Raw genomic sequence first — 115343 nt, 5'->3', positions numbered from 1 at the left:
AAATAGTGCCAGTTACCTCTGACCCCAATGAAAGTGATGAAGAAACCGATACCGCATTTATAAAAGCAAAGGTCCTTTCCGTCACAGACGGAGATACGATCAAAGTTGATTTGAATGGCAAAGAAGAAACAGTCCGTCTCATATTAGTCGATACACCGGAAACAAAACATCCGCAGCTCGGCAAACAGCCACTCGGTGAAGAAGCATCCGCTTTTACGACAGAGCAGCTGAACGGCAAAGAAGTTGAGATCGAACCGGGCATTGAAGAACGTGACCGTTATGGCCGCCTCCTCGCTTACGTGTATGTTGGCGACAAAATGTTTAACAAAACGCTTATCGAAGAAGGTCTTGCCCGTGTTACCGTTTATCCGCCGAATACTGAATATTTGGAAGAACTTGAAGTTGCACAGGCAGCAGCCAAAGAAAAAGGCATCGGCATTTGGGAAGTTGAAAACTACGCCACTGATGATGGCTACGACTCTGCTGTTTATGAACCCGATCCAGAGCCGGAACCTGTAGCCGTTGAACCTGAACCGGAACCAGTCGTTGAAGAGCCTGCACCAGCTGCAACTGTGGAATCGTTTAAAAACTGCACGGCGCTCAGAGCAGTCTATCCGGACGGAGTTCCGGCCGGACATCCAGCATATGATTCAAAGCACGATCGAGATGGCGATGACTACGCTTGTGAGAATTAGCCAAGAGTTTAATGCGTGGAAGAAGCTGCTTGTTTAAATCATGTAAAAATCCTTATGTAACTACAATCCAAAGGAGGTTTTACTAATTAGAAAGGAAGATCCAACGTGACAGATTCGGAATATATTGAATCCCGGTTAGAAAATCAAATTAATTGGTATGATACCAAAAGTCAAAACTGCCAAAAAAACTATAAAAGAATAAAAATAATACAGTTAATTTCTTCAGCGCTGATCCCTTTTCTTGCCGGGATTGTTCCTGATTTTAAATGGTTAGTACACGCAATTGGTCTTTTAGGCATCCTCATTGCTGTTTTGGAAGGTATTAATTCCATTAATAAGTATCATGAAAACTGGATAGAGTACCGCAGTATTTGCGAAACGCTTAGGCGTGAAAAGCATATGTATTTAGGCAAAGCAGGAGTTTATTCCGAAAGTGGATCGTACGTTACTTTAATAGAAAGAGTAGAAACAATTATTTCAAAAGAAAACATCAACTGGGCTAACTTAAATCACAATGACAACAGGAGTGAAGAAAATGGCTAAAAAAGTTTTTGTAAGTTACAAAAGCAATACCGAAGATACTACGTATAAAAATTTACTTGTTGCCTGGTCGAAATCAGATAAAGAGCATTTTGATTTGAAATTCAATGACACTTCAGTAGGTGTTTCTATCAATTCCGCAAATGCTGCTTATATTAAATCAGTTATCAAGGCCCGCATTAAGGATAGTAAAGTTTTTTTGATGATCATTGGAAAAAACACTCATAAAAGTGAATGGTGTAGCTGGGAAATTGAAAAAGCAGTAGAGCTGAATAAGAAGATCGTAGCTGTAAAAATAGACTCTGATTATACTACCCCGTCCGGACTTTATGGTATAGGAACAAAGTTTGTGGGAAGTTTTAAATACGAATCAATAAAAAAAGCAATTGACGATTAATCAATTGCTTTGTAAGTTTCTTCAAATATGTCGGGTTTAACCGGATATTGTTCACCTTTTATTCCGGTGACAATCCAGTCTCCTTTTTCAGCTTTCATAGTACCTTCTAGTGTCTCGATAAACATTACTTTATCGGTACGAAATGCAGAGATAACGACTTGCTTTTTTACAAATTTTTGCGGCTTCACTCTGTCACTCCCTTTCTTTCCAGGTCTAAAAGCCATGCTATAAACGTTTTATTTTGGGTTATCTTGCTTAAGAGTGTAACAAAATTCCCTTTGAATAACAAAAAAAGAAATTTCTCACCAACCTGTCTCTTTTTGAGACAGGTTTTTTCTTTTACAATAAAACAGAACATATATTCTAATAATTGGTTTTTGGCATAGGGTTCAGACGTACTTAAAATACAATTTGTATTACGCAACGTTCAATACGGACATGAAATATCAATGAAAGTATGTGGAACGGAATTGAATCATACACAAGAAGCCCTAATCATTAAAATAAAGGAGTGACGACAATGGCAAGTATTGAAAAACGCGGCGGCAATTCCTTTCGTCTGGTCGTGGAAGCCGGATACGATAATCACGGAAAAAGAAAAAAACGTTCAAAAACCATTCGTGTTGATCCTGACCTATTAAAAAAAACGCGGAAATTAAATGATTTTCTCAATGCTGAACTGTACAAATTTAAAACAGAGGTAGAATCGGGCGAATATATTGCTCCCGAAAAATTAACTATCGCGGCATTTTCTGAAGAATGGGAAAAGAAGTATGCGAAAAAAGAACTCGGAGAACAAACACTTGATACTTATCGGTCATATCTAAAGAATCACATTCTACCTGCCTTTGGCCATATGCGCCTTGACCAAGTGAAACCCATTCATGTAGTCAATTTTCTGGATGGATTGAAACGGGCTGACGGGGATGATAAGGGCCTTTCAATCTCTACTAATGAATATATCTATCGTGTCCTACGGAATGTTTTTCAACGAGCTGAAGACTGGAAAATACTCAAAGAAAATCCAGTTGCGTCTGTGAAACGTCCAAAAGACCGTTCAAAGAAAAAAGTAGTAGTATATGATGAAAAAGAAATCGCAGTTCTTTTCGCAGCAGCTCAAGGCGAGCCGATATATTGGCGGGTATTTATCACATTGGCTCTAGCTGCTGGATTGCGAAGAGGCGAACTTCTTGGTTTAGAATGGAAACACATCGATTTTGATAAAAGCACCCTTCATATTGAGCAAGTCATCAGCCGCGGTGAAAAAGGGCGTCCAGTTTTAAAAGAGCCGAAATCTGAAACATCCAAACGTTTAATTTCTCTTCCCTCATCTGTTCTACTGGAATTAAAAAGATACCAGTTACACTGGCGGAAAGAGAAAATGAAAATGGGTGAATTGTGGATTGAGACAGAGCACGAATATGTTTTTTGCAACGAGAACGGCAAACACTTTTATCCTACTACACCAACGACCTGGTGGAAACGATTTACGACCCGCGCAGACGTGCGTTATATTCGCCTGCACGATCTTCGACACACGTCCGCTACCCTGCTAATCAATCAGGGCGTTCATGCAAAGATTATTTCCGAACGGCTTGGGCATGCTGATATTCGCATCACAATGGATACGTATGGCCATGCTTTACGTTCAGCTGATCAAGAAGCTGCGGATAAATTAAATGATCTTTTTTCACCTAAAAAAGATAGCATTTAAAGGTTTCGTCCCCAATTCGTCCCCAAAGCCAAATTTACATTAAAAAAAGACCACCTCCGAAGAAGTGGTCTTTTCCATTGAAACCCTCGCCCCATAAGGGTTTTAAAGGGTTTATGTTTTATGATTCCTACTGGGTTCGAACCAGCGACCTCTACCCTGTCAAGGTAGCGCTCTCCCAGCTGAGCTAAGGAATCTCTTTACTGACAAGTTCTATTATATGAAAATGCCAGTGGGGTGTCAATGCTTTTTATTTTATTTTCCGCCACATTAAATAGATGACGACGAGAAAGATGATAGTCATGATCAGAGCGGTCACCATGCCGATGTGGATGGCATTCGTTCCGGTGAGCGGTGACTGGTTTCGCATGGAGACGAAGATGCCGGCCATGACGATGCTGAAGGCGAGCATCATGACGCTCAGGACGATCATGGAGGCCATCCGCTCGATCCGTTTCATAATGTTTTCGTCGGCGGTGATGTGCATTTTCAGTTTCGGCTGGCCGCCTTCCCATTCGTTCAATGTTTCGTTGAGGATTCCTGGGAGTTTGCCTGCCGCCATTTTCATGAGCCGGATGAATGAGCGGGATTCACGCATAATTTCTTTCGGATGAATGCGGCCCATCAGCACCTCGTGTGCCATATCACGCACCATGCCGGAAAGACTGGAGCCGGGATCAAGCGCGATGACGGTTTGTTCGACTTTTAAAAAAGCCTGGCCGACTTGCACGAAGTCTTTCGGGATGCTGATGTGGTGGCTGCCGGCGACGGTGAACAGCTCCTGCAGCATGGCGCCCATTTTGACATCTGCGAGTTCGACGTCCATGTAGCCGGCCATCCAGCGGCTGATGTCCCGCTGCAAAACGCGGCGGTCCACCGGCTTTCGCGAGCCCATTTCCAGCACAAGCATCGAGAGCGCGGCGGCATCCCGGTCAGCGAGGGCGAATAAGCAATCGGACAGTAAATGCTTCATATCATCCGATAATCTTCCCGTGTTGCCAAAGTCGATAAGTCCGAGCCGGCCGTCTTGTAACAGCAGCAAGTTGCCCGGATGCGGATCGGCATGAAAAATGCCATCGATAAATACTTGACGCAGCACGGTCTCCGATAATGCCCGGGCGAGCTGCTGTCTCTCTTCCTTTTCGATACCGGCAATCATGTCTCCCCGCAGCGGCTGGCCGTTTACATATTCCATGACGAGCATCCGCTCGGTTGTCCATTCCGGATAAATTTCCGGCACGTAAATGCGTTTCTCTTTCATCGCTTCCCGTACGCCCGCTGCTTCTAACGCTTCCATCCGATAGTTCATTTCCCGTCCTAACGCCGTCGCAAAATCATCAATCACCGCTTTTAAACTGAACTGGCGGGCAAGCTCTGAATTTCGCTCCGCAAGGCTGGCGAGCTGACGCAGGATTGACACGTCATTGCGGATGACCGGTTCGATGCCCGGGCGGCGGATTTTAATGGCAACTTCGGTTCCGTCCTTTAATGCGGCCCGGTGCACCTGCCCGATCGACGCAGCGCCGAGCGGCATTTCTTCCATATACATGAGCCACTCATCCAGCGGCTGTCCGGCTTCCGCTTCGACAATTTTTTGGATTTCTTCAAACGGCATGGCCGGCGCACTGTTTTGAAGTTTCGCAAGCGGACCGGTCCATGAAGGCGGCAGAAGGTCGGTCCGAGTTGACAAAAACTGGCCGAGTTTCATAAATGTCGGTCCGAGTTCTTCCAGCGCCCGCCGCAGCTGCTCTCCTTTTACATTCTGCTCTTTCACTCCCCGTCTCGTGAACGGAATTTTTTCTGCTAATCCAAGGTCTTTTATGTATCCCGCAAAGCCGTGCTTCGCAAACACCGCCACAATTTCCGGTGCGCGCCGCAGCGTCCCGATTCGTCCCACATCGTCACCTTCTTCGTTTCGTTCGTTTTTTCCATCATATCATATACGCGTTATTCTCTGCTCAAAAAAGAACTTTTGTTCGCAACGCCGATTATTTATTTGGAATACTTTATGTATACAGAACCATAATAAGGTTGTTATTCATCACAAGGAGGTTTAAACATGGCATTGGTACCGTATGATCCATTTAGACAATTGGCGAATTTAAGAAAGGATTTTGACCGTATTTTTTTCGATTTCCCTTCAGCGTTTGGCATGGAACAAAATTGGGGCGGCATCCGCGTTGATATTCATGAAACGGAAAATGAAGTCGTGGCGACTTGCGATCTTCCCGGACTTGATAAGAAAGAAGATGTCGATATTTCAATCGACCAGAATACGCTGCGCATTAGTGGTTCGATGAATCGAACGACCGAAACGAAAGAAGAACATATGCATCGAAAAGAACGTTTCGCCGGCCGTTTCCATCGTTCTGTATCCCTGCCAAGCCCGGTGTCCAATGAAGGGGTAAAGGCAACGTATAAAAATGGGGTGCTGGAAGTGAAAATGCCGAAAGTAACAAAGGATGATGGAAAGAAAATCGATGTGGAATTTCATTAATGTGAAGAAACGAAAACACCGTCCGAAATATCGAACGGTGTTTTCTACTCTTATCCTGGTCATTCTCTCCTTGAAAAAGAACTTTTGTTCGCTCATAATAAAAACGAGGGGTGAGAACAAACGTTTCGATTTTTACAAACATATATGACAGCAAGAGAACCTGTAACGATTATTTATATGGGGAAAAATGAAAATATGACCGAGCGGACCGTTCTCGTGAAATACGTCAGTCCGGGGATGATCCGCGCCTTTTGTTTAAATCGGCAGAAAATGCGGACTTTTCGCGTGGACCGCATTCTCGCTGCCGTTCCCGCCCGAAAATGACATTCGTATGGTAAAATTAGTTGACTTTTTTTCGGGAGGCTTGCTTTATGAAACGCGGGACAATACAGGATGATATCATCCATTCAAAAGAGCTCGGTGAAGAGATTCCGATTTTAATTTATGTACCGGCTGATTTTTCACCGATGTTTACGTATTCTTTTCTTATTTGCCAGGACGGCAAAGATTATTTTCAAATGGGTCGTTTGCCGCGCGTCGCGGATGAGCTGTTAGAACAGGAAGAAATCGAAAACATGATTATCGTCGGCGTCCCATACAATAATAAAAACGACCGTCGGGAAAAATACCATCCAGACGGTGCAAAGCAAAAAGCTTATATTCGCTTTTTGGCGCATGAAGTCGTTCCCTATTTGGATGAGAAGTTTCCCGGACACAATGTCTCTTTTGGGCGGGCGCTTGCCGGTGATTCGCTTGCGGCGACGGTTTCACTTATGGCGGCACTTGAGTATCCGAACCTGTTTGGGAAAGTGTTAATGCATTCTCCATACGTTGACAGCACCGTCTTGAATGCGGTGGATACAGCGGATGATACGCATCATCTGTCGTTATATCATGTCATCGGAACCGGTGAAACAGAAGTGAAAATGACCAATGGTGAAACTGCCGACTTTTTAACGCCAAACCGGGCGCTTCATTCGCTGCTTCTTACGAAAAAATTTGATTATTTTTATGACGAGTTTGATGGCGGACATGTGTGGACGTACTGGCAGCCGGATATGAAGCGGGCTCTGTCAATGATGTTTGAGTGAAAGAAGCTATCATGCGGCTTTTTGCGTCAACTTTGATATACTAGTGTAGAAACGTTATTTTTAGGGAGAGTGAACGAAATGAAATACGGTGTTGTTATTTTTCCATCAAAACCTTTGCAGGATAAAGTAAACGGTTACCGGAAGCGCTATGACCCGCATTATGCCCTCGTTTCACCGCATATTACATTGAAGAGTCCTTTTGATGCAGGTGACGATGATGTCAAAACCATCGCAGAAAAACTGCGCAAGATAGCGGCCGTTCATCAGCCGTTTTCCTATCATGTCAGCAAAGTCAAATCGTTTGAACCGGTGAACAATGTCATTTATTTCAAAGTCGATCCGAATGATACACTGACGTCCCTTTATGACATGATGCACACAGACGATCTTCCGGGCGAGGAGCCGTATGCATTCATTCCACACATTACGATCGGACAGCAGCTGTCTGATGATGAGCATTCGGACGTGTACGGGTCATTGAAAATGGAATCGGTTAATCTGACGGAAATCGCAGACCGCTTTCACTTGCTTTATCAGCTGGAGAATGGTTCGTGGACGGTGTATGAAACATTTTTACTTGGAAAGGATGCATGATGGTTGAAAGCAGTAATGATAACAGATGTAAAACAGCGGGAGGACGCGTTTTCCGTTCGGACAACGGTTTTTGTCGATGAACAGAATGTCCCTCCCGCGCTTGAAATTGATGAATTAGAAGAGGAAGCCGTGCATTTCGTATTGTACGATGACAACATGGATCCATGCGGGGCCGGCCGTTTTCGTACGGTCGGCGAATATGGGAAAGTAGAGCGCATTTGCGTGTTAAAAGAAGCGCGCGGCAATGGGGCCGGAAATTTGATTATGGATGCGATTGAACAGCACGCGGCTACCATTTCCGGGCTGACCGCTTTAAAGCTGGACGCGCAGGTGCACGCCATCCCTTTTTATGAAAAACGCGGTTATCAAGTCATTTCCGGGGAATTTTTAGATGCCGGCATCGTCCATAAAACGATGACGAAACCGTTATGAAAACCAAAAAAGCTTATTCCCGCTTATAGGTGAATAAGCTTTTTTCATATGTTCGTCCATCTTAGGACTTCTTGCATTAAGCCAGTTTATCTATTTCAATACCTTTTCCGCTAATTTGAGCAAGATGTACACGAAAAGCTTCATGTTCATTTTCCCGTTTTTTCCGCCGTTCCTCCAGACTCATTTCCGGCTCGGAGCGATTCTGTAAAATTTTATCAAAAGTGACTTTCGCAGCGGGATCGATGTATGAATAGCCACTGCTCATTTCATTGAATACCCGCTCTCTGTAGTCCATATATTGATATTGCGGGATCGGCAGCACGTAGCCCAATTCAATTCCTCCTTCCGCACTCATTCTCTTATTATTTCTTTATCCATTCTATGCTTATCCCAAACGCAATATACGTAATTCAAGACATTATGCCTGTTCTATTTAAAAAAAGAGCGGCTTTTCAGCCACTCTTGCCTTAGGATTATTTGAGCATCTTTGTAATGGCATCGATATCCAGCTTACGGCCATCTTTTAAGATGGTGTTAACGAGTTCATCTTCCACCTGCTTCGGTACTTTTTTTCCTGCAAGTGCTGCCGTCTGCGCGATGACAGAACGGACCGTCCGCTCATCGCGAAAATCTGCGTATTGAAGGGAATCGACAAGCGCAAACACGTCGCTCATGCGCACGCCTGTTTTTTTCTCAATTTTCCCGAAAAATTTGTTGTCCATCGCTGCTCCTCCTTATGCTGATCAATCAATAATAAAAGCTTGCGCCAACGATGATGAGCAAAATAAATAGAACAACGATCAGGACAAATGTGCTTGAACCGCCATATCCGCCATATCCGCCATATCCGCCATATCCGCCGTAATAGCCCATTCTCATTTCCCCCTTTCTGGATTCTCTTTAGTATCATATGGAGAAACAGAAAAAAGGGATGGGCCCGCTCACCCTTTTGGCTTAAAAAGTAATGCGCCGATAAAGCCAAAAACGATGGCAGCGGATATACCAGAGCTTGTTACTTCAAACATGCCGGTTAAAACACCGACAATACCGTGCTTTTCAGCTTCCTGCATGGCACCGGCAACAAGTGAGTTCCCAAAGCTTGTAATCGGAATCGTCGCCCCCGCTCCGGCAAAATCAATCAATGGTTCATATAAATCAAATCCTGCCAATACAGCACCTGCTGTCACAAGCGCTGATAATGTATGGCCCGGTGTTAATTTGCCGACATCCATCATGAGCTGTCCAATTACACAAATAAGACCGCCAATCAAAAATGCCCAGAAAAACATTGCGATCATCCGTCTCTTCCTTTCTTTTTAAAAAAGTGATTTAATGAGCGCCACAATAAACGCGGAAAAAACACCGAATAATATAACCGATCCGGCCAGTTTAAACATATTGCCTCCGACTCCGAGTACAAATCCTTCTGTCCGGTGTTCGATCGCCGCTGAAATAACGGCGTTCCCGAACCCGGTTACCGGGACCGCACTGCCCGCGCCCGCAAACTGTCCAAGTCTGTCATATATGCCGAATCCGGTTAACAGCATAGACAGAAAGACCATAAAAGCGACCGTTGGATTGCCGACCGTCTGCTCGGTAAAATCAAAAAAGAAGATAAAAAAATAGGAGACCGCCTGACCGATCACACAAATGAGTCCGCCTGTCCAGAAAGCACGTATGCAGTTTTGCAGCACCGGTCTTTTCGCCTCATATTTGGAGGCGAGCTTTTTATACCGATCCGGATCCACTTTAGGTCATCTCCTTTTTCAATTTAATGATTTCAGACAGACGTTTATCCGCTTCCTTTTCCGACATCAAATCCGCTTCCATATCTTCTTTTAACCGAACCGCTTCAAGGAAAATTTTGTAATCACTTGACACAACGACATCTACATCTTTGCCTGTTATTTTTTCTATTCGTTTCGTAAGATCTTTTTCAATATCTTTCATTTTGAATCGGTCGAGATGGCGCACTTTATAGGCAACCAACAGTTCTTTTTTTCCTTTTACAACAGCTGTATCGTAAATAGATTCAGTAGAGTCCGCTTCTTTTTTTATTTTTTCCGCAAGTCCATCTTGGTGTCCATCAAGCTGAACAGCATCCGGGTTGGCCGTTTCGATCAGTGCTGTACCGTCATGTTCCGGGGCACAGCCTGCCAGCAGCAAGATCGCAAGCGCCATTTTTTTCATTATTCGCACCTCCGTTTTTGATCAGTATGTCCTGAAACAGAAAAAAAATTCTGTCCACTGCGGCAATTGTCCATGCCCATAGTAAACAGAATTCATACATTAATATTGTACCGATATTTAAAGGAGGAGAGCATAATGGGATGCAAAAAACATCACGACGATTTTGACAGCGATGACCGGCGTCGATTTTCCGAAAGCTGCGTTTGCGAGGTTGTGCGCGCCATTCGTGACATTCAAGATGCGAAAGAGGACGATGAGTGCAAAGACTGCAAAGACTGCTTTGCAGAGCCGCTTGGTGACTTGGACGGCCCGCGCCGCCGCAATGCAGACACACGCGTATTTACACTGACAACGAAAGAAGGCAAACCGTTTTTCGCTTTTTTTGATCCAGAGGAACATGACGACGATGACCATTGTGAAAAAGGGTGCGTATCCATTTTTTTCCGAGTTGAAGATGTATTTGACAGCTGCTGTGCCCGTCTGCGCGTATTAAAGCCGCTGGACGATGACCGTGACCCAGTCAATCTTGCAAATGACGGGGGCATCAGCCTTAATAAAGTATGCAAAGTAAAAAATTTCAAAAAAACACGCAGCTGTGTGACGGTTGATTTAGAGGATTTCATTGCCGTTCAATGTATTAGAGATGTTGACTTAAATGTATGCCGTTAATCTAACCCGCCGCGCAGGCGGGTTTTTTCATTCATGTACCGGCAATACGGATATAGACAATTTCCTCAATCGGGACACGAACGGTCTTTTCCCCTGTCTCATCGAGCACCCACACGCTTCCTTGATCGAATCGCTCAATAATGCCGCGTACAGACCCGTTTTTCCATTCAAACTGACACGGTACTGGTATGCGGCGCTCTGCTAAATAAATGACTTTTTCCTCTACATTCATTTCCCGAAACGGTTTCAATCTGCCTGATTCTGCGGACTGTTTTTGTTCCCCCTCTTCCAGCGGTATTTCATTTATTGACACTTCTTCATCCGCTTTTACAACGTGCTGCATGATGGGATGCAAAGGCTTAAGCGCTGGCTGTCCGATATACATGAGCGGCCCCTGTTCTTTTTTCATTCTTCAGCACCTCCGCTTTTTGTCAAGTATATGCAAAAAACCGTCCGATATGGACGGTTTTTTTAAACTTTAATTTCCTGTAATATGGTACCCCGAATCAACATGAATGTTTTCACCGGTAATACCGCGTGACATGTCACTGAATAAGAAGACGGCTGTATCGCCCACTTCTTCCTGCGTTGTTGTGCGGCGAAGCGGTGCCCGTTCTTCAATTTTAGTCAGCATATCGTTAAAGTCGCTGATGCCTTTTGCCGCGAGTGTACGAATCGGCCCTGCTGAAATCGAGTTGACGCGAATACCATCTTTGCCAAGGTCAGCAGCTAAGTAGCGGACGCTTGCATCAAGGGACGCTTTTGCCACACCCATAACATTATAGTTCGTAATAACGCGCTCTCCGCCAAGGTATGTCAATGTGACGATGCTTCCGCCTTCTGTCATTAACGGCTTCGCGTATTTGGCGACTGCTGTTAATGAATAAGCGCTGATATTGTGCGCAAGCATGAAACCTTCGCGTGATGTATCGACGAAATCACCGTCCAGGTCTTCTTTGTTTGCGAATGCGATACAATGCGCCAGACCGTGAATCACACCCGCTTTTTCTTTAATTTCCGCAAAGCATTTTTCAATCGCCGCATCATCCGTTACATCGCATGACAAAATGAACGGATCGTTTTGATTTTCAAGCGTTGCTGCAAGATCGCGTACATTTTTCTCCAGACGCTCTCCCGCATACGTAAACACAAGACGCGCACCTGCCGCGTCAAGTGAACGGGCAATTCCCCAGGCGATGCTGCGCTTATTTGCAACACCCATCACCACAAACGTTTTTCCTTCAAGTGAAAATGACATGTATCCGTTCCTCCTGTTAACACAAGTTATTAGTACCTAGTGTTAATATTAACATGAAAAGGGAAAAAATCAACGTAAATCCTGTTTCAATTCTTCTACATATTCTTTTGACCCGGTCACAATGAGCCGGTCTCCGATTTTCAGCTCTGTATCCCCGTGCGGTACAATGTAATCATGACCACGGACAATCCGGACAAAAATGACATCTCCCGTAAATGGAAAATCACGCAGTTTCATCCCGGCGAAGGACTGATTGCCGATTTTTATTTCATGAAGGGCCACATCAGAATCTGTGACAAAATCCGGTATAGACGGTGACTCAATCATCGCCCGCAGGAGTGATTTCGCCGATAATATCGATGAAAACACTTCTATTTCCTCTTCCTCAAGCTGGCGTGCTGACGCTTCCCGCTCCGCATGGGCGATCACCCGTTCGACACCTGCCCGCTTCGCTTCGATTGCGAACTGCACATTTAATTCTTCATTTCCTGTCATAAAAAGAAGGACATCTTTTTCAAACAAAGCGTGCGGTTCCAAAGCCTCTACCGTTAAATCATCAACGTATACAATATGAAACAATGACTGCGAAGCCGGTTCACTGTTCGTTTTTTGCTGAAATATGGAGACATTAAATTGCTCCGGCGGCAGTTCCCGCGAAATGGGGAGGGAATACTGATTGGCTCCAATAAACGCGACGTTTACTTTTTTCTCTTCCATCATGAATTCAAACGGAAACATTTTTTTGAAAATAACCGGTGTGAGGATACACGCAATGACGGCCACCACGATAAATGTTCCGCTCAGCTCAGCGGTAATGACTCCAAGTTCTTCCGCTATTTTAGCGGCAGCAATAACAAGCGATAATGTCGAAGTTAATAAAAACGAGGATGCAATCACGGTTTTCATATCATAAAACCGCCGCAAGTAAAGCATTGGCACCACTTTTGAAAGAAATAAAGCCAAAAGCAGCAGCGGAATAAGCATCAGCAGCTGCGGATCACCGAGAAGCGCCCATAAATTCAAATCCACTCCGACCATCACAAAGAAAATCGGGATGAGAAAACCGTACCCGAATGAATCGAGCTGACGGACAAGCTCATGATTGAGTGCCAATAACGACACAAGAACCCCGGCTAGAAACGCGCCCAAAATATTTTCCGCTCCGACGTATTCAGACAGTGCAACAAGGACAATCATAAGGGTGAACACTGCGCGCGTGCCGATTTGAACGGTTCCTGTTGATAAAACGGTAAAAAGCGGCTTATTTTTAAACCGTTTCGCGAGTGCATAGAGAATGAGCCCGGCTGCAAACAGCACGAGCAGCAGCCACATGTTGCCGCCTGATTCGCTGTTGATGGATACATAGACCGCCAGCAAAATCATTGTCACTAGATCCGCAATGACAGCCACAAGCAAGATGATCTGGCCGATGACCGTTTTCATCAATCCCGCTTCTTTCAATGTCGGTACGACCACACCAAGTGAAATCGTCGAAATGATAAGCGTCATTAAAAAAGCGTCCTCGACAAGACCAGCCGCTTCAAATCCGAATGCCAGGCCGTATGATACAATAAAAATACCTGTGAATACGATGGCTGCGGCTGAAAAAGGATTCGGCGCGTGTTTCACTTTTTTATGCCGTACTTTCGGTTTTTTCTGGCTCGAAAACATTGTAAAGTCAATTTCAAGCCCGCTCAAAAACATAAGAAATAAAAAACCGAGTGTTGACAGCGTACCAAGCCATACATCATCATATACAAGATTAAAGCCGCTTTGCCCAAGAATGAGGCCGACCAAAATTTCCGCGACGACAACCGGAATAAAGGAAAGCTTCAGCCGATGAAGCAAAATAGGCGTTAAAAAAGCGGCAATGACCACGATGACAAGCGATGAAAGAGACGCATGTTCCATTTTTGTACCTCTTTTCCTTTATATGCACATAATCGTAGCAAATTTTTTGCCTGTTGTCTTATTTGAATCTTTAAAATAATGTAAATCTTTTTAGGAGTGGTATTCATGAAACTGGATATTATCGGAGACATTCACGGCTGCTTAGAAGAATTTCGCGAATTAACGCTCGCGCTCGGCTATCAATGGGAATCCGGTATTCCCATTCATCCCGCAGGCCGTACACTGGCATTTGTCGGTGATTTAACAGACCGCGGAACAGAATCCGTGGCTGTTCTCAATGTTGTATGCCGGTTATTTGAAGAACAGTCTGCGTTATATGTACCGGGGAATCATTGTAATAAATTGTACCGCTATTTTCTCGGCAACAATATCCAAAAAACACACGGGCTGGAAACAACCGCCGCGGAGCTGGAGTCTTTGCCAAAAGAGCAATACCAGTCAATCCGCGGCCGCTTTTTATCCATGTATGAGCAGTCCCCTCTTTATCAAATAGCAGACGGCCGCAAGCTCGTGATCGCCCATGCAGGCATCCGCGCCGACTATATCGGACGGCATGATTCAAAAGTGAAAACATTCGTCCTATACGGCGATATTACCGGTGAAAAGCACGCAGACGGTTCACCGGTAAGGCGGGACTGGGCAAAAAAATATAATGGAGAGCCGTTTATCGTTTACGGCCATACACCGGTTAAGGAACCGCGCGAAATAAACGGGACGATCAATATTGACACAGGCTGCGTTTTTGGCGGCAAGCTAACCGCCTTCCGATGGCCTGAACGCGAAACCGTATCCGTTCCATCCAAACAAAGGCTTGTTTCAGAAAAATTCCGGGAATTTGACTGATCGTGACGAAATCCAGGGCTGCGTGACCAATTTACTTTGAACGTGTCCATTTCCGGGTTTGCATGACTAACTCACTTTGAACGTGACTATTTCCAGGTTTGCGTGACTAACTCACTTTGAACGTGACTATTTCCAGGTTTGCGTGACCAACACAACAAGCCGTGCTCCGAAATTTAGAGCCCGGCTTCTTTTAATGGATCATTTTTTTCATATCTTCCGGCATGGACATGGCGATATGCAAATTTTTTCCCGTTAGCGGATGCGGAAACGATAAATACCCGCAGTGAAGCGCCTGGCGTTTAATCCATCGCAAACTGCCGCCATACAGGTCATCTCCGGCAAGCGGATGACCGATGTGCGCCATGTGAACGCGAATCTGGTGTGTGCGCCCTGTTTCCGGTTTTACTTCCACATGGGCAAAATCATCATACTGGGTCAAAACGCGATAGCTGGTGCGCGCAAATTGTCCATCCGGGCGCACCATCCGTTCAATAATGCTGTCATCCCGGCGGCCAATCGGCGCATCCACGACGCCTGATTCATCCGAAAACATTCCTTCTGCGAACGCTTCATAACGCCGATAAACGAGCTTCTTTTTCTGCATATCCGAAAGCAAATGATGAACGTGGCGATTTTTCGCCGCCAGAACAATTCCTGACGTATCGCGGTCGAGCCTTGTCACGATATGAGCCGTTGCGGCAATTTCCCGTTCTTCATATAAGCCAAGCAATCCGGCGGCGAGGGAGCCGTCCGGATGCTCACGAGATGGAATGGTGCTCATCCCGGCCGGCTTTCCAATGGCGATCAGCACATCATCTTCATACAAGACATTCAATTTAATCCGTTCAGCCCGAATGCCGTCTGATGGCACTTCCGGCGGGAAAATAACTCGTACCGCATCCCCTGCCCTTAATACGTGGCGGACATTCACTTCTTTCCCGTTTACTGAAATAAAACCGCCTGAAAATTTAATATCTGTCAGCGCCCGCTTTGAAATGGATTTTTCCTGTAAAAATGTTCTCAGAAAAACGCCATCTTCACGGTTTATCCAGTTTAATTCAAATGGTTTCATGTTAGCTGCTGACAAACGAGTCATGCACCCGCTTCCAGAACGGGAATGGACGGAAACGGGCAAAGCGGATTTTTTCGCTGGCGACACGGTATTGAATCGATTTCACATCTTTATGTAAAATCGTCAAATGATCAATCGTCACTAAAAAGTCAGGGCGGTTAACCGGTTTCAGCATACACGTGTGATGAGCGGGCAAAATAAGCGGTGAGCCGACCGTCCGGAACACACGGTTGTTAATGGACGCCATTTCGGCAAGCTGCAGCGCACGGATTGACGGATGTAAGATCGCGCCGCCAAGCGCTTTATTATACGCGGTACTTCCTGACGGCGTGGACACACATAATCCGTCGCCGCGAAAGCGCTCAAAATGTTCGCCGCGAATTTCCACGTCCATGACAAGTGTTCCATCGACACTTTTGACTGTCGATTCATTTAACGCTAAATAACGCGTTTCTTTTCCCCCGTGCTGATAGCGGATAATCGCTTCAAGAAGCGGATATTCAATAATTTGATAAGGCGTCCGTGCAATGGCGATCACCAGCTTCTCAATTTCATCCGGCGTCCAGTCCGCATAAAAGCCGAGATGCCCGGTATGGACACCGACGAAGGCTGTTTTATCAAGCCGCCCGCTGTACCGGTGAAACGCATAAAGCAGTGTCCCGTCACCGCCGACGGAAATGACAATATCGGGCTCGCTCTCATCATATGTCAGCTTAAAATCCGTTAAATAATTACGAATTTTATGCATCAGTGCATTGGATTTCGCATCCCCTTTTGACGTAATCGCAAACTTCATTCTGCTTCCCCCTGCCGATTATTGTTCATTCCTTTTTCTTTGTAAAAAACAGCTGCGCTTCCTGAATTTCTTCGCGGATCAGCGACATTTCTTCGTCGAGACGAAAAGCCGCTTCCGCCGCTCTTTGAAGTCTCGTTTGAATCTCTTCCGGAAAATCACCGTTATATTTATAATTCAGCGAATGCTCAATCGTTGCCCAAAAGTTCATCGCGAGCGTCCGAATTTGAATTTCCGCTAACAGTTTCTTTTCTCCGTGAATCGTCTGCACCGGATACTCTACAACCATATGATACGACCGGTAGCCGCTCGGTTTTTTATGTGAAATATAATCTTTTTCTTCTATAATCTTAAAATCATTTCGTTTCCGGAGAATTTCAACGACATTTTTAATGTCATCGACGAACTGGCACATCATGCGCAGCCCCGCAATATCCTGCATATCGCAGTGAATTCGCTCCATCGGAATTTTTTTTGCATTCATTTTATCGAGAATGCTCGGAACCGGCTTCACACGGCCCGTCACAAACTCGATCGGTGAGCGGTCATCTTCAATTGCAAACTGCTTTCGTATCCCCCGCAGCTTTACCTTCAATTCTTCTACCGCCTGCTTATAAGGTGCTAAAAACTCATCCCAATTGTCCATAACTGCCTCCATCAGCGCTGGCCGGCGAAAAAAACACGTTCCACTTTCTCCACCATTTCCTCACCGTAATTGCTGTTTCCTTCAATATTTGCCAAAAGCTCTTCCATTTCTTCGTGAAAAGAAACAAGTGTAAATGTTCCGTCTGTACCGGCCGCTTCGACTGAATTTTTCCCTTCGACCGCTTTTTTGACATCCGGCCACGTGCTTTCGTGCAAGTATAAATACACATATCCCGGTTCTGCTTCAGCCAAATAGACGAAAGCAAATGCATCTGAATCGGTTATGACTTGATTCGCCGCCTGAAGATGCATGACTTCAACATCCTCTTCCGATAATAGACGAAGCGTACCATCCACCCACTCCGTTTGTGTAAAATGCCATTTCGTTCTCATGTTGACCTCTCCTTTAAACAATCCGTTCATTTAAAACATCTTAATCATTTTACCACAATTTGTTCTTTCAAACACAATCTGAACAAGCTACAATAAAAGAAGATACTTATTTGGAAAAAGAGGCAGATACATGAAGCAGGAAATAGAGATCGAATTTAAATGCTTACTGACAAAAACTCAATTTGAACAGCTTGTAAAAGCTTTTAAACCCGGCCCTTTTATCACACAGCATAACCATTATTTCGATACGGATCATTTTTCGCTGAAAGAAGCGGGTGCCGCCCTGCGTATTCGTGAAAAAAACGGACACTTCGAAATGACATTGAAAGAACCGGCTGAGACAGGCCTGCTTGAATCCACCGTTTCGCTTTCCGCTGAAGACGCGGCGTCCGCATTGTCCGGTCACATTCCTGAAAACGAAGTAGCCGCTGCTGCCCGCAGCCTTGCAGGCACAGACTCATTCGTTCATTTTGGTACATTGTCAACAGCGCGTGCCGAAATGGCATACGAAGGCGGATTACTCGTTTTTGACCATAGCACATACGTGAATCAAGAGGATTACGAAATTGAATATGAAGCTGCCGGTCTTAAGGGGGAAGAGATTTTTTACGCTCTCTTAAAGGAATTTGATATCGACTACAAACCGGCTGAAAATAAAATTCGCCGTTTTTACAACACAAACATTCAAAACGGAGGCAAATGACGTGGATACGAATTTTTTCAATACAATGATTCATTCGACGATGATGAAAGCCACTGGGACGCCAAACACTTCACCATTTACTGCGTCAGCAAACAGCTCCATGGTCTTTGGCTCCATCTTACAGCAGGCGCTCCTGCAGGGGCTTGAAATTGTAAATGCGGGCGAAGCGGGCGCTGCAGCTAAGCCGGCGCTTTATACAAAAGCCGGCGCTGACCTTTTATCCGTACCAAAAACAAACTATGATGATATCATTACACGCGCGGCGGAGAAGTATAATGTGCCGAAAAAGCTCATACAATCTGTTATCAGACAGGAATCCAATTTTAATCCGAGTGCGGTCAGTCATGCCGGAGCATCCGGTCTTATGCAGCTGATGCCTGCCACGGCACGCTATCTTGGTGTACAAAATTCCTTTGATCCCGAGCAGAATGTGTTTGGCGGCACAAAATATTTGCGGCAAATGCTTGATATGTTTGACGGCAATACATCCCTTGCACTCGCTGCCTACAATGCCGGGCCCGGCAACGTAAAAAAATACGGCGGCATTCCACCATTTAACGAAACGCAAAATTATGTAAAAAAAGTAACCGGCTACTACCATGCGTAGAGCCGTTTTTTTCAGCTCATAGAATAGGAGTCCCGGCTGCGCTGCCGCAAAGTGCCGCATTCCCAGCATTTGAAACTTTATAAGACACTTCATTTGTTTTATACACGAAGCCTTGTTAAAATGTACTTACACTACGAGGAAAAAGGAGTCACTTTTATGGCCGAGCAATCCAGTGTTCCATACGACATCATTGGTGAAGAACAGCTATCAAAGCTGGTTGACGTGTTTTACAGCCGCGTTTCACAGCATCCGGATCTTGCGCCGATTTTTCCCGATGACTTAACGGAAACTGCCCGAAAGCAGAAACAGTTTTTAACACAGTTTTTGGGCGGACCGCCACTATATACAGATGAACATGGGCACCCTATGCTCCGTGCACGCCATTTGCCATTTGCCATTACACCGATTCGGGCTGAAGCCTGGCTCTCATGTATGGATGCCGCAATGGACGATGTGCAGCTTAATGGAGAGCTACGGGCTTTCTTTTTTGAACGACTTACACAAACGGCCCACCATATGGTGAACCGGCCGGATGATGAGGGTGATGTAATGTGAATTCAATGCAATTACCTGAACGGATTTGCTCCGCCCGGCAAAAACCGCTGGAACTATATGTATTCGTCGATCCGCTTTGTCCCGAATGCTGGGCACTTGACCCCATGATCCGGAAGCTGCAAATCGAATATGGACATTATTTTAAGCTGAAGCAAGTCTTGACCGGAAAACTGACCGCATTAAACGTACCGAGACGGCCTCTTGCTGTAGAACGCAGCGGTCTTGCATGCGATGAGTCTGTCTGGGTGGAAGATGCTGTTTCTTCTCCTTTTCTGGCATCCATTGCGATAAAAGCAGCTGAATTGCAAGGGAAGCGGGCCGGCAGCAAATTTTTACGCAAATTGCAGGAACAGCTTTTCTTAGATAGAGAAAATGTATCCGACTTGGCTGTATTAAGCCGATGCGCCGAAGAATCCGGTCTTGATAAAGGGGAATTTTTAAATGATATTCATTCCGCCGGTGCGACAAAAGCCTTTCAATGCGATTTAACGATTACGTGTGAAATGGATGTCGATGAAGCTCCGACCATTGTCTTTTTCAACGAGCGGATTGAAGATGAAGGCATTAAAATTACCGGTTTATATTCATATGATATTTACGTGCAGATTTTGCAGGAAATGTTAGAGGAAATACCTGAACCGCTGGAACCGCCGCCGCTTGAGGAATTCATGCAATATTTCCGCATCGCAGCGACAAGCGAAATCAGCGAAGTATATGACTGGTCCGATGGTTGTGCCGAGCATGAAATGAAAAAATTGCAGCTGCAGCGAAAAGTACGCAAAATCGATACAAAGCACGGAACCTTCTGGGAATATATCCATTAAAAAAGACGCCGATAAAGAGGGCGTCTTATCATATAAAGACAGCCATGCTCCATCATAACGAAGCATGGCTGTTTTTTTGATTATACCGCTAATCATTAGCAATCATGTTTTTTTTCACGCTTATCTTTATCCTTTTTTTCCTTAAGATGTTCTACTTTGTCTTCAAGACGATCCACTTTTTTAGCAAGACGTTTTACTTTCTTTTTCAAACGATCAATTTGCATTTGCTGCTTTTCTACTTTTTCCTTTAACTCGTTTAATTGCTCTTGGACATTCTCATGTCCGTGCCCTTTCTGATCATGCCCTTTTTGGTCATTCCCCATTTGATTCCCTTTGTTGTTATTGTGTCCTGGCATCTTAATCCCTCCTTTCTTTATTACATTATGAAAACGGGAGGAATATGTCTGGACGATTGAATTAACAAAAGAAATAATTTTAAGTAAGACCTGCTACAATAGAAAAAGCTCCGCCAAAGCGGAGCTTTTTCTTACGAACAAAGGGGATGGGAGAAATTTTTCACGGTCAAACAAAGGGGTATATGTTTGTTTGTGATCAACTTCACGACCTAATGTTATCATGTATGGCCCATCTGTTGCAAGAAAAGCCCCTTTCGTTCACACGATTGTCAAAATAATGGGTTTGACAGCGTTAACTACCAGATTAAGACAAAAGCCTTTCCATTTCTTCAAGTGACTGCTCAAATACTTTGCATGCAGATTCAATCGCATCAGCGGCGGTCATATCCACACCGGCACGCTTCAATACATCAATTGGATCAGCGGAACTGCCCGCTTTCAAAAATTCATTAGTGTACCGTTCTGCAGCCGGCTTGCCCTCTTCTAAAATTTGTGAAGATAACGCAATCGCCGCACTTAAACCAGTGGCATATTGATAAACGTAGTAATTGTAGTAAAAATGCGGAATACGTGCCCATTCTAGCGCAATCTCTTCATCAATCACCATACCATCGCCAAAATATTTTTTATTCAGTTCATAATACGCCTCACTCAGTCCATCCGCTGTCAATGCTTCTCCATTTTGCGCTTTTTCATGAATAAGATGTTCAAATTCCGCAAACATCGTTTGTCGGAAAACAGTCCCGCGGAAGGTTTCTAAAAAATGGTTAAGTAAATAAATACGTTTTTTCTCATCTTCAGTTGTTTTCAGCAAATAATCATTTAAAATAGACTCATTGCATGTGGAAGCGACTTCGGCCACAAAGATCGAATAATCTCCGTACACATAAGGCTGATTTTGGCGTGTGTAATAGCTGTGAATGCTATGGCCGAATTCGTGAGCCAGCGTAAACAAGTTATTCACATTATCCTGCCAGTTCATTAAAATATATGGATTCGTGCCGTATGCGCCGGATGAATACGCTCCGCTCCGTTTCCCTTTATTCTCGACAACATCCACCCAGCGGCCGTTTAAACCTTCCGCCAGAATGTTGTTATATTCTTCACCAAGCGGCTGTAATCCTTTTAAAAGGAGCTCTTTCGCTTCATCATACGTTACATCAAATTTGCCTTCCGCTACAAGCGGCGTGTACAAATCATACATATGGAGTTCATCCAGACCGAGCACTTTTTTGCGCAGCGCTACATACCGATGCAAAAGCGGCAGGTTTTGATTGATCGTGCTGACTAAATTATCATACACATCTTCCGGAATGTGATTGCGTGACAGCGCTGCTTCCCGTGCACTGCTGTAATGCCGGACACGTGCGGCAAAATTATCTTTTTTAATTTGTCCCGACAAGGTTGAAGCAAATGTATTTTTAAAGTTTCCATATGTGGCGTACACCGCTTTGAATGCTTCCTCACGCACGCGGCGGTCCGGTGATTCTAAAAAACGGACGTAATTCCCATGCGTAATTTGCACACTTTCCCCGTTTTCATCCTGGATAACCGGAAATTCAAGATCGGCATTGTTCAGCATCCCGAATGTCGCACTGGATGATCCGAGCACATCGGACGCCTGTGCCAGCAAATTCTCTTCCACAGCTGACAGCACGTGCGGTCGCTGTTTGTTCAAATCTTCAAGCACTTTTTTATAAAGAGACAGCGGCTCATAGGACGCGACAAAGCCGTTGATCTTCTCTTCATCAATCGATAAAATTTCCGGATCTGAAAAGGATAGCGCACCCGCAATTTGTGTGTAAAGCGTCTTTGCGCGATCATTCATTCCTTGATAAAACGCGTTTTGTGTGTCTTCATCGTAACGCATATGGGCATACGTATACAGCTTGCCCATCCGCTGAAGTAACGTGTCCTGCCAATCAAAAAACGAATACAGCTGTTCCGCGCTGTCACCGAGTGTTCCATTGTAAGATGCCGCTTCTTGCGCGAGCGTTTGAATTGCTTTAAACTCTTCTTCCCACGCTGCATCTGTTTCAAAAATATCTTCCAGACGCCATTTCAGTTCCTCTGCAATCTCACTGCGCGCGGGCAGCTGCTTCACTTGATTTTCTGCCATTCAAAAAAACCTCCCTTTATCTTTAACCATTCTCCTTCTTTATTGTATATTCCTTTCTCTCTTTCCTCAAAAAATCAGCCTGTCTATAATCTGCTTTTCATATGCAAGACAAAATTGTTCTTCCCTCTGAACCTTTCCGCCCATCGATTTGCTGTCCGTGCGAATTTCCATTTTGAGATCATTCAGCAGCATGACATAGTCTGCCGCTGCCTGTTCCGGAGTCATCGATGGAGCAAGCGGCATGATCGCTTCTTTTAAATGTCCCGTTTCAATCCGGCTCCGGACAATCGCGGCCGCTTCATCGATCGATCCCGATTTTCGTTCATTCGCAATATAAAATTGCCACTCCACCGGATGATTGCGAATCGCCATACCGCTCCGGACAGGCAGGCCAATTTCTTCTGACAGTAAATACGGATTGCGCCCTGATTCATAAACTGCGCGAAAAAACGGATGAGTACGCGCATTGCTGTAATAAAGTGAACGGTCGATCCATTTCCGTTTTTCATCAAAAAACGCGGAAAGGGAGAAATGACGGTCTTTGGAAAAAACAGACGACGGTGGAAATGTCATCTCGGTAATATTCACATCAAGCCGGTCCGCCAGACAAAGTGATGGTGTGACAGGGGTGATCTGTCCATATATGGAAAAGAGTTTTGTGTCCGGACAATACGCCATGATATAAAAACCAATCTTTGCATGGTACCGCAAAAAAAGACGCTGAAAAGGGATTAATTTAATAAACCTCCCTTTTCGTTCAATGGCCGGACCACCGTAAAGCCAGAAAGGATTCAAACCACGCGCGCAGTATTTTTCCGTCCGTGAACGAAAAAGCGAGGCTGAAATAGTCGAGCACTGATATTCAACCGCAATGGTTCCCGATAAAATGTCAGGACGCTGCGAGCCATCCGGCAGACGTGCCTCCATTTGTGCTTCATGTGTACGTGTGATCCATTTAAATAAATCCAGTTTACCACTGAGATGACGTGGTGATTCATGTTCTGAAAAGGAATGACAGAAAGCGTACGATTCGTGGGCAAAGTGTGGAATATTGACATCTCCCGCCCTGACTACGACCAAGCGGCCGCACTGCGGGCAAAAATGAGGGGTTTGTTTCAAACGAAGCGCTGTGTTCTTCGCGTCAGGTCCGGCAAGCAAAACAGGAATACCGTTTGCATCAACTGCCGCCAGCATAAAAACCATCTCCTTTCACCAATACACTATTCGACAAGAACCTTAAAAATCCTTTAAAACATAATTTATAACCTTGAAAATGCTTCCCGGTCCTTACAGGTAATCCGGCCCGCTCTACAAAAAAACATCCTCTTGAGCGATCAAGAGGATGTTCATTATGAAAAATATTGGCGTACGGTTTCAAAGACGTTTTCCGTCATGACACATTTTCCGTACTCCTGAAGTGTATGGATGGTCATTCGGGATTCATGCGTATATTCAAGCAAAATGCTGAGCGCATCATCAATGTCTTCTTCCTCAAACCGCTCTTCATCAAATTCAACAAATAAATAGTAGCGGTTTTCATGCGCATACAGCGATGTCGTCAAATGATCGAGACCGCCGCGACTGCTTAGCGCAATGACATCTTCAAAGTCCTGGAATGAAAGAACGAAATCGAGCGGTGCATCGTCTTCTTCTGCACGGTTAAAATGTTCTTCAAGCAAGTCTTCAATCTGTCCTTCCACATCAAGCTTGTCACTCGTAAACGGCAATTCAAGCCGCTGGCCGTCCTTCGTCAAATTTGCCTGTGTCACTAAAATCTCCAGCCCTTTATCAAGTGCATGCACTTGAATCCAGAGTGGTCCGTCCACCGTGAAATCTTCTTCATCGTGGACTTCCTCCATCATATCCCAGAACAGTTCTTCGCTGCGTTCCCGGTTGTACCAGATTTCTTCGCGGTCAAAGCCCCGTTCTTCTATATCAACATACGATATGAAAAACTTCACCGTATTCTCGTTAATGCGTTCGATTTCCATAATTGCGGTCTCTCCCTTCCATTTAGAGGGTTGTCGGGTATGCGGAATCAAAATCCTTATCCCTTTGTTCTATTGTATGATAAACACGTCATAAAGGAAAATAGAAAGACTCCAAAACGGTGGGCTGTCTGCACATTCTATCTGAATTTTTTGATTTATTCAAGTGAATTGGACAAAAAAAATTCCTGCATGCATGGCAGGAATTTTTTCTTTGTCAGTTAACCATACGCTGTGCTTCAAGCAGCTGGAACGTGCGGACTTTCCGCGGTAAGAAGCGGCGAATCTCATCTTCGTTGTAACCGACTTGCAAACGCTTTTCATCCATGATAATTGGACGGCGCAGCAATCCCGGGTTTTGACGAATCAATTCAAACAAATCTTGAAGAGGGAGCGTTTCAAGATCAACATTCAATTTTTGGAAAATTTTTGAACGTGTTGAAATGATTTCATCCGTTCCGTCCTCCGTCATACGCAATATCTCTTTAATCTCGTCAATACTTAACGGTTCAGAGAAAATATTGCGTTCCACGTAAGGAATTTCATGCTCTTCCAGCCACGCTTTTGCTTTACGGCAAGATGTGCAGCTAGGTGATGTGTATAGTGTAACCATTCCTCATTCACACTCCTTAATTAAAATGTATAATACCTGTCATTTTGAGGAATTGAACGTTCATGGAGATTTCAAATAGTAGTGAAACTCCTCAACAACCGGCTACATATGTATTATACCATGTCTTGTCAATCAATGAATACCATTTTCATTATATCGTAAAAATTCTTTGTTTATTCTTCACAATTACATTGTACCCGAGGAATGTGTCAGCTAAACGTCAAAATCAAAAAAATTTAAACAGGGCTGAATGGCTTTAAGATGTCTTCGTTTCGCTCTTCTTCAAATGAAAGCGTCCGATCAACAGGGGCGAAGGGAGCGCCGTATATTTGCTCATCTTTGTATTTGTGAATGTCACGGTATGTTTTCACCATCGCTTCATAAATTGCTTCCTCATCCGCTTCATCCGGGCTCCAATATAAAATTTCAAGAACCGTTTCTTCTCCTGTTGCCAGTGAACGGCGGCGATAGCCGATTTTCGATGCATGGCGGAATCCTTCCCGCGCATAAAAACGGAGTCGTTTCCCTGTATCGGTATCTTCGTACTGTACAGGTTCAACCTCGAGAATGACCGGTTTGTTTTTCGACTTCAGTTTATTGATCAGCTTTTTCCCCAGTCCCTGTCCGCGTGCCTTGGATGACACGAACAAATAGTCGACAAAAACAAACCCGTTAAACTCCACGTAAATAAGAACGTGATTCGGCCCTTCATCTTTGCGGTACACATCACCGCGTTCTTTCAACAGCAAATTCATCTGTTCTTTCGATTTCATTTCTTCGATCGGAAAATATTGATTCAATTTTTCATACCAATTCATGCATTTCTCCTTTATGAAACGATATTTTTGGAACAGTTCCTCTTTTAGTATACCCATATTCCCTTCTTGATAACAGCCGGGCGCTTCTTGAATATTCAGTCTGATTTGTTTATAATCAAACTCATAATAAGATGAAGCGAAGTGAATTTGACTGATGAAAACGATTTTTTCCGGCATTCAGCCGAGCGGAACGATCACACTGGGAAATTATATTGGTGCGTTAAAACAGTTTGTTGAGCTTCAGGATGACTACAACTGTTATTTCTGTATCGTCGATGAGCACGCGATTACGGTACAGCAGGATCGTCTTGAACTGCGAAAAAACATTCGCAGTCTGGCAGCGCTTTACGTAGCGGTTGGACTTGATCCGTCTAAAGCGACATTATTTATCCAGTCAGAGGTGCCCGCCCATGCGCAGGCAGGCTGGATGCTGCAATGCGTGGCCTACATCGGTGAGTTGGAGCGCATGACACAGTTTAAAGATAAATCAGCCGGAAAAGAAGCGGTGTCGGCCGGTCTGCTTACATACCCGCCGCTTATGGCTGCCGATATTTTACTGTATGGTACGGATCTTGTTCCAGTTGGTGAAGACCAAAAGCAGCATCTTGAATTAACGCGTGACCTCGCTGAACGCTTTAACAGAAAATACAATGATATTTTCACCATTCCGGAAGTCCGTATTCCAAAAGAAGGCGCTCGTGTCATGTCATTGCAGGAGCCGACCAGAAAAATGAGCAAGTCCGATCCGAATCAAAAATCGTTTATTACCCTGCTTGATGATCCGAAACAAATTGAGAAAAAAGTAAAAAGCGCCGTTACCGATTCAGACGGCATTGTGAAATACGATAAAGAAAACAAGCCGGGCGTGTCTAACCTCCTGTCCATTTATTCCGCCCTTGAAGGCGTTCCTGTTGCCGATATTGAAAAACGGTTTGAAGGGAAAGGATACGGCGATTTCAAACAGGAAGTGGCGGAGGTCATTATCCGAAATCTGGCGCCTGTTCAAGCCCGTTACAATGAGTTAATCAACTCAGATGAACTGGACCGCATCCTGGATGAAGGCGCGGAAAAAGCACGCCGCACGGCCGGCAAAATGCTCAAGAAAATGGAAAACGCGATGGGCCTCGGCCGTAAACGCAAATAAAAAAACACCCAGCCCAGCCGGCTGAGGTGCTTTTTTAATGCTGTTTTTTTACGAGGCAAAGCTCATTTCATGTGCATACATTTTTTCAAAAAACGGTCTTCCTTTAATAATTTGACTGCATAACAGCTCGTGTCTCGCACTCCAGCCCAATGTTACCGCTTTACTAAATTGCTCAGCCACTTCTCCCAACTCCATTTTCCGGATGGATTCATAACGGTCCGGCGCCCATTCTGTAAACCAATACTTCAATTCCGATTCATTTCCTGATGAAATCAGTTGATCGACTGCCATTAACAGCAGCTGCTTCAATTGTCGTTCTTTTCTTGTAAGTCCAGTCATCCATTCCGGAGCCGGTTCGGTCAGGCTGTATGTTTTATCCGTTATTTCCGGAAAATAAAACGGTTCTGCTGCATGGCAGTCCGCCATTTCACGGACAATCAATTCATGCTGCGGCATGATCCGGCTTTTCTTCACCGCTACACGATATCCCATCGTCTCAATGGCCATCGTACGGTCTCCGTCCGAAGCAATAAAGCAGTATTCCATCATCTCTCTCTTGCTTCCTTTACGGATAAACGCTTTGCTTTCGACTTTTTTCAATAAATCCTCCGGCAGCTCTCCGAGGGTATTTTCAATATAATCCATTGCCTGTTTTCTTACAATCACAACCGGGACCTGATCGAGCAGCATCATTCCATCATCTTTTCGCCACTCATGGAACGGGCACACGTTGCAGCCGTTTTCTTCTCCCTCAAACCAGTTTACCCACACATCATGAAGGTACAGCATCAAATTCCTCCTTGATTTCCTTTTTATGGGCACATTATCGTCACGTTTTCGTTAATTTATTCTTTTAATCCGAAAAAAATGAGTATCCAGCCAACGAAAAATAAATTACATTCCGGGCGCCTTAAGGTAAATGAAGCATAATCCGGCCATGTCATGCCTGCGGCCAGCAAATTAAAATACATGATAAAACTGACACCGCCGGTAACAGCAAAACCAAATCCTGTTAAAAAGATGAAAAATCGCATCCAATCACGCCCCTGCCTGCTTGTCCTGTATGTATATGCGATAAGAGGACAAAAAAAACAGGCCGAGGCCTGTTTTTTTCTTTAATCGTTATATTGAGTTAACACGATCGTTGCATTGTGGCCGCCAAATCCGAGTGAATTGCTCATCGCAGCGCGCACTTCCTGCTTGCGTGCTTCATTCGGCACATAATCGAGATCACATTCCGGATCTGGATTGACTAAATTAATGGTCGGCGGCACCAGGTCATTTTTAATGGCAAGAGCTGTGAAAATGGCTTCCACGCCGCCCGCTGCCCCAAGAAGGTGGCCTGTCATTGATTTTGTTGAGCTGATGGCAAGCTTTTGTGCATGATCGCCGAAAACGGTTTTGATCGCTGCCGTTTCAAATTTGTCGTTGTACGGGGTGCTTGTACCGTGTGCGTTAATGTAATCGATGTCTGACGGCGCAAGACCTGCATCGTCAATCGCCATTTTCATAGCGCGAGCGCCGCCTTCCCCATCCGGTGCCGGCGCTGTAATATGATGCGCATCACCCGTTGATCCGTAGCCAACAATTTCCGCATAAATCGCTGCGCCTCGTTTTTTCGCATGTTCCAGCTCTTCCAAAACGACAATTCCCGCTCCTTCACCGATGACAAATCCATCACGGTTCGAGTCGAACGGACGGCTGGCTGTTTCAGGATCCGGATTCGTCGATAACGCCGTATTTGCGCAGAAACCAGCCACAGACATTTGCGTAATCGGCGCTTCTGTTCCGCCTGTAATCATGGCGTCCGCATCGCCGCGCTGTATGACTTTAAAGGCATCGCCGATGGAGTTTGTGCCTGTTGCACATGCTGTCACCGTACAGGAATTTACGCCTTTTGCGCCGAGATAAATCGAGACCTGGCCGGCCGCCATATCCGGAATCATCATCGGAACGAAAAACGGGCTGACGCGGCGGTAACCGCGCTCCAAAAAGGTTTTATATTGACTTTCAAATGTTTCCATTCCACCAATACCAGATCCGACCCATACACCAATACGGCCCGCATTTTCGTCGTTGATTTCCAGTTTTGCATCTGCTACAGCCATTTTCGCTGCCGCCACGGCAAACTGCGTAAAGCGGTCCATTTTTCGCGCTTCTTTCTTTTCAACAAACTGCTCCGGATCAAAGTCACGGATTTCTGCCGCAACCTTTGCCGGATAATCATCCGCATTCAGCCTCGTTAACGGCTTAATACCGCTTTTTCCCGTTGTAACGCTGTTCCACGCTTCTTCCACTGTATTGCCCACCGGCGAGACAATGCCAAGACCGGTAATGACTACTCTTCGCTTTTCCACGTTCTCCACCTCTTTGATTTAATCCGTAATTAGCGTCCCCACTTCATTGCGATGGCGCCCCACGTTAAGCCGCCGCCAAACCCTACCATCACAATGACGTCGTCCTCTTTTATTTTACCCTGTTCCAGCTCTTCTACAAACGTAATGGGAATGGACGCGGACGATGTATTCCCAAATTGATTCACGGTGACAGACATTTTTTCCGGCGGTAAACCAAGCCGTTCCCGTGCCGATTCCATAATGCGGATATTAGCTTGATGCGGCATGAGAAAATCGACATCTTCTTTTGTTAAACCGGCTTTTTCAAGCACACTAATGGACGACTCACCCATTTGACGCACCGCAAATTTAAAGACTTCCCGGCCATTCATTTTCACATATTCATCCTGATATAAATGCTTGACCCCGCGCCCATCCGCACCCAGCTCAAAGGAAAGAATACCGCGTCCGTCTGAAACAGGCCCAAGGACAGCCGCTCCCGCTCCGTCTCCAAACAAGACAGCGGTGTTGCGATCCTCCCAGTTAATGACTTTTGACAGTTTTTCTGCTCCGATGACAAGGACATGTTTATACGTGCCTGTTTCTACAAACTGCTTTCCGGTAATGATACCGTACATAAAGCCGGCGCACGCCGCGCTGACATCCATCGCCGCTGCATGCACCGCACCGATTTCATGCTGAATCATGCAGGATACAGAAGGAAAATTGTAATCCGGTGTAACGGTCGCTGTAATGATGAGGCCAATCTCTTCCGGCTGAATCCCAGCATTCTCGATCGCTTTTTCCGCTGCTTTTACCGCCATATAAGACGTGGTGATCTCATCACCGGCAATCCGGCGTTCTTCAATCCCTGTCCGCGTCCGGATCCATTCATCGGACGTATCCATCTTTTTTTCCAAATCCGCATTTGTTACAACGTGATCCGGAACGTAGCGGCCCATTCCCCATATTCCAGCGTTCATCAAAACGCACCTTCTTTCACACACATTAGTAATATCAATTATTATGACTTGGTACTAATTTTACTGAAAATAGTTCATGATTGCAATAGGAAAACAAAAAGCGGATCCCCATAAACAGGAACCCGCCTTCGTTACTTAGTGTTTTTCAATTGGATCATTTGGAATCAGCGCTGTCAAAATGAATAACAAAATCGTCACAACCACAGCGATTAAGACGCCCGTTTCAACATGAAAAACAGCACTGTTCATCGATGAAACAACATATACAACCATTTCAGACAAAATAAGCGTCCAAATAAATGTCATAATATATTGCACAGAAGAACCTCCTTCACTTCATTTTTATGTACTCTGTCCATAATATTAGCATAATACAGAAGACGCGGCATAGAAAAGTTTTTCTTTTTCTTGACGATTTTTACGGTAAAATAAAAAAGGAACGCACAGACCTATAGGAGAGAACAAGATGATGAAAAAGTGGATCAGCCTGTTTACTCTGGCCGTTTTACTTATGACCGGCTGCAGTAATGAACCGGAAAGCGGGCAAATGACAGGTGTCGGGATGTTGATTACAGACACAATCAGCGACCAGGTATGGGGAACGAAAGGCTATAAAGGCATGTTAAAAATTCAATCTGAGTATGGTGTCGATGTGTTTTATAAAGAGCGTATTAACTCGCAGGCGCTGGCGGAACGGGCGGTGGATGAACTGGCCCATAAAGGTGTCAACCTTATTTTTGGACATGGAATGGAATACGCAGACTTCTTTAATAAAATTGCGCCCGATTATCCCAATATCCATTTTGTCAGCTTTAACGGGGACGCGAAACGAAAAAATACAACCAGCTTAAAATTTGAAGGTCATGCGATGGGGTTCTTTGGCGGAATGACAGCGGCGCACGCATCGAAAACGGACACGGTTGCCGTCATTGCGACATTCCAATGGCAGCCGGAAGTAAAGGGCTTTAACGACGGTGCGCTTTATGAAAATCCAAATGTAAGTGTGATTACCGAATACGTGAATAACTGGGACGATACGGAGACGGCACTGGCTGTTTTAGACAAAGCGATTGCTGCCGGGGCGGATGTCATTTATCCGGCCGGTGACGGATATAATGTACCGGTCATTGAGAAAGTAAAAGAACATCATCTTCAGGCAATCGGCTATGTGTCCGATCAATCCGACCTCGGCGAAGAGACGGTGCTGACGAGTACGGTGCAGCACGTAGACCGTCTGTACAGCCTCGTTGCCGGACAGTTTGCGGAAGGAACACTCGCTGCAGGGAATGTTCATTTTGACTTTGCGGATAATGTCATCTCGCTCAGTCCATTCAGTGAGACGATTGATACTGAATTCGCTGCTGATATGGAGCAGCTTATCACGGAGTACAAAGAAACCGGTCAATTACCGGGACAAAAAGGGAGATAAACAAATGGATAACAAAAGTATGGAATTTATGCAAATCGCAATGAAATATTTACCGGATGCGCAGGAAAAATTGAAAGAAGCCGGCATTGAATTTTCACCGGCACTGGCAGAACCGTTTTTCGGATTGTTTATGAGTGTGATGCAGGAAGCGTATGAACTCGGCAAAAAAGACGCAATCATGGAAGATTAAAAAAAGGAGTGTCTTAATATTTCATTGAGACACTCCCTTTCTCATTCCTATAGCCGGATTTCTTGCAGTTTGGGCCGTATTTTCTCATTTTGGGCCGGTTTCCTGATCATTTGGGCCGAATCCCCATAAATTCCGGCTTTCTTATCGATAAATCGGCCTAATTGGGGCAAAATTCGGCCTTCCACCTGCACTCAGTGGAAAGCCGCTTTCTTATGATTTCACCACCAGCTCCCCATTTTCCACATCTACAACGGCTGACGCGCCCGGCAAAATCTCACCGGCAATAATAGCGCGGGCGGCTTTCGTTTCAATTTGCCGCTGAATGAACCGCTTTAACGGACGGGCACCAAAAACCGGATCATATCCTTCTTCAGCAATAAGCTCTTTTGCGGGCTCCGTTACTTTCAGCTGAATGCCGCGTTCAGACAGGCGCCCGGCCAGCCCTTCAAGCAGTTTCCCGGCAATGCCCATCAAATTGGCACGCGTGAGCGGTTTAAACAAGACAATGTCGTCCACACGGTTTAAAAACTCCGGACGGAAATGACTTCGCAGCTGCATCATCACATTCTTTTTTGCTTCTTCCGGAATCTCTCCTTTCCCTCCTGCTTCAAGCAAGTGAGACGAGCCAATATTTGATGTCATAATGACAACGGTATTTTTACAGTCGACCATCCGTCCCTGTGAATCCGTAATCCGGCCATCATCGAGCAGTTGCAGCAAAATATTAAAGACATCAGGATGCGCTTTTTCTACTTCATCGAGCAGCACTACCGAATATGGACGACGGCGAATCGCTTCCGTCAGCTGTCCTCCTTCTTCATACCCGACATATCCCGGAGGCGCCCCAACAAGCCGCGACACGGAATGTTTTTCCATATACTCGGACATATCAAGTCGGATCATTTGCTCTTCACTGTCAAACAGAACGTCAGCAAGTGTCTTCGCCAGTTCTGTCTTCCCGACACCAGTCGGACCGAGAAATAAAAATGAACCGATCGGCCGGTTTGGATCTTTAATGCCAGCCCGCGCCCGGAGTACTGCATCGCTGACAAGGGATACCGCTTCCTCCTGTCCGATCACCCGCTCATGCAGGATTTCTTCCAGCCGCAAAAGCTTCTCTCTTTCCCCTTCTACAAGCTTTGTCACTGGAATCCCCGTCCAGCGCGCCACAATAGAGGCAATTTCTTCTTCCGTCACTTCTTCACGAAGAAGCCGGTTGTCTTTTTCCTCCGCCGCTTCCGCTTCCAGTGCCGCCAGCTCTTTCTCAACAGCCGGAATTTGTCCGTGCCGCAGTTCAGCGGCCCGGTTCAAATCATAGCGGCTTTCCGCGTCCTCCAGTTCCCGGCGCAGACGGTCCAATTCACTCCGCTTTTCCTTCACGTGCATAATGGCTTCTTTTTCACCCATCCACTGCGCTTTCATTGCATCCGCCTGCTCTTTTAAATCGGCCAGTTCTTGTTGAATCTGCTCCAGCCGTGCCGCACTTTCCCGATCCTTTTCTTTCCGCAGCGCGGCTTCTTCAATTTCAAGCTGCATGACCCGCCGCATCACCGCATCAAGTTCTGTCGGCATTGAGTCGATTTCCGTACGGATCATCGCACATGCTTCATCGACAAGATCAATGGCTTTATCCGGTAAAAAGCGGTCGGTAATGTAACGGTTGGACAATGTGGCCGCTGCGACAAGCGCCCGGTCATGAATGTTGACCCCATGATGAATTTCAAACCGTTCTTTTAAACCGCGCAAAATGGAAATCGTATCTTCAATGGCCGGTTCAGATACGGGCACCGGCTGAAAACGCCGTTCAAGTGCCGGGTCTTTTTCAATGTATTGACGGTGCTCATCAAGCGTTGTCGCTCCGATGCAGTGCAATTCACCGCGTGCAAGCATTGGTTTGAGCATATTTCCAGCATCCATGGACCCTTCTGTTTTCCCCGCGCCGACAATAGTATGGATTTCATCAATAAACAATAAAATATTACCGTTGCTTTTCTTCACTTCATTTAAAACCGCTTTTAGCCGCTCTTCAAACTCTCCGCGAAATTTGGCGCCGGCGACAAGCGAACTCATATCGAGTGAAAAAATGGTCTTATCTTTCAGCCCGTCCGGTACATCTTTGCGGACGATCCGCCAGGCGAGCCCTTCAACAATAGCTGTTTTTCCTGTTCCCGGTTCGCCAATTAAGACCGGATTGTTTTTTGTTTTTCGCGATAAAATTCGGATGACATGGCGGATTTCATCATCACGGCCGATGACCGGATCAATTTTTCCGGCACGTACTTCCTCCACTAAATCACGACCATATTTCAACAGGGCCTCATATCCTGCCTCCGGATTTTGTGTCGTCACCTTCTCATTCCCCCTTATATCATGAATAGCTTCTAAAATTGCTTTTTCTGTCACATTTTCATTTTTCAAAAAATCCACGATGGATTTGCCCGCTGAAAAAATCGACGCAGCCATATGCTCCACCGATAAATAGGCATCATCCCATTCTTTTTGCTTCTCTGCCGCTTTTTGAAACCATGTATTTAGCCCGCTCGATAAATAGGCACCGTACTGTGCATCGCCGGAAATAGAAGGCTTCGTTTGAATTTCTTGCTGCAAAAAGCGGAGCATTACGGCTTTTTTCAATCCGGCCCGCTCCAAAATCCGGCTGAACAGACCGTCTTCTTTTGATACGAGTGCGGTCATCATATGTACGGTATCAACGTCAGAATGGTTTCGTTCGACGGCGCTTTGCTGGGCAGCAGCGAGCGCTTCCTGCATTGTGTATGTCATCTTGTCCATATTCATTGTCGAAAACCTCCTTGACCTTTTTTGACCTTTCACTTATTTTAAAATATTCCCTTTTTTTTCGCAAAGGATACGGCGTGAAAAATTTCATTCATACTGGTAAACTGGCACAAGTACATGTTGATTTATGGAGGATGAGTATGGAAGACGTTTTTTTATGGTTAAAATATTTATTTCTCGGATTATTTCAGGGAGTCACTGAGCCGATCCCCATTTCATCGAGCGGCCATTTGCAGATTGCGCAATATTTTTTTGGTATTGAAGCTGACGGGCTTACGTTTGAACTTCTCGTCAATTCTGCTTCATTGTTCGCCGTAATTCTTGTTTACCGGCAAGATATTATGCGGCTTATTACGAACGGACTAAATTATGTAAAACACCGCGAGCCTGCTGATAAATCCGAATTTATGTTTATCGTATATTTAGTGATTGCGACAATTCCTGCCGGAGTAATCGGCATTTTATTCCAGGATTATATCTCAGAGAATTTAGCCGGTGTGAAAGTCGTGGCAGTTACGCTTATTATTACCGGTTTTGCGCTGTTTTGATCCGCAATTTGCGCGGCCGGAAAAATGACGGTGATATAACGCTTAGAGACGCGATCATCATCGGTCTTGCGCAAGCCGTCGCATTGATTCCCGGCATCAGCCGATCCGGTGCAACGATTGTCGCCGCGATGGGACTCGGCATGAAACAGGAAACCGCTCTTCGCTTTTCGTTTTTATTATTCATTCCGGTCAGCCTCGGCGGAATGATTCTAAGTGTTTCCGACATTTTAATCGATCCATTATTGAATGAACTGGCTATTCCTTACACGCTGGCTTTTATCGGTTCCTTTGTCATGACTTACGTTGCATTAAAATGGTTCATGAACATTATGGCAAAAGGAAATTTAATTTATTTCGCGCTGTACTGCTTTATCGTCGGACCGATTATTTTGTTTTTAACATGGTGATCATTGAAAAAATGGAGTGCTCCCGAAGATGGGGACACTCCATTTTTTATTACTGAATACCTAATGCAATTTTGGCGTAGCGTGACATCATATCGCGTGACCAGACAGGCGTCCAGACGATGTTCACGTCCACTTCCTTCACTTCCGGAATATCAGCAAGCGCTGCTTTTACTTGATCGACAATAACACCGGCAAGCGGGCAGCCCATCGATGTCAATGTCATGGTAATCGTCGTTTTACCCGCTTCATCCATGTCGATGTCATACACAAGTCCAAGGTTCACAATGTCAATACCGAGTTCCGGATCAACAACCTGTTCCAGTGCGCCCATAATATTTTCTTTTAAATCTTGATCCATATAAAACACTCCTTCCTTTTCTCCTCTTCTCTTATCATAACAGACGGGTGGATAAATGATGAGTAAAAAGCCTGCCTCTTTACAAATGGCGCTCCTTCCCTCTACACTAAATAGCATATATCGGAAAAGGAGCGATTGCTGCCGTAATGGAAAAACATTTAATTGTACTTGACCTTGACGGAACGTTACTGACAGATGAAAAAACGATTTCCCCGCGGACAAAGGAAACCATTCAGAAAGTAATGGAGCAGGGGCACGAAGTCATGATTGCAACGGGCCGCCCTTTCCGTTCCAGCGCCCCGTATTACAACGAACTCGGCTTAAAGACACCAATTGTGAACTTTAACGGCGCTTTCGTACATCATCCCGGCAGCGCGAAATGGGGGATGTTTCACGAACCGATGGAATTAAAAACAGCCATCGATATTGTCGAAGCGTGCCAGTCCTTCACTTTTCACAACATAATTGCCGAAGTGCTCGATGATGTGTACTTCCACTATCACGATGAAAGGCTCATCGATGTGTTTAAAATGGGGGAGCCCAAGGTCACAACCGGTGATTTACGCCGCATGCTGACTGACCATCCAACGAGTATGCTCATTCATGCGACGGAAGAGCAAGTACCGGAAATACGCAGACATTTAAGCGATGTTCATGCCGAAGTGATTGATCACCGCCGCTGGGCCGCTCCTTGGCACGTGATCGAAATTGTCAAAAGCGGTATGAGCAAAGCAATCGGCTTAAAGCGCGTATCAGACTGGATCGGCATCCCGCCGGAGCGCATCATTGCATTCGGCGACGAGGACAATGATCTTGAAATGATCGACTTTGCCGGCACAGGTGTTGCCATGGGCAACAGCATTGATGAGTTAAAACGGAGCGCCAATGAAACGACAGCCTCAAATGAAGAAGATGGTGTCGCCCGTTTTCTCGAAGAACGATTATTATTAAACATACATGTGTAAACTTAACAGACGAGGATGGATACGATGGAACGAATTCAACTGGCGGAAGACCTTTCTTTTTCACGATTGATTCACGGATTGTGGCGGCTTGCAGACTGGAATTATTCAAATACGGACACATTAAATTTAATTGAACACGCACTCGAACGCGGCATTACGACATTTGATCATGCGGATATTTATGGAAGCTACACGTGTGAAACGCTGTTTGGCCATGCGCTGAAAGAAAAACCCTCATTGCGCAGTCAAATGGAACTTGTTACAAAATGCGGCATCGTTTTGCCGTCTAAACAAAGACCTGAACATAAAACGCACCATTACAATACAACGAAAGCGCATATTTTATTATCTATTGAAAACTCTTTGCGCAATCTGCAGACGGACTATATAGACCTGCTGCTTATCCACAGACCGGACCCTTTCATGGACCCGCAGGAAACAGCCGATGCTTTTGTCCAGTTACAAAAAGAAGGAAAAGTGCGTCACTTCGGTGTGTCGAATTTTAAAGATCATCAGTGGCGTATGCTTGAATCCTATTTACCTTTCCCGCTTGTGACGAATCAACTAGAATTGTCCGCTTATAACCTGGAAAATTTTGAAGACGGCACGCTCAATTTATGTTTGGAAAAGCAGATTCCGCCGATGGCCTGGTCTCCGCTCGCAGGCGGTTCTATTTTCAGCGGAACAGATGAAAAAGCAATCAGACTCCGAAAAACACTTGAAAAAACCGGACGTGAAATCGGGGCCGAGGGGATGGATGAGGTACTGTACGCATGGCTGCTGCGTCATCCCGCACGCATTATGCCCATCATCGGTTCAGGTAAAAAAGACCGGATTGATGCAGCAATACGGGCACTTCAATGGACGCTTAATCACGACCAGTGGTTTGAGATTTTACAAAGCTCCATGGGTCATGATGTTCCATAATGAAATGGAACTGTCCATAAGTGGGGATGGAAAGCCGGATTCATGGACAATCCGGCCAACAGAGCAAGAAAACCGGCCCAAACTCAGATAATCCGGCTATAAAAATGAAGAAGGTGATGTCTCAAACGTGCAATGAGACACCACCTTTCTTTTTATTCTTTTTAAGCTGCCCTTTTCCCGCGTTTCCAGACGAGATAAAGGAAAATGATAAAAGTGACATAAACGGTCACCATGGCGCCGATAAACGCGTAATTGATCCCTGTTTTTTCAGCGAGCGCATATATTTCCGCTTCTTCACGGTCTAAAATAATGGTGAATTCTCCCTCTGCCGCCCGTGACATATCACCGGCTAAAAGCCCGCGCAGTTCTTTTTCCGGATCCAGATCCTCTGCCGGAATAGTTACTTTTTGCGTTTCGCCGGTGTTGTTAATTGCGACAATAAGCGTTTCGTCTTCATACTGTCGTTTAAAGACGGACATGCCGTCTTTTTCATGAATCGGCTCATATGTACCACGTCTTAGTGCCGGCAAATCCGAACGCAAAACAGCAATTTGTTTAATGTAATCAACAAGCTCCTGATCGGTGCGGAAATTCATCAGCCCGTGGGAATCAATACCGGATTCCCCATTTTGGGCAATTTCCGAGGCATAAAAAATGGCTGGTGTTCCCGGAGTTGTGTACATGTACGTCAGCGCCATTTTCCAGCGCGCTCCCGGAAACATATTTTCATTGGCCATGTCGAGTGTAAACCGGTCGGTGAAAACAGAATCTGTTACATGAATGGTCGATAGTGGATTCTTCATTACTTCCTGCTCTTTTACAAGAAGTTCCTTCACGGCGTCAGACGGACGGTCAATGGTCGCAAACTGCTCGCGAAGCGGCTGCTGAAGCCAGGACGCGGTAACAGCATCCAGCCCCGCTTCTTCATAAGCCGCCCCTTCTTCCGGCGTCACATCTTTCATTTCACCAATTAAATGCAAATCTGAAAGGCGCTCGGCAAAAGCGGTCCAAAATGCCGGTTCTGCACGGGAGGCATCACTGAAAAAGTACCCGTCAATGCCCGTATCATCCGCAAGAGAATCCGCAGCATCAACAAGCGATTTTTGTACATCTTTATTGGATGTGTTTAGCTCAGCCATATTGCCAAGCCATGCTGGTTCCTGAGGACTTGATTTTGATGTAATCCAACCGTCCTTTTCAGGATCACTTACCCATACGTGTTCTGTGCTGACCCGCGTTGCCGGAAAATCCACGAGAACACGCATATTGAGCTCATGTGCTTTTTTTACGAGCTGCTGCAGTTCTTTTTTCGTACCGAACTGTTCATTCATTTTGCTGTAGTCGGTCACTTTGTAACCGTGATACGCACCTGGTTCATTTTCAAAAACAGGCGAAATCACAATGGATGTGATCCCCATCTCCTGCAAATAATCAAGCTGATCGGCTGCGCCTTTGAAATCCCCGCCCTGATAAGCGGCCGGATCGCCATTATTCACCTGCTCATCGTTCGAATGATCGCCGTTCATAAAACGGTCCGTCATTAAAAAATAAATCGTTTCATCATGCCATTCCTCACTTTTTTCTTCCGCCATTACAGCATGTGAAGAAAAAAGGAGAAGCGGGATCATGACGAGCGAAAATAATCGTCTTTTCACTGCCTTTTCCCCCTGCGTCAAAATGGTTGTACCATACTTTAGAGTACGCTTTTTGCCACTTTGCGTCAAACATTGGCGGGAATGTTCAAGAAACGGACAAGTTTACGAAATCCTTGTCATCATTTCTTTCTTTTTGCTGCTTGAAACAACATGACGCTTCGTAAAAACGTTGTGCGAAAAATACACATATAAAGCAGATTAAAATCAACATAGAGGGATACAGAAACAAAAAAAGCCTCTTCCTTTGCGGAAAAGACGGTCAGCTGTCGGAATGTTCATCTTTCGTTTCAAGAGGTTCGGATGGCGGAAAGGGTTCAGAAGGCTTCATATGATTCGAAACCGTCCGCACGGTGTACACAAACAGTACGAAAACTAGCAGCCATAATAAAACAGGAAACACGGAATCAACTCCTTTTTTTCATTATAACAAAAAAGCGGTGCGAATTTTATAGCGCACCGCTTTTTCCTTAAAAACCTACCGGCAGATCAAAACCGAGGTATATTGTAATCAAAAGCAAGACAATGGCTCCGATTAATACACCGCCTGTACCTTTGCCTTTCTTTTTACGGACAAGTGTCATTTCCATTAAACCGATTGTTAAAATTCCGCCCAGCATTTTCAATCCGTACATCATTGGATCAACGGAATTATATTGAATGAACAGCAATAATCCCGAAATCAAAATGAGCACGTAAAATAAGCGCAGCGCCATATGTACACCTTTAGACGGCTTCGTAACCGCAACGAGGAACAAAATCACGGCAACTGCCCACGTCGTAATGTGTAAATGTGTATTGCTTGTTAAAAAATCCATCATTATCCTCCTTTTTTTCGCGTTATTATTTTACCATATAATCATTCTACTTTATTTGACAAAACACCGACACCTTCAATGGTAATGTCAACTGTATCACCGGATTGCAGCGTCCCTTTCGGATTCATGGCGAAGCCTACACCCGCCGGAGTACCGGTGGCAATAATGTCACCCGGTTCAAGCGTCATCCCTCTGGACAATACATGAATGATTTCATCAATCGGGAAAATAAACTGTGACGTATTGGACTGCTGACGAATTTCACCGTTCACTTTTGTTGTAATGTCAAGATGATGGGGATCGGCAATCTCCTCTTTCGTTACAATCCAAGGCCCCATCGGACATGTCGCGTCCAAACTTTTGCCAAGGAAATACTGTTTATGACGATTTTGAATATCCCGGGCTGTGACATCATTTATAATGGTGTAGCCAAATACATAATGAAGCGCGTCTTCACGGGCAATCGCTTTTCCTCTTTTGCCGATGATCACCGCCAACTCTCCTTCATAATCGAGATACTCTGTTAACGATTCGTAGGCAGGAATCACGTCATGATTGGCAGAGACCGTTGTCGGCGCTTTTGTGAAAATCATCGGATGTTCCGGCACACTTGCTTCGCCGCCCATTTCAATCGCATGGTCTCTATAATTTTTGCCGACACAAAAAATATTTTTTGACGGGCGGGGAATGGGTGCAAGCATTTTAACTTCCGATTCCTGTATTTTGGATGCAGACCCCGCAGCAAGGACCGCTTTTTCCAAAAACTCAGGCTGTCCAATCGCTTCCAGCAATGTTTTCGGTGCATCTTTCAAGGCTGATACATTCACGACAGTTTTCTCATGTTCATTGTACATTCCGTATTGTTCATTTCCCTTGTAATTGAAGCTGACCCATTTCATGATTATTTCCCCCTTTTTCCATATGTAATTGTACGCCATAACGCTTCAAACGGCCCCCGTTTAAACCGGCCAAGCCATAAGTTCGATGCGATGACCTGTATGGAAAAAATCGTCACGCAAAGCCATATGCCGGTTAAAACGGTTACTTGTCCATAATACGCGAGACCGTAATGATAAAAGATCAATGTTCCGATGATCGACTGTGTTAAATAATTCGTCAGCGACATTTTTCCTGCCGCGGCGAACGGCTTGAGCAGTTTTTGCGGCTGCTCAAATGAACACAATAAAACGATAAAAGCCGCATATGAAACAGCTAAAATCGGGCCGCCCACCGCATCTTGAATATAACTATACGCAACGTTGCTGCTGTCGAGAATGTGCGGTACCCATTTTAAAAGAAGTCCGGCAATAAAAAAAACAAGAAACAGGACGGCTGTTTTTTTCGGCTGAGCCGCCCATCTTCCGACCATATTCAATTTGAAGGCCCCTGCTCCGATCAACAGAAACGGCAAAATTGAAATAAGCTGGAAGAAGAATGAACCGTCCACCATGTTTACGTTTAGCCAGTCATTTATACGCTGCGTAGTGATCTCTGCATACGTGCCGCTCCCGTAAGCTGCAATCGATTGTGAGACAGACGCAATATCCGTCCAGTGAATGGCGTTGTTTGCGTCCATTTGAGCAGCAAGTATGAGCAATAAACTGATGAAAGCCGCCGGCAAAAATAACAGCGCTGTGCCGAAAATGAGCAGCAATCGGCCTGAAAAGCGCAAAAACAGCAAAAGAACAAATCCGCACACAGCATAGTTAAATAAAATATCCCCCGGCCAAATAAAAAACGCATGAACGAGGCCGAGAAGCACCAAAAACGTCAGCCGCCGAATACCAGTCCATGCAAACGACCGCCCCTGCTGTTTTGCTTTTTCATACTGCATCGCCACACCAAAACCGAACATCATGGCAAAAAGCGGATAAAAACTGGCTTGAATAAAGATATCAATCCATGAAAAAGCCGTCAAATCCTGAGAAGTTTTCCACCATTCATAGGGATTGTAATAAAAATAAGGTGAATGAAACGACAGCATATTGACAAGGAAGATGCCAAAAAGGGATAACCCCCGCAGCACATCAATGGAAATAATACGTGTCGTTTCACCTGCTGATAAAGACTGCACTAAAAAAGCTCCTTCCATTATGACATCGCCATCATTATCATAACAGAAAACCAATATTTTTCACTCATATTCAACGACATGAGCGCCATCCATAAAAAAGACGAATTTTTTATGGACGCGCCGTTTCCAGATCCGTTCAACAGCTTTCGCGTACAAATGAATCTGCACATCATATCTTTTTCTGAGGACAGGCTCTGCTTCTGCAAATCCACCCGCAAAACGATCTGTGATGCCATCCGTTTTATAGTCAAGTAAATATAAATGGCCTTTATACTCAAACAAACAGTCAATAACTCCTTGAATCAAAACTTTTTCGTCTGAATCCGCTGTCCCCGCTTCCCGTGCCGTCACGCCCATATTAAATGGCAGCTCACGATGCACCCTCTCCGCCGCAAGCAGCATGTTACCCGGTTCCGATTTAAAGAAAGCGGCCACCATGTCCGTATTGACGGTGTCCGCCTGTTCCACCGTCAGCAGTTCTTTTTCAATTAACTCCTCAAGAAGATGTTCCACTTCTACTTCTTCCGGTGCTTTATCTAATCGAATATGCTGCATCACCGTATGAACGGCTGTACCAATTTCTGCCGGCGTCAGCTGCTTCACTTGCATAAAACGCGGCCGTCTAAAGACCGGCGTCCGGTAAGCCCTTGCTGTTTCATTCGCTGCACCATCGCTGTAAATATCATTCATCCGTTTTAAATCTGACACTGATTGCTTCGAGCGGAGACGAACCGCTTCCGGATACGAATATTGCCAATTTAAACGTGCTTCAATTTCTTCTTTTTGCGGTGACTGCTCCGGATAAGGATGACGATTTTTAATCAAATCCAGCCATGTATCCCGCGCCAGCTCTTCCTTTTGCTCATCCGTTAAAAACAGCTCAGATGAGTCCACAACAGAAAAATCAAACCTGGACGGGTGATCAGCCAATAACGGGTGAGCGCCTTCAAGGTCCTCATGCCGCATTAGGGCCGGGCCAATCCAATCCATATAGGACGAAGCCGATGATCTGACTGCATCGCTTAGCAGCATGGAGTCATGTTCGCCGGCCAGCGTCCATCCTGACATTTTCTTTTCCGCTTTTTTGACAGAGCCTGTGATGATCAACTTTTCTTTTGCACGCGTCATCGCCACATAAAGGACGCGCATTTCTTCGGCAAGCAGCTCCAATTTCTTTTTCCGCTGGAATGCCAGCTGAACGAGTGACGGCCATGCAATCCGCTTATCAGGATTCATATATTTAACAGCCACACCGTAATCTTTATCGAATAACACACGGCCGTTTAAATCCATCATATTAAACGGGCGTCCGGCCGCTGCTGTAAACACGACCGGAAATTCCAGCCCTTTGCTCGCATGAATCGTCATAATGCGGACGACATCTTCCTGCTCGGACAGTGCGCGTGCCGTACCTAGATCATCCCCCCGCTCGCGCATCCTGTCAATGAAGCGGAGAAAGCGGAACAAGCCGCGGAAGGACGTTTCTTCATACTGCCGGGCGCGGTCGTACAATGCACGCAAGTTTGCCTGACGCTGTTTTCCGCCCGGCATGCCGCCGGCGAATGCGTAAAAGTTCGTATCGCGGTATAACTCCCATATTAAATCAGACAGCGCACCGCTTCTCCCGATTGAACGCCATTTTTCGAGATTTTCTAAAAATGGACTTATCTTTTCCTTCAATGAAGCATCGCTGTTCCGGTCGTCCATAAAGGCAAGCAGCGACTCAAAATAACTGCCTTTCTTTGAAGCAAGCCGGATTAACGCCAATTCATTTTCTGTACACCGCACAATCGGCGAGCGCAGTACAGCGGCAATCGGGATGTCTTGAAACGGATTATCCACAACTTGCAATAAAGACAGCATGACCGATATTTCCGTTGCCTGAAAGTAACCGCCGGACGTATTGGCATACACAGGAATACCCGCTCGTTTAAATTCTTCCATCATTTCCGGAACCCATGTCAGAGAGCGCATCAAAATGACGATGTCGCGATATTGTACCGGGCGTTCTGTTTTCGTTTTCGGATCATAAACGGGCTGACCGGATTCGATTAATTCTTTTATTTTGGACGCAATAAAACGGGATTCAATCTGTGATTGTTCCGCATCTTCCCGGTCCATTTCCTCGTCCGCATTTTCTTCCGGCCCATCGCTGTTCATCAGCGCCACCTCAATAGGATAGGAACCATCTGGATACCCCGCTCCCGGTACAAGCGCTTCTTCAGGACCGTATTCAATTTCTCCGACTTCTGTGCCCATAATCTGCTGAAATAAATAGTTCGTTCCATCAAGCACTTCATTTCGGCTTCTAAAATTGCGTGACAGGCCTATTTTTAAGCCGGAAGCGAGTCCGTCTGCACTGAAACGTTTATACTTTCCGAGAAACAGCCCCGGTTCAGCAAGGCGGAAACGATAAATGGACTGTTTCACATCCCCCACCATAAACAGATTGCCTTTTTGCTCATCGTTGGCCGACACAAGGCTGACAATCGTTTCCTGCACCATATTGACATCCTGATATTCATCAACAAGCACTTCTTTGAACCGCCGTTTATAAGAAGCGGCTGCTTCCGACGGCTCTCCGTCTGTCATTAAGATCGACAATGCATAATGTTCAAGATCGCTGAAATCAGTGATCGCCCGTTCTCTTTTCACTATTTCATAACGTTTGGCAAAATCAAGTACAAGCTGGGCAAGCCTGTCAACAATAGGCTTCATTTCATCCATATCGCGCAGCCAATTTTCGGGCTTGCGGGAAAAAAACGTCTCTTTTAAGTCATTAATGATCTTTTTCGCATTGTCGCGAACGGTTTTGGAGCGTTCTTTCAGCTCTTCATCGAAGTCGTCCCCTTTGCACATTTTCAGCGTTGGAAACTTGACCGTTTGAAACGCATCGTACATCTCTTGCCACGAATCACATTGTAAAAGCTTTTTGACCATCGCTGCGTCAGCAAGAAAGTTTTCCGCACGCGGGACCGGACCGCCGGGCAGCTCGGTCATCATCAGCCCTTCGTCCAACAGCGCCAGCGCACTTTCCAGCTGAAAGCGAATATCTTTTTTTAACGGACTGATAAAAGAAAGATCATCAATCAACTCCGTTGTTTTATACAAGTCAGAAAGTCCGCGCAGCCATTCTTCCGGATTTGGATGCGATCTTGAAAAGTCATAGAGGCGAATCACCGCTTTTTGCAGTTCCACATCACTCCGGTCACCGGAAAAAGTATCTACAAGCCGGTAAAAGGATTCATTTTTTTCTTTTCCATATTCTTCTTCAAGCAATTCTTCGAGCACTTCATCCCGGATTAAAACCGCTTCCGTATCGTCAGCAATGCGAAATGACGGATCAATATCGATCATATAATAATATTTGCGAATGACTTCAAGACAAAAAGAATGAAGTGTCGATATCGATGCTTTGTTTAAGAGACGGAGCTGACGCCGCAGCCGTTTCGATGAAGGGTCGCGCTCAATTTCCCGTTCGAGCGCTTCCCCGATCCGGTGTCTCATTTCCGCTGCGGCTGCATTTGTAAACGTCACGACAAGCAATTCATCAACATCAACCGGTGAATCATCACGGATTATTTTTTGAATAATCCGTTCCACAAGGACGGCCGTTTTACCCGAACCGGCGGCAGCAGCAACTAAAATATCACGACCATGCGCGTAAATCGCTTTCCATTGATCATCCGTCCAGAGCGCATCCGCCGGTTTTTCCGGAATATTATACAATTCCGTCATCGTCATCCTCCTTCATCTTCTGAATAATCTCTTCATTTTTACGCGGGCGGATGATTCTATAGCTGTTTTCATCCAGCGTTTCGTCAAATTGGCATACTTGCCGGTAAGAGCAAAAAGTACACGGTATTTTTTTGTTGTAGCGGTAAGGTGTAATGTCAACAGCACCGGACACAATGTCATTTCCCGCTTTTTCATACAATCGCCGCACGTGACGCCGCATTGTGTCAAATGATTCATCATCTGCCGTTTTCGACCGGGCTGAAAGTGTACCATCTTTTTTGAAGCCGGCTGGAATAATCAGTGAATCGCCGGTTTCGAGCTGCTCATCCATTAAATGAATGGCTTCATCCTCTCCGAGAACGAGCCCTTTCATGCGGAAGCTTTTCATTATCTCTTTTTCGATTTCTTCTATTGTCATGAATTTTTTTGTGTTTAAATACGGATTATGAACATGGAAATAAAGAACGCCGCCCGGACGCGCTTCTGTCCCTGTCAAAAGCGGTGAATGGGTCAGCACGATATCCAGATACGTCAGCATTTGCATGGCGAATCCATAATAGATTTCGGTCATGTCCATATCCCGGCTTCCTGATTTATAATCTATGACTCGTAAATACGTATCGGCAGCCCCTTCTGCTTTGTCCACCCGGTCAATTCGGCCGGCAAGCGACATGCGCGCCCCATTTTTCAAGTTAAATACGAGCGGCGGCAATTCAGAACGGGGACCAAAAGCAAGCTCCATTCCAACCGGTGAAAACCCGCTTGCTTTTGCCTGATCACTCAATACGATTGAAGCGCGGGCAATTATTTGCTCGAGCTTATGCTGAATGTACGAATAGCGGTTAGAGCTCAATAAAATACGGTTTTGAAGCTTTGGCGCGAGTTCCTCGACAGCACTTTCTGCAAAGGAACGGCACTGTTCCGGCGTCAAATCCGGCCATTTCATTCCTCTCTTCTCCACTTCCTCCGCCATCCATTTCAAGGCACCGTGAAATAAATCACCGATGTCCGGTGCTTCCAGACGGTACACCAGCCGGTCACGAAGCTTCAATCCATGCCGGACAAAATGGCTGAACGCACAGGAATGGAATGTTTCCATCCGTGATACACTGGCTATCATATCCGTACCATACAAATGAAGGCCGGTCTTTTCATCAAGCGGATCCGTTTTATTTTCATAATACAAGCTGTCCAGCACATGCCCTGCTTTTCGTTTCAGCGGGCTTTGCACATAAAAATTGTACGCGTCCCACCAAAAAGAATGGAGCGGATAGCCGCGCTTTTTCAACTGAAATTGTGACGTTAAGTAAGATAATGTCGGCTCCGGATGGCAAATGTATTTAAGCTGTTCCTCCGCCTGCAAATCAGCCGGATCATTCGCCAGCAGCTGTTCAGCCGGCTGTTCAAACAACTCTTTCAGCCTTTTTATATACGGGGAAGGCTGCAGCGTTTTTCCTTCAGAATCAGCGATCGGCCATGATACATATAATCGGCTTGCCGGAATCGTTAACGTCCGATAGGCCACAAACTCTTCATCCATCAGTCTCGTTTTGCTTCCCGGCGCTACATTCATGCCCGCCGAAATAAGTGCGGCCCTTTCTTCATCATCAAGAATCCCATCTTCTTTTTGCCGTGCCGGAAATACACCGTCATTCATGCCGATGACAAAAGCCGCTTCAATACCGGCCAGCCGTGATTTTTCCGGATTTGCAACAATGACTTGATCTGCGGCAGGCGGGACAATAGAAAATTCAAGTGCTTCAAGGCCGGCATCAAGCACAGCAGCAAATTTTTTAGCACTCATTTTCTCGTCACCCGCTGCTTCCGTAAACTCATCTAGCAATCCGATCAACGCATCCCACGCCTGATTATGCTGTGCGGCGGCAGCCAATTCCCCCCGTACTTCCGCTTCGATTGCCAGCTGTTCCATCTTCTTTGGAATGTCCAACTCCTCGATAAATTGATACAGCGCACGACAGCATTCAAGTGCGTTTTTGGCCCGGGTTAATCGTTTTTGAAGACGATAAAGCGGCGCTGCTATTTCTTCTTTCATTTCGTTCAACTGATTCTCAAAAGCGCGTTCTTCATCCGTTTGCGCTGCGCCGGTAAATTCAAGTCCCATATAACGGCGGTATGTCCACCGTTCTCCATTCGTCCAGCGATCCCCGTATATACCGTGAGCAAGGACATAGTTTTCGAGTAAATCCATCCGCCGGCGCATGCTTTCACGCGGGTGATCAAAGGAAAAAAGCAGATCCGTTTTGACAGCTCGAAAAACAGCTTCATAACCCCAGCTGCCGCTGATCACTTCAATGGACGAACGAATCAGCTCGATAAGAGGATGATTCAGCATCGGGCGCTTCTGATCAATAAAAAAAGGAATCTCATAATCGTCAAACACTGTTTCAATAATCGGACGATACTCTTCTCCGTTGCGGACGAGCACCGCCATTTGTTTATAACGATAGTTTTCCGTACGGGCCAGACGGCGGATTTCACGTGCTGCTCCTTCGATTTCAGCCCGTCTCCCTGCTGCCTGAATGAGTGTCAAGCCGCTGCTTTTTTCAGCCTTATGTGCAGGGCGCCTCTCAAACTGTCTTTCTAAATGAATCAATGCTTCATTTTTTTGACGTTTATGCCCGTTGATCACAAGATCCTCTTTCACATCGACACCGGCTTCAGCAGCCATTTTATATAAATCGTGATACGTCCGCCCCGTTAACCGGAAAAGGTGAATATCTTCCGGGTCCTCATGGCGAAACGCCTGATCAGCGGTGATGGCAATCGTCACATTTTGAGCCCGGTTCAAAAGTGAACGGATCACATCATATTCCTGCGGTGTAAAGCTGTGAAAGCCATCTATGTAAATATCGGCCTCCCGAATGTAATCCGATTTTCCGGTCTTTTCCGCAAGCAGGCGCATATAATCTTCTGAATCCGTATATTTGCCGGCTAATGCCTGATCAAATTCCGTGTAAATTTTTTGAAGGTCCCTTAATTTATCGGCAAGTGCAGCCGGAACAGTTCTGCGATGTTCTTCCATCTCGGACGGTTTGATTAAATACTGTCTGAACTCAGTCAGCATTCCTTCCACCGTGCTGACAAAACCCGTTTTATCAGCCGACTTTGAAAAAACAGCCAGTTCATCGCGATTTTCTTCAATGATTTTCCGAATTAAAATATTCCGGCCCGCCGGGGTAATGTGCTGTCGGCTCATCCCCCCTTCTTCCTGTAAAACACGCCAGGCAAGGCGGGTAAAGCTGTAAACCTGCGCCCGAATAATGCCGCCAAGATCATCATCGGCAGCAAGCCTGTATTCAGATAAAAAGGACATTTGCTCGGGAACGATATAAATGATCGGTCTGCCTTCCGGATCAGCCAGCACATGTTTTTTCATTTCTGCAATCATTCTGTCTGTCTTACCTGAACCAGAACGGCCAACTACAAATTGCAGCGCCATGACAATCCCTCCCTTTCATTAACTTTACTATAACAAAGATCATACGTTCGTTCAAAAGTAAAAGAAAACCACATTCATCATATGGTTTTTACTTTCCAAGTCTTTTTTCCATCTGCTTACCGCCCAGCCATAGTACAATCATAATGCAGACAATCACAGCTGTACGGCCCGGCTGATGTATGAGTGCCGCCACATCATAACCAACATAGCTGATTGTAAAAATCATGACTGTTTTTCCGGCCATTACGGCAAACAAATATTGAACCATGCTGATTTTCGACAGCCCTGCCACAATATTGACGACGGCTGAAGGGGTAAATGGAAAGCAGAGCAATAAAAACACCGGTGCAAATCCATGCCGGTCTACCCAGTCCATCATCTGATTGACCTGCTTATTTTTTCTCAAAAATGATAAAATCTTTTCGCGGCCATAGCGGCGTACGAGTAAAAAAACGAGAAATGAACCTGTCACAGCACCGCCCCAAGAAATAAAGAAGCCAAACCAGAGCCCGAATGCATTCACATTTGCGAGCACAAATGCGAACAAAGGCAGGAAAGGCAAAAATGCTTCAAGAAGGGGCAAAAAAAAGCCCGGCAGCGGTCCAAACGATTCATAATGATGAATCCAATCCATGATTCTATCTGTCGAAAACCATTCATGCAATTCCATACTCTATATCCCTTTCAAGTTAAATCATCGTTTCGAATTTGTTTCTTCTTCCCGTTCCTTCCTGTCCGAAAACGTAATAATCATCTTTTTTTGACCATTGACCCATCTTTTCCGTTCTGCTTTTTTACCAATGCCGTCGTGATCGATCATCTTGAGTCTTTTTCTTAATTCAATCGCCAGATGCATCTGGCTGAACAGTACCAGAATCGAAGCATGGACCATCACCTTCTGGCCATCTTTAAACGTCACTTCCGTCTCCTTTTTTTCAACTTTTTTCAAGCTTTTAACATGAGACAAAGCAATCCAGACACAATCAGGTTTTAAATGTGACGCAATTGGGAAAAGATAAATACCTTCAACGTGATCAATCACAAGAGGGAGCTTCGATTTTATACCAAGCAGCTGCTTTGATGCTTTCTTTCTCCCATCGTATGTTGATGCGTGGCGGAGACAGCTCTTTTGGACAATGGTTGATGTTTTTTCAGGAATAAAAGCCGGTTCTTGACTGCTTTCGTACACAAGTGTGCTATTACCAAAATCAACGGGTTTTAACAGCATTGTGTCCGGCCGAATGCAAAACGCTTTCTGTGACTTGTTCCGTTCCAACGTAACCACCCTTTTCATAGGAATTGTCATCACGTTTTCATCGTAACATGTTCCTGTATTTTTGTCCCATTTGCACCAAGATTTAATTTTCTAAAAATTATAAACTTTCTGTTGATTAGTTGTTTAGAATTTCATATAATATAAAAAAGGTATCCGAGGTGATTAAAATGGAAAACAACAATTATTTTGCCGAGATGATGAAGTCCCCGATGCCCCGTGAAATGGAAAAAACAGCTGTAAGCGAATTTATCGACAGCTTTTTAAACGACATTTTATACAAACAAGAAAAAGCACTTTTAATGGAAAAAATCGATCATTCTCTTGATAGCGGTGACCGGTCAGCATTTATTACTCTTTCAGGTGAGTTAAAGCGTTTGGAGAAAAAATATCACGCATCATGATTCTCCTCTATGCATCTTTCCCCGGGCGAAACGAATACCCCTATACAATACTAAAAAAGCCCCGTATCTATTTGATACGGGTGCTTTTTGAACGCGTATTTCCTCTTTCACAGCATCGATAGCAGCGTCAAAATCCCGATCGAAACGAGTACAGTAAAAATAATGTTGGCGCCGGTAAACGCAATGAAAAATGCTGCCGCCGCCCCGGCAATGCCAAACCATAAATTTTCATGAAACGTTAAAATTCCGGGAAAAATGAGCGCGCCCAATGTCGCATACGGCACGTTCCGCAAAATGCCCTGCCAGAAAGCGGGCAGTTCTTTGCCTTTAAACATCATAAAAGGAAGCATGCGCGGAATATAGGTGACAGCGGTCATACCGAAAACAATAGCCGTCATTTCTGCACTCATAAAGATTGCCCCTTTCGTTTCATTTGATCAGCTGCTTCAATTGAAACAGCGGCTAAAAGAGTAGACACAATGATTGCCCAGCCGCTTGAAAGCGTGTCGGAATAAATAAAAATACAATTTAGCAAAGCGGCTGTTCCAGCCAAAATAATTGCTTTATGACTCGTTTTCAGTAATGGAACAAGCAAGCCGATAAACATCGCATAAAGAGCGACCCCCATGCTTTCCTGTACAACCTGCGGCAAAGCATTTCCCGCCATGTATCCGAGTCCGGAACTGATGACCCAGCTCGAATAGGAAATGATAATAAGACCCGCCATATACGATGCATTGATGCTGCCCTTCCTCATGGATGCAACTGAAAATGTTTCATCCGTTACGCCAAACGAATAGGCCGCTTTTTTCCAAAAAGATTCATCTTCCGCTTTTTCATTCAGCGCTGCTGACATTAAAAAATGCCGGATGTTTAATATAAATGTCGTCAGGACAATTTCAAAAATACCTGTCCCGAGAGCAATTAAACTAATTGCTATGTATTGAGCTGCACCGGCAAAGACAAAAATGCTAAGCGACATCGTTTCAACGAATGACAGCTCTGCACTTTTTGCCAACAGTCCATATGTAAGTGCCGCAGGGAAATAGCCAATCGCAATACCAGTCCCTGCGTAAAACCCTTCTTTAAATTCACCGCGCTCCGCAGCTGCCGTTTCCACCATTTTTCCTCCTCTCTCCTTTTTTCAACAAATTATAACGCTTTGTTCATTTGCCGACAACCGAAAAAAAAGCGTACATCCAGCAGGACATACGCAGGCCATCTTGTTTATTTTAATATTTGATCCTTTAATGACCTCCTTAATATTTTTCCTGTTGTATTTTTCGGCAGCTCCTGTAAAAACTCAACTGACCGCGGAATCTTATACGCTGCAAGGTGTTCTTTGCAATATTGAATGACCGCTCCTGCTGTCAGCCCGTCTCTTTTTTGCACAACGAAAGCCAGAACAGCTTCTCCGTAATCCGGGTCCGGCGCACCGACAACTGCCGCTTCAATAATAGCCGGATGTGCATAGAGCACTTCTTCCACTTCACGAGGATACACATTGTAGCCGCCAACAATGATCAGATCTTTTTTCCGGTCAACGATATAAAAATAGCCTTCTTCATCCTGACGGGCAAGGTCTCCAGTATACAGCCAGCCGTCTCGAATAGTAACGGCTGTTTCTTCCGGCATTTTATAATAGCCTTTCATAACATTCGGTCCTCGGACGATTAATTCACCTACTTGACCGCGCTCCATTTCTTCTCCGAGTTCATTGACAACTTTGTTTTCCACATTGGAAATAGAGCAGCCGATCGAACCGGCTTTACGGGGTCGATCGAGCGGATTGAAGCAAGTAACCGGACTTGCTTCTGACAGGCCGTACCCTTCTGAGATTTGCACGTTAAATTTTTTCTCGAACTGTTCAAGCAGTGAAACAGGCATAGAAGCCCCTCCTGAAATACAAAGACGAATGGATGAAAAGTCGGATGGGTCTCCCTGCTCGAATTGATACAGAAAATTATACATCGTTGGTACACCGGCAAATATGGTCGCTTTCTGTGCATTTACAGCATCAAATACTTCTTTCGGGCTGAACCTTGGCAAAATAATCATCGTCGCTCCGCGGACAATCGGCGCATTCAAGGCAACCGTCAGACAAAAAACATGAAACATGGGCAGAACCGTTACAACGGTATCCTGTTCTGAGATATCGAGGTAATCCGCAATGTCGCGCGCATTGGAATATACATTTTTATGCGTCAGCATCGCTCCTTTCGGTTTTCCTGTCGTCCCGGATGTATATAAAATAACTGCGGTCTCCTCTTCATCCATAGCCGGTTCTTGAAAAGCGCCGTCATTCGCCAATAAATAAGAAAACGTTTTCATCTTTGTGTAAATCGATGAATTGGCCGGAGCGAGACCAGCTGCCCGTTCATCACCTGATTCACATACAACATATTGATCAATCGAAGGCAGATGTTCATTTAATGTTTCTAGAGCCGGCAGCAGTATATCCAGCAGAACGACCGCTTTGACATCACCATTTCGCAAAATGTAGCCAATTTCATCCGGTGTATAAATGGGGTTGATGGGAATGACGGTCACGCCGGCACGCATGGCACCATATAATGAAATGATAAATTGAGGAGAGTTCCCAAGCAAAAGAGCCATATGATCGCCTTTCTTCATCCCCGCTGATTGAATCCCAGCCGCAAATCGATTAACAGATTCATTTAATTCCCTGTATGTGACCGACTGACCCATAAACGTGTAAGCTGTTTTATCCGCAGATTTCAATGCGGTCTGTTCGAGTGCCTTTGCTGCATTCATCCTTCCATCCCCTTTTCATAAATGAATAGTCATTCATTTTCCTGCTTTTTATTATACAGGACATAAAAAAAAGCCGCAACCCGCGGCTTATAATCCGATCTCCATATTTTCATGCGCAAGCAATATCGTGCCGCCAAACTGTTCGGCCGCTTCATTTTTTAACTGTTCAATATCACCAAAATGAGGTAAGTGTGTCAATACAAGTTTACGAACACCAGCCGAAGCAGCAATCGTCCCCGCTTCTTCTGACGTCATGTGTCCGGCGGATGAACCGTCCATTCCCTTATAGAAATTGCTTTCTGCGAGCATCACATCCGCGCCTTTCGCGAATGCGGCCAATTCTTTTTTAAATGCGGTATCCGCTGTGTACACGATTGTATGCCCTCCTGATTCAATCCGCATCGCAAAGCAAGGCACCGGGTGATTGGTTCTCAAAAATGTGATGGCGAATGGGCCAATGACAAGCGTTTCATCCGCCTTGTAGGCAACGCCGGCGGTTATATTTTTATATGTAAGTTTATTAAAATCATCATCCTCTTGATGACCGTATATCGGAAGAGGCTGATCCCTTGTTTTTTCAATAAAAGAATCTATTAACAGCGCGTGCTGCAGCACACCGATGTCTGCTATATGGTCAGCGTGGTAATGGGATAAAATGACCGCTCCCAGTTCAGCGGGCTTCGTGTGGTTTTGCAGCTTTGAAAGCACACCACTCCCGCAGTCAATCAATAATGTAAATCCCTCTTCTTCAATTAAGTATCCGCTGCTTGCTTCATTTACTTTCGGGAATGCTCCCCAGCAGCCAATCACCGTTATATTCATCCCTCATTCTCCTCTCTTTTTTATTGTATTCCCTTTTTTCGAAAAATTAAAATAAATTTGCAAAAACGGTTGACGATCTGTATTCTGTTATAATACAATAAATACAACAAATCAAACAGTTATATAACAAAGGAGAGTTAACGTATGATTTCAAGTATCGTTGAATTTTTCAAAAACTTACCGGCAAAACAATGTGCGAGCTGTGGTTCACAGATTGAAGAACAGCATGACTGCTACAGCAACACTTGCCATTCTTGCTCGAATATTAAAGAAATTTAATCGTCGAGCCAATTCCATGAAAAAAACACCGGCTACGCCTTGGCCGGTGTTTTTGCTGTTTAATGATTCATATGATCCTCCATCTCATGATCCTCTTCTTTACCGGATGCATCTGTATCTGCCGGCACTGTCGCATTGCCGACTGCGACCGGTGATTTTGGCATCGTATGAAGACCCCGGGCTGTTACATGCACCTGTACATAATAGACTGCTTCTTCATCGAATGCTTTTTGAATGGAATAAACGCCGTCTCCTTTCGCTTCTGCCTCGATCATTTCGCCCTCTTCTTTTGCGCCGTCTTTCCAAATTTCATATTTTACTTCATCCGCATCATCCACCGCTTCGCCATTTTGTCTCACAGTCGTTGATATCGTTACTTTTTCATTTAATGCAGCGGTTTCGGGAACCGTCAGCTTTGCCTCAATCGGTTCTAGTTTAGCAGGTGTCTCTTCATTCACTTTTTCTTCACCGCATGCTGCCAGCACGAACACCAGCATCATGAAAAGAACGGCCATCCATTTTTTCATCATCTAATCTCCTTTTATGTTATTGCCGGCAGTGCAACGGTCACAGTTGTTCCTTCACCTGCCGTGCTTTCAATCGTTAATTCCCCGTTATGAAGTTCAACAATTTGCTTGACGATCGATAATCCAAGTCCTGATCCTCCATCGTTTCTTGTCCGTGCTTTATTCACACGGTAAAAGCGATCTGTTACCTTTTCTAAATCTTCTGCCGGAATGCCGGCACCGTTGTCACGGACAATCCATTTTGCTTTTTCCTTTTCTTGAAGCAGAGTCATTTGAATCGTGCCGCCTTCTTCCGAATAACGGATCGCATTGTCAATAATATTCGTCATCACCTGTTCAAGCCGGTCTTCATCCCCGTTTACGATAATGTCAGCGTCAATTTTCAATTGAAAGTCTATTTTTTTATTTCCAGCCGCCGCCTGAAATGTCTCAACGGTTCGATAAACGGTTTCCGCAAGCGGAAGCGGTGTTTTTTCCACATTCATCTTTCCCGAATCCAGCCGGTTTAACTCGAGCAGATCGTTGACAAGCCGCTCCATCCGCACCGATTCACGGTGAATAATCGCAAGCTGTTTTTCCTGTCCGTCAAGTCCCTTCAGCGCCGCTTCGCTGTACCCTTTTATATAGCTGAGCGGCGTGCGCAGTTCGTGCGATACCGTAGCCAAAAATGTTTTCCTTTGTTCATCTTCGGTTTCGATGGCATCGGCCATTTCATTAAATGTTCTGGCAAGCAGGCCTAATTCATCATGGGAACGCTCCGGCACACGGGCCGAATAGTCTCCCTTTGATAATCGAACAGCGGCAGACTGCATATCTTTCAGCGGCTTTGTAAGATGGCGTATCCATTTCATGCCAGCCAACAATAAAAAACCTATTAATGCAATCGCACCTGCCGCCCAGTAAATGATTAAACTTGATGCAAGTTCATCCATCCGCTCGAGCGGGACGTATACGTAAATAATACCCTTTAGCTTCCTGTCCTCTAAAAGCGGAAAAATAACGGAAAGAATTTCCCTCTCAAATCGTTCCGAATAGCCCGTTTCTTCAATCCGTTTATTTTGTAAAAGCTTCTCCCTTTCTTCGGGGCCTATTAATGTTTCATAATCGGCTTCATACGGTATACAGGCAGCAAGCTCACGAGGATTACGGACCGCAAAAGCTTCAAATGGTGACTTCTCACTAAACCAGTTGACTTGATCGACAAATGTTTGATTGAGTTCACCGCCTTCGTAATCATAAGCCAGTTTTTCAGCGGCAGACACAAGTTCTTCCTTTACGCTATCAACATATAATTTTTCATATAAGATGTAGGCAAGGCCGAATGCCGAACCGACTGTCACGAGAACCAATACAAGCAGTGTAATCCACCATTTTTTTGCCAGTGTCATCATGCACCATCCGAAAACTTGTAGCCGATTCCCCACACCGTTTCAATGTGGCTTCCATCTGCGCCCAATTTCATGCGTAATGTCTTCACATGCGTATCCACCGTCCGTGTACCGCCCCAGTAATCAGTCCCCCAGACTGTTTCAAGCAATTCTTCACGTGAAAAAATACGGCCCGGCTTTTTCGCCAGTAAAACGAGCAAATCGAATTCTTTCATTGTTAACGGAACAGAACATGTATCGATCTTGACAGAACGCGCGGGGACATCAATCGTCAATGCACCTGTTTTAATGAGATCTTTTTTACCGTCCTCCGCTCCGGTCCGCCTGAGCAGCGCTTGAATACGCGCGGTCATTTCTCCTGGTGAAAACGGCTTCACGATGTAGTCATCTCCGCCGATGCCAAACGCGCGTACTTTATCCCATTCTTCTCCTCTCGCTGTTAAAAAAACAATAGGGACATCACTAAACGAACGGATCGCTTCACAAACGGCAAAGCCGTCTTTGCCTGGCATCATCATATCGAGCAGCACAAGATCAGGATTATCTGTTTTTACCTTCCGCTCTGCTGCTTCCCCGTCTAAAGCGGTACTGACCGTATAACCGGCGTTTTCAATATACATCGAAACGAGATCGATCATATCCTGTTCATCATCAACGATTAAGACGTGCGCCATCCATTCCACCTTCCTTTACAAATATCATAAACGGACCTTCCCCGATCTTGATCGTCTTCTGTAAGGTCAGCGTTTCTTTTTCATAATAAGACAGCTCGCCGCTATCATACCCGGCGGAAATAATGTGGCCGGCAAACGAGGCAATTGTAAACGGATTTGCCGGTGCTTCCGCCTCAGCCACTTTTTCCCGGCCGGGATTAAAAGCGTGAATCATATTTGAACCGTGGCTGACGGTATACATAAAACCATTGTCTCCGGCAAATGCAACCGGCATGACGGGCGCATCAGCTGTTGCCGTCAAGGAACCCGTTTCCAGCGAATAAATGTGAATCGTTTCACCTGCATCAGCTGCGTAACCATGGCCGCCTACCCATAACTCTTTTTTGGATTCGTCAACAGCAAGTCCAGCTGATGATGTCGGAATGGCAAATTCCCGTTCAACTTCATGCGTATGTACATTCATTTCCGATAAAACCGTATCCTGATAATTAATGACATACAGTTTTTCATTATATTCCACCATGGTCATCGGGTATTTGCCCGTCCGTACGCTTTTTATTTCCTTCCCGTCTGCCTGAAAGAAGTGAACAGACCGGTCTTCTTTTACTGAAAGGGCTACTTCATCCGTTTCCTCTATATAAGCAGCTCCTGTTACCCCTGACGGCACTTCCCATCTGTCCAGCTCTTTTCCTTTTCTGATGGAAAAAAGAACGGCTTCATCAAGTTCGGTACCATATAATAATAACGTGTCTCCATCCGGAAATAAGACACCACCCGTATACAATTCATCAAATACCCATTCCGAGATGACGGAACCATCGTTATCTACAAATGTTAATCCCGGTTCACGTATGTTCAGCACCGCCGCAAACTCATTTTCCTTTACAGGAGTATATGACGTCTGGCTGCATCCGGCAAGGAATAAAAGAATGATCATGATTCGCTTCAAAAAGATGCCTCCTCCCGCTGCTTCTTATATTATAAAGAATACGTGTGAAATAAGTGTGAAAAAATGAAGGCAAAGAAAAAAAGACGGCTGAGGGGCCGTCTTTACACTGTTTCTATCCGTCCATACTGCCGTTTAAACTGACCGTGGAAATAAATCGCCGTCATCATCATATTAAACAAGGCAAATCCAATTAATACTGCGGCATTTTGCCACATAAAGGCGTAGTCACCGCTTGAAATAACAGCGCGGAATGCGTTTATAGAGTACGCCATCGGCAGCAATTTGTTTATGTGCTGCAAGGCATCCGGGATCAGTTCAAGCGGGAATGTTCCCCCGCTCGCGGTCAGCTGGCTGATTAAAATTAAGACCGCAATAAATCGGCCGGGGTTGCCGAGAATGGTCGCCAGCATTTGAATGAGTGTCATAAATGAAAAGCTTGCAATAAGCGCCATGACAATAAACCTCGGCACACTTTGAACGTGAAGACCAAGACCAGCCAGTAAAAAGAATGTGGCAGCGACAGCCTGTACGCAGCCGACCAGAATGAATACCCCAAGTTTTCCAGTGAACCATGAAAAGGCATTTTTGGGCTGCTCAGGCGGTTCTTTCAACGGAAAAATAATGGTCAGCATAATCGCGCCGACGAATAAACCGAGCGACAACATGTATGGTGCCATCCCCGTTCCGTAATTCGGCACGTCATGAAAAGTCTGTTCGTCCACATCAACCGGTTCAGCCATCATGTCATATGTTTTGTCGTCGGCTTTGACGTCATCCGTTTTATCCGCTGCTTTCTCCAGTTCGTCATGAAGTTCTTTCGTTCCTTTTTCTAGTTCAGATGATCCCGATGCCAGTTCCGCAGAACCATCTGCTAATTTGTCTGCCCCTTCCGACAATGCATGTGATCCGCCTGCAAGCTCCGTCAAGCCAACTAACAACTCATCTGCTCCTTTCGCGAGCGTTTCCGATCCGGCTTTCGCTTCGTTTACCTTTTCTGCCATCGTGTTAAGTCCGGTGAGAAGATCGTTTTCACCTGTTTGAAGCTGCTCAACGCCTTCATTTAAACGGCCGGCACCTTTTGATAGTTTTCCGATTCCTGATTGAAGCTGCATCTGTCCGTTTTGTATGTTACCGAGCCCGGCAGTTAATTGGTTCATATTTTCCAATAAGGGCCCTGATACAGTTTGATTTAATTCTTTCGCACCGACTTCAATTTGACGGCTACCTGCCTGCAGTTCATTGAACCCTTCTGCAATGCCATCAGTCAGATTTTGCTGATTCGCGGTCATTTCAGCTTCCAATGCCGCCATCTGGTCCGCTGTCATCACCTGCTTCAGTATCGGCTGCAGCTGCTCCCACTGCGTGTTTTGAGCAGCGGAAATTTGACTGGTCAGTTCTTTTTCGAACTGTGTCATGCCAGCCTGTAATTGATCGGCGCCGGCTGCAATGGATGCTGTGCCACTTGACAGTTCCGGCAGTTTTTCACGAAATTGATCGGCTCCTGCTTTCGCGGAGGTTGTCCCTTCCACTAGTTCATTCATTTCCCCATCAATGGTGTTGAGTCCATTTTCTAGTTCAGCAGCACCGGATGCAAGATTTGCTGTCCCTGCCTGCAGCTGATTGCCGCCATCGATGAGTTTCGTCTGTCCATCATGAAGCTGTGCAAGCCCTGTTGATAACTGCGCTGCACCGGACGCTACGTCTTTTGATCCTTTGTTTGCTTTTTCAATGCCCGATGAAAAACTCACAGAACGGTCTGCCAGTTTTTCAAGATTTTTTTTAAACTCATTTGTGCCTTCTGTTATTTTTAAGGCACCTTCATCTAATTGACCTGCTCCATCACTCGCTTCAATATACCCGTCACCCATTTTTTTTATATTGTCAAACATGGTTTCTGCATAGGTTTTCGTCACACTCGCCTGCAAAGAGGAACGGATTTCTTTCATCGCCGACTGGCCGATTTGCGATGAAACAAAATTGTAGCTTTCATTCGGTGTATACGATAATTCAAGCTTCTTTGGCTGCTCGTCCATTAATGTCGTGGCATTTTCCGAGAAGTTTTCCGGAATGTCGATCACCATATAATATTCCTGATTCTTAAGTCCGTCCATGGCTTGTTCAGATGTGACAATATGAAAATCAAAGTCACTGCTATCCTTCAATTCTTTTTCCAATTCATCACCAAGTTCCAGCCTCTCTCCTTCAAAATCTGCTCCGTTATCACGATTAACAACGGCAACCGGCAGTTTATCAAGATGACCGTATGGGTCCCAAAATGCCCAAAGAAATACACCCGAATATAAAAGAGGAATCATCATGACGGCGATCACCGAAAGGAGCAGCATACGGCTTTTTACGATTTCTTTGATTTCTTTTAAAAACATATTAACACCTCCCAAGTGACTATTTTGTTCATTCGGTCATTTTACAGCAAATTAAAAGGATAGGCATTATTTGGCCAACCCTTCAAATACGTATAATTCAAATAAACGCGTGATTTCTTGTTTGCTTAACGCTTTGCCCCGTCTTTCCCAGTCGACAACAAGTGCCACATACAGTTTCAGCATAATGAATGCGGCTGCTTCCGGATCACAGGGCTTTATTTCATTTCGGTCTATCGCAGCTGATACTTGATTTGCAATATACCGGACAATCGCTTCTTCCATCTTCTTGACCGCATCGATAACGGCAGGTGTACCCATTTCTTTTTCTTCTTGAAACAGTTTGACCGCCAGCTGGTGCTTCGTGCGAAATTGAAGAATTTCAAACAAGGCGCGTTGTACATTATCATGAAAGGAATGTTTTTCATCAATGACTGATTCCGCCGCCTGTTTCATTTCTTGTATAAGCGTTGTCATAATCTCTTCAAACAGTTCTTCTTTATTTTTAAAAAAAGTATAAATGGTCCCTTTCCCCACATTGGCAAGCTTCGCCACTTGATCCATCGTCGTCGCTTTATAGCCAAATAGAGTGAAAGATTTTGTTGCTGCTTCGATTATCAATTTTTTACGGTCAACCGCCATTCATGCCACCTCTTTTGACCGAAATAACAATTTGGTCATTTCGTTCTTTCATTTTAATTCTGCCTCCTTTCTCTGTCAACAAAAAAGCGGAATTCAATGATCATTGAATTCCGCTTGCGGTCAAACAGGCTGTCCGGTCCGCAAATAGTATAAGACTTTTTCTACAGCGTTTTCTCCCTGATCAATACAGTCCGGGATGCCGAGACCGTTAAATGAGCTGCCCGCGATGTACAGGCCCGGCAGTTCATTCACCATGTACTCTGATACAGCCGCAAGACGTTCTTTATGGCCGACCATATATTGCGGCATCGCTTCGTGCCAGCGGCTTATGATTGTAAAGTCCGGTTTTCCGGTTATATCCATCATCCGGTTTAAGTCGTTCATCACGATGCGCTCAAGTTCCGCATCCGGCAAATCAACGACTGCTTCATCATTTGCGCGGCCGACATAACAGCGGAGCAGCACTTTCCCATCAGGCGTCGTATGCGGCCATTTTTTATGTGTCCACGTGCACGCTGTAATCGTATAGTCGCTGTTTCGCGAAACAACAAAGCCGGTGCCGTCAAAGTTTTCTTTTACCGCTGATGCTGGAAAAGCCATCGCGACGGTTGCAACTGATGTTGCCGTCATATTGCGAAAGACATCGAAAAAATCATAATCTGGAAGCATATCCGGTAAAATCGTATGCGGTACCGTCGAAACAACACTGTCTGCTTCCATAATATTCCCGTTAGACAAATGTAAAAAATAGCGGCCATCCGGCTGTCGCACGATTCGGTTGACAGATGTATTTTTGAGCACCGAACCCGGCAAGAGTTTTGATTCAATTCCTTCAACGAGCGATTCCAGTCCACCGGTAAGCGTTAAGAAAATGCCTTTTTTCTGTTCACGCGGTGCCGGCTGCTTTGACGACGGGGTCATTTTTTTCATGCCGCGTACGAGGCTCCGGTGTTTTTGTTCGGCATGATAAAAGTTCGGGAACGTGGCCATTAAACTTAAATTGTCGATATCGCCGGCGTAAATGCCTGATAACAGCGGTTCAATTAAGTTTTCCACGACCTCATCACCGAGACGGCGACGGAAAAATTGACCGAGTGACTGGTCCGCTTTCGGTTTTGATTTCGGCAAAAGAAAGTCAGCGGACGCACGCACTTTCCCCGGCAGCGAAAAAAGACCGCTTGTCACGAATGGAGACACTTTGGTCGGCACGCCCATGACAGAGCCTTCCGGCATGGAGTGAAGCTTTTCACCGACAAGCACATACGATTTTCCGGTTGCGTTATTTGTCAGCAGATGATCCAAACCGGCTTCTTTTGCCAGGCGCGCTGCACTCGTTTTCCGCTCAAGAAAGGAATCAGGCCCGCGCTCAATGATAAAACCATCTTTTTTCACCGTTTGAATTTTTCCGCCCAGACGGCTGGAGGCTTCAATCAGCGTGACATCCACAGGCTGTCCTGTCTGTTTTTGCAAATAGAACGCCGCGGCAAGTCCGGTAATGCCGCCGCCGATGACCGCTACTTTTTTACGATTGTCTTCCACGATATCGCCTTCTTTTTAAAGTTTTCCGTTCTCTTTCAAATGCTTCATTACAACATCTCCGAGCGCTTCAATAAATTCAGGACGTGCATTCGGCATTAGCGGGCGATAGTAGGCTGCTCCTACTTCATCCGTCACCACTTTACATTCATAGTCATTATCATAAAGCACTTCAAGATGATCCGCGACAAATCCCGCCGGCACATATAGAAAGGCTTTATACTCATTTGTTTTATACAAATCACGTGTCAAATCCTGCACATCCGGGCCGATCCACGGCTCCGGCGTATTGCCGGCGCTTTGCCAGCCGACCGCATACCGTTCCACACCGGCAGCGCCTGCGAGCAAGTCCGCTGTTTCTTTCAGCTGCTCCGGATACGGGTCACCCGCTGCAATAATTTTTTCCGGCAGACTGTGTGCGGATACGATTAAGACGAAATGTTCTTTTTCTTCATCTGTCATAGATGCGATTGTTTCTTTAATTTTATCAGCCCAGTATTGAATAAATTTCGGTTCATGATACCAGCTTTCAATCGACGTAATAGACGGTCCGCCAATTTCCGCTGATTCTTCCGCGGCGCGGCCATTGTACGATTTGACGCTGAACGTTGAGAAATGCGGTGCCAGAACGATCGAAACCGCTTCTTCAATGCCGTCGTTTTTCATTTGCTGCACGGCATCTTCAATGAACGGTTCAATATGTTTCAGCCCGATGTACATTTTAAATTCAATGTCGTCCTGCATTTTATTTAAAAAGGTTTCCAGCTCTGACGCTTGATCCTCGGTTATTTTTGCAAGCGGTGAAATGCCTCCTATCGCTTCATATCGGCTTTTTAAGTCGTCCAGCATCTCGGCAGACGGCGTGCGGCCGTGCCGAATATGTGTGTAATACCGTTCAATATCTTCTTCCTTGTAAGGCGTGCCGTACGCCATTACTAGAAGGCCCATTTTTTTCCTTGTCATGCTTATCCCACCTCATCATTTAGCCATTCTCTTTATTTTGGCACGAATAAACGTACGTTTCAAAAAAGAGTGCTTATTTTGCGCTGTATTCGTGAACGAATGCTGTCAGACGTTTCAATGTATCCGGATTTACTTCAGGGAAAACACCATGCCCAAGGTTAAAAATATGCCCCGGTGATGCAAGCCCTTGATCTAAAATCGCTTTAGCACGCTCTTCAATGACATTCCACGGCGCAAGCAAAATCGATGGGTCCAGGTTGCCCTGCAAAGTTTTCGTTAAGCCCATAGCCCGCGCTTCCTGAATGGACAAACGCCAGTCCAGACCGACCACATCAAGCGGAAGATCGTGCCATTCTTTTGCCAGATGGCTCGCACCGACACCAAACATGATAAGCGGTACATTTTCACTCTTCAGTTCACTGAAAATACGCTCCATCGCCGGTTTAATAAATGTTCGGTAATCGGCCACGTTTAAGGCGCCGACCCATGAATCAAAAATTTGAACCGCTTTAGCACCCGCTTTCACTTGCGCGCGCACGTATGTAACCGTCATTTCCGCCAGCTTATCCATAAGCGCAAACCATGCTTTCGGCTCCGCATACATAAAAGCTTTTGTTTTATTGTAGTTTTTCGACGGCCCGCCTTCGATCATATAGCTCGCAAGCGTAAACGGCGCACCTGCAAAACCGATGAGCGGCACATTTAACTGCTCTTGCGTTAAAAGGCGGATCGTTTCCAATACGTAAGGAACGTCGCTTTCCGGATCAATGTCTCCAAGTTTTTCTACGTCTGTTTGTGAACGGATCGGATTGGAAATCACCGGGCCGATTCCCGATTTAATGTCTACGTCCACACCGATTGCCGGAAGCGGCGTCATAATGTCCTTGTATAAAATCGCTGCATCCACATCGTACTGTTCCACCGGCAGACGTGTTACGTACGCACAGATTTCCGGCTGATGCGTGATTTCGAACAGTGAATATTTTTCTTTTAACTTGCGGTACTCCGGCTGCGAACGGCCTGCCTGACGCATATACCAGACCGGTGTGTACTCCGTTTTTTCTCCGCGCGCCGCTTTTAAAAATGTATCATTAATTTGCCTCATATGAATTGAGTGCCACCTTTCACAGATTAGAATCACTATTGACTATTATAGCCCACCATCCACACGTTTTCACTAAAAGGATGCGTTGTTCGGAAATTTGCCAAAACAGCCCCGCTTGAAGTGTTAAAAATGGAAGACAGGGTACAGAACAGGATATACTTATTTTTGAGGTGATCAGGATGAATGTCTATATTACAAGCGGAACGTATGATTTTTTAAAAACGATTAAAAAGAAGCATGCCGGAGAAAAAATGGTGCTGATGGATGGAACGGAATCCGCAGCTCTTGTTCATGAAACGAACGGAAAAAGTGTATTTGAGTCACCGCGGCGATATGAAATTGTGGACGCGGCCGGTGACATGGCGGAACGCGGTTATGCCGTCTTAAACAACATCCCGGTGACGGATGAAGGACGGCCGCTTTTTGAGCACCGCTTCAAAAACCGCGCAGGTGCGATTGAAAATGAACCGGGCTTTATCGCCATCCGTGTTCTGCGTCCGCTTAATTCCGATACGTATGTCATTTTCACACAATGGGAAGATGTAAAAGCATTTGAAAATTGGAAGACATCTGACGCTTACAGCCAGGCTCATAAAAAGCGCGGCACAGAAGAAGGGCTCGATAAACGGCCGAATATTTTTTCCGGTCCATCCTATTTAACGACGTATACCATTCCATCAGAAGATCAATAATTAAAAAAGCTGCCGTTCAGGCAGCTTTTTTCTGTTGGATACGGTTGAGAATAGACCCCATGAGGCAAATCAACCCGGTCCAAATCATTTAAATCCGCCCATTTTTGACAGACGCATTGGAGCGTAAAGATGAACAAAGGCGATGGCAAACGAGAGTGAAGTCGTTAGGACAATTCCCGCACCGATGATGGTTCCATTTACGACGGCCAAAATACCAAATAAAATCGATTGCAAAGTCATCCCACGCATAAGCAATTTCTGCACGGCTTCTTTTTTTTCACCGCCTCCACGCGGATATAGCCGCGGCCAAATAATGTGATCGTGCCGCAATACAATCGGCATTAATTGAAAACCTGTTAAATATAAAAATAACAGCGCGGCCATTAACTGGACAGGCATCGTACCGCTGAATAAAATAATCAGCGCGGCAATGACGGTCAGACGGACATACAAGCCGAAATATTCATTCATGCGCACAAACGTCCGGAACAGCAAATACGTATGCGTATCGCTTTTTGGCCCCGGCAGCACACCATCAAGCCATGCTCTCCGCTTCACCGTGCCTCGTAAATGCGGCACATCTGTAAACATATTCGCAATGCGGTAAAAGCCGGCAAGGCGTTTTTCTTCGAGTTCCGCAAGCAGCTCCCATTTAAGCGGGCGATTGCCTAGCCGGCGCATATACGATACCCAAAGAAACATCAAAAAGGCGGCGAAACCGGCAATCGCGTCATAACCGGCGAAAACCGCATATAAAAGCACACCATTTTGCAAAAGCCGGACAGCCAGGTCAATCACACGTGCGTCATTCGACGGTAAATTGAGGGAATACAGCCGGCAAAACAAATTCCATAGTTTTGCCGCAAAAAGAACAGCTAAAAAAATGAAAAAGTTTCCGAAACCGGTGTTTTGTGACACGGCATACATCGGCATCGAAAACGCAAGCAATGCGACAATGATGTAGCTTTGCGCGATGAAGCTTGCCCAGACCGCTTTTTTCAAATACGGCTTCATCTCTTTTTCAAGCGGCAATAAATATACGGTATCCGGCCGCTTTATGTACGTATATACCGGGCTCCATAGCAGTACTACACCCATAACGGCGGCCATTAAAAGCGGCGCAGGAAACGTTTCATCAATTGTTTCCACCCAGCCGCTGTAGTAATAAAGTGCCGCACCGAGCGCAAACACAAGAACGAAGAGAAAATGATCATTTAACATGTAACGCGTATATTTACGGACTTCCGTGTAATAAGACGCGGCCCGTTCTTTAAAAAGCTCATCCGCTGAAAACTTCATAGCGTCTCTTCCTTTGTTAGCTCTACATATATATCGTCAAGTGCCGCGCCCGGCATATTGAATTCTCGCCGCAGCTCGTCCATCGTTCCTTTTGCCCGAATGCGGCCTTCATGCAAAATTACAAACTTGTCGCAATACTTTTCCGCCGTGGCCAAAATGTGCGTCGACATTAAGATCCCTGCGCCGCCATTTTTCATTTTGTCCATCCAGTCAAGCAATGAGCGGATGCCGAGCGGATCCAGACCGACAAACGGCTCGTCAATAATATAAAGCGTCGGCTCTGTTAAAAATGCACCCATAATCATGACTTTTTGCTTCATTCCTTTTGAAAAATGAGCCGGAAACCACTTCATTTTCGATTCAAGTCTAAATTCCTTTAACAGCGGCCCGATCCGTTTCTCATATTCTGATTCCGACAGCCCATACGCCATTGCCGTAAGTCTCATATGTTCTTCAAGCGTCAATTCATCGTATAAGACAGGCGTTTCCGGCACAAATGAAAATTGACGCCGGTAATCGGACGGACTTTCTTCCAATGTCCGCCCATTGATCTGCACGTTTCCTTTTGACGGTTCCATCAAACCGATTATATGTTTTATGGCTGTACTTTTACCGGCACCGTTCAACCCGATCAGCCCGACCAGTTCATTTTTGCCGACTTCAAACGATACATCGTGCAAAACGGGTTTGCGCGTGTATCCGCCTGTCAGGTCCTTCACTGATAATAAAGACATAACAACGTCCTCTCCTTCTAAATCCGTTACCTTTATTGTATCAAAATAAGCGCATCAGGACATAGTTCCCCACCCCATGATTATGTGCTAAAATTTTGACAACGAAACGTAAAGGAGTGTTTGATGATGAATGATTGTATTTTTTGCACGATTGTAAACGGGGACATTCCGTCGGCAAAAGTGTATGAAGATGAGCATGTGTATGCCTTTCTGGACATTAGCCAGGTCACAAAAGGACACACGCTTGTCATCCCGAAAATACATAAGGGAAACATATTTGAACTGACGCCGGATATGGCTGCGCCTTTATTTGAATCGGTGAAAAAAACGGCGGATGCCATCCAGGCTGCTTTTTCACCGAAAGGCATGAACTTGCTGAACAATAACGGGGAAACAGCCGGACAGACAGTCTTCCATTACCACATGCATTTGATCCCGCGTTACGGTTCAGACGACGGCTTCCATCCGGTATTTAAAGAGCATAATCAAGCATATGATTTAAAAGAAATCGCAGCGGCGATCCGCCATCAGCTGTAATGAAGCAAAATAGCCGCAGCCAGTGACAGCATTCCCATTACGCCAATCTGGCCGGCTCTTTTTTTCAAACGTAATGCTGTCGCCGGCACACTTTTCTTCGCCGTGCCGACATGACACAGCATGCTCGCAAATAAAATCCATGCCAGTGAAAACAATCCGAAAATAACTCCCGCCATCTGACCCGCCCCTTTTGTACGTTTGTAGAATAAAAAATTCGGGAAAAGCTATTCAATATATATATGCAATTCGAAAACAGGAATGACTAACGAGGTGAAAAAATGAATAAAAAAGCAATGTTTACAGGTTTATTAACAGGACTCGCGGCAGGTGCGGCAGCTGCCCTTTTTAACGCACCGGCGAGCGGCCGGGAAACGCGGGAAAAAATAAAAGATGCTCAAGTCTCAGCCAAGCTGACGGCAATGGAAATAAAAGATAATGCGGCGGAGGTAAAAGAAGCGGTTATGCGGCTCGTGGAAACCGCAAAGAAAGACGCACCGGACATCATTAGCAGTGTAAAAGTGAATGCGGCTCTCTGGAAAGAAAGCATCGAGCCTCATAAAGAAGCGCTTCAAAAAGAAATAGCCGGTATTCAAAAAACGGTCGAAGATTTGCAGGAAACACTGCCGCAGCCGGGGTCAAAAAAGTAATCTTGCACGCAGAAGATGTTTATCATCCTCTGCGTATTTTTTATTTTCAGCTATTTCAAAAATTTCGGAATTTCCTCTTTCCATTCTTTTATTTTATTGGCATAATATAAATCAATCAGTCTAATATTCATTCAGGGTGGGGAAAATAGAAAAAGAAGGTGCAAAAATGTCTAATCATCAATTCACGATGAAAGAAGCGTTTATGTTCAGCCAACGAATGGCCCAATTGTCAAAAGCCCTTTGGAAAGCCGTAGAAAAAGATTGGCAGCGCTGGATTAAACCGTACGATTTAAACATTAATGAACATCACATTCTATGGATTGCGCATCATTTAAAAGGCGCGTCCATTTCCGATGTCGCCAATTTCGGTGTCATGCACGTATCAACCGCTTTTAATTTCTCAAAAAAACTGGAAGAGCGCGGTCTTTTGACCTTTTCTAAAAAGGAAGATGATAAACGTAATACCTATGTCGAGCTCACAAAAGAAGGTGAGCAGCTTATTTTCGATTTAATGGAGCAGTATGATCCGGAGTCAAACCTTGTGTTTGAAGGAAGTGCCCCGCTTCGCGAATTATTTGGCAAATTTCCTGATCTCGCTGAATTGATGGCCATTATCAAAAATATTTACGGCGACGACTTTATGGACATATTCGAAACATCGATTCATAACATTGAAAAAGATTTTGATGAAGAAAACGGGAAGCTGCTGCGGGCTGAACGGTCAAAAACATCCGGCTGAACAGACCATAAGCCGGATGTTTTCCTTTTTTTAAAAATAACCCTTGCTTTTTATGCGCCGCCATCGTAAATTATGTAAGCAGCAAGTATATTACGCAAGGCGGAGGTTATCTTTATATGAAATGCTGGCGGACGTTTAATTTCGAAAAAACGTACGGATTCAATAAGCTGTTTGTCCTCTCCATGATGACAACGATGCTCGTTTTTTCAGTCGCCTTTTCATCCATGCAGTCTTATTATTCAGAACCGCTGCACGCAACAGGATTTGCCTGGTTTGCTGCCGGTCTGTTCGCGGTTTACCCGTTTCATAAATTTATTCATTTGATTCCAGTCATCCATTACCAGCCAAAATTGACGTGGGAGCGGAAATATTCGTTTCTTCCTGTCTTAACGGTTACGACGCGAAAACCCGTCTCGAAACACCGGTATATGGCCTGCTTACTATTGCCATTTTTCATCATGACGCCGCTGCTTCTTGCCGGCGCCGTACTATGGCCGCATTTTTTGCATTATTTTACGATGGCTGCCGCTTTTCATACCGGCATTTGCTCGTTTGACTTTCTTTATTTAAAAACTATTGTCTCGTGTCCAAAAGGATCGATGATTGAAGAAGACATAGAAGGCTTTGAGATTTTAATTCCTGATGAACCTCCCGCCTGGCGATGATGCCGGCGGGTTCTGTTTTCAATTTAACCGACAGTTTGATATAGTTAAAAGGACAAGGAAAAAAGGGGGAAATTATGCCATGATCGCGCTTATGATTACGTTTATCATTTTCTCGGTATTTATTCTGTACCATATAAATCGAATGACAAATTTACTTTGCATTCAAAAAGAAATTCCGGAAGAACGCCACGAAAAAATATTCCGTACGGTGAATATTTTAATCGTCATCTTATTATCCACTTCTTACATCGAAATATTATACGTATAGATCCGCCTTTCATTGAAAGACGGGTCTTTTCTTTTCCACCGTCTTGAACTGTGATATAGTGGTGTGAGGAATCCAGATTAAATGAACATTAGGGAGTTGTTTTTTGCATGAAGAAATGGGCATTGCCGCTATCACTCGCAGCTGGTGTACTTGCACTTTCAGGCTGCGGCGGCGCAAATGATGGAAACGTTATCGCGACATCAAAAGCAGGTGACGTGACCGATACGGAATTGTACGCGGAAATGAAAGACAAATACGGTCCGCAAATGGAGCAGGCGCTGCAGGAATTAATGCAGAAAAAAGTCCTCTCTGACAAATACGAAGTAACCGACGAAGAGCTGGAAAAAGAAGTCGAAACAGCGAAAGAACAGCTCGGCGCCCAATATGAAATGTTTTTGGCGCAATACGGCCTCGATGAAGACGGCTTTAAAGAGTTTTTAAAGCTTGAGCTTCTCCGTGAAAAAGCGGCACTTGCAGACGTGAAAGTAACGGATGAAGAAGTAAAAGAATATTACGATAAGTGGCAGCCGGAAATTAACGTCAGCCACATTCTTGTGGAAGATGAAGCGACGGCAAAAGAAGTAAAACAAAAATTGGCTGATGGCGGCGATTTCGCTGCGCTTGCAAAAGAATATTCAACCGATCCCGGTTCAGCTGAAAATGGCGGCAGCCTCGGCTGGATTGACAACGCAGGACGCGCCCAATTCGTTCCGGAATTTACAGAAGCACTCGGTAAATTAAAAGTAAATGAAGTAAGTGAACCCGTTAAATCGGATTACGGTTACCATATTATTAAAATTACCGAACAAAAAGAAAAAGGATCTTTCGAAGACATGAAAGATCAAATGACAGACGAATTGAAACAATCCAAAATCGACTCTGAGACACTCCAGAAAAAGCTTGATGAAGAAATGAAAGCGGCGGATGTAAAAGTGACAGATGAAGATTTAAAAGGCGCATTTGAAACAGAAGAAGAATCGAAGGAAGAAGCTCCAGCTGAAGAAGATGCAGCGACAGAAGATGATGCGGCATCGGACGAAGAATCAACCACTAAAGAAGCGAAGTAAAAGAAAAAAGCACCTCCCGCAGGTGCTTTTTTCTTTTACTTAGAAAAATTCGGCTTATAAAATGAACGATTATCAAGCGGAAAAATGCGTTCGGAAAACTCACCCGGCTTTGTCCGTTCAAGCGCCCGGTCAAGCATATTCATTTTCGCATCGAGGTTATCAATGTAATGAAGCATTTCCGCTTCTTTAATCATCGGCGGTTTTGGACTTCCCCACTCCGCTTTTCCATGGTGTGAGAGCACGATATGCTGAAGCACCATTACTTCTTCTCCTTCAATGCCAAGTTCTTTCGCCATCTGGCCAATTTCATTTACCATAATCGAAATGTGCCCGATCAAATTCCCTTCTGCTGTATACGTTGTGGCAACCGGACCGGACAATTCCGTTACTTTGCCGAGATCATGTAAAATTACCCCTGCATAAAGCAAATCCCGGTTCAATGACGTGTAAAGGTCCGCGACGGATTTGGCGAGCTTTAACATCGAAACCACATGATACGCAAGACCGGATACAAACTCATGATGATTCTTGGTCGCGGCCGGATATTCTAAAAATGGCTGATGGTATTTTTTTAGTAACGCGCGGGTAATGCGCTGAATGTGCGGATTTTTCATTTCAAAAATAAATTGTGTAATCGTATCGGCCATTTCTTCTTGGCTGAGCGGGGCTGTTTCAACAAAATCACCCGCTTCCATCCCATCCTGTGGTGATGCCGGACGAATTTGACGAAGCTTCAGCTGCATGCGGCCGCGGTAATTTTGAATTTCACCCGCTACTTTCACAATCGTCTGCGGTGTATACATTTTAACCGTTTCATCCTTCGCATCCCACAGTTTCGCTTCAATTTCCCCGCTCGTATCCTGAAGCATCAGCGTCAAATATGGGTTTCCGTTCACCGCTGTACTTTTCACGGCTGAGCGGATCATCAAAAAGCAATCTACGCTTTCTCCTGCTTCATACTGTGTAATTCCTTTATCCAAGTTCTCATCCTCCTCATTGCACTCTTCTTTTTATTATAGCATAGACCATACGTTCCTTCTGTATGAATCCTGCTTTTTTCTTCTTTCAAAATTGTGTACAATAATGGTATCACGTCTGGAGGGGTGCAGGGAAATGAAAACGTATAAACTGACCGTTTTTGAAAAAGATGGCGAAAAATTGCTGGATGTGTCTTTCGAATCGACAACCGATGAGCAGGCGAAAGAACGGGGTGCACAGCTGCTGCATGAGCATGCGTACGAGAGGAAAACACACCGCTGTACATCACCTGAAGGAAAGCTGCTGCTTTTTCATGCATAATGAAGAAAGCGCATTCAACTAAATGGAATGCGCGCGTTTTTTATTGATTAAAAACGGGCTTCCTCTTTTCTAAAAAGGCTTTAATGCCCTCTCGGTGATCGTCCGTTTCTCTCATTTTCAATTGTCCTTGCTTTTCAAGTTCAAGCGTTTTAAGTAACTGCGGACGATTTAAATCCGCCATAATTTTTTTCGTTTTAATCATCGCCTCGAGCGGCTTGTGCTGAAGTTCCTGAATAAGATAATCAATCTCCTCTTTGATGGTGCCCGATGCGACAGCGCGGTCTGCAAGCCCCATCTCCGCCGCTTCTGTGCCGCTCATTACTTTTCCGTCCCAAATCACTTTTTTCGCTTTTACTGGGCCGAGACGCCGCTCCAGCATGAAATGGCCGCCGCCATCCGGAATTAAACCGATGCCGATAAAATTCATCGCCACTTTTGAATCTGTTTCACATAACACAAAGTCAGCAGCGAGCGCAATGCTGAGCCCAAGACCCGCCGCAGCACCGTGAATCGCCGCAATCGTCAGCTTCGGCATCGAATAAAATGCCAGTGCAATATCCGATATCGTATCCATAATGCTGCTAAATTGTGCTTCATCCATCTGAGACAGCATTTGTTTTATATCTCCCCCTGCTGAAAAAACAGGTCCCGCTCCGGATAAAACAACCATTTTCACTTCACCATTTCCGCTTACTTCTTTTAAGCACATGCACAATTCTTTCATCAATTCCGCATTCAAAGCATTCATGGACTCGGGACGGTTAAATTGAATATACGCAATTTCTTCTTTAATTGAACAAAGCACAGCACTCATCATTTCGCCTCCCATCGTTCTATCCTTATCATACAAAAAATGAACAGTTATTCATAGTTTTTCGGTCGAAAAAAGTCCCGCTTTCTTAACGGGACGTTATTTTTTCTGACTGGAAAAGCTTATTTAATTTTTCAATTTTTTTGTCGGTAAATTCCATGAAACGGTCATTGTACGATTTTGGATCTTTCGGGTTGGCAAATTGTTCGATCTTGCCCGTTTCCGGATCGATAAATTTACTGGCCGCCCCGCAGCCGATTCCGATAATGGTCTGCATTTCTTCCATAATCATGATGTTATAAATGCTTTCCTGACCAGGCACCGCATAGCCGACATTTTCAAGGTTGCCGACGATGTTTTTCTGCCTGTATAAATAATAGGGTACATAGCCATGTTTTTCTGTCCACTTTTCCGCCATTTCCATCATTTTTTCCGCTTCATTGCGCCCGGCTACTTTATATTTATCCCGATTTTGGGTCATTTCCGATGCCCGTTTAAAGGACAGTGTATGGACAGTAAGTGATTCCGGCATTAATTTCTCGGTTTCATCGAGCGTATGCTGAAATTCAGCGGTTCCTTCACCCGGCAGGCCGATAATTAAATCCATGTTGATGTTATTCATGCCCATTTTTCTGGCGAGATGAAACTTTTCGATCGTTTCTTCCACTGTATGATGACGGCCGATCGCCCGCAGTGTTTCCTGTGTGTAGGACTGCGGATTAATGCTGATCCGGTCAATGTTCCATTTGTTCAACACATCAAGCTTTTCCGGTGTAATCGTATCGGGCCGTCCTGCTTCAACCGTGATTTCACGAATTTTTTCTGCGTCCGGGAACACATTGTACATATGCTCATACAACTCGTCCATTTCCTGCGCAATAATCGATGTCGGTGTCCCGCCTCCGTAATAGACCGTGGTGATCTTTACCTTATTTTCTTTCAGCCAGTCACCGATTTTCTCCATTTCATAATGAAGACCGCTTAAAAAGGATGAAACGCGCCCCTGTTTTCCTTGAATCGCAAACGCGGGAAACGTACAGTACGCGCATTTTGTGGGGCAAAAGGGAATGCCGATATACACACTCACTTCACGTCGCAGGTCATACAGATCCGGCACCATCGTCAGCTGACGCTCCACAATTCGTTCCATCAGCGTAATTTTGTCATCGGAAATCATATACGTTTCCTTTAAATGCTTGCGCGCTTCATGTTTATCAGCGTTCGCTTGATTTTGTTTATGCATCAGCTTTGTCGGGCGGATGCCGGTCAGCACACCCCAATTTTGCGTGATGCCCGTATACTGCGTCAGCACATCCAATACAACGTGTGATACCGCATTTTTTATCACTTTTCGACGCGATTTTTCTTCTTCCGGCAGTTCATCGATCATCCAGCTAGATGTATATTCGTTTCCGCCCGCAAAAAAAACGACCGATGCTTTTAATTCTGTTATCGTAAACGCCATGACCAGATCGTTCTCTTCATCGGTCAAAGTCGTTTCTTCAAAAAATAAATTGGAAATTAATTGAACAGGCCGGATTAATTTTTCATCCTGAAGCCCTTTTATTTGAATGAACACCTGTGTCCATCCCCTTTCTTCCTCTGCACTTTCCCCATCATATGAAAAAAGACGCCCCCGGTCAAGCCGGGAACGCCATCACAACTAGTGCCTGTAAAATGCCGATCAAGCCGCCGAGCAGCGCACCGAGCAATGTAATCATTTTTAATTCACGGTGCGTTATATCAAGCACGATCATCTCCAGACGGGCAATGGAGAAGTTTTCAATTTGCCTGCGGACGATGTCAGCGATTTTTAATTTTTGCATAATCACCGGGATGCGCGCGGCCATTTTGGCGATTCCTTTATCCGTGATTTCCGGGATGAGCGTGCCGGTCACTTTTTCTTCAAACGGCAGCGCATAAACAGAAATAGGTTTATTCAATATCGTTTGTATATCGAGCTGCCCTGCAACGAATTTTTTCGCTTTATTCACCATTTTTTCATCGGAAAACTGCTCGAGAACATCGGCCCATTTCCATTCGATCACTTTGTCCCATTCCTGTTTCAACATCGTGTCAAGAAGCTCTTTTGTACCCGGACTGCTTAAAAATTTAATGATTTCCGGGCGGATTTTATCTTCCAGCGACGTATTGCCGAGCACCATTTGAATCATGCCGCCAAATTTACCCCATTCCGCCAGAAAATCATCCGTCATTTTTTTCACACGGTAACGGCCCTCTTCTCCTGAGAAATAATCGACACCTTTTTGCAAAATATAAGAAGAGACGTCCGGAATTTTTTCTTCCGCTTTATCAAGCCATTCAACAGGCAAAGATTCCTTAACGGTTTGATCGATATAAAAATCTTTAATGGCATTGTACTTTTGATCAATCCATTCATTCATTTTCATCTCTACTTTTAAACCGGCATCCGGAATATGCGTTTTTTCAAGCAGCTCGGTGAGCGTCATATCGGAATGAATCCACTTTTTTGCTTCTGTCTGCAAAAGTGTTTCAAATTCGCCGCGAAATTCCGGTTCTTTTAATTTCTGCTCAATGCTTTCTGGTGTTAATAAATGTTCATCCACAATTTTCCCGACCTGCTTCGCCAGTTCGGATCGGCGTTTCGGGATTAATCCCGGTGTAAAGGGAATACGCCATTTGCCAATGTAACGGGCTTCATGCGGCCGAAACAGCATACGGATCGCCACCGCATTTGTTACGCCGCCAATGACGGCTCCAATCACACCCATAAATAAAATGAACCAGAACATATCCATAATTTCCCGCCTTCCACTCACATAAAGAAACGATGCCGGTTCCGGCCGGAACGGCATCGCATCCATTATCTGCTTTTGACAATCATATTAACCGCTTCTTGAATGGCATCATCTGCATTTTGCCCGCTTTCATGTGCTTCCCGAATGCACGATTCGAGGTTTTGGGCGACAATCAATCCAATTGAACGGTCAACAGCTGATCGAATCGCCGACAGCTGTGTGACAACTTCCCGGCAATCTTTTTGTTCTTCAACCATTTTGCTCACACCTCTAACCTGACCTTCAATCCGGCTCAGGCGGTTTTTCACATCGCGGTTGTATGTCATCATCATCTATCTCTCCGTTCTGATCTCCATTTTCATTTCCAGCACCTGAAAATTTCATACGAATATTATAACATCTTGTCCCAAAAAACGCATGTATGAGGGGCTTTCCTATGGAGGAAACAACTACCTGCTTTTGTCAAGCATAAACGAATGTGAAAAATCCATACTAGTAACACAATCACATCGGGTCATAGCCGAGAGAATCGGGCGGTGAACCGCAGCGGTGCAACTCCGTTAGACCCGGCCAAAAATTGATAAAGGGAGATGAACTGTAATGGCAAACAGCAACAGCGGTGGAAATCGCAACCAATTAGTAGCTCCAGGTGCTCAACAGGCTATCGATCAAATGAAGTACGAAATCGCGTCTGAATTCGGCGTGCAGCTTGGCGCTGATGCAACATCCCGTGCAAACGGTTCAGTCGGAGGCGAGATTACAAAACGTCTCGTACAAATGGCTGAACAACAATTAAGCGGCTTCCAAAAATAATTCTTTAAAAGAGAGCCGTCTCAAAAGATTAACTTTTGAGGCGGCTCTTTATTTAATTTCTTTTTTTAGGCAGGTTGACCATTTGCTTCGGATCAATCCATTGGTCATACTCTTTATTGGTTACATATCCGGATGCTAGAGCCGCTTCCTTCAGCGTCGTTCCATTTTGATGGGCAGTTTTCGCAATTTCCGCTGCTTTTTCGTAGCCGATATGCGGATTTAATGCGGTAACTAGCATAAGCGACTGCTTCATTAAGTGGTCAATTACATCCCGGTTAGCTTCTATGCCTGCCGCGCACCGCTCATCAAAGGACGAGATTCCATCAGCAAGCAGCCGGATTGACTGGAGCACATTATATAAAATAACCGGTTTGAACACATTTAATTCAAAATTCCCTTGACTTGCCGCAAAACCGACCGCGGCATCGTTTCCGAATACTTGAACAGCCGCCATCGTGAGCGCTTCACTTTGTGTCGGATTTACTTTTCCCGGCATAATCGAGCTGCCCGGTTCATTTGCCGGAATCGTCAGTTCACCAAGACCGCTTCGAGGACCGCTTGCAAGCCATCGTACATCGTTGGCGATTTTCATCGCATCGGCAGCAAGTGCTTTTAATGCTCCATGCACAAAAACGATTTCGTCATGGCTCGTCAATGCATGAAATTTATTTTTGGACGAAACAAATGGAAAATCTGTCTGTTTTTTTAACTGCTCCGCTGTTTTCACCCCGAATGAAGGATCGGCATTTATCCCTGTTCCGACCGCCGTGCCGCCGATGGCCAGGTTTAACAGTCCTGCTTTCGCCTGATCTAGCATGTTTTCACTTTGGACAATCATATGACGCCAGCCGGAGATTTCCTGTCCGAGCGTTAAAGGCGTGGCATCCTGCAAATGAGTGCGGCCAATTTTAATGACCTCCATGTATTCTTCCTCTTTCGCTTGCAGCGTGTTGGCAAACTGTTTCAAAGCCGGTTTCAATCGTTTTTCAATCTCGGAATATACCGCAATATGCATGGCTGTCGGAAAGGTATCATTGGAACTTTGCGACATATTTACATCATCATTCGGATGGATAAGTCCTTCTTGCCCGGCAATTTCAGAAGCGCGTCTTGCCACCACTTCATTTACGTTCATGTTTGATTGCGTGCCGCTTCCCGTCTGCCAAACAACAAGAGGAAAATGCCCATCCCACTTCCCTTCTAAAATTTCATCACACGCTTCCATGATGGCTTTCATTTTTTCTTCAGCCAGCTGGCCCAATTCACCGTTTACCGCTGCAGCCGCTTTTTTTAACTGAGCAAATGCATAAATCATCTCTATCGGCATTTTTTCTGTCCCAATCGGGAAGTTTTCTACACTGCGCTGCGTCTGCGCTCCCCAGTATTTATCCGCCGGCACCATCATTTCACCGAGCGTATCACGCTCAATCCGAAAATCCATTGTTCATTCCTCCCTTGAAATTTGTCTGTTTACACTTTTCCCTTTTTTCACCGCTTCATGCCCTTAAAAAGGAAAAGCCGCCTCATTTGAGACAGCTTCCACTATTATTCAATAAATCCTTCTTCTTTTAAAAATTCTTCAGCTACTTCCTCATATTTCTTACCATCTAAATCGACCCGCTTGTTTAATTCCTGCATTCGTTCATCATTGATTTTTCCGGCAAGCATATTGAGCACCTCTTTAAGTTGCGGATGACTTTCAAGCACTTCGCCGCGGACAACCGGTATCGCATAATAAGGCGGGAAGAACTGTTTGTCATCCTCCAGAACTTTCAAATTGAACGCTTGAATCCGCCCATCTGTCGTATAGGCATCAATCGCATCCACTTCATTGTTTTTAATCGCACTGTACATAATCCCGCTATCCAGTGTCTGCGTCGAAGCAAAATCAAGCCCGTATACTTCCTGCAAGCCCGGATAACCATCTGCCCGCTCTAAAAATTCAGGTTCTGAACCGAATCGCATGTCACCGGCATACGGCTTTAAGTCTGAAATCGTTTCAATACCATATTTGTCCGCGTCCGCCTGACGAATGGTCACAGAATACGTATTGTTAAAGCCAATCGGATCAAGCAGCTGCAAATCAAACTCTTCACCAAAACGCTTTTTCGCATAGTCGTATACATCATCCGGATCGTTGCTGTCGATTTCCTCTTTTAAATAGTTCAGCAAAATGGTTCCCGTGTACTCGACTGACATGTCGTATGATCCTTGCTTCAGTCCGTCAAAAACACCTGCCGACCCGCTGATAAACGATTCGTATTTCACATTCAAATCTGTATTTTCTTCAATCAGCTTTCCGTATACATGGACAAGAATTTCCTGTTCGGTAAAGGACTTGCCGGTAATCGTAATCGTATCGTCTGAATTGGCTCCGCCGACAAGCGACCATCCCGCCATACCGATAAATAACAATCCTGCCGCCGCGGCCAGAGCCAGTGTCATTTTACGGCCTCTTCTTCCTTTTTTCTGCAATGCTTCTGTTGATGAATTATATTCAACCCGTTTCAAAATAAAGTCCAGAATAATGGCGATGAGCGCCGCTGGAATGGCACCTGCTAAAATAAGGCCGGAATTGTACGTCTGGAGCCCGCGGAAAATTAAATCCCCAAGTCCGCCTGCTCCGATTAATCCGGCGATCGTCGCGACACCGACAATTAAAACGGCTGCGGTCCGCACACCCCCCATTATCACTTTCATCGCAAGCGGCAGTTCAACCATCCATAATACCTGCCTGCTCGTCATCCCCATCCCGACACCCGCTTCAACAGTGGATTTGTCGACACCTGTAATACCGAGATACGTATTTCTTAAAATCGGCAGCAGCCCGTATATCGTTAAGGCAATGATAGCCGGTGCTTCCCCTGTTCCAATGAATGGAACAAGAAATACGAGCAAGGCTAAACTTGGAATCGTTTGAAAGACAGCTGTGATACCGATAATCGGCTCGGCAATTTTTTTATGGCGGGTTAAATAAATACCGAGAGGCACAGATATGAGGATCGCAAGGCCAATGGAGATTAACGATAAATATAAATGCTCCATAATGAGCTGCCATATTTCAGCCCACCTGGTTGTAAACGCATTGGTTGTTTGTGCTATTAAGTTGATTGTCAAAATAGCTTCCCCCCCTTTTAAACAAATTGATTGGATATATGACGGACGATGCTGGCACGATTAATAATGCCCTGTACACGATTTTCTTCATCAGTCACAATGATAAAACTGAGCGGTGACTTATTAATCATTTCCAGTGCTGTTTCCGGATCTTCAAGATGATTGATCACAGGCACCGTCACTTTTTCAATATCGCGCAGCGTTAAGTCTTCGTCTGTATACGAACGCTGTAAATCCCATATGCCGACGACACCGTGATAGCGGCGCTGGTTATCGACAAGAATTAAGCTGTCAACCCGTTTTTGCCGCATCAATTTAAGGGCAGCAGCAATTCCTCTATCCGGTGAAGCCGTAATGGGTGATGTCATTAACAGTTCAAGTGCCGGCAATGACATTTGATCCTGAATGCGGTCTTCACCGATAAATTGCCGGACAAATTCATCCGCCGGATGGCGCAAAATGCGTTCCGGCGTGTCAAGCTGTACGATAACACCGTCTTTCATAATACAAATACGATCTGCGATTTTGAGTGCTTCATCCATATCATGTGTCACGAATACAATCGTTTTCTGAATTTCACTTTGCAGTCTCACAAGCTCATCCTGCAGCTGTTCACGGCTGATCGGATCAAGCGCACTGAACGGTTCATCCATTAAAATAATGTTGGGCTCTGCCGCCATCGCCCGAATAACCCCGATCCGCTGCTGCTGGCCGCCGGACAATTCAGCCGGATATCGGTCAGCAAATACATCCGGATCGAGACCGACAAGATCCATCAATTCTCGAACACGTGCGGCATATTTTGCTTCTTCCCATTTTTTCAGCTTCGGCACGAGACCGACATTTTCTTTAATCGTCATATGCGGCATTAAGCCGATTTGCTGAATGACATAGCCGATATCCCGCCGGAGCTGAACCGGGTTGATTTGTGAAATGTTCTTGCCGTCAATTTGAATCGTTCCGCTGGAGGGGTCAATCAGACGATTGATCATTTTCATCGTCGTTGTTTTCCCGCATCCGCTCGGCCCAATCAGGACAAACAATTCACCTTTCTTGACGGTCACATTCATCTTTTTAAGCGCTTCGAATCCATCCGGATACTTTTTTGATACATTTTTAAATTCGATCAAAAGCACGCACCTCCCTTTCTGTCCTTTTCCCTATTGAAAAATAATAAAAACACGTAAACTTCATTTTTTTATCATTTTTGTCATATACGTTTAGTCTGCACCATTCACGGGAACATAATTCAAAACAAAGGCTTATGAGGTGATGATATATGTTGAAAACCATTTTAATGATTATCGGGGCTATCGTCGTTATTTCATGGATTCTTTCCATGCTGTAAAATACAAAAAAGAAGGACTTCGCTGTGAAGTCCTTCTTTTTTGCTTAGCTGAATTGTTTACCGTACATTTTTTCTTCATACTTGCGGATGTGATCTTCGTCAGTCAATGTGACGGAAATTTCATCCCATCCATTTAAAAGCATCTTTTTCCAATAAGGATCGATGTCAAAATGAGCAGTGAAGCCGTTATCATCATTCACTGTTTGTTCCTCAAGGTTCACGTGAATACGATAGCCTTCCTCTTTTGAACGCTCCATAATTTCTGCTACTTCCTCTTCCGTTAGTTTCACAGCAAGGATTCCATTTTTTACACTGTTATTGTAAAAAATATCAGCGTAGCTTGATGCGATAATGACACGGAAGCCATAGTCGAGCAATGCCCATGGTGCATGTTCACGCGATGATCCGCAGCCGAAGTTTTCACCGGCTACGAGCACTTCCGCATTTGCATATTGCGGCTGATTCATCACAAAATCTTCACGCTTATTTCCATTGTCATCAAAACGCCAGTGATAAAAGACAAACTGACCAAATCCCTGGCGCTCAATTCGTTTTAAAAATTGCTTTGGAATAATTTGATCGGTATCGATGTTTGGACGGTTAAGTGGACAAACGACACCTGTAAATTGATTAATTGGCTGCATAATAGACCGCTCCTTTTTTTAATGAGTGACGCTTGATAATTGGCGAACATCTGTAAATTGACCTGTCACAGCTGCAGCTGCGGCCATAGACGGGCTGACAAGGTGTGTCCGCGCGCCATTACCTTGACGTCCTTCAAAGTTACGGTTTGATGTAGACGCACATCGTTTGCCCGGCGGCACCACATCGTCGTTCATAGCAAGGCACATAGAACAGCCTGATTCACGCCACTGGAAGCCAGCTTCTGTGAAAATTTTATCAAGACCTTCTGCTTCCGCCTGCTGTTTCACCGTCTGTGAACCCGGTACAACGATCGCTGTTACATGATCTTTTACTTTGCGTCCCTTTGCCACTTCAGCTGCTGCGCGTAAATCGCTTAAGCGGGAATTCGTACATGAGCCGATAAAGACAAAATCAACTGGAATGTCGCTCAATTTTGTGCCTGCTTCAAGACCCATGTAGTCAAGTGCAAGGCGGACAGATTCCTTATCTGCTTCCCGTTCGAAATCGTCAGGAGATGGAACGGACCCGGAGATGCCGCTTCCCATTGACGGGTTTGTTCCCCACGTTACTTGCGGTTCAATTTCGGCCGCATCAATTTCAAGCGTTTTATCATATTCCGCTCCTTCATCTGTTGCAAGAGCTAACCAGCGGGCCGTTGCTTCTTCAAATTCTTCGCCTTGCGGTGCATAACGACGGCCGCGCAAAAATTCAACCGTTGTTTCATCCGGGCTGACCAGACCGGCGCGTGCCCCTGCTTCAATGGACATGTTGCAGATCGTCATGCGTTCTTCCATCGTCAAATTGCGAATCGCTTCACCGGTATACTCCATTACGTACCCTACACCGGCATTAACGCCAAATTTCGCAATAATCGCCAAAATGATATCTTTTGCCGTTACGCCGAAGCCAAGTTTTCCGTTCACTTTAATTTGCAATGTTTTCGGGCGCTGTTGCCATAATGTCTGTGTTGCCAATACGTGCTCTACTTCACTCGTACCGATACCGAATGAAAGGGCGCCGAATGCACCGTGTGTGGATGTATGGCTGTCGCCGCACACGATCGTTTTACCCGGCTGTGTTAAACCAAGCTGTGGACCGATGACATGTACAATGCCCTGATCCGGATGATCAATATCAGAAAGTTCAATGCCGAATTCACGGCAGTTTTGCTCAAGTGTCTCAATTTGAGTTTTGGAAACAGGATCGTTGATGATGTGACGGTTAATCGTCGGTACATTATGATCCATTGTCGCATATGTCAAATCAGGGCGTCTAACTCGGCGTCCGTTCATGCGCAATCCCTCAAACGCCTGCGGGGATGTTACTTCATGGACAAGGTGTAAATCGATATAGAGCAGATCCGGTTTCCCTTCTTCTCTGTTTACAACGTGATTTTCCCAAATTTTTTCGATAATGGTTTTCTTCGTCATGTTACAGCCCTCCTCTTACATATGTGCATTTTTGATAAAGTGAAATTTTCATTAGTTGAACCAATCGGACTTTTACAGGCAGTTGATCTAATCAAGGCTTCTTTCATCTCTCTCATCTTTGAAGCGGGATTTTACTGCCCGTTAGAGTGTGATAAAAAACGGGGACTCTCCCCTTACTTGCAGACAATGCATGTAAGAATAGAATCCACCGTGGCTTTTCTCTTTACATATAAACGATATTGTCAATTGAAGATTCTGACTCTTCCGCAACCCGTGCTGTCACAAGTTCAATCATTTTATCTGTTCCAACAACCGTACTGCCTTCCATTTGTAAATCAGATGTGCAATAGCCGTCGTTCAATACAGATTGTACTGCACGTTCAATTGCTTCTCCTTCTTCACGCATGCCGAGTGAATATTTCAACATGAGCGCAGTTGACAAAATCATGGCAAGCGGATTCGCTTTATTTTGTCCGGCGATGTCTGGTGCTGAACCGTGAACCGGTTCGTAAAGACCGAAGCCGCTTTCGGAAAGACTGGCAGATGGCAGCATACCGAGTGACCCGGTAATCATAGATGCTTCGTCACTCAAAATATCACCGAATAAGTTTTCCGTCACAATGACATCAAACTGACCAGGACTTGAGATTAATTTCATGGCCGCGGCATCAACATACATATGGTCAACTGTCACATCCGGATAGTCTGCTGCTTTTTCATTGACGATTTCGCGCCACATACGGCTTGACTCAAGAACGTTCGCTTTATCCACCGACGTCAGCCGGCCGCCGCGGGCAGCAGCAAATTCAAACGCCTTGACAACGATTCTTTCAATTTCCTCACGCGTATATTGAAGTGTATCGACAACAACTTCCTTGTTTTCACCGCGTCGTTCGCTCGGTTTTCCAAAATACAGGCCGCCTGTGAGTTCACGTACGATCAGCATATTCACATTTCCGGCAATTTCAGGCTTCAGCGGAGAAGACTGCACGAGTTTTTGGAATGATGGAATCGGACGTAAATTTGCAAATAGTCCAAGTTCTTTACGAATCGCAAGCAAACCGCGCTCCGGACGTTCTGCTGACGGAAGGTTGTCCCATTTTGGGCCGCCGACCGCGCCGAGCAGCACAGCGTCACTGTTTCTCGCCAGTTCCAGCGTAGAATCCGGCAGCGGTGTACCGTGTGCGTCAATGGCTGCACCGCCGATATCCGCATACTCAATTTCAAATTCGTGGCCAAAACGCTTGCCTGCCGCTTCAAGTACGGCAGCCGCTCCTGATGCGATTTCGCGGCCAATCCCATCGCCTGGTAATACGGCAATTTTCTTCTTCACGTAAACCCCTCCGTTGCATTAAATGTGTGCTTTTTCCACTCCAGATTGTCGAGCCTGCAATGTAACAGCACGATTGACTGCGTTTAAATAAGCGAGTGCTGACGATTCCAAAACATCCTGCGCTGTACCGCGTCCGCTTGATTCCATACCGTTCAGTTCAACACGAACATGTACTTCCGCAAGAGCATCACGGCCGCCGCCCACTGAGTTGATTTTATAATCAAGCAGCTTTACTTCGCCCTTTACAATGCTTTCAAGCGTATTGTAAATCGCTTCAACGCTTCCTGATCCCGTGCCGGCTTCCGTAACGCTTGTCCCATCTGGTAATACAGCTGAGATTGTCGCTGTCGGAATATGCTCCGTTCCATATTGAACCTGCACACTTGTCAGCTCGTAGCCTTTCACGTCCGTTGCCTGCGTCTGCTTGTCAGCAAGAAGCGAGAATAAATCTTCATCGGTAATTTCTTTTTTACGGTCGGCAAGCTCTTTAAACATTTTAAATGCATCATTTAGCTTGTCTTCCGATAATTCAAATCCAAGCTCTGCCGCTTTACTCTTAAACGCATGACGTCCGGAATGTTTCCCCATCACAAGCTTGTTGGCGCTTAATCCGATCAGTTCCGGCGTGATAATTTCATATGTTGTTTTTTCTTTCAGCACGCCGTCTTGATGAATTCCTGACTCATGAGCAAAGGCATTGTCTCCAACTACCGCTTTATTAGCCGGTACGATCATGCCAGTCAATTTACTGATCAGGTTGCTTGTGCGTTTAATTTCATGCAGCTTCAAGCCGGTAGTTGCTTTGTAAAAATCGTTTCTCGTATAGAGAGCAACAGCTACTTCTTCAAGCGCAACGTTGCCTGCACGTTCACCGATTCCGTTAATCGTTCCTTCAACCTGGCCTGCGCCGCCTTCAATCGCTGCGAGTGAATTCGCTGTTGCCATCCCTAAATCATCATGGCAGTGAGCGGATAAAATCGCTTTGTCGATATTGCGCACATTTTGCGTCAAGTACTGGAAAATTTCTTTAATTTCCTGCGGTGTAATATAACCGACTGTATCAGGAATATTAATGACCGTAGCACCTGCATCAATCACCGCTTCTGTGACACGTGCAAGAAAATCAAGCTCGGTACGGCACGCATCTTCTGCTGAAAATTGAACTTTCGCAAAATTTTGTTTTGCATATTTTACCGCTTCAACGGCACGCTCCACTACTTCATCCTTACTCATCTTGAGCTTATGCTCAAGATGAATAGGAGATGTTGCAATAAAGACATGAATGCGCGGCTCAGCCGAACCTTTTAATGCTTCCCATGCCGCATCAATATCTTTTTTATTTGAACGGGCCAAACCCGTCACAGAGCTGTTTTTTATTGTATTAGCAATTTGCTTTACCGCATCAAGGTCACCTGGAGAAGCAGCCGGAAAGCCTGCTTCGATGACATCAACGCCTAATCGTTCAAGTTGCTTGGCGATTTCGAGTTTTTCGATCGTATTTAAATTGACGCCTGCGGATTGTTCCCCATCGCGCAATGTTGTGTCAAAAATCTCAATTTTTCGCACCAGAACCCACTTCCTTTTTGCCTTGTTTAATAAATGGCATTAATTCACGAAGCTCTTTTCCAACTACTTCAAGTTGATGTTCACTTTCACGGCGAGTGATTGCTGTGAATTCAGGACGGTTCAATTGGTTTTCCTGCAGCCAGCCTTTGGCAAATTTACCTGTTTGAATGTCCGTCAATACGTCTTTCATGCGTGCTTTTGTTTCCGCTGTAATAACGCGTGGTCCTGAAACGTAGTCACCCCATTGAGCTGTATCAGAGATTGAGTAGCGCATGCCGGCAAGACCGCCTTCATACATAAGGTCAACGATCAATTTCAATTCGTGCAAGCACTCAAAGTAAGCAATTTCAGGCTGATATCCAGCTTCTACAAGTGTTTCAAAACCTGCTTTTACAAGCTCAGCTGTACCGCCGCAAAGAACGGCTTGCTCACCGAACAAATCTGTTTCTGTTTCTTCACGGAATGTTGTTTCAAGAATACCTGCGCGGCCTGCACCCACACCTTTTGCGTATGCAAGGGCGATGTCTTTCGCTTGACCAGTAACGTCTTGGTAAACCGCGAACAATGCTGGTACGCCAGCGCCTTGCTCATACGTACGGCGAACAAGATGACCAGGGCCTTTTGGCGCTGCAAGGAATACGTCAACGTCAGCAGGTGGTACGATTTGATTAAAATGTACGTTGAAGCCATGAGCGAATGCAAGTGCTTTACCTGCAGTCAATTCAGGTTCGATTTCCGCTTTATATACAGCTGTTTGATACTCATCTGGAAGAAGGATCATGATAATATCCGCTGCAGCACTTGCTTCACGTACTGTTTTTACGTCAAAACCGTCAGCTGTTGCCTGGTCAAATGATTTTCCCGGACGAAGCCCTACTACTACATCCACTCCGCTTTCACGAAGGTTCAATGCATGTGCATGACCTTGAGAACCGTAACCGATAATTGCAACCGTTTTGTTAGATAGAACCGCTTCGTTAATGTCACCGTTGTAATATACTTTTGTCATTTTTTTCATCCTCCAAAAATTGTTTAATTTTTTTTATTTTAATTTAAAATAGAAAACTGTTTTGATTCCGACACAAGACGCTGTGAACCGCGTTTAATCGCTGTTTGGCCTGTGCGGGCTACTTCTTTAATTCCATAAGGACGGAGAAGTTCGATCATCGCTTCGATTTTCTCGAAGTTTCCGACAACTTGAATTGTGACACTGTCTTTCGCTACATCAATAATCGTTGCACGGAAAGGCTCAATAATAACGTTAATTTCAGCACGCGTCTGCGGTGTTGTCATTACTTTCAGAAGCGCAAGCTCCCTCGTTACAATAGCCTGATCGGTAATGTCATTTACTTTCAAGACATCAATTTGCTTATTGAGCTGTTTGACAACCTGCTCAACCATGCGGTCATCATCAACGTGGACAACGAATGTCATTTTGGAAATGCCTTCTGTCTCCGTTGCGCCAACCGTAATGCTTTCAATATTAAACTGGCGGCGTGTAAAAAGTCCGGTAATCCGATTTAATACACCACTTTGATTGAGAACAGTCGCTGTAACAATTCGTTTCATTGCGGTTTCACTCCGATCATTTCATGAAGTCCTTTGCCCGGCGCAATCATCGGATACACCATTTCTTTTGGCTTAATACGACAGTCGATGAGAACAGGCTCATTATCCTTCAATGTTTCACGCATTACTTTTTCCGCTTCTTCTTCTGTCTGAACGACGTAACCGCGAATGCCGTATGCATCAGCCAGTTTTACAAAGTCCGGCTGTACCGGAATCAGCGATTGTGAATAGCGCTCTTCATAAAATGTTTCCTGCCATTGACGAACCATGCCGAGTGCCATGTTGTTATACACGATAATTTTTACCGGAAGCTTCAATTCAGCAACAAGTCCAAGCTCCTGCAAAGTCATTTGGAAGCCTGCGTCACCGGCTACCGCCACGACTGTTTTATCCGGCTTCGCGATTTGCGCGCCGATTGCTGAAGGGAAACCAAAGCCCATTGTGCCAAGACCGCCTGACGTTACCCATTGATCCGGCTTGTTGAATCCGTAATATTGCGCCGTCCACATTTGATGCTGTCCGACATCGGTTGTCACAACGGCGTCACCCTCTGTAATCTCATGAATAATTTTCATGAGAGCCTGCGGTGAAATCCCATCTCCGCCTTCTGTGTTCCATAGTGGATTTTCCACTTTATCCTGCTCAAGTATTGCGCGCCATTCGTCCGCCTTCGGTGCTTCAAAATCAAGGCTGAGGATTTTTTTCAATGCTTCACGCGCGTCCGCAACGATTGGAATTTGCGTTGGAACATTTTTACCGATTTCCGCCGGATCAATGTCGATGTGTGCCACTGTTGCATGTTGTGCAAAGTGAGCCAGATTCCCTGTTAACCGGTCATCAAAACGAGCACCGATGTTGATCAAAAGATCTGCTTCATAAAGGGCTTTATTCGCTGTGTGTGTCCCGTGCATTCCGCCCATTCCAAGGAATAAAGGGTGGCTGGACGGGAAACCGCCAAGACCAAGCAGCGTGTTGACAACCGGAATTTGCATTTTTTCGACAAATTGGAGCAGTTCTTCCGATGCCTTCGCATGTAGCACTCCCGCTCCGGCCAAAATAACCGGTTTTTTTGCTTGTGCCAGAGCGCTGCGAAGCTTTTTCACCTGCAGGCTGTTCGGCTTAAAGTTCGGCTGATAGCCCGGCAAATTTAATTCATCGACAAATTTCACTTCACCGACTGATTGAGCAATATCCTTTGGAATATCGATCAATACAGGTCCCGGACGGCCGGTTGTGGCAATATGAAATGCTTCATGTACAATCCGTGGAAGATCTTCCATAGAGCGGACTTGATAGTTGTGTTTTGTAATCGGCATCGTGATACCAATTACGTCTGCTTCCTGGAATGCATCCGAACCAATGACACCTGTAGCAACCTGTCCCGTAAACACAACGAGCGGAATGGAATCCATCATCGCATCGGTAATACCTGTTACAAGATTTGTTGCGCCGGGGCCTGATGTTGCAAGAACAACACCCGGTTTACCAGATACACGTGCATATCCTTCCGCCGCGTGAATGGCTGCCTGCTCATGGCGGGCTAAAATGTGGCGGATCGGATTTTTATACAGGGCATCATATAGAGGAAGAACCGCACCGCCCGGATAACCGAACATAACTTCAACATTTTCTCTTTTCAGCGTTTCAATAAACAAATCGGCTCCATCGATCGGACCTTTATTTTCGGGCGCTTGTGCCTCTAATTTAAAATCTTCCGCTTTTGCATTTTGACTCATTATTAATTCCCCTCCAAATAATGGTTTTATTTTCCGTATTGGCAAGAGGCGACTGCTTTATCTGACCCACAAGATTGGCTCACAAAGGCGTTACAACGCGGTCTGGATGCTTAGGCAGGCAATTACCGCTGGATATTCCTCATTTAGCCTTTGCTCATTCTCATCTTAAAAATTGACAAAAAGAAAAGTCTTCTCACGCCTGCGACTGCCTAAACAGAAACGCAGGGGTGAAAAGACTTCTTCACTTTTCACGGTACCACCCTGATTCACGAATTTTCTCACAAAAATCCGCCTTATGGGCCGCCGAAAAATCGGTCGGTCCTTTTGATAACGGGTGACTTTGCACCCGGCTCTCCCTACTGGATGACGTTCAGGAAAGCACTCAGAGGGGATGTCGCGGCAGGATGCACTCCCGGCTCTCAGCAATAACCGGTTCTCTGTGAAATGCAAGTTCCTGCAACTTTTTCCTCGTCAACGTGTTGTATGATCGAAATTCATTAAATTTTCATGACGCCGCCTGTATTAGCGGATGTAACAAGTTTTGAATAACGGGCCAGCCAGCCTTTTTTAATTTTCGGTTCAGGCTGTACAAAGTTCGTTTTACGTGCTGCCAGTTCTTCATCTGACACATCGACATTTAACGTGCGGTTTGTCAGATCAATAATAATTTTATCACCATTTTCGATGAATGCAATAGGCCCGCCTTCCGCTGCTTCCGGTGAGACGTGACCGATTGAAATACCGCGTGATGCTCCGGAGAAACGTCCGTCTGTCATCAGCGCCACTTTTTTATCAAGTCCACGTCCGGCAATAGCGGATGTTGGTGTCAACATTTCCGGCATACCCGGACCGCCCTTTGGTCCTTCATAGCGGATGACAACGACATGTCCTTCTTTTACCGTGCCGTTATTAATATTCTCAACGGCTTCATCCTGCGATTCAAAGACGATTGCTTCCCCTTCAAATGTTTTAATCGAAGGGTCCACTGCACCGACCTTAATAACGCCGCCGTCAGGAGCAATGTTTCCGTACAGAATGGACAATCCGCCGACTGGACTGTATGGATTTTCTTTCGGACGAATAACGTTTGGATTCGTAATTTTTGCATCTTTCACATTTTCATATACGGATTTGCCTGTAATCGTAATCCGGTCTCTATCAATTGCGCCTTCAATTGAGCAAAGCTCGTTAATGATCGCGCTGATACCGCCGGCTGCATGTACATCTGCCATTGTGTAGTCAGATGCCGGGCTGATTTTCGACAAATATGGAATCCGTTTTGCCACTTCATTGATACGATTTAAATCATAATCAATTTCCGCTTCACTTGCAATGGCTAATGTATGAAGAACCGTGTTTGTTGAACCGCCCATCGCCATATCGAGTGCAAACGCGTCGTCGATCGCTCGTTCCGTTACGATATCGCGCGGCTTCAAGTCATTTTCAATTGCGTTCATCAAGTGCTGTACCGCTTCTTTAATCAGACGGTGACGCTCATTTGATGTCGCGACGATTGTCGCGTTCCCCGGCGGTGTTAAGCCAAGCATCTCCATAAGTGAATTCATGGAATTAGCTGTGAACATACCTGAACATGATCCGCATGTCGGACATGCATTCGCTTCAATATCAGCAAGCTCTTCAGCTGACATTTTGCCTGATAGGTGAGCACCGACTCCTTCAAATACAGAAACAAGTGAAAGCGGCTTGCCGGTTGAAGATGTTCCGCCTTCCATCGGTCCGCCTGAAACGAATACGGACGGGACATTTGTCCGAACGGCAGCAATCAGCATACCCGGTGTAATTTTGTCACAGTTTGGAATGTAAAAAACGCCATCAAACCAGTGAGCATTAACGACAGTTTCGGCTGAATCCGCAATCAACTCACGGCTTGGAAGTGAATAGCGCATTCCGATGTGGCCCATTGCAATTCCGTCGTCAACACCGATTGTGTTGAATTCAAAAGGAACGCCGCCTGCTTCGCGAATCTCCTGTTTGACAACTTCCGCAAATTTATTTAGGTGGACGTGACCCGGAATAATGTCAATATACGAGTTGCACACACCAATAAACGGTTTGTGCAAGTCCTGCGTTTTCACGCCGGCTGCATAAAGCAAACTTCGGTGCGGGGCGCGTTCGATCCCTTTTTTGATCATATCGCTGCGCATTGTATCTCCTCCAAGATGACTGGCCATGCATGTATTTATTCATGCTTTTGACGTAGAATTATATATTCTTTAATCTGAAAATTAAGTTTATATTGTGGTCAATGATATCGTTCTTTTCCACTTTGGTCAACACCTTTTCTGTTAAATTTTCTGACAAGAAGCAATTATTTTTAAAGGACGAAAAATGAATGCGTTTACAATATAAAAAAACAAAAATTGGCTGTCTCTTACAATATAGAGACAGCCCTATCGACTTAAAACCACTCATTCCATTTTTCTAAAATAACATCGTACCAATGTTCCTCTTCAGGCTGCGCATTGGCATCAATCGCATCCACATCAAATGATGTTTCACCAATATAAGGAAGTATTTCTTCAACGATCTCCCCAAATAAAGGAACGGCACCATCCGAACTGTTGCCCGATAAGTAATTTGTGTCACTTACTTTTTCCACGCCTACCCAAACAGCGCCAACCAAATCGGGGGTATAGCCGACAAACCATTGATCCTCTGTTCCTGTTACACCTTCAATCGGTACTTGTGTGGAGCCTGTTTTACCGGCAATGTCAATGCCGTCAACCTGCGCCCGCTCTCCAGATCCGCGTTCCACCACACCAAGAAGCATCGATGTCATTTCATCTGCTACTTCTTCCGATGTTACCTGTACTTCTTTCGGTTCCCATTTTGGCTTAATCTCCCCCTCCGGACCGACGATTTTTTGTATAAAAAAGCTCTCTTTCCGGATACCCCTATTTGAAAAAGTCGTGTATGCTTCGGCCATTTCAAGCGGGGAAACACCTTTCTTTATGTCACCAAGTGCAATTCCGAGTGTTTCATCCCCTGTCTCCAAGCCAAATCTGTTTAATGCGTCAAGCCCTTTTGACAAACCGATTTGATCAAGCAGCCAGACGGCCGGGATATTCAGCGATTTTTCCACTGCCCGATACATGGGCACTTCGCCTTCATATGTGCCGCCAAAATTTGTTGGTGAATACGGTTTTTCCCCTCCGCCGAACGACATTTTTTCATCCACCAGCATATCCGTCGGTTTGTATCCTTCCTCAAGTGCAGGTGTATACACAACGAGCGGCTTAATGGACGACCCAGGCGATTTTTTCATTTGTGTCGCAAAACTGAACCCGCGAAATACGTGTTCACCGCGTCTGCCGACAACAGCGAGGACCCCCCCTGTTTTTGGGTCCATTAAAACCGCCGCACTTTGCGCGCCCTCTCCGTTTACACTAACCGGAAAAGTAGAGCTGTTTTCATATACGTCCTCTAATCCTGATTGGACATCCTGATCTAGTGATGTGTAAATGTTGTAGCCTTGTGTAAGCAGATCATCCTGCGTCAGGCCAAAGCGGGAAATCGCTTCATTGATAACCGCATCCGAATAATGCGCGTACTTTCCTTTTAATGGATCGCCGCTCGTATCTTTTAACGTTACGCTTTGACTGGCTGTTTCATCTGCTTGCTGCTGTGTGATATAACCATATTTCACCATTTGATTTAAGACAACTTGTCGCCGCTCAAGCGCATTGTCCATATGGTCAATCGGGTTGTATCGCGATGGAGCTTTCACCATTCCGGCAAGCATCGATGATTCCGCTCTTGTTAAATCCGATACATCTTTCCCGAAATATTTTTTTGATGCGTTTTGTACGCCCCATGCGCCGTTTCCAAAATAACTTGTGTTTAAATACATTTCCAAAATCTCTTCTTTTTTGTACACTTTTTCGATTTCAATCGCGAGAAATAATTCTTCTATTTTCCTGCGATATGTTTTTTCCGGTGATAAAAGAGCGTTTTTCGTCAATTGCTGCGTAATCGTGCTCGCCCCCTGAACACGTGATCCGGCCATGACATTTGTGAACAAAGCCCGAAAAATCCCTTTCATGTCAAAACCGCCATGCTCATAAAAGCGGTTATCTTCTACAGCAACGAACGCGTCCTGCAAATGTTCCGGCATTTTATCAATCGATACACTGTCCGTCCGATTAGCGGAAAGCTTGCTTGCAGCTTCTCCTTCACGGTCATAAATAATGGTCGACTGGGACAGCCCCTGCTTTAATGTTTCCACGTCCGCTGATTTCATAAAATAAAAACCAATGGCTAGCCCGACAAGCAAGACGACAGCAGCGAGCAAAATCGTAATCTGCGTCATATGAAACTTGCGCCAGACTTTTTTTATAAACCTCATTACTGCTTTCATTTGCTATATTCCCTTCTAAAAAAATACGGTACGGCCTGTTCTCATTTTAAGCACATTCCGTCAAAATGCAATGAAAAAGCCTGAAAACCGGCGTATGTTCCTATACGGCTAAGGCACATAAAAAGTTACGTTTCCCTCATTTCTAAGCGACTAAAAACAATCGATATCCTGGCAAAGTTCCCTTCAAAAAAATAAATAACCGTAACGGGAATGTCCTTTTCTCCGGAAGGCATCCAGCCCGCTTCTCAACCGGTGGCAATGCGGGATACAGCGAAATAAAACGATCGACCAAAAAGCCGGCCGGCGGCGTGGAATGGAACACTATAAAGAAATAATAAAATAAGCGGGGGCATTATGCCCCCGCTTATTTATTTTGTTCTATTTTCTTTTTATCATCATCGTCTTCCATGACATTTTTCATACCGCGTTTAAACTCGTGCAATGTCTGGCCGGCCGCTCTGCCAAGCTGAGGAAGTTTCGATGGTCCGAATAATAACAGCGCCACAATGAGAATGATTGCCACTTCGCCAAATCCAAGATTCATTATGCGTCAGGCTCCTTTGCTGTGAATGTGCGTAACTATTATAATCGAAAAACACCATTTTGAAAACAAAAAGGGAGACGAGCTTCTGCTCATTTCCCTTTTTTCAACATTACACTTCTGCCCGCTGACGTTTAATATTGTTTTTCTTTTCCGTTTCAGCAACGTAAACCGCACACGCAGCATCACCGGTAATATTGACCGCTGTACGAGTCATATCAAGCAGCCGGTCAATCCCGATGATAAGACCGATCCCTGCTACCGGAAGTCCGACGCTGCCAAGAACCATCGCCAGCATGATCAAGCCTACGCCCGGCACCCCCGCCGTTCCAATACTGGCAAGTACAGCCGTTAACACAACAGTTGCCAGTTCACCCATTGTTAATTCAATGCCATATGCCTGCGCGATAAACATCGTCGCAACACCTTGCATGATCGCTGTACCATCCATGTTAATGGTCGCGCCAAGCGGCTGAACGAATGAACTAATTGGTTCAGGAACTTTCAAGCGTTTTTGAGCGGTCTCCATTGAAACTGGCAGTGTTGCATTACTGCTTGATGTACTGAAGGCTACGCCCATTGCCGGCGCAAAATTTTTAAAGAACCAGAGCGGGCTCTTTTTTGCCAAAAAGGCAATCGTTCCGCCGTAAGTAAGTACAGCATGGATAAATAGTGCTGCAAGAACCACTAGCATATAAGAACCCATTGCCACAATGGCACTCCATCCTTGTGAACCAATCGCTGTCGCAATCAAGCCAAACGTGCCGTATGGAGCAAATTTCATCACAAGTCCGACAAGATACATCATAATCTCATTGCCCTGTTCAACAAGATTTAATATCCCTTTTGTTTTATCACCAAGCGCTGTTAAAGCAAGACCGATAAAGACCGCAAAAACTATTAACTGAAGCATATTTCCTTCTGCCATCGCATTAATCGGGTTTTTCGGGATAATATTCATTAATGTCTCACTGACAGGCGGCGCTTCCTCTGCAGAGAATTCAGCCCCTTCTGTATCAAAATTACCGGCAGATCCCGGCTCCACAACAGCTGCAAGCGCCAGGCCGATAATAATGGCGATACAAGTAGTCACTATGAAATAGGAAACCGTTTTTAAGCCAATACGGCCTAATTTTTGCGGATCGCCAAGGCCGGCAGCACCAACTACGATAGAAAAAAATACGAGCGGCACGACAAGCATGCTGATTAAGCTGAGAAAAATTTGACCGATTGGAACAAATAAATACGTGTTTAACACCGTAAATACACCCGGTGCAGCTAAATTTAAGATTAAGCCGACAACGGCACCTAAAATGAGTGCGGCAATTATTTTCATCGTTAAGTTCATTTTTCACACAAACTCCATCTTAATTAAAAAAATGAAAAAAAACAAACGTTGTGTTTTAAAAATCATGCCCATTTCTTCAATTCACATAAACAAATTATTTTCCGGCTATGTTAATATGAAATACATAGTATATAAAATCGGCTTCAAATCAATTAGGGATATAGTTCTATTAATTTAGTATTAAATTTGCGTGTGCATTTTAAATTTTAATGCTTAATCTTGTGAGAAATGGGTATAAAAAAGTATAACCGCCACATCAAAGGGGTCAGCAGTCATGAAAAATAAAACAATATTATTCCTGTCACCGGTCAATCATCTCAGCATGATGGCAGAAGGATGGGCCGCACGTTTAAATGAGCCGTCCTGGAATGTCATCAGTGCATCGTGCACGAAAGCCGATTACGATGACTTGCCTGTTGAAGCGATGAAAGAAGTAAATATTGACATCAAGAGCCATACACCGCGATCGCTTAAACCACAGCTCGTCAAAGAAGCTGACGTTGTCGTTGCGATCTATGATTTTCAGCGTGACAGTTTACCGGCGCTTCCAATTGAATCAGAACGAAAGGTAGTGCGCTGGAATATACCAAACCCGGTACACTGTGAACAAATGCCCGAACGATGGGCTGCTTACCAAATCGTATGCGATGAACTTGCTGTTAAAATGCAAGAGTTAAAACGAGAATTAATATAAACCCGTCTTCGGAATACGTATTGCCGAAACGGGTTTTTTTTGAAACTTCTTGTCCTGTTTTTACGTACAAAGAGGGGAAAGGCAGGGATGATGCAGATGGAAACGAAGGAAGCCTTATTAACGGAACTTGAATTAATTGAACGGTGGGAAAATGATCAAAAAGGGTTGTGGATTTGGGATAAGGCGGCCCGCCTTCCTTTTGCTCTTTTAGACCGGGTGACACCCGCATTTATTCAAAAACGAATCAGTGCATTGCTGGATGAAATCGGTTATTACATTCAAAGCGGCGGCAAATATTTAACGAAGGAACGCAGTATATTAAAGAAACTCGAACGCCATGCAGAAACGCCTGTGCATACGATTGAAGATGCCGCGCGTGTCCCGCTGAAAGCAATGGATGAAACCGCATTGTCCATTCAAAAATCCCATGCGGGCGCTGCGACTGTGCAAGGTGCGGCAACCGGTGTCGGCGGCTTTTTAACACTCGCTGCTGATATCCCGGCAACATTGGCTATCTCATTAAAAACTTTGCAGGAAATTGCGGTTTCATATGGATATGATCCAAACGAACGTGAAGAGCGTGTCTTTATCATAAAGTGCCTTCAGTTTACGTCGTCGGACATCGTTGGGAAAAAAGCCATTTTAGAGGAGTTGTCTGATTATGCTAACCGAAACAGCAGCAAACAGATGATTTCCCATTTGCAGGGCTGGCGTGAAGTCGTCCTTTCTTACCGTGAACAGTACAGCCTGAAAAAGATCTTCCGTCTTGTTCCTGTCGTCGGCATTGTATTCGGCGCCATTTCAAACCGTTCCATGATTGAAGATATTGCGGATGCCGGTATGATGCTTTACAGGAAACGCCGCATATTAGAACGGCTGCATGCTCAAGAAACCAAAAACGAATCTGAATATCGCATTTAATGCGGTTTCTCAGATTCGTTTTCTTTTGCTAACTTTTCAATTTCATGTTTGTCTCCATATAAATAAAGCTTGTCGCCTGCCTGAATGGTCTCTTCACTCAGCTCTTTCCGTATATTGACTTCCCCACGCTGAATGAAAAGCAGATTGATATCGCGGCTCTGTTCAGTCATTTGCGTTACGCGTAACCCGCACAAGTGTGAATGTTCTTCAACAGAAATATCCGTGACTATATCATCTTTATTCAAAAATAACGCTTCTTTAATCGGCAGCTCCGAAAGATCAAGATTTTTTTTCATTTCGTAATCAAATCGATGCTGCAGCCATTTTTTCGTCATCGGTGTTTTTCCGGCAATAAAAATGACCAGCAGCACCCCATTAATCATTATCAGCTTATTTAACCGCAGGTCATCCGATAAAATATTCGTGATGGCGGAAATAATGACCGCCAGTGAAAAGGCACCGAATAAAATAAGGAACATGCTGATGCGGCGGCGGACCGGATGATCAAGAATCAACTGTGATTCATCCGTCGTAAAACCCGTGCTCGTCAGCATCGACACCGCCTGATAACGCGCCACCTCTTTTTCCAGACCTGTCAGCATAAACGCAATAACGGAAATTTCTATGACAAGAGCGACAATCAAAAAATAAAGCAGCATAAATAATATGCCCATGCCGTTGCCTTCTTTCTATACAGTTGTGTACCCTCCCCCTTCCCGCCCTCTCAATTATTTAAACATATTTCCATATTTCCTCTTTATCCCTTCTTTTCCATACGTAAAAACGGTGATTCTGCCATCTACCACTGTTTCAATATGAACCGGCTTTCCCCATAGGGTATAAATGTGCGGCATCGTATGTTCCAAATAACTGAGATCAAGCTCCACTCCTTCATACGAGTGAATGATATACAGCTCGCCAGCCGTCAAATAGTCACCGTCCGTCACACTTAAATGCGGAAAACTGCCATTTATTTTCGACGATGTTAAATGATCGCGTATATTTTCCCAGTTCTTCTCAGAAACGGTCCAATGAATCCCTTTTTTTTCAAATAAATATATTTCTTCTTGTTCCACAAACTCCTTTGTCAAATAATTGCGTAAAAAGGAAATATCCGACTCCATCGCGCGCACATCAAATATTTTTTCACGGCTGCCATATTGTTCTTCAATATGTTCGTACAGCTTCACCCCGACATAATATGGGTTTAAGCCCATTTTCGATGGCTGTACCACTTCCGCATTTAAACGGGCATACTCAATGGCTTCTGATTCCGGCAAATCAAGCTCGCGCATGATCCGCATATGCCAGTATGAAGCCCATCCTTCATTCATAATCTTTGTTTCCATTTGCGGCCAGAAATAAAGCATTTCCGACCGGACAATCATAATGATTTCCCGCTGCCAGTCCTCCAAAATCGGGCTGTTTTCGGCAATAAATTTTAGTAAATCTTTTTCGAACAGAGAAGTTTCTTTTCCGTTCTCTTCTTCCGTTAAAGGCTCCCACAAATCATCGTACAGTTGCTTTTTGGGAGTAGGCGGCGAGTGATCGCTCCCGCCAATTTCTCCGTTCGGGTCCACATGTTCTTCAATGGACAACACGGCATCTAACAGCGGCTCCACCCGTTCAATCCCAAGTTCATCCGTCAGTTCCTGAATTCGTTCCGCAGCGGCTTCCATCGCTGTTTCCATTTGGCGGTTCGTCTTTTTAAAATGCGCATTATTTTTAAAAAAGTCAGAGTGGGCAAGCACATGCGCCACAATTAATTTATTTTGAACAAGCGAATTCGTATTTAATAAAAAGGCGCTGCATGGATCGGTATTGATGACAAGTTCATATATTTTACTCAGCCCCATTTCATATTGAAGCTTCATTTTATAAAACCGTTTTCCAAACCGCCAGTGCGAAAAGCGGGCCGGCATTCCATAAGCACCGAATGTGTAGATGATATCAGCCGGACAAATTTCGTAGCGCATTGAATAAAAGTCGAGACCAAAACCGGCGGCAATATCCGTGATTTCATCAATTGCATATTGAAGTTCGTCTTGTTTCATCCGCCATCCCCCCTGATTCATTTTATGCAGAGGGAAAATAAACATGAAAAAAGAGAGACAGAAATGATCTGTCCCTCTTTTCATTACTTCAGCATGTTTTGAATTCGTTCCATGAACTGCGCCTGCACGCGCTCAAGCTTTTCAGACACGCCTGTGAACGATTCATCCTTTACGCCAAAATAAAACTTCACTTTCGGTTCTGTACCGGACGGTCTTGCACATACCCATGTACCGTCTTCCAGGAAGTACTTCAGCACATTCGATGACGGCAGTTCAATGGTTTCAACCGCATTTGTCGTAACAATTGTCCGTTCTCCTGTCTGATAGTCTTCTATGGAAGAGACCGTGATACCGGCGATGTCCGCCGGCGGCTGTTCACGCAGCACTGAAAGAAGTGTACGGATCTGTTCCGCGCCGTCTTTTCCTTTCAATGTAAGCGACTGCAGTCCTTCTTTGTAATAGCCGACACGCTCATATAAATCCATGAGTGCATCGTGAAGTGTCCTGCCCTGCTGCTTATAATACGCACACGCTTCGACAGCCATAATCGCCGCCTGCACAGCATCTTTGTCACGCGCGAAATCGCCGATTAAATAACCATAGCTTTCTTCATATCCAAATAAAAACGTGTACTCTCCTGTTTTATTGTATGTTTCAATTTTTTCGCCGATAAATTTAAAGCCGGTCAGCACGTCTTCACATGAAACACCATATTGTTCTGCCGCAGCACGTCCGAGTTCGGAGGTGACGATCGTTTTAAAAATACGCCCGTTTTCGGGAAGTGTCCCTTTTTCTTTTTTACGGGATAAAATATAATCGACAAGCACCGCCCCTGTTTCATTTCCCGTCAACAGCACGTAGCCGCCCTTTCCGTCTTTAACAGCAACACCAAGCCGGTCAGCGTCCGGATCTGTCGCAATTAAAATGTCAGCGTCCACTTTTTGTCCATCACGGATTGCCAGTTCGAACGCTGCTTTTTCTTCCGGATTCGGTGATGTAACCGTCGAAAAATTCGGGTCCGGCTGTTCCTGTTCCGCGACGACGGTCACCTGTTGATAACCGAGTGCTTTGAGAGCCTGACGAACCGGTTTATTGCCGGTTCCATGCAGTGGGGAAAACACAATTTTAAGATCCGTTTCTTTCGCTGCCTGCGGCCATTCAGAAATGGTGACAAGCTTTTCCGCATAATCGTCGTCCATATTAGAGCCGATCATTTGAATCAATCCCTTATCTTTTAAAACGGACTCTTCTTCCACTTGAATGCGCAATTCGTCCCTTGCCGCGTTCACTTTTTCAATAACGCGGTCGGCCGCTTCCGGCGCAAGCTGTGCACCATCCGGGCCATATACTTTATAGCCGTTATATTCAGGCGGATTGTGGCTCGCCGTAATCACAATTCCGGCGTACGCATTGAGCTGACGGACCGCAAAGGACAATTCAGGTGTCGGACGGAGTTCATCGAATACATATGTTTGAATGCCTGCAGATGCAAGCGTTTTCGCGCTTTCAATCGCAAATTCAGGTGATTTATGACGGGAATCGTATGCGATGGCGACACCGCGTTTTTTCGCTTCCTCGCCCTGCTCTGAAATGTAAGCCGCAAGACCGGCGGATGCTTTCCGAATGGTGTACACATTCATGCGGTTTATTCCCGCGCCTATTTCACCACGCATTCCGCCTGTACCAAACTCAAGATTTTTGTAAAAAGCATCTTCTAAACTTTTTTCGTCCGTTTCCATCTTTAGAAGCAACTCATTCATTTCTTGATCAAGCGCCGGATGCTTTTTCCACCGGCTGTACTCTTCTTCCCAGGCCACAGGCAATCCCTCCAAACTCGTATTTCCTCTATCATACCATCTTTTTACGAAATTTTACAGCTGGAATAAAGCGCACAATGTTTTACTTTTTAGAGCTTTTAAGACTATAATGCTATTGTTCAGAAATTAAATCCATTATAGGCAGGGAAAACAATGCTAAAAAAAGACAATTTGCTTTTTACCGCATGGGCGGCGTCTTTTACAGCGATGCTCGGCAGTCTTTATTTTTCAGAGATTGTCGGCTACGAACCGTGTGAACTTTGCTGGTATCAGCGTATTTTTATGTATCCGCTCGTCCTTATTTTAGGGATTGCCGTGGTGAAAAAAGAAACAAACGCCGCAATTTACTCCTTAACCCTTTCCGGGATCGGCGGACTTATTTCACTGTATCATTACGGCATTCAAAAAGTAGACTTTTTGACTGATACAGCTCCCGCATGCGGGCGTGTTCCGTGCACAGGCATGTACATAAACTGGCTCGGCTTCATTACGATTCCGTTTTTGGCACTTACCGCATTTACAATCATCTTTATTGCCAGTTTATTGATTTTCAAAGGAAAAGGAGAGTAAACGTTGAAAAGAGTCATTATTTTTGCGGTGGTTCTCGTGTTGATTTTTGGCGCCATCGCCTTTATTACGCAATATCAGAAAGAGCAGGCATCAGAAGGGAACCCATATGAAAAAGACGATCTACATACGGAAACAGTACAACAGCTGGATGATCCAAACTATCAAAATATCGTTCTCCCTGATGATCTGAAGGAAAAGCTTGAAAACGGAGAAGATGCAGTTGTCTATTTCTACAGTCCCACGTGCCCGCACTGTCAGGAAACAACACCTGTATTAATGCCGATTGCAGATGACGAAAATGTAGAAGTTCTTCAATATAACTTACTAGAATTCGAGCAAGGCTGGGAAGATTACAACATTGAATATACGCCGACACTCATTTATTTTGAAGGCGGTGCAGAAAAAGACCGTCTTGTCGGCAGTCAGCCGGAAAGCGAGTGGCAATCGTTCCTAGGTCAAACGAAAGAACAGCAGTAACGTAAAAAAGCTTTCCTTTGCCAACGGGCAAAGGAAAGCTTTTTTGCTTAAATAAATTCAGCCGGCGGCCGTTCTATAAAAAACGAGAGCGGGAAAGGAAAAACAATGTGATAGCTGCTGAGCGTGTCAACACTTTCCATAAACAGCTCTTCATACGACAACGAAATGTGGGCTGTTTCAAGAATAGAGATGATTGTGTTGAGCGCTGTAATGACACGGGAAGCATCCTCTAAAGATTCGACATGCTGCAGCGCTTCTTCATCAATATGAAACAATTGCTCCGCTTCCATCCTATCACCCATCAGCGAATCAATATACCGTGGAAATACGTGTTGCGACATGTACGTACTTAAACTTTTTATTTTTTCTTCCTGTTCAATTGTAGAAGACATGATCATCGTCATGAAACAGCCACCTTTATTTGCAGTCTCTTATCAGAATACCATACAATCGAACAAAGTGTACAAATTTAATGCCCAATTTCTCAGAAAAAGGTGAATAAAATGAAGACAAGTCGACAAGGTACGATGTTTTCGGTTTATATTCCGAATGATTGGAATGGACTAACCGCGGAAGAATTATTTTTAACCGTCTGGCGGCTGCCTAAAAAGCTGCTTCATCGCTGGCGGATGGACAATCTTGTCACGTTAAACGGAAAACCGGCAGACTGGCGTATGCCAATGCCGGCTGGTTCACGATTGTCCCTGCCATTTTTTCAGCCTGGGCCGTTCAGTACCGACCCGGTTTATCCATCCCCTTCCATTTTGTATGAAGACGATCATATGATCATCGCGGATAAGCCCGCTGGAATGAAAACACATCCGAATGACGCAAGCGAGACGAACACTTTGCTCAATGGCGTTTGTTATCACGTTTCCCTATCAGGCGGCACAATGCCCGTCCGCCATGTTCACCGTCTGGATGAAGGCACGAGTGGTGCTGTGTTATTTGCCAATCATGAAGCTGCCTATTCCGTTTTTTCACGCCTGCTTGAAGAGAAAATCATTTCAAGAACGTATTATGCCGTTGTAACAGGAAATAGTAAAAACACCGCAGGAACCATTAATCAGCCCATCGGCAAAGACCGTCATCATCCCACACGGCGGCGCATTTCACCGACTGGTCAAAAAGCGGTCACACACTACCGGGTACTGGCAAAACAAGGTGAATTTTCACTGCTCGAATGCCGTCTTGAAACAGGGCGCACTCATCAAATCCGTGTTCATCTTGCATCGATTGGCCATCCGATTGCCGGCGATTCTCTTTACGGCGGTTCATCCCAATTCGATTACCAGCTGCTTCATGCGGCAAAATTAACCGTTCCCAATCCTTTTACAAATGAACGCATAACAGCCGTTGCACCCGTACCTGCTATTGTAAAAAAACTTTTTTTTTCGACACAATTCGAGTAAAATAGGTCCGTTGTTCATTTTTAACATATAGGAGGCCTTCACGGTGTTCAAAAACAAAAAAGATAAATTTTCTGTTCTGCTGGATTCGATTGCAGCAAATTTAAAAGAAGGAGCGTATTATTTCGCCGATTATAAGATTCAAAACGCAGGTGATTTAAAAATTTTTTCTGATGAAATGAAGCGATTCGAGTCGCAGGGCGATACCTTTATTCATCAAACAATTAAAGAATTGAATCACACTTTTATTACACCCATTGAACGTGAAGATATTTTAGCCTTGGCTATGAGTATGGATGATGTCCTGGACGGGCTGGAAGAGACAGCAGCGATTTTCGAAATGTATTCCGTGACGAAGGCAGACGAATACATGCTGAAATTTGTCAATGCCATTCGGTCATGCACAGATGAAATTGAGAAAGCCATAGAGCTGCTGACGCTGAAGAAATTACCGGATATTCGTACCCATGCCATTAAAATCAAAGAGTACGAAACCGTTTGTGACGGCGTATTACGCCAATCCATTAAGCATATCTTTACGATTGAAAAAGACCCCATCCGCCTAATTAAAATGAAAGAAATTTACGAAAACCTTGAAGAAATTGCGGATTCTTGTCAGCATGTCGCCAATACATTGGAAACAATCATCATGAAAAACGCGTAAGGGGCATTAAACGATGGATACTTTATTTATCATTACGATTCTTATCGTTGTTTTCGCTCTTGCATTTGATTTCATTAATGGGTTTCACGATACCGCAAATGCGATTGCAACAGCTGTTTCAACAAAGGCACTCACACCACGCCGGGCCATCATTCTTGCCGCGGTCATGAACTTTATCGGCGCGATGACGTTTACCGGAGTCGCCAAAACGATTACGAAAGACATCGTGGACCCTTTTATGCTTCAAAATGGATCTGTTGTCATTTTAGCTGCTTTAATTGCGGCGATCTTCTGGAATTTACTCACCTGGTACTATGGTATACCAAGCAGTTCATCACATGCTATTATCGGTTCCATTGCCGGTGCAGCGATTGCAGCAGCTGGCTTTCAAGCCCTTAATTATGAAGGGTTTTTCAAAATTTTACAGGCGCTGCTGATTTCGCCTCTTCTTGCTTTTGCCGTCGGATTTATCGTATACAGTCTATTTAAGGTTATTTTTAAAAATCATAATTTGGCAAAAACAAACCGGAATTTCCGTACGTTTCAAATTTTAACCGCTGCACTTCAATCATATACACATGGTACAAACGATGCTCAAAAAGCGATGGGTATTATTACAATGGCGCTGATCGCCAACAATTATCAGGAAACAACAGACATTCAATTCTGGGTTCAATTTTCGTGCGCGCTTGCGATGGGTCTAGGCACATCGATTGGCGGCTGGAAAATTATTAAGACCGTCGGCGGAAAAATTATGAAAATCCGTCCTGTGAACGGCGCGGCAGCGGATGTATCGTCAGCGTTGATCATTTTTACAGCGACACTCATTCATTTGCCAGTCAGTACAACGCATGTTATTTCATCCTCCATTCTCGGCGTTGGTTCCGCCCACCGTGTAAAAGGGGTGAAATGGGATACCGCGCAGCGGATGCTGGTTACATGGGTAATTACCCTGCCGGTCTCCGCAACGATTGCGGCCATTTGCTATTATATTTTAATTCCATTTTTTTAAACCGAATCCATTATTGGATTCGGTCTTTTCATAAAGCTCTGCAACGATAATCAAATTCAATTTCTTGACGAATGGTTTTATTTTGATTAAAGTGAAAAGCGAATGCTACTTACGAAAAGTGATTAATGAACGATTCTTACCTTGTAAAACAAAGGAAAAGATGTACAATTTAGGAGGCTTTATTCGATGTCAGATTTTTTTGAGGTTGCATCAAGCCGCCGGTCGGTCAAAGTGTACGACCCGCAGGCTGAAATATCGCAAGAAGAATTAACAGAGCTGCTTCAAACAGCCGGCCGCGCACCATCAGCGTGGAATTTACAGCAATGGCATTTTCTTGTTTTTCATGGAAAAGACGTGCAGGAAAAGTTGCTGCCCATCGCCTACAATCAGAAGCAAATTGTTGAGGCTTCTGCTGTTATTTGTATTCTCGGCGATCTGGAGGGCTACCAAAATATCGATCCTGTTTTCGATCCGCAGGTGGAAGCGAATGAAATAACACCGGAATTAAAAGAAATTTTGGCCGGTCAAATTAACGGTGCTTACAAGCGTGCGGAATATCCGCGTGATGCAGCTATTTTGAACTCTTCGCTTGCCGCGATGCAATTTATGCTTGCCGCCCGCGCAAAAGGGTTCGACACATGCCCGATCGGCGGCTTTAATGCATCCGCTCTCGTGGAGGCATTTGACGTCCCGAAACGTTACTTGCCGACAATGCTGATCACAATTGGCCGTAAGCTTGAAGAAGGCCGCCCGACAGACCGCATTCCGGTAGAAAATTTAATTACGTTCGCAAAATAAGCCTAAGCCGTCTCGGAATCGAGACGGTTTTTTTCATTAGGAACGTGAGAAATCCCATCGATCGCGGCCATTTCTTTTTTCATGCAAATCCCCCACTTGCGTCCGGCGCATAAAAGGAATAGTATTAAACATGGATTTTTAAATGTTCGTATTTTGGAGGCGTTTTTTATGTTTAAACTATCTGAACACGGCACAACGGTAAAGACGGAATTACTCGCCGGACTGACCACGTTTTTAACAATGGTCTATATCGTTGTCGTTAACCCGCTTATTCTGCATGATGCAGGTGTTCCATTTGAACAGGTCTTTACGGCAACGATTATTGCGGCAGTTGTCGGAACGCTCTGGATGGGGCTGTTCGCCAACTATCCGATTGCTATAGCACCCGGTATGGGCATGAATGCGTATTTTGCCTATTCCGTCGTCGGTTCCCACGGCGGCATTACGTATGAAACCGCATTTGCCGCTGTATTCATTTCCGGTTTACTATTTGTCCTTTTATCTTTGACACCGCTTCGTGAAAAATTAATTGAAGCGATCCCGGAAAACTTAAAGCATGGCATTTCAGCCGGTATCGGACTTTTTATCGCGTTTATTGGCCTTCGGTTAACAGGCATCATCGCGGCTGATCAAAATAATCTCGTTAAACTCGGTGATCTGCACAGCCCGTCCGCCCTTCTTGCTTTATTTGGTCTTGCGGTTACGATTATTTTAATGGTGCGCCGCGTGAACGGTGCGCTGTTTATCGGCATGATCGCGACTGGTACGGTGGCTTTTTTTACCGGGCAGCTGTCCTTTGAAAATGGCTTTATTGGTACGCCGTCGATGCCGGAAGGACTTCTGGCCGGCAATCCCGTCACGGCGTTCAGCGATGTTATTCAGCATGGATTGTATGCCGTTGTCTTTTCGTTTTTACTCGTGACGATTTTCGATACGACCGGCACGATGATCGGTGTGGCACAGCAGGCCGGATTAATGAAAGGAAATACGATGCCGCGCGCACGCCAGGCTCTTCTGGCTGACTCTGTTGCGACATCAGTCGGCGCCATGACCGGCACAAGTCCGACCAGTGCGTACATTGAATCATCAACCGGTGTTGCAGCAGGCGGCCGTACAGGATTAACCGCCGTAACGGTTGCTGCTCTCTTTATTGCCGCAGCCTTTTTCGGGCCGCTCGTATCAGCGGTTTCCGGCATTTCCGCCATTACCGCTCCGGCACTTATTATTGTCGGCTGCTTAATGATGGAAAGCGTCGCAAAAATTAAATGGAATGAACTCGAGGAAGCATTCCCGGCGTTTCTCATTATTTTAAGCATGCCGCTCACTTCCAGCATAGCCACCGGTATTGCGCTTGGATTTGTTTCTTACCCGCTCGTTAAAATCGCGCGCGGCCGATACAAAGACGTGCACCCGCTTGTCTATGTTTTCGCAGTGCTGTTCTTTTACCAGCTCGCTTTTCTTCCTCATTAAAAAGGAAGAATGTTTGAACTTATCAGCTATTGATGAGAAAAACGGCGCAATGCCCCTAAAAACAGGAGGTATTGCGCCGTTTTTTGAAATAAGCGGACTGATCGTAAATGAACAACAGAGATTTCCCTTTACGTTTGCCCCCATTTTTTACATGCCCTTATCCTCTTTCAACCTTAGCAAGCGGTTCAATGGCCGGGCCTTCAATAACGGCGCCGTCATAGGAATATCTCGAACCGTGGCACGGACAGTCCCATGACCGTTCAGCGTCGTTCCATTTCGTTTCGCACCCCATATGTGTACAAGTTGTATCGACAAGATAACAGCGTCCCTGCTCGTCTTTATACGCCCCTGCTTTTTTGCCGTCCACGACGACAATCCCGCCTGAATCCGGCTCAAGATCCTCAACGGTTTTTACCGTTCCGATCAGCTTGCCGCCAATCAATTCTTTCGCCACCTTTGCATTTTCCATCGCAAATGTTTTTACATCCGCCGGCTTTAACTTTAATCTCCCCGGATCATACAATTCCGCAAACCGGTTTTCACGCCCCATTACAAGATCCGTCAGCAAATGGGCCGCCGCTGTTCCGGTTGTCATTCCCCACTTTGCATAGCCCGTTGCGACCAAAATATGTTCATGACCTACTCCTATATACGGCACCCTGTCCAGCGTAATTAAATCCTGTGCAGACCATCGATATACTAGGTCTTTTACACCAAAATGACGATCCGTAAAATCACTGAGCTCTTCATAATGCCGCATCGTTTCCCGATCGCTTCGTCCGGTCGGGTGATTTTCACCGCCGACGATGAGAAGTTTTTCTCCATTTTCCATTGTTGCATAGCGCAATGACCGCGTTGGTTTATCCGCACTGATATACATCCCTTCTTCCAGCTGCCGGTCACTTTTCACGCCGATCGCATACGAGCGTTCAACATGTAATTTTGAAAAATAAAATCCGTCAAAATCATTAAATGGAAAATGCGAGGCAACAATGATGTATTCACTTGAAACAGTATAGCCGCCGGTCGTGTTCACCTTATTTTGTTCGATTGATTCTGCTCTTGTCTCTTCAAAAATGTGCACATCGTCAGCCATATCACGAATGAGTGCTTCCAGAAATTTGACCGGATGAAATTGTGCCTGATCACGCATAACGATCGCTTCTTCCACTTTAAACGGCAGCTTCATTCGCGCTTCCGTACCGGCAAGTCCTCCGTTAATCCCGAGAATTTCGTACGCATTGATCTCTTTTTCAATTTGCGCCATCGTTTCTTTCGTTTCGGCATACACGTAAGCATCCTGCACCGTAAAATCACAGTCGATGGCCAGCTGTTCCGTTGTTTTTTTAAAAAAAGCAATAGCTTCTTCGTTTGCTTCATAATATAACCGGGCTTTTTCTTCGCCGACAGTTTTGATCAGTTCATCGTACACAAGTCCGTGCTGTGAGGTCACTTTTGCCGTTGTATAACCGGTCGTCCCATCCATGAGCTTCCGCGATTCAAGCAGCGCTGTTTTTTTCCCTTCTTTCGCCAAAAGCCATGCCGTGATGATCCCTGTTATCCCCCCGCCAACCACCGTCACATCAACGGTTATATCCTCGTCAAGCGGCGCAAATGTAAGCGGCGCCCGGTGATCTTTCCAGTATGACTTCGAATGTTTCGGAATGTGCATGATCATCCTCCTAAAATGGTTCATGCTATTTGTATACCCATGACCGCCCAATTTTATCCAAGCAAAAAAAAAACAACCATGAAGGCTGTTCTTAAATCTCCCACTCGGTCAAATTTTGACGCGTGTGTGTTGGTTTTATTTCGTGCCGCTCCAGATGATGGGGCTGTGTAACACCCGTGTGGACAAGCAGCGTATCAATGCCGATACTAATCCCCGCACGAATATCGGTATCATAGTAATCGCCCACCATGATGGTTTCTTCTTTCGTCGTTCCTAAAACCTCGAGTGCCTGCTCCATAATGACCGGCTCTGGTTTGCCGATGAAAATAGGCTGTGTTTCTGTGGAAACAGACACGACTGATGTGAGTGAGCCATTTCCAGGCAAGAAGCCGCGCTCGGTCGGGATGGCGATATCACCATTTGTAGAAATAAAGCGGGCACCATTTCGAACGGCTAAACAGGCAACAGCTAGTTTTTCATATGTAATGCCTCTGTCAATACCGGTCACCACATAATCCGGATGTTCGTGTGTCACGACCTCGAGTCCTTTATCCGCAAGGGCTTCGAGGATTCCGTCTTCTCCGATGACATACACAGATGCTCCCGGTTTTTTATCATGAATGAACTGTGCCGTGGCGCGTGACGTCGTAAATACATTTTGCGGCGTGGTGCGGATGCCCATTTTGACAAGCTTATCTGCCACTTGTTCCGGTGTGCGTGATGAATTATTTGTAACAAATAAATACGGGATACCCGCATCGTTCAAGCGGTCAATAAATTCCGGTGCACCCGGGATAATGTCGGTACCGAGATACATCGTCCCATCGAGATCGATTAAGTAGCCTTTATACTTTGTCATTCGTTTTCTCCTTCTTCCGGTAAAAATGCGGAAACGGGGCCGAGTTCGTTTTCTAAATACGCACGGACACGTTTCGGAAAATCTTTGACTTCTTTTTTATTGGCGATTAACAGTGCCGTCATTTCATCGTGTGAGATATTGGTGTAATCGCGTACGAGCATTTTGCGCAGACCGATCACATCTTTCAGCGGGGCTGCCTGTTCAGGTTTAATCACTTTTTCATCTTCCATAATATCAATGATATCTTCGTAGCTGCCGGGATCACGCATAATAAAGCCATCAATCATCGCATTGCCGGCATCGATGATCGATTCTACAACAGTTTGGGCAATCCGCTCAAGCGCGGCCCGTTCGATGGGGGTGATCCAGACGCGCTGCGACTCAAATAAGTTGAATTGCTCTTCCATAAAACGGAGCGTTGCTTCCATTTTTTTTCGGTCAATAAAATACACAAGGCATCCATCCTTTCCGCTCCTATTGTAACATGTGGTACAATGATTGAAAATGAACGAGTGGAGGATCATGAATGAGTGAACGTTTTTTTCTTTATGATGAAAAGGATACAACGACAACCCGATTTGTCAGTTTTGCCGGTGAACATGCGCGGTACGATCTTGCCCTGATGCAGACGGACCGCTACTACGGGAAACGGGTTGTCATTAATTTACAGGGACGTACATATGCGATTATTGGCCGCGACGATTTGGACGAGCCCGGCTACATTGAGTATGCGTTTGATTTAAGTGAAGAAGAAGCGGCAGAACTAAAAGAGTTTTTGTATGAGGTTATTTAATTTAAGGAGAAAAACCGGCTTAGTTGGCCGGTTTTTTTGGTACGCTGGAAACGGGCAGCTTTTTTAAAATAAAGTAGCCGCAGCCGAAGTTGCAGTATTCGAGCAAATAATCACGTATCGTTGAGAATTTGTTGTCGTATGTCGCTTTTTTGTTCGCATCATCGAAAAAGCCTTTCAGCCGCAGCTGTCCGTAGCCCCAATCGCCGACGATATAGTCGTATTTAGACAAAATGTCGCTGTAGCGGGCACGGAAGGCTTCTTCATTAAAGCCTTCTGTCCGCTCTTCCAAAATTTCGTAGCTGTCATTTTGAATAATAATCATTTCGCCGCCTGAGCCTCGCCCTGCTCATGTTTCGCTTTTGCCGCTGCGTTTACCTGCTCGTCGGCGTGGTAAGAAGAGCGTACCATTGGACCGGCTTCACAATGGCTGAACCCTTTCGACATGGCAATTTCGCGCAGTTCCGCAAATTCGTCCGGATGATAATACTTTTGCACCTTCAAATGTTTTTTCGACGGCTGCAAATACTGGCCGATCGTCATAATGTCCACGTTGTTCGCGCGAAGATCATCCATTACTTCGATGATCTCTTCCTTCGTCTCGCCAAGGCCGATCATTAAACTGGATTTCGTCGGGATGTCCGGCTGCATTTCTTTCGCTCTGCGCAAAAATTCAAGCGAGCGGTCGTATTTCGCGCGCGCGCGGACTCTTGGTGTTAAACGGCGCACCGTTTCGATATTATGGTTTAAAATATCCGGCTTCGCATCCATGAGCATCTTCAAGTTTTCTTCGATACCGCCCATGTCGGATGGCAATACTTCAATTGAAGTAAACGGATTTTTCCGGCGGATCGCACGGACCGTTTCCGCAAATACATAGGCGCCGCCATCTTTCAAATCATCACGCGCTACCGCTGTCACAACAACGTGCTTCAAGTTCATTTGGACAATGGAATCCGCAACACGTTCCGGCTCCTGCAGATCAAGCTCTGTCGGCAAACCTGTTTTAACCGCACAAAAGCGGCAAGCCCGCGTGCAGACGCTGCCAAGGATCATAAATGTCGCCGTACGGCGGACAGCCCAGCATTCATGAATATTTGGGCATTTCGCTTCTTCACAGACGGTATGCAACTGCTTTTCGCGCATCATTTTTTTCAAGCCTGTATAGTTTTCGTTCGTGTTCAGCTTTATTTTTAACCATTCCGGTTTACGCAAATGTTCTTCTTTCGTGCTCATTTTTCCATCTCCAATCAGCTTCCTGTATACCGCTACTTTATCATAATTATCATTTGGCGGCAAAATTAAAATATTCTCCTACACTTTGTGTTCAAGAAAAGCTTTTTACAGCAAAATAAAAAAGCGTCTAAACCTGATAAATCATGGTTTGACGCTTTTCCAGAGGCTGGTATTATATCATGCCACCCAGATTTGCCAGCTCTTCTTGAACTCACTTGCTTTCTTATCCAAGAAAATATCGATGCTGCTACGTGGTTACACTATGACCTTTATAAACAGTTTCCCATTGTTCTAATGGTTTAAAACCATATTCAATATACATTATCCTATATGTATCACGGTTTCGTTTAGAATGGCAGACTGCTCCCTGTCCGCCTTCTTATAAAAGAAAATCATGGTGGCGTTATTCTGTTCATCACTGAGTGTTTGTATGATCAAATTAAATGCCTCATTTGAAAGAAAATCTTTTTAATTCTTCATTATTTCACGTTCATTTAAAGACTGAACTGGACGATGGTTATCAGGGAAAATTTGTTGGAATGCTTGAATTTGTTCTTTCGACATTTCAATCGGCTGTTCCAAAACAATCCACTTTACTTCTTCCGTACAAGGAGGCGTTGTTAATGAGCCATTATAATAGAAAGAGGCTTGATTCTCAGGGAGTAACGTATGTAAGTCCAATTCTTTTACAGAAATCCCGTTCTCTGTTTCCTCCTTCGGTAACTTCTCCCAAACAGATGCCAGGTTTTCGTTTTCTTTTCCTTCTCGAATCATCACTCCAAGTACGGCAAGCTCTCCATTCGCGTTTTGATGGACAAGGTGCAGTTCCATATCTAAATGGCGGCCATTAAATTGATGCTCGCTCGGTGTATGGAAATGAAGTTGAACCAGGTTATATTCTGATTCTTCAACGGTCATGCGGTTGTCTGTGCCTTCCGCATTCACCTGTATGGTATGGCCGTTATGAACGACTGAAAAAGAGCCCGGTGCATAGTGCGTTTCAATATTTCCTGATCTTTCACTTGTTTTTACTTGACTAAATTCGATATTGACCGGTGATTGTTCACTACCATTCATGCAAGCAGCGTAAGAGGCATCCAGTTTCCCCCATTGATCAGGACCCGTTTCCCCTTCTTTGTAAGACCAATGAACATCGGAGGCTTTTTCTGCTTGATTTCCCTGTGTTTGAGCAGGCTGGTCCTCTTCTGTCTGTGTTTCCTTCGTCTGATCTGAGCAGGCTCCCAGTAAAAAGCTGACGGAAAGAGCTGCAATTAGGTAAGCATACTTCGATCTCATTGTGAGCACATTCTCCTTTCTGTTTTATGCTTTGTTCATTAGAAACAATATCAAAAAATTTAAAACATTCAAGCATGATCCATTAAAAAATAGTTAATTTTTGAAATACAGTTAGAAAATCCTCTTTTATGGACGATAGACTGAACGAATGTATGAGTTCCTTCCGGGTTCATTAAGACTAGTTACAAAAGCATTTGGGCGCTGTTTTTCTGCAGATTTCGTCTTGCTTTGCCCACTCGGCATCCCGCGTATCCACCCATTTTTTACCGCCCATCGAAACAAACTTTTACCCCGCCTTTTCAAAAATCGCTTCTTGAGCACTTACATGAAGGAACCCTACCCTATTCACCACCTCTTCATTATGCAAATCAGAACCACCAGTATA

The 115343-nt window shown here is 45.0% G+C and carries 121 protein-coding genes, 1 tRNA gene and 2 pseudogenes (1 of these 124 running past the window's edge); 42 read left to right on the top strand and 82 right to left on the bottom strand.

What is annotated here, in order from left to right; translation table 11 throughout:
• From BTO30_RS02710 to BTO30_RS02700, 3 genes are all read left to right on the top strand, one after another.
• Window positions 1-695, top strand: partial view of a thermonuclease family protein gene (locus tag BTO30_RS02710; RefSeq protein WP_075397180.1) — the 3' portion only. Its footprint begins 301 nt before the window's first position; 695 of the gene's 996 nt are visible here — the last part of the coding sequence; its start codon lies beyond the left edge, outside the window; it ends in the stop codon at window positions 693-695.
• Window positions 696-800: 105 nt separating this feature from the next.
• Window positions 801-1238 carry a DUF4231 domain-containing protein gene (locus tag BTO30_RS02705; RefSeq protein WP_075397179.1) on the top strand — a complete coding sequence of 146 codons (438 nt, stop codon included), beginning with the start codon at window positions 801-803 and terminating at the stop codon, window positions 1236-1238.
• Complete coding sequence (locus BTO30_RS02700) at window positions 1231-1632, top strand: TIR domain-containing protein (RefSeq protein WP_075397178.1); 402 nt, start codon at window positions 1231-1233, stop codon at window positions 1630-1632. Before BTO30_RS02705 ends, BTO30_RS02700 begins: the two co-directional genes overlap by 8 nt.
• Here BTO30_RS02700 and BTO30_RS02695 read toward each other — a convergent pair.
• Window positions 1629-1820: a hypothetical protein gene (locus BTO30_RS02695; RefSeq protein WP_211272811.1), complete on the bottom strand. Its 192-nt coding sequence runs from the start codon at window positions 1818-1820 to the stop codon at window positions 1629-1631. The two genes, BTO30_RS02700 and BTO30_RS02695, sit on opposite strands and share 4 nt — an antisense overlap.
• Before the next feature lie 332 nt (window positions 1821-2152).
• Between BTO30_RS02695 and BTO30_RS02690 the strand changes: the two genes are divergently transcribed.
• Entirely contained in the window at window positions 2153-3346 is a 1194-nt protein-coding gene (locus BTO30_RS02690) for a tyrosine-type recombinase/integrase (RefSeq protein ID WP_075397176.1), read from the top strand.
• A gap of 121 nt (window positions 3347-3467) precedes the next feature.
• Here BTO30_RS02690 and BTO30_RS02685 read toward each other — a convergent pair.
• Both BTO30_RS02685 and BTO30_RS02680 read right to left on the bottom strand, forming a co-directional pair.
• Window positions 3468-3540 (bottom strand) — tRNA-Val (locus BTO30_RS02685).
• A 53-nt stretch (window positions 3541-3593) separates the two neighbouring features.
• Window positions 3594-5240: an ABC1 kinase family protein gene (locus BTO30_RS02680; RefSeq protein WP_075397175.1), complete on the bottom strand. Its 1647-nt coding sequence runs from the start codon at window positions 5238-5240 to the stop codon at window positions 3594-3596.
• A gap of 162 nt (window positions 5241-5402) precedes the next feature.
• Between BTO30_RS02680 and BTO30_RS02675 the strand changes: the two genes are divergently transcribed.
• From BTO30_RS02675 to BTO30_RS02655, 5 genes and pseudogenes are all read left to right on the top strand, one after another.
• Window positions 5403-5840, top strand: coding sequence for an Hsp20/alpha crystallin family protein (locus tag BTO30_RS02675; RefSeq protein WP_075397174.1), 438 nt, complete (start codon window positions 5403-5405; stop codon window positions 5838-5840).
• A 132-nt stretch (window positions 5841-5972) separates the two neighbouring features.
• Window positions 5973-6164 (top strand): annotated as a pseudogene (locus BTO30_RS18090) (WYL domain-containing protein); the annotation flags it as partial.
• Between the two features lie 47 nt (window positions 6165-6211).
• Window positions 6212-6931, top strand: coding sequence for an alpha/beta hydrolase (locus BTO30_RS02665; protein ID WP_075397172.1), 720 nt, complete (start codon window positions 6212-6214; stop codon window positions 6929-6931).
• Window positions 6932-7009: 78 nt separating this feature from the next.
• Window positions 7010-7525 carry a YjcG family protein gene (locus BTO30_RS02660; protein ID WP_075397171.1) on the top strand — a complete coding sequence of 172 codons (516 nt, stop codon included), beginning with the start codon at window positions 7010-7012 and terminating at the stop codon, window positions 7523-7525.
• Between the two features lie 3 nt (window positions 7526-7528).
• Window positions 7529-7957 carry a GNAT family N-acetyltransferase gene (locus tag BTO30_RS02655; RefSeq protein WP_075397170.1) on the top strand — a complete coding sequence of 143 codons (429 nt, stop codon included), beginning with the start codon at window positions 7529-7531 and terminating at the stop codon, window positions 7955-7957.
• 76 nt (window positions 7958-8033) lie between these two features.
• Here BTO30_RS02655 and BTO30_RS02650 read toward each other — a convergent pair whose 3' ends face one another.
• From BTO30_RS02650 to BTO30_RS02625, 6 genes are all read right to left on the bottom strand, one after another.
• Window positions 8034-8288, bottom strand: coding sequence for a hypothetical protein (locus tag BTO30_RS02650; RefSeq protein ID WP_075397169.1), 255 nt, complete (start codon window positions 8286-8288; stop codon window positions 8034-8036).
• A gap of 142 nt (window positions 8289-8430) precedes the next feature.
• On the bottom strand, window positions 8431-8679 hold the full coding sequence (locus tag BTO30_RS02645) for a stage VI sporulation protein F (protein ID WP_075397168.1): 249 nt from the start codon (window positions 8677-8679) through the stop codon (window positions 8431-8433).
• Between the two features lie 25 nt (window positions 8680-8704).
• Window positions 8705-8830, bottom strand: a complete 126-nt coding sequence (locus BTO30_RS02640; RefSeq protein ID WP_169829343.1) for a YjcZ family sporulation protein — start codon at window positions 8828-8830, stop codon at window positions 8705-8707.
• Window positions 8831-8898: 68 nt separating this feature from the next.
• On the bottom strand, window positions 8899-9255 hold the full coding sequence (spoVAE, locus tag BTO30_RS02635) for a stage V sporulation protein AE (RefSeq protein ID WP_075397166.1): 357 nt from the start codon (window positions 9253-9255) through the stop codon (window positions 8899-8901).
• An 18-nt stretch (window positions 9256-9273) separates the two neighbouring features.
• Window positions 9274-9705, bottom strand: coding sequence for a stage V sporulation protein AC (spoVAC, locus tag BTO30_RS02630; protein WP_075397165.1), 432 nt, complete (start codon window positions 9703-9705; stop codon window positions 9274-9276).
• A 1-nt stretch (window position 9706) separates the two neighbouring features.
• A complete protein-coding gene (locus BTO30_RS02625; protein WP_075397164.1) occupies window positions 9707-10147 on the bottom strand; it encodes a YhcN/YlaJ family sporulation lipoprotein in 441 nt (146 codons plus the stop codon).
• A gap of 135 nt (window positions 10148-10282) precedes the next feature.
• On the opposite strand from BTO30_RS02625, the gene BTO30_RS02620 reads away from it, so the two are divergent.
• Window positions 10283-10816: a CotY/CotZ family spore coat protein gene (locus tag BTO30_RS02620; protein WP_075397163.1), complete on the top strand. Its 534-nt coding sequence runs from the start codon at window positions 10283-10285 to the stop codon at window positions 10814-10816.
• Window positions 10817-10847: 31 nt separating this feature from the next.
• Here BTO30_RS02620 and BTO30_RS02615 read toward each other — a convergent pair whose 3' ends face one another.
• The 3 genes from BTO30_RS02615 to BTO30_RS02605 all read right to left on the bottom strand — a co-directional run bounded on the left by BTO30_RS02615 (window position 10848) and on the right by BTO30_RS02605 (window position 13985).
• Window positions 10848-11225: a CotO family spore coat protein gene (locus tag BTO30_RS02615; protein WP_075397162.1), complete on the bottom strand. Its 378-nt coding sequence runs from the start codon at window positions 11223-11225 to the stop codon at window positions 10848-10850.
• Window positions 11226-11294: 69 nt separating this feature from the next.
• On the bottom strand, window positions 11295-12074 hold the full coding sequence (gene fabI / locus BTO30_RS02610) for an enoyl-ACP reductase FabI (protein WP_075397161.1): 780 nt from the start codon (window positions 12072-12074) through the stop codon (window positions 11295-11297).
• 69 nt (window positions 12075-12143) lie between these two features.
• Window positions 12144-13985 (bottom strand): monovalent cation:proton antiporter family protein, encoded by a 1842-nt coding sequence (locus BTO30_RS02605; RefSeq protein ID WP_075397160.1) that lies wholly within the window; start codon window positions 13983-13985, stop codon window positions 12144-12146.
• 105 nt (window positions 13986-14090) lie between these two features.
• Here BTO30_RS02605 and prpE point away from each other — a divergent pair, with 105 nt between their 5' ends.
• Window positions 14091-14828, top strand: coding sequence for a bis(5'-nucleosyl)-tetraphosphatase PrpE (gene prpE / locus BTO30_RS02600; protein ID WP_075397159.1), 738 nt, complete (start codon window positions 14091-14093; stop codon window positions 14826-14828).
• Window positions 14829-15018: 190 nt separating this feature from the next.
• Here the strand turns inward: prpE and BTO30_RS02595 are convergent, their stop codons facing one another.
• From BTO30_RS02595 to BTO30_RS02580, 4 genes are read right to left on the bottom strand one after another with little or no spacing between them, the layout of a single operon-like run.
• A complete protein-coding gene (locus BTO30_RS02595) occupies window positions 15019-15924 on the bottom strand; it encodes an RluA family pseudouridine synthase (protein WP_083632260.1) in 906 nt (301 codons plus the stop codon).
• Window positions 15902-16696: an NAD kinase gene (locus BTO30_RS02590; RefSeq protein WP_075397158.1), complete on the bottom strand. Its 795-nt coding sequence runs from the start codon at window positions 16694-16696 to the stop codon at window positions 15902-15904. Before BTO30_RS02590 ends, BTO30_RS02595 begins: the two co-directional genes overlap by 23 nt.
• A gap of 25 nt (window positions 16697-16721) precedes the next feature.
• Window positions 16722-17339: a GTP diphosphokinase gene (yjbM, locus tag BTO30_RS02585; RefSeq protein ID WP_075397157.1), complete on the bottom strand. Its 618-nt coding sequence runs from the start codon at window positions 17337-17339 to the stop codon at window positions 16722-16724.
• An 11-nt stretch (window positions 17340-17350) separates the two neighbouring features.
• The gene (locus tag BTO30_RS02580; RefSeq protein WP_075397156.1) at window positions 17351-17731 is read right to left on the bottom strand and encodes a UPF0738 family protein; all 381 of its coding nucleotides are present in this window, start codon (window positions 17729-17731) and stop codon (window positions 17351-17353) included.
• A gap of 130 nt (window positions 17732-17861) precedes the next feature.
• Here BTO30_RS02580 and BTO30_RS02575 point away from each other — a divergent pair, with 130 nt between their 5' ends.
• The 4 genes from BTO30_RS02575 to BTO30_RS02560 all read left to right on the top strand — a co-directional run bounded on the left by BTO30_RS02575 (window position 17862) and on the right by BTO30_RS02560 (window position 20420).
• Window positions 17862-18434, top strand: a complete 573-nt coding sequence (locus BTO30_RS02575; protein WP_075397155.1) for a CYTH domain-containing protein — start codon at window positions 17862-17864, stop codon at window positions 18432-18434.
• Between the two features lies 1 nt (window position 18435).
• Window positions 18436-19041 carry a lytic transglycosylase domain-containing protein gene (locus tag BTO30_RS02570; RefSeq protein WP_083632259.1) on the top strand — a complete coding sequence of 202 codons (606 nt, stop codon included), beginning with the start codon at window positions 18436-18438 and terminating at the stop codon, window positions 19039-19041.
• Window positions 19042-19197: 156 nt separating this feature from the next.
• The gene (locus BTO30_RS02565; RefSeq protein WP_075397154.1) at window positions 19198-19596 is read left to right on the top strand and encodes a globin domain-containing protein; all 399 of its coding nucleotides are present in this window, start codon (window positions 19198-19200) and stop codon (window positions 19594-19596) included.
• A 5-nt stretch (window positions 19597-19601) separates the two neighbouring features.
• The gene (locus BTO30_RS02560; RefSeq protein ID WP_075397201.1) at window positions 19602-20420 is read left to right on the top strand and encodes a ClpXP adapter SpxH family protein; all 819 of its coding nucleotides are present in this window, start codon (window positions 19602-19604) and stop codon (window positions 20418-20420) included.
• A 95-nt stretch (window positions 20421-20515) separates the two neighbouring features.
• Here the strand turns inward: BTO30_RS02560 and BTO30_RS02555 are convergent, their stop codons facing one another.
• The 6 genes from BTO30_RS02555 to BTO30_RS02530 all read right to left on the bottom strand — a co-directional run bounded on the left by BTO30_RS02555 (window position 20516) and on the right by BTO30_RS02530 (window position 26314).
• Window positions 20516-20776, bottom strand: coding sequence for a hypothetical protein (locus tag BTO30_RS02555; protein ID WP_075397153.1), 261 nt, complete (start codon window positions 20774-20776; stop codon window positions 20516-20518).
• A 304-nt stretch (window positions 20777-21080) separates the two neighbouring features.
• On the bottom strand, window positions 21081-22895 hold the full coding sequence (pepF, locus tag BTO30_RS02550) for an oligoendopeptidase F (protein ID WP_075397152.1): 1815 nt from the start codon (window positions 22893-22895) through the stop codon (window positions 21081-21083).
• Between the two features lie 66 nt (window positions 22896-22961).
• On the bottom strand, window positions 22962-24089 hold the full coding sequence (locus BTO30_RS02545) for a competence protein CoiA (protein WP_075397151.1): 1128 nt from the start codon (window positions 24087-24089) through the stop codon (window positions 22962-22964).
• A gap of 155 nt (window positions 24090-24244) precedes the next feature.
• Window positions 24245-24886 (bottom strand): adaptor protein MecA, encoded by a 642-nt coding sequence (gene mecA, locus BTO30_RS02540; protein ID WP_075397150.1) that lies wholly within the window; start codon window positions 24884-24886, stop codon window positions 24245-24247.
• Between the two features lie 214 nt (window positions 24887-25100).
• A complete protein-coding gene (gene spxA, locus BTO30_RS02535) occupies window positions 25101-25496 on the bottom strand; it encodes a transcriptional regulator SpxA (protein WP_045850634.1) in 396 nt (131 codons plus the stop codon).
• A gap of 236 nt (window positions 25497-25732) precedes the next feature.
• Complete coding sequence (locus tag BTO30_RS02530; protein ID WP_075397200.1) at window positions 25733-26314, bottom strand: GNAT family N-acetyltransferase; 582 nt, start codon at window positions 26312-26314, stop codon at window positions 25733-25735.
• Between the two features lie 151 nt (window positions 26315-26465).
• Here BTO30_RS02530 and trpS point away from each other — a divergent pair, with 151 nt between their 5' ends.
• On the top strand, window positions 26466-27458 hold the full coding sequence (trpS, locus tag BTO30_RS02525) for a tryptophan--tRNA ligase (protein WP_211272812.1): 993 nt from the start codon (window positions 26466-26468) through the stop codon (window positions 27456-27458).
• Between the two features lie 48 nt (window positions 27459-27506).
• Here trpS and BTO30_RS02520 read toward each other — a convergent pair whose 3' ends face one another.
• From BTO30_RS02520 to BTO30_RS02500, 5 genes are all read right to left on the bottom strand, one after another.
• Complete coding sequence (locus BTO30_RS02520; RefSeq protein WP_075397148.1) at window positions 27507-28247, bottom strand: DUF3603 family protein; 741 nt, start codon at window positions 28245-28247, stop codon at window positions 27507-27509.
• A 56-nt stretch (window positions 28248-28303) separates the two neighbouring features.
• Window positions 28304-28492 carry a YuzI family membrane protein gene (locus BTO30_RS02515; RefSeq protein ID WP_075397147.1) on the bottom strand — a complete coding sequence of 63 codons (189 nt, stop codon included), beginning with the start codon at window positions 28490-28492 and terminating at the stop codon, window positions 28304-28306.
• A gap of 81 nt (window positions 28493-28573) precedes the next feature.
• A complete protein-coding gene (gene fabF, locus BTO30_RS02510; protein ID WP_075397146.1) occupies window positions 28574-29815 on the bottom strand; it encodes a beta-ketoacyl-ACP synthase II in 1242 nt (413 codons plus the stop codon).
• A 29-nt stretch (window positions 29816-29844) separates the two neighbouring features.
• Window positions 29845-30777 (bottom strand): beta-ketoacyl-ACP synthase III, encoded by a 933-nt coding sequence (locus BTO30_RS02505; RefSeq protein WP_075397145.1) that lies wholly within the window; start codon window positions 30775-30777, stop codon window positions 29845-29847.
• Window positions 30778-30912: 135 nt separating this feature from the next.
• The gene (locus BTO30_RS02500; protein WP_075397144.1) at window positions 30913-31095 is read right to left on the bottom strand and encodes a YjzD family protein; all 183 of its coding nucleotides are present in this window, start codon (window positions 31093-31095) and stop codon (window positions 30913-30915) included.
• Between the two features lie 151 nt (window positions 31096-31246).
• On the opposite strand from BTO30_RS02500, the gene BTO30_RS02495 reads away from it, so the two are divergent.
• Both BTO30_RS02495 and BTO30_RS02490 read left to right on the top strand, forming a co-directional pair.
• Window positions 31247-32206 carry a BMP family ABC transporter substrate-binding protein gene (locus BTO30_RS02495; protein ID WP_075397199.1) on the top strand — a complete coding sequence of 320 codons (960 nt, stop codon included), beginning with the start codon at window positions 31247-31249 and terminating at the stop codon, window positions 32204-32206.
• A gap of 4 nt (window positions 32207-32210) precedes the next feature.
• Window positions 32211-32396 (top strand): ComZ family protein, encoded by a 186-nt coding sequence (locus BTO30_RS02490; RefSeq protein ID WP_075397143.1) that lies wholly within the window; start codon window positions 32211-32213, stop codon window positions 32394-32396.
• A gap of 210 nt (window positions 32397-32606) precedes the next feature.
• Here the strand turns inward: BTO30_RS02490 and clpB are convergent, their stop codons facing one another.
• Window positions 32607-35192 carry an ATP-dependent chaperone ClpB gene (gene clpB, locus BTO30_RS02485; RefSeq protein ID WP_075397142.1) on the bottom strand — a complete coding sequence of 862 codons (2586 nt, stop codon included), beginning with the start codon at window positions 35190-35192 and terminating at the stop codon, window positions 32607-32609.
• 140 nt (window positions 35193-35332) lie between these two features.
• On the opposite strand from clpB, the pseudogene BTO30_RS02480 reads away from it, so the two are divergent.
• A pseudogene (locus tag BTO30_RS02480) lies at window positions 35333-36147 on the top strand (undecaprenyl-diphosphate phosphatase).
• A gap of 49 nt (window positions 36148-36196) precedes the next feature.
• Here the strand turns inward: BTO30_RS02480 and BTO30_RS02475 are convergent.
• A complete protein-coding gene (locus BTO30_RS02475) occupies window positions 36197-36505 on the bottom strand; it encodes a metal-sulfur cluster assembly factor (RefSeq protein ID WP_075397141.1) in 309 nt (102 codons plus the stop codon).
• A 146-nt stretch (window positions 36506-36651) separates the two neighbouring features.
• On the opposite strand from BTO30_RS02475, the gene BTO30_RS02470 reads away from it, so the two are divergent.
• The gene (locus BTO30_RS02470) at window positions 36652-37470 is read left to right on the top strand and encodes a Cof-type HAD-IIB family hydrolase (protein ID WP_075397140.1); all 819 of its coding nucleotides are present in this window, start codon (window positions 36652-36654) and stop codon (window positions 37468-37470) included.
• A 24-nt stretch (window positions 37471-37494) separates the two neighbouring features.
• Window positions 37495-38397 carry an aldo/keto reductase gene (locus tag BTO30_RS02465; protein ID WP_075397139.1) on the top strand — a complete coding sequence of 301 codons (903 nt, stop codon included), beginning with the start codon at window positions 37495-37497 and terminating at the stop codon, window positions 38395-38397.
• A 161-nt stretch (window positions 38398-38558) separates the two neighbouring features.
• On the opposite strand, the gene BTO30_RS02460 is transcribed toward BTO30_RS02465, so the two are convergent.
• The 8 genes from BTO30_RS02460 to BTO30_RS02425 all read right to left on the bottom strand — a co-directional run bounded on the left by BTO30_RS02460 (window position 38559) and on the right by BTO30_RS02425 (window position 51415).
• Window positions 38559-40052: an alpha-amylase family glycosyl hydrolase gene (locus BTO30_RS02460; protein WP_083632257.1), complete on the bottom strand. Its 1494-nt coding sequence runs from the start codon at window positions 40050-40052 to the stop codon at window positions 38559-38561.
• A gap of 467 nt (window positions 40053-40519) precedes the next feature.
• Window positions 40520-40867 (bottom strand): YisL family protein, encoded by a 348-nt coding sequence (locus BTO30_RS02455; protein WP_075397138.1) that lies wholly within the window; start codon window positions 40865-40867, stop codon window positions 40520-40522.
• Window positions 40868-40908: 41 nt separating this feature from the next.
• On the bottom strand, window positions 40909-41766 hold the full coding sequence (locus BTO30_RS02450; RefSeq protein WP_075397137.1) for a fumarylacetoacetate hydrolase family protein: 858 nt from the start codon (window positions 41764-41766) through the stop codon (window positions 40909-40911).
• Window positions 41767-41768: 2 nt separating this feature from the next.
• The gene (locus BTO30_RS02445; RefSeq protein WP_083632266.1) at window positions 41769-42941 is read right to left on the bottom strand and encodes a DUF418 domain-containing protein; all 1173 of its coding nucleotides are present in this window, start codon (window positions 42939-42941) and stop codon (window positions 41769-41771) included.
• 60 nt (window positions 42942-43001) lie between these two features.
• Entirely contained in the window at window positions 43002-46679 is a 3678-nt protein-coding gene (addA, locus tag BTO30_RS02440) for a helicase-exonuclease AddAB subunit AddA (protein ID WP_075397135.1), read from the bottom strand.
• The gene (gene addB / locus BTO30_RS02435) at window positions 46663-50139 is read right to left on the bottom strand and encodes a helicase-exonuclease AddAB subunit AddB (protein ID WP_075397134.1); all 3477 of its coding nucleotides are present in this window, start codon (window positions 50137-50139) and stop codon (window positions 46663-46665) included. The genes addA and addB overlap by 17 nt, the downstream gene beginning before the upstream one ends.
• Window positions 50140-50227: 88 nt before the next feature.
• Window positions 50228-50809, bottom strand: coding sequence for a TVP38/TMEM64 family protein (locus tag BTO30_RS02430; RefSeq protein WP_075397133.1), 582 nt, complete (start codon window positions 50807-50809; stop codon window positions 50228-50230).
• A gap of 24 nt (window positions 50810-50833) precedes the next feature.
• Complete coding sequence (locus BTO30_RS02425; RefSeq protein ID WP_075397132.1) at window positions 50834-51415, bottom strand: competence protein ComK; 582 nt, start codon at window positions 51413-51415, stop codon at window positions 50834-50836.
• 167 nt (window positions 51416-51582) lie between these two features.
• Between BTO30_RS02425 and BTO30_RS02420 the strand changes: the two genes are divergently transcribed.
• Window positions 51583-51816 (top strand): IDEAL domain-containing protein, encoded by a 234-nt coding sequence (locus BTO30_RS02420; protein WP_143331896.1) that lies wholly within the window; start codon window positions 51583-51585, stop codon window positions 51814-51816.
• Window positions 51817-51923: 107 nt separating this feature from the next.
• Here BTO30_RS02420 and BTO30_RS02415 read toward each other — a convergent pair whose 3' ends face one another.
• The 4 genes from BTO30_RS02415 to BTO30_RS02400 form a co-directional block, all read right to left on the bottom strand.
• Entirely contained in the window at window positions 51924-52226 is a 303-nt protein-coding gene (locus tag BTO30_RS02415) for an AzlD domain-containing protein (RefSeq protein WP_075397130.1), read from the bottom strand.
• Complete coding sequence (locus BTO30_RS02410; protein WP_075397129.1) at window positions 52223-52936, bottom strand: AzlC family ABC transporter permease; 714 nt, start codon at window positions 52934-52936, stop codon at window positions 52223-52225. Before BTO30_RS02410 ends, BTO30_RS02415 begins: the two co-directional genes overlap by 4 nt.
• 107 nt (window positions 52937-53043) lie before the next feature.
• Entirely contained in the window at window positions 53044-54591 is a 1548-nt protein-coding gene (locus BTO30_RS02405; protein ID WP_075397128.1) for a fatty acid--CoA ligase family protein, read from the bottom strand.
• 87 nt (window positions 54592-54678) lie between these two features.
• On the bottom strand, window positions 54679-55413 hold the full coding sequence (locus BTO30_RS02400; RefSeq protein ID WP_075397127.1) for an MBL fold metallo-hydrolase: 735 nt from the start codon (window positions 55411-55413) through the stop codon (window positions 54679-54681).
• 144 nt (window positions 55414-55557) lie between these two features.
• Here BTO30_RS02400 and yhfH point away from each other — a divergent pair, with 144 nt between their 5' ends.
• Window positions 55558-55692 carry a protein YhfH gene (gene yhfH / locus BTO30_RS02395; protein ID WP_075397126.1) on the top strand — a complete coding sequence of 45 codons (135 nt, stop codon included), beginning with the start codon at window positions 55558-55560 and terminating at the stop codon, window positions 55690-55692.
• A 59-nt stretch (window positions 55693-55751) separates the two neighbouring features.
• Here the strand turns inward: yhfH and BTO30_RS02390 are convergent, their stop codons facing one another.
• From BTO30_RS02390 to hemE, 9 genes are all read right to left on the bottom strand, one after another.
• Window positions 55752-56219, bottom strand: a complete 468-nt coding sequence (locus tag BTO30_RS02390) for a FixH family protein (RefSeq protein WP_075397125.1) — start codon at window positions 56217-56219, stop codon at window positions 55752-55754.
• A gap of 14 nt (window positions 56220-56233) precedes the next feature.
• Window positions 56234-57607, bottom strand: a complete 1374-nt coding sequence (locus tag BTO30_RS02385; protein ID WP_245796306.1) for a sensor histidine kinase — start codon at window positions 57605-57607, stop codon at window positions 56234-56236.
• Window positions 57607-58281 (bottom strand): response regulator transcription factor, encoded by a 675-nt coding sequence (locus BTO30_RS02380; RefSeq protein WP_075397123.1) that lies wholly within the window; start codon window positions 58279-58281, stop codon window positions 57607-57609. The genes BTO30_RS02385 and BTO30_RS02380 overlap by 1 nt, the downstream gene beginning before the upstream one ends.
• Window positions 58259-59230 (bottom strand): YncE family protein, encoded by a 972-nt coding sequence (locus tag BTO30_RS02375; protein WP_075397122.1) that lies wholly within the window; start codon window positions 59228-59230, stop codon window positions 58259-58261. Before BTO30_RS02375 ends, BTO30_RS02380 begins: the two co-directional genes overlap by 23 nt.
• A 101-nt stretch (window positions 59231-59331) precedes the next feature.
• On the bottom strand, window positions 59332-61614 hold the full coding sequence (locus tag BTO30_RS02370; RefSeq protein WP_075397121.1) for a YhgE/Pip family protein: 2283 nt from the start codon (window positions 61612-61614) through the stop codon (window positions 59332-59334).
• A 66-nt stretch (window positions 61615-61680) separates the two neighbouring features.
• Window positions 61681-62253: a TetR/AcrR family transcriptional regulator gene (locus BTO30_RS02365; protein WP_075397120.1), complete on the bottom strand. Its 573-nt coding sequence runs from the start codon at window positions 62251-62253 to the stop codon at window positions 61681-61683.
• A 120-nt stretch (window positions 62254-62373) separates the two neighbouring features.
• Window positions 62374-63792, bottom strand: coding sequence for a protoporphyrinogen oxidase (gene hemY / locus BTO30_RS02360; RefSeq protein ID WP_075397119.1), 1419 nt, complete (start codon window positions 63790-63792; stop codon window positions 62374-62376).
• Between the two features lie 15 nt (window positions 63793-63807).
• Entirely contained in the window at window positions 63808-64752 is a 945-nt protein-coding gene (gene hemH, locus BTO30_RS02355; RefSeq protein ID WP_075397118.1) for a ferrochelatase, read from the bottom strand.
• A 73-nt stretch (window positions 64753-64825) separates the two neighbouring features.
• On the bottom strand, window positions 64826-65857 hold the full coding sequence (hemE, locus tag BTO30_RS02350) for a uroporphyrinogen decarboxylase (protein ID WP_075397117.1): 1032 nt from the start codon (window positions 65855-65857) through the stop codon (window positions 64826-64828).
• 179 nt (window positions 65858-66036) lie between these two features.
• On the opposite strand from hemE, the gene BTO30_RS02345 reads away from it, so the two are divergent.
• On the top strand, window positions 66037-66549 hold the full coding sequence (locus tag BTO30_RS02345) for an antibiotic biosynthesis monooxygenase family protein (protein ID WP_075397116.1): 513 nt from the start codon (window positions 66037-66039) through the stop codon (window positions 66547-66549).
• Window positions 66550-66633: 84 nt separating this feature from the next.
• Here the strand turns inward: BTO30_RS02345 and BTO30_RS02340 are convergent, their stop codons facing one another.
• Both BTO30_RS02340 and BTO30_RS02335 read right to left on the bottom strand, forming a co-directional pair.
• Window positions 66634-67848, bottom strand: a complete 1215-nt coding sequence (locus tag BTO30_RS02340) for an ABC transporter permease (RefSeq protein ID WP_075397115.1) — start codon at window positions 67846-67848, stop codon at window positions 66634-66636.
• Window positions 67845-68582 (bottom strand): ABC transporter ATP-binding protein, encoded by a 738-nt coding sequence (locus BTO30_RS02335; protein WP_075397114.1) that lies wholly within the window; start codon window positions 68580-68582, stop codon window positions 67845-67847. Before BTO30_RS02335 ends, BTO30_RS02340 begins: the two co-directional genes overlap by 4 nt.
• Before the next feature lie 126 nt (window positions 68583-68708).
• On the opposite strand from BTO30_RS02335, the gene BTO30_RS02330 reads away from it, so the two are divergent.
• Window positions 68709-69119 (top strand): HIT family protein, encoded by a 411-nt coding sequence (locus BTO30_RS02330; protein WP_075397113.1) that lies wholly within the window; start codon window positions 68709-68711, stop codon window positions 69117-69119.
• On the opposite strand, the gene BTO30_RS02325 is transcribed toward BTO30_RS02330, so the two are convergent.
• Entirely contained in the window at window positions 69110-69295 is a 186-nt protein-coding gene (locus BTO30_RS02325; RefSeq protein WP_075397112.1) for a hypothetical protein, read from the bottom strand. The two genes, BTO30_RS02330 and BTO30_RS02325, sit on opposite strands and share 10 nt — an antisense overlap.
• Window positions 69296-69397: 102 nt before the next feature.
• On the opposite strand from BTO30_RS02325, the gene BTO30_RS02320 reads away from it, so the two are divergent.
• The 5 genes from BTO30_RS02320 (at window position 69398) to BTO30_RS02300 (ending at window position 72505) form a co-directional block, all read left to right on the top strand.
• On the top strand, window positions 69398-69766 hold the full coding sequence (locus BTO30_RS02320) for a YtxH domain-containing protein (RefSeq protein WP_075397111.1): 369 nt from the start codon (window positions 69398-69400) through the stop codon (window positions 69764-69766).
• A 166-nt stretch (window positions 69767-69932) separates the two neighbouring features.
• Window positions 69933-70505: an HTH-type transcriptional regulator Hpr gene (locus BTO30_RS02315; RefSeq protein ID WP_075397110.1), complete on the top strand. Its 573-nt coding sequence runs from the start codon at window positions 69933-69935 to the stop codon at window positions 70503-70505.
• Window positions 70506-70621: 116 nt separating this feature from the next.
• The gene (locus BTO30_RS02310; protein WP_075397109.1) at window positions 70622-71170 is read left to right on the top strand and encodes a DUF3267 domain-containing protein; all 549 of its coding nucleotides are present in this window, start codon (window positions 70622-70624) and stop codon (window positions 71168-71170) included.
• A 79-nt stretch (window positions 71171-71249) separates the two neighbouring features.
• The gene (locus BTO30_RS02305) at window positions 71250-71438 is read left to right on the top strand and encodes a hypothetical protein (RefSeq protein ID WP_075397108.1); all 189 of its coding nucleotides are present in this window, start codon (window positions 71250-71252) and stop codon (window positions 71436-71438) included.
• Between the two features lie 107 nt (window positions 71439-71545).
• Complete coding sequence (locus tag BTO30_RS02300) at window positions 71546-72505, top strand: peptidylprolyl isomerase (protein WP_075397107.1); 960 nt, start codon at window positions 71546-71548, stop codon at window positions 72503-72505.
• A gap of 35 nt (window positions 72506-72540) precedes the next feature.
• On the opposite strand, the gene yhaM is transcribed toward BTO30_RS02300, so the two are convergent.
• On the bottom strand, window positions 72541-73485 hold the full coding sequence (gene yhaM, locus BTO30_RS02295) for a 3'-5' exoribonuclease YhaM (protein WP_075397106.1): 945 nt from the start codon (window positions 73483-73485) through the stop codon (window positions 72541-72543).
• A gap of 133 nt (window positions 73486-73618) precedes the next feature.
• Between yhaM and BTO30_RS02290 the strand changes: the two genes are divergently transcribed.
• Window positions 73619-73804, top strand: a complete 186-nt coding sequence (locus BTO30_RS02290) for a YhzD family protein (protein WP_075397105.1) — start codon at window positions 73619-73621, stop codon at window positions 73802-73804.
• Window positions 73805-73844: 40 nt separating this feature from the next.
• Here the strand turns inward: BTO30_RS02290 and BTO30_RS02285 are convergent, their stop codons facing one another.
• The 4 genes from BTO30_RS02285 to BTO30_RS02270 form a co-directional block, all read right to left on the bottom strand.
• A complete protein-coding gene (locus BTO30_RS02285; RefSeq protein WP_143331895.1) occupies window positions 73845-74618 on the bottom strand; it encodes an enoyl-CoA hydratase in 774 nt (257 codons plus the stop codon).
• 85 nt (window positions 74619-74703) lie between these two features.
• A complete protein-coding gene (locus BTO30_RS02280; RefSeq protein ID WP_075397103.1) occupies window positions 74704-76194 on the bottom strand; it encodes a coproporphyrinogen III oxidase in 1491 nt (496 codons plus the stop codon).
• A 61-nt stretch (window positions 76195-76255) separates the two neighbouring features.
• Window positions 76256-77395, bottom strand: a complete 1140-nt coding sequence (locus BTO30_RS02275) for a DUF445 domain-containing protein (protein ID WP_075397197.1) — start codon at window positions 77393-77395, stop codon at window positions 76256-76258.
• A 65-nt stretch (window positions 77396-77460) separates the two neighbouring features.
• On the bottom strand, window positions 77461-77721 hold the full coding sequence (locus BTO30_RS02270; protein WP_075397196.1) for a metal-sensitive transcriptional regulator: 261 nt from the start codon (window positions 77719-77721) through the stop codon (window positions 77461-77463).
• Between the two features lie 274 nt (window positions 77722-77995).
• Here BTO30_RS02270 and BTO30_RS02265 point away from each other — a divergent pair, with 274 nt between their 5' ends.
• A complete protein-coding gene (locus tag BTO30_RS02265; protein WP_075397102.1) occupies window positions 77996-78208 on the top strand; it encodes an alpha/beta-type small acid-soluble spore protein in 213 nt (70 codons plus the stop codon).
• 52 nt (window positions 78209-78260) lie between these two features.
• Here BTO30_RS02265 and fumC read toward each other — a convergent pair whose 3' ends face one another.
• The 14 genes from fumC to BTO30_RS02195 form a co-directional block, all read right to left on the bottom strand.
• On the bottom strand, window positions 78261-79649 hold the full coding sequence (fumC, locus tag BTO30_RS02260; RefSeq protein ID WP_075397101.1) for a class II fumarate hydratase: 1389 nt from the start codon (window positions 79647-79649) through the stop codon (window positions 78261-78263).
• 104 nt (window positions 79650-79753) lie between these two features.
• A complete protein-coding gene (locus BTO30_RS17810) occupies window positions 79754-81325 on the bottom strand; it encodes a glycine betaine ABC transporter substrate-binding protein (RefSeq protein ID WP_281248571.1) in 1572 nt (523 codons plus the stop codon).
• A gap of 17 nt (window positions 81326-81342) precedes the next feature.
• A complete protein-coding gene (locus BTO30_RS02250) occupies window positions 81343-82455 on the bottom strand; it encodes an ABC transporter ATP-binding protein (protein WP_075397100.1) in 1113 nt (370 codons plus the stop codon).
• 262 nt (window positions 82456-82717) lie between these two features.
• Window positions 82718-83317, bottom strand: coding sequence for a 3-isopropylmalate dehydratase small subunit (gene leuD / locus BTO30_RS02245; RefSeq protein ID WP_075397099.1), 600 nt, complete (start codon window positions 83315-83317; stop codon window positions 82718-82720).
• A gap of 18 nt (window positions 83318-83335) precedes the next feature.
• Window positions 83336-84748 carry a 3-isopropylmalate dehydratase large subunit gene (gene leuC, locus BTO30_RS02240; protein ID WP_075397098.1) on the bottom strand — a complete coding sequence of 471 codons (1413 nt, stop codon included), beginning with the start codon at window positions 84746-84748 and terminating at the stop codon, window positions 83336-83338.
• Between the two features lie 223 nt (window positions 84749-84971).
• Complete coding sequence (gene leuB, locus BTO30_RS02235) at window positions 84972-86081, bottom strand: 3-isopropylmalate dehydrogenase (RefSeq protein ID WP_075397097.1); 1110 nt, start codon at window positions 86079-86081, stop codon at window positions 84972-84974.
• A gap of 18 nt (window positions 86082-86099) precedes the next feature.
• Window positions 86100-87647 carry a 2-isopropylmalate synthase gene (locus tag BTO30_RS02230; protein ID WP_245796304.1) on the bottom strand — a complete coding sequence of 516 codons (1548 nt, stop codon included), beginning with the start codon at window positions 87645-87647 and terminating at the stop codon, window positions 86100-86102.
• Window positions 87634-88656: a ketol-acid reductoisomerase gene (gene ilvC, locus BTO30_RS02225; protein ID WP_075397095.1), complete on the bottom strand. Its 1023-nt coding sequence runs from the start codon at window positions 88654-88656 to the stop codon at window positions 87634-87636. Before ilvC ends, BTO30_RS02230 begins: the two co-directional genes overlap by 14 nt.
• 38 nt (window positions 88657-88694) lie before the next feature.
• Complete coding sequence (gene ilvN, locus BTO30_RS02220; RefSeq protein ID WP_075397094.1) at window positions 88695-89216, bottom strand: acetolactate synthase small subunit; 522 nt, start codon at window positions 89214-89216, stop codon at window positions 88695-88697.
• Window positions 89213-90952, bottom strand: coding sequence for an acetolactate synthase large subunit (gene ilvB, locus BTO30_RS02215; protein ID WP_245796302.1), 1740 nt, complete (start codon window positions 90950-90952; stop codon window positions 89213-89215). The genes ilvN and ilvB overlap by 4 nt, the downstream gene beginning before the upstream one ends.
• Before the next feature lie 497 nt (window positions 90953-91449).
• Window positions 91450-93117, bottom strand: a complete 1668-nt coding sequence (gene ilvD / locus BTO30_RS02210) for a dihydroxy-acid dehydratase (RefSeq protein WP_075397093.1) — start codon at window positions 93115-93117, stop codon at window positions 91450-91452.
• A gap of 254 nt (window positions 93118-93371) precedes the next feature.
• A complete protein-coding gene (locus BTO30_RS02205; protein ID WP_075397092.1) occupies window positions 93372-95330 on the bottom strand; it encodes a transglycosylase domain-containing protein in 1959 nt (652 codons plus the stop codon).
• A gap of 364 nt (window positions 95331-95694) precedes the next feature.
• Complete coding sequence (locus BTO30_RS02200) at window positions 95695-95874, bottom strand: twin-arginine translocase TatA/TatE family subunit (protein WP_075397091.1); 180 nt, start codon at window positions 95872-95874, stop codon at window positions 95695-95697.
• Between the two features lie 109 nt (window positions 95875-95983).
• A complete protein-coding gene (locus BTO30_RS02195) occupies window positions 95984-97219 on the bottom strand; it encodes a dicarboxylate/amino acid:cation symporter (RefSeq protein WP_075397090.1) in 1236 nt (411 codons plus the stop codon).
• 274 nt (window positions 97220-97493) lie between these two features.
• On the opposite strand from BTO30_RS02195, the gene BTO30_RS02190 reads away from it, so the two are divergent.
• Together BTO30_RS02190 and BTO30_RS02185 are read left to right on the top strand one after the other, a co-directional pair.
• On the top strand, window positions 97494-97913 hold the full coding sequence (locus BTO30_RS02190) for an arsenate reductase/protein-tyrosine-phosphatase family protein (RefSeq protein WP_075397089.1): 420 nt from the start codon (window positions 97494-97496) through the stop codon (window positions 97911-97913).
• Between the two features lie 90 nt (window positions 97914-98003).
• Window positions 98004-98834: an EcsC family protein gene (locus BTO30_RS02185; RefSeq protein WP_075397193.1), complete on the top strand. Its 831-nt coding sequence runs from the start codon at window positions 98004-98006 to the stop codon at window positions 98832-98834.
• On the opposite strand, the gene BTO30_RS02180 is transcribed toward BTO30_RS02185, so the two are convergent.
• From BTO30_RS02180 to BTO30_RS02170, 3 genes are all read right to left on the bottom strand, one after another.
• Complete coding sequence (locus BTO30_RS02180; RefSeq protein WP_075397088.1) at window positions 98831-99508, bottom strand: TrkA C-terminal domain-containing protein; 678 nt, start codon at window positions 99506-99508, stop codon at window positions 98831-98833. The two genes, BTO30_RS02185 and BTO30_RS02180, sit on opposite strands and share 4 nt — an antisense overlap.
• A 54-nt stretch (window positions 99509-99562) precedes the next feature.
• A complete protein-coding gene (locus BTO30_RS02175) occupies window positions 99563-100888 on the bottom strand; it encodes a SpoVR family protein (RefSeq protein ID WP_075397087.1) in 1326 nt (441 codons plus the stop codon).
• Between the two features lie 83 nt (window positions 100889-100971).
• Complete coding sequence (locus tag BTO30_RS02170) at window positions 100972-102705, bottom strand: phospho-sugar mutase (RefSeq protein ID WP_075397086.1); 1734 nt, start codon at window positions 102703-102705, stop codon at window positions 100972-100974.
• Window positions 102706-102858: 153 nt separating this feature from the next.
• Here BTO30_RS02170 and BTO30_RS02165 point away from each other — a divergent pair, with 153 nt between their 5' ends.
• Window positions 102859-103275: a disulfide formation protein C gene (locus tag BTO30_RS02165; RefSeq protein ID WP_075397085.1), complete on the top strand. Its 417-nt coding sequence runs from the start codon at window positions 102859-102861 to the stop codon at window positions 103273-103275.
• A 3-nt stretch (window positions 103276-103278) separates the two neighbouring features.
• The gene (locus BTO30_RS02160; protein WP_075397084.1) at window positions 103279-103752 is read left to right on the top strand and encodes a thioredoxin family protein; all 474 of its coding nucleotides are present in this window, start codon (window positions 103279-103281) and stop codon (window positions 103750-103752) included.
• A 47-nt stretch (window positions 103753-103799) separates the two neighbouring features.
• Here the strand turns inward: BTO30_RS02160 and BTO30_RS02155 are convergent, their stop codons facing one another.
• Window positions 103800-104156, bottom strand: a complete 357-nt coding sequence (locus BTO30_RS02155) for a DUF5365 family protein (protein ID WP_075397083.1) — start codon at window positions 104154-104156, stop codon at window positions 103800-103802.
• A 99-nt stretch (window positions 104157-104255) separates the two neighbouring features.
• Between BTO30_RS02155 and BTO30_RS02150 the strand changes: the two genes are divergently transcribed.
• From BTO30_RS02150 to BTO30_RS02130, 5 genes are all read left to right on the top strand, one after another.
• Window positions 104256-105164, top strand: a complete 909-nt coding sequence (locus BTO30_RS02150) for an RluA family pseudouridine synthase (protein ID WP_075397082.1) — start codon at window positions 104256-104258, stop codon at window positions 105162-105164.
• Between the two features lie 43 nt (window positions 105165-105207).
• The gene (locus BTO30_RS02145; protein WP_075397081.1) at window positions 105208-105825 is read left to right on the top strand and encodes a DUF47 domain-containing protein; all 618 of its coding nucleotides are present in this window, start codon (window positions 105208-105210) and stop codon (window positions 105823-105825) included.
• A gap of 13 nt (window positions 105826-105838) precedes the next feature.
• Window positions 105839-106837, top strand: coding sequence for an inorganic phosphate transporter (locus BTO30_RS02140; RefSeq protein ID WP_075397080.1), 999 nt, complete (start codon window positions 105839-105841; stop codon window positions 106835-106837).
• A gap of 186 nt (window positions 106838-107023) precedes the next feature.
• Window positions 107024-107635 (top strand): nitroreductase family protein, encoded by a 612-nt coding sequence (locus BTO30_RS02135; protein WP_075397079.1) that lies wholly within the window; start codon window positions 107024-107026, stop codon window positions 107633-107635.
• A gap of 168 nt (window positions 107636-107803) precedes the next feature.
• Window positions 107804-109105, top strand: coding sequence for an NCS2 family permease (locus tag BTO30_RS02130; RefSeq protein ID WP_075397078.1), 1302 nt, complete (start codon window positions 107804-107806; stop codon window positions 109103-109105).
• Between the two features lie 157 nt (window positions 109106-109262).
• On the opposite strand, the gene BTO30_RS02125 is transcribed toward BTO30_RS02130, so the two are convergent.
• From BTO30_RS02125 to BTO30_RS02115, 3 genes are all read right to left on the bottom strand, one after another.
• A complete protein-coding gene (locus BTO30_RS02125) occupies window positions 109263-110777 on the bottom strand; it encodes an FAD-dependent oxidoreductase (protein WP_083632253.1) in 1515 nt (504 codons plus the stop codon).
• Window positions 110778-110868: 91 nt separating this feature from the next.
• Window positions 110869-111636 (bottom strand): TIGR01457 family HAD-type hydrolase, encoded by a 768-nt coding sequence (locus BTO30_RS02120; protein ID WP_075397076.1) that lies wholly within the window; start codon window positions 111634-111636, stop codon window positions 110869-110871.
• Window positions 111633-112088, bottom strand: coding sequence for a DUF86 domain-containing protein (locus BTO30_RS02115; protein ID WP_075397075.1), 456 nt, complete (start codon window positions 112086-112088; stop codon window positions 111633-111635). Before BTO30_RS02115 ends, BTO30_RS02120 begins: the two co-directional genes overlap by 4 nt.
• A gap of 74 nt (window positions 112089-112162) precedes the next feature.
• Between BTO30_RS02115 and BTO30_RS02110 the strand changes: the two genes are divergently transcribed.
• Window positions 112163-112429 (top strand): DUF3055 domain-containing protein, encoded by a 267-nt coding sequence (locus BTO30_RS02110; protein WP_075397074.1) that lies wholly within the window; start codon window positions 112163-112165, stop codon window positions 112427-112429.
• Window positions 112430-112448: 19 nt separating this feature from the next.
• Here BTO30_RS02110 and BTO30_RS02105 read toward each other — a convergent pair whose 3' ends face one another.
• The 3 genes from BTO30_RS02105 to BTO30_RS02090 form a co-directional block, all read right to left on the bottom strand.
• Window positions 112449-112751, bottom strand: coding sequence for a YutD family protein (locus tag BTO30_RS02105; RefSeq protein ID WP_075397073.1), 303 nt, complete (start codon window positions 112749-112751; stop codon window positions 112449-112451).
• The gene (gene lipA / locus BTO30_RS02100; protein WP_075397192.1) at window positions 112748-113662 is read right to left on the bottom strand and encodes a lipoyl synthase; all 915 of its coding nucleotides are present in this window, start codon (window positions 113660-113662) and stop codon (window positions 112748-112750) included. The genes BTO30_RS02105 and lipA overlap by 4 nt, the downstream gene beginning before the upstream one ends.
• Window positions 113663-114130: 468 nt before the next feature.
• The gene (locus tag BTO30_RS02090; protein ID WP_075397071.1) at window positions 114131-114958 is read right to left on the bottom strand and encodes a carbonic anhydrase; all 828 of its coding nucleotides are present in this window, start codon (window positions 114956-114958) and stop codon (window positions 114131-114133) included.
• Window positions 114959-115343 lie beyond the last annotated feature (385 nt).

The organism is Domibacillus antri, from assembly GCF_001936625.1.
Lineage (GTDB): Bacteria > Bacillota > Bacilli > Bacillales > Domibacillaceae > Domibacillus > Domibacillus antri.
Note: the sequence above shows the minus strand (reverse complement) of the source record. Positions and strands in the feature narration are given on the sequence as shown.

Excerpts from the sequence above, each read along its gene's own strand:
- BTO30_RS02700 (WP_075397178.1), top strand. The coding sequence starts at position 1,231 with ATGGCTAAAAAAGTTTTTGTAAGTTACAAAAGCAATACCGAAGATACT.
- BTO30_RS02690 (WP_075397176.1), top strand. The coding sequence starts at position 2,153 with ATGGCAAGTATTGAAAAACGCGGCGGCAATTCCTTTCGTCTGGTCGTG.
- BTO30_RS02675 (WP_075397174.1), top strand. The coding sequence starts at position 5,403 with ATGGCATTGGTACCGTATGATCCATTTAGACAATTGGCGAATTTAAGA.
- BTO30_RS02665 (WP_075397172.1), top strand. The coding sequence starts at position 6,212 with ATGAAACGCGGGACAATACAGGATGATATCATCCATTCAAAAGAGCTC.
- BTO30_RS02660 (WP_075397171.1), top strand. The coding sequence starts at position 7,010 with ATGAAATACGGTGTTGTTATTTTTCCATCAAAACCTTTGCAGGATAAA.
- BTO30_RS02645 (WP_075397168.1), bottom strand. The coding sequence starts at position 8,679 with ATGGACAACAAATTTTTCGGGAAAATTGAGAAAAAAACAGGCGTGCGC.
- BTO30_RS02640 (WP_169829343.1), bottom strand. The coding sequence starts at position 8,830 with ATGGGCTATTACGGCGGATATGGCGGATATGGCGGATATGGCGGATAT.
- spoVAE (WP_075397166.1), bottom strand. The coding sequence starts at position 9,255 with ATGATCGCAATGTTTTTCTGGGCATTTTTGATTGGCGGTCTTATTTGT.
- BTO30_RS02625 (WP_075397164.1), bottom strand. The coding sequence starts at position 10,147 with ATGAAAAAAATGGCGCTTGCGATCTTGCTGCTGGCAGGCTGTGCCCCG.
- BTO30_RS02620 (WP_075397163.1), top strand. The coding sequence starts at position 10,283 with ATGGGATGCAAAAAACATCACGACGATTTTGACAGCGATGACCGGCGT.
- BTO30_RS02615 (WP_075397162.1), bottom strand. The coding sequence starts at position 11,225 with ATGAAAAAAGAACAGGGGCCGCTCATGTATATCGGACAGCCAGCGCTT.
- fabI (WP_075397161.1), bottom strand. The coding sequence starts at position 12,074 with ATGTCATTTTCACTTGAAGGAAAAACGTTTGTGGTGATGGGTGTTGCA.
- BTO30_RS02605 (WP_075397160.1), bottom strand. The coding sequence starts at position 13,985 with ATGGAACATGCGTCTCTTTCATCGCTTGTCATCGTGGTCATTGCCGCT.
- prpE (WP_075397159.1), top strand. The coding sequence starts at position 14,091 with ATGAAACTGGATATTATCGGAGACATTCACGGCTGCTTAGAAGAATTT.
- BTO30_RS02595 (WP_083632260.1), bottom strand. The coding sequence starts at position 15,924 with ATGACTCGTTTGTCAGCAGCTAACATGAAACCATTTGAATTAAACTGG.
- BTO30_RS02590 (WP_075397158.1), bottom strand. The coding sequence starts at position 16,696 with ATGAAGTTTGCGATTACGTCAAAAGGGGATGCGAAATCCAATGCACTG.
- yjbM (WP_075397157.1), bottom strand. The coding sequence starts at position 17,339 with ATGGACAATTGGGATGAGTTTTTAGCACCTTATAAGCAGGCGGTAGAA.
- BTO30_RS02580 (WP_075397156.1), bottom strand. The coding sequence starts at position 17,731 with ATGAGAACGAAATGGCATTTTACACAAACGGAGTGGGTGGATGGTACG.
- BTO30_RS02575 (WP_075397155.1), top strand. The coding sequence starts at position 17,862 with ATGAAGCAGGAAATAGAGATCGAATTTAAATGCTTACTGACAAAAACT.
- BTO30_RS02565 (WP_075397154.1), top strand. The coding sequence starts at position 19,198 with ATGGCCGAGCAATCCAGTGTTCCATACGACATCATTGGTGAAGAACAG.
- BTO30_RS02560 (WP_075397201.1), top strand. The coding sequence starts at position 19,602 with ATGCAATTACCTGAACGGATTTGCTCCGCCCGGCAAAAACCGCTGGAA.
- BTO30_RS02555 (WP_075397153.1), bottom strand. The coding sequence starts at position 20,776 with ATGCCAGGACACAATAACAACAAAGGGAATCAAATGGGGAATGACCAA.
- pepF (WP_075397152.1), bottom strand. The coding sequence starts at position 22,895 with ATGGCAGAAAATCAAGTGAAGCAGCTGCCCGCGCGCAGTGAGATTGCA.
- BTO30_RS02545 (WP_075397151.1), bottom strand. The coding sequence starts at position 24,089 with ATGCTGGCGGCAGTTGATGCAAACGGTATTCCTGTTTTGCTTGCCGGA.
- mecA (WP_075397150.1), bottom strand. The coding sequence starts at position 24,886 with ATGGAAATCGAACGCATTAACGAGAATACGGTGAAGTTTTTCATATCG.
- spxA (WP_045850634.1), bottom strand. The coding sequence starts at position 25,496 with ATGGTTACACTATACACATCACCTAGCTGCACATCTTGCCGTAAAGCA.
- BTO30_RS02530 (WP_075397200.1), bottom strand. The coding sequence starts at position 26,314 with ATGAATTGGTATGAAAAATTGAATCAATATTTTCCGATCGAAGAAATG.
- BTO30_RS02520 (WP_075397148.1), bottom strand. The coding sequence starts at position 28,247 with ATGCTGTACCTTCATGATGTGTGGGTAAACTGGTTTGAGGGAGAAGAA.
- BTO30_RS02515 (WP_075397147.1), bottom strand. The coding sequence starts at position 28,492 with ATGCGATTTTTCATCTTTTTAACAGGATTTGGTTTTGCTGTTACCGGC.
- BTO30_RS02505 (WP_075397145.1), bottom strand. The coding sequence starts at position 30,777 with ATGAACGCTGGAATATGGGGAATGGGCCGCTACGTTCCGGATCACGTT.
- BTO30_RS02495 (WP_075397199.1), top strand. The coding sequence starts at position 31,247 with ATGAAAAAGTGGATCAGCCTGTTTACTCTGGCCGTTTTACTTATGACC.
- BTO30_RS02490 (WP_075397143.1), top strand. The coding sequence starts at position 32,211 with ATGGATAACAAAAGTATGGAATTTATGCAAATCGCAATGAAATATTTA.
- clpB (WP_075397142.1), bottom strand. The coding sequence starts at position 35,192 with ATGAATATGGACAAGATGACATACACAATGCAGGAAGCGCTCGCTGCT.
- BTO30_RS02475 (WP_075397141.1), bottom strand. The coding sequence starts at position 36,505 with ATGGATCAAGATTTAAAAGAAAATATTATGGGCGCACTGGAACAGGTT.
- BTO30_RS02470 (WP_075397140.1), top strand. The coding sequence starts at position 36,652 with ATGGAAAAACATTTAATTGTACTTGACCTTGACGGAACGTTACTGACA.
- BTO30_RS02465 (WP_075397139.1), top strand. The coding sequence starts at position 37,495 with ATGGAACGAATTCAACTGGCGGAAGACCTTTCTTTTTCACGATTGATT.
- BTO30_RS02455 (WP_075397138.1), bottom strand. The coding sequence starts at position 40,867 with ATGGATTTTTTAACAAGCAATACACATTTACACATTACGACGTGGGCA.
- BTO30_RS02450 (WP_075397137.1), bottom strand. The coding sequence starts at position 41,766 with ATGAAATGGGTCAGCTTCAATTACAAGGGAAATGAACAATACGGAATG.
- addA (WP_075397135.1), bottom strand. The coding sequence starts at position 46,679 with ATGACGGAATTGTATAATATTCCGGAAAAACCGGCGGATGCGCTCTGG.
- addB (WP_075397134.1), bottom strand. The coding sequence starts at position 50,139 with ATGGCGCTGCAATTTGTAGTTGGCCGTTCTGGTTCAGGTAAGACAGAC.
- BTO30_RS02430 (WP_075397133.1), bottom strand. The coding sequence starts at position 50,809 with ATGGAATTGCATGAATGGTTTTCGACAGATAGAATCATGGATTGGATT.
- BTO30_RS02420 (WP_143331896.1), top strand. The coding sequence starts at position 51,583 with ATGGAAAACAACAATTATTTTGCCGAGATGATGAAGTCCCCGATGCCC.
- BTO30_RS02415 (WP_075397130.1), bottom strand. The coding sequence starts at position 52,226 with ATGAGTGCAGAAATGACGGCTATTGTTTTCGGTATGACCGCTGTCACC.
- BTO30_RS02405 (WP_075397128.1), bottom strand. The coding sequence starts at position 54,591 with ATGAATGCAGCAAAGGCACTCGAACAGACCGCATTGAAATCTGCGGAT.
- BTO30_RS02400 (WP_075397127.1), bottom strand. The coding sequence starts at position 55,413 with ATGAATATAACGGTGATTGGCTGCTGGGGAGCATTCCCGAAAGTAAAT.
- yhfH (WP_075397126.1), top strand. The coding sequence starts at position 55,558 with ATGATTTCAAGTATCGTTGAATTTTTCAAAAACTTACCGGCAAAACAA.
- BTO30_RS02390 (WP_075397125.1), bottom strand. The coding sequence starts at position 56,219 with ATGAAAAAATGGATGGCCGTTCTTTTCATGATGCTGGTGTTCGTGCTG.
- BTO30_RS02385 (WP_245796306.1), bottom strand. The coding sequence starts at position 57,607 with ATGACACTGGCAAAAAAATGGTGGATTACACTGCTTGTATTGGTTCTC.
- BTO30_RS02380 (WP_075397123.1), bottom strand. The coding sequence starts at position 58,281 with ATGGCGCACGTCTTAATCGTTGATGATGAACAGGATATGATCGATCTC.
- BTO30_RS02370 (WP_075397121.1), bottom strand. The coding sequence starts at position 61,614 with ATGTTTTTAAAAGAAATCAAAGAAATCGTAAAAAGCCGTATGCTGCTC.
- BTO30_RS02365 (WP_075397120.1), bottom strand. The coding sequence starts at position 62,253 with ATGGCGGTTGACCGTAAAAAATTGATAATCGAAGCAGCAACAAAATCT.
- hemH (WP_075397118.1), bottom strand. The coding sequence starts at position 64,752 with ATGACAAGGAAAAAAATGGGCCTTCTAGTAATGGCGTACGGCACGCCT.
- hemE (WP_075397117.1), bottom strand. The coding sequence starts at position 65,857 with ATGAGGCAAATTAATGATACATTTTTAAAAGCGGCGCGCGGAGAAAAA.
- BTO30_RS02345 (WP_075397116.1), top strand. The coding sequence starts at position 66,037 with ATGAATGTCTATATTACAAGCGGAACGTATGATTTTTTAAAAACGATT.
- BTO30_RS02340 (WP_075397115.1), bottom strand. The coding sequence starts at position 67,848 with ATGAAGTTTTCAGCGGATGAGCTTTTTAAAGAACGGGCCGCGTCTTAT.
- BTO30_RS02335 (WP_075397114.1), bottom strand. The coding sequence starts at position 68,582 with ATGTCTTTATTATCAGTGAAGGACCTGACAGGCGGATACACGCGCAAA.
- BTO30_RS02330 (WP_075397113.1), top strand. The coding sequence starts at position 68,709 with ATGAATGATTGTATTTTTTGCACGATTGTAAACGGGGACATTCCGTCG.
- BTO30_RS02325 (WP_075397112.1), bottom strand. The coding sequence starts at position 69,295 with ATGGCGGGAGTTATTTTCGGATTGTTTTCACTGGCATGGATTTTATTT.
- BTO30_RS02320 (WP_075397111.1), top strand. The coding sequence starts at position 69,398 with ATGAATAAAAAAGCAATGTTTACAGGTTTATTAACAGGACTCGCGGCA.
- BTO30_RS02315 (WP_075397110.1), top strand. The coding sequence starts at position 69,933 with ATGTCTAATCATCAATTCACGATGAAAGAAGCGTTTATGTTCAGCCAA.
- BTO30_RS02310 (WP_075397109.1), top strand. The coding sequence starts at position 70,622 with ATGAAATGCTGGCGGACGTTTAATTTCGAAAAAACGTACGGATTCAAT.
- BTO30_RS02305 (WP_075397108.1), top strand. The coding sequence starts at position 71,250 with ATGATCGCGCTTATGATTACGTTTATCATTTTCTCGGTATTTATTCTG.
- BTO30_RS02300 (WP_075397107.1), top strand. The coding sequence starts at position 71,546 with ATGAAGAAATGGGCATTGCCGCTATCACTCGCAGCTGGTGTACTTGCA.
- BTO30_RS02290 (WP_075397105.1), top strand. The coding sequence starts at position 73,619 with ATGAAAACGTATAAACTGACCGTTTTTGAAAAAGATGGCGAAAAATTG.
- BTO30_RS02285 (WP_143331895.1), bottom strand. The coding sequence starts at position 74,618 with ATGAGTGCTGTGCTTTGTTCAATTAAAGAAGAAATTGCGTATATTCAA.
- BTO30_RS02275 (WP_075397197.1), bottom strand. The coding sequence starts at position 77,395 with ATGGATATGTTCTGGTTCATTTTATTTATGGGTGTGATTGGAGCCGTC.
- BTO30_RS02270 (WP_075397196.1), bottom strand. The coding sequence starts at position 77,721 with ATGACATACAACCGCGATGTGAAAAACCGCCTGAGCCGGATTGAAGGT.
- BTO30_RS02265 (WP_075397102.1), top strand. The coding sequence starts at position 77,996 with ATGGCAAACAGCAACAGCGGTGGAAATCGCAACCAATTAGTAGCTCCA.
- fumC (WP_075397101.1), bottom strand. The coding sequence starts at position 79,649 with ATGGATTTTCGGATTGAGCGTGATACGCTCGGTGAAATGATGGTGCCG.
- leuD (WP_075397099.1), bottom strand. The coding sequence starts at position 83,317 with ATGCAGCCAATTAATCAATTTACAGGTGTCGTTTGTCCACTTAACCGT.
- leuC (WP_075397098.1), bottom strand. The coding sequence starts at position 84,748 with ATGACGAAGAAAACCATTATCGAAAAAATTTGGGAAAATCACGTTGTA.
- ilvC (WP_075397095.1), bottom strand. The coding sequence starts at position 88,656 with ATGACAAAAGTATATTACAACGGTGACATTAACGAAGCGGTTCTATCT.
- ilvN (WP_075397094.1), bottom strand. The coding sequence starts at position 89,216 with ATGAAACGAATTGTTACAGCGACTGTTCTCAATCAAAGTGGTGTATTA.
- ilvB (WP_245796302.1), bottom strand. The coding sequence starts at position 90,952 with ATGAGTCAAAATGCAAAAGCGGAAGATTTTAAATTAGAGGCACAAGCG.
- ilvD (WP_075397093.1), bottom strand. The coding sequence starts at position 93,117 with ATGCGCAGCGATATGATCAAAAAAGGGATCGAACGCGCCCCGCACCGA.
- BTO30_RS02205 (WP_075397092.1), bottom strand. The coding sequence starts at position 95,330 with ATGAAAGCAGTAATGAGGTTTATAAAAAAAGTCTGGCGCAAGTTTCAT.
- BTO30_RS02200 (WP_075397091.1), bottom strand. The coding sequence starts at position 95,874 with ATGAATCTTGGATTTGGCGAAGTGGCAATCATTCTCATTGTGGCGCTG.
- BTO30_RS02195 (WP_075397090.1), bottom strand. The coding sequence starts at position 97,219 with ATGAACTTAACGATGAAAATAATTGCCGCACTCATTTTAGGTGCCGTT.
- BTO30_RS02190 (WP_075397089.1), top strand. The coding sequence starts at position 97,494 with ATGAAAAATAAAACAATATTATTCCTGTCACCGGTCAATCATCTCAGC.
- BTO30_RS02185 (WP_075397193.1), top strand. The coding sequence starts at position 98,004 with ATGCAGATGGAAACGAAGGAAGCCTTATTAACGGAACTTGAATTAATT.
- BTO30_RS02180 (WP_075397088.1), bottom strand. The coding sequence starts at position 99,508 with ATGGGCATATTATTTATGCTGCTTTATTTTTTGATTGTCGCTCTTGTC.
- BTO30_RS02175 (WP_075397087.1), bottom strand. The coding sequence starts at position 100,888 with ATGAAACAAGACGAACTTCAATATGCAATTGATGAAATCACGGATATT.
- BTO30_RS02165 (WP_075397085.1), top strand. The coding sequence starts at position 102,859 with ATGCTAAAAAAAGACAATTTGCTTTTTACCGCATGGGCGGCGTCTTTT.
- BTO30_RS02155 (WP_075397083.1), bottom strand. The coding sequence starts at position 104,156 with ATGACGATGATCATGTCTTCTACAATTGAACAGGAAGAAAAAATAAAA.
- BTO30_RS02150 (WP_075397082.1), top strand. The coding sequence starts at position 104,256 with ATGAAGACAAGTCGACAAGGTACGATGTTTTCGGTTTATATTCCGAAT.
- BTO30_RS02140 (WP_075397080.1), top strand. The coding sequence starts at position 105,839 with ATGGATACTTTATTTATCATTACGATTCTTATCGTTGTTTTCGCTCTT.
- BTO30_RS02135 (WP_075397079.1), top strand. The coding sequence starts at position 107,024 with ATGTCAGATTTTTTTGAGGTTGCATCAAGCCGCCGGTCGGTCAAAGTG.
- BTO30_RS02130 (WP_075397078.1), top strand. The coding sequence starts at position 107,804 with ATGTTTAAACTATCTGAACACGGCACAACGGTAAAGACGGAATTACTC.
- BTO30_RS02125 (WP_083632253.1), bottom strand. The coding sequence starts at position 110,777 with ATGCACATTCCGAAACATTCGAAGTCATACTGGAAAGATCACCGGGCG.
- BTO30_RS02120 (WP_075397076.1), bottom strand. The coding sequence starts at position 111,636 with ATGACAAAGTATAAAGGCTACTTAATCGATCTCGATGGGACGATGTAT.
- BTO30_RS02110 (WP_075397074.1), top strand. The coding sequence starts at position 112,163 with ATGAGTGAACGTTTTTTTCTTTATGATGAAAAGGATACAACGACAACC.
- BTO30_RS02105 (WP_075397073.1), bottom strand. The coding sequence starts at position 112,751 with ATGATTATTATTCAAAATGACAGCTACGAAATTTTGGAAGAGCGGACA.
- lipA (WP_075397192.1), bottom strand. The coding sequence starts at position 113,662 with ATGAGCACGAAAGAAGAACATTTGCGTAAACCGGAATGGTTAAAAATA.
- BTO30_RS02090 (WP_075397071.1), bottom strand. The coding sequence starts at position 114,958 with ATGAGATCGAAGTATGCTTACCTAATTGCAGCTCTTTCCGTCAGCTTT.